At 63.4% G+C, this 112,518-nt stretch carries 109 protein-coding genes and 1 tRNA gene (2 of these 110 only partly in view); 57 read left to right on the top strand and 53 right to left on the bottom strand.

The window, feature by feature from the left end; all coding sequences use genetic code 11:
- Nucleotides 1-764, top strand: partial view of a phosphatase PAP2 family protein gene (locus CXQ81_RS03680; protein WP_101336511.1) — the 3' portion only. Its footprint begins 37 nt before the window's first position; 764 of the gene's 801 nt are visible here — the last part of the coding sequence; its start codon lies off the left edge, out of view; it ends in the stop codon at nt 762-764.
- Nucleotides 765-903: 139 nt separating this feature from the next.
- Here the strand turns inward: CXQ81_RS03680 and CXQ81_RS03675 are convergent, their stop codons facing one another.
- Nucleotides 904-1,302, bottom strand: a complete 399-nt coding sequence (locus tag CXQ81_RS03675; protein ID WP_009041701.1) for an RNA-binding S4 domain-containing protein — start codon at nt 1,300-1,302, stop codon at nt 904-906.
- Nucleotides 1,303-1,521: 219 nt separating this feature from the next.
- Here CXQ81_RS03675 and CXQ81_RS03670 point away from each other — a divergent pair, with 219 nt between their 5' ends.
- Both CXQ81_RS03670 and rimK read left to right on the top strand, forming a co-directional pair.
- Nucleotides 1,522-2,004, top strand: coding sequence for an ATP-dependent zinc protease (locus tag CXQ81_RS03670; protein ID WP_007931742.1), 483 nt, complete (start codon nt 1,522-1,524; stop codon nt 2,002-2,004).
- Nucleotides 2,001-2,906, top strand: coding sequence for a 30S ribosomal protein S6--L-glutamate ligase (gene rimK, locus CXQ81_RS03665; protein ID WP_007931744.1), 906 nt, complete (start codon nt 2,001-2,003; stop codon nt 2,904-2,906). The genes CXQ81_RS03670 and rimK overlap by 4 nt, the downstream gene beginning before the upstream one ends.
- Nucleotides 2,907-2,998: 92 nt before the next feature.
- Here the strand turns inward: rimK and CXQ81_RS03660 are convergent, their stop codons facing one another.
- A complete protein-coding gene (locus CXQ81_RS03660) occupies nt 2,999-4,312 on the bottom strand; it encodes an ATP-binding protein (protein ID WP_101336510.1) in 1,314 nt (437 codons plus the stop codon).
- 107 nt (nt 4,313-4,419) lie between these two features.
- Nucleotides 4,420-5,160 (bottom strand): two-component system response regulator OmpR, encoded by a 741-nt coding sequence (gene ompR, locus CXQ81_RS03655; RefSeq protein WP_007925257.1) that lies wholly within the window; start codon nt 5,158-5,160, stop codon nt 4,420-4,422.
- Between the two features lie 360 nt (nt 5,161-5,520).
- Here ompR and CXQ81_RS03650 point away from each other — a divergent pair, with 360 nt between their 5' ends.
- From CXQ81_RS03650 to CXQ81_RS03610, 9 genes are all read left to right on the top strand, one after another.
- The gene (locus tag CXQ81_RS03650; protein WP_101336509.1) at nt 5,521-7,845 is read left to right on the top strand and encodes a Tex family protein; all 2,325 of its coding nucleotides are present in this window, start codon (nt 5,521-5,523) and stop codon (nt 7,843-7,845) included.
- Nucleotides 7,845-8,228, top strand: a complete 384-nt coding sequence (locus CXQ81_RS03645) for a PaaI family thioesterase (RefSeq protein WP_101336508.1) — start codon at nt 7,845-7,847, stop codon at nt 8,226-8,228. Before CXQ81_RS03650 ends, CXQ81_RS03645 begins: the two co-directional genes overlap by 1 nt.
- A 215-nt stretch (nt 8,229-8,443) precedes the next feature.
- The gene (gene gshA, locus CXQ81_RS03640) at nt 8,444-10,027 is read left to right on the top strand and encodes a glutamate--cysteine ligase (protein WP_101336507.1); all 1,584 of its coding nucleotides are present in this window, start codon (nt 8,444-8,446) and stop codon (nt 10,025-10,027) included.
- A 199-nt stretch (nt 10,028-10,226) separates the two neighbouring features.
- On the top strand, nt 10,227-11,204 hold the full coding sequence (gene tauA / locus CXQ81_RS03635; RefSeq protein WP_007925265.1) for a taurine ABC transporter substrate-binding protein: 978 nt from the start codon (nt 10,227-10,229) through the stop codon (nt 11,202-11,204).
- Nucleotides 11,205-11,299: 95 nt separating this feature from the next.
- Nucleotides 11,300-12,094, top strand: coding sequence for a taurine ABC transporter ATP-binding subunit (gene tauB, locus CXQ81_RS03630; protein ID WP_101336506.1), 795 nt, complete (start codon nt 11,300-11,302; stop codon nt 12,092-12,094).
- The gene (tauC, locus tag CXQ81_RS03625) at nt 12,091-12,930 is read left to right on the top strand and encodes a taurine ABC transporter permease TauC (RefSeq protein ID WP_101336505.1); all 840 of its coding nucleotides are present in this window, start codon (nt 12,091-12,093) and stop codon (nt 12,928-12,930) included. Before tauB ends, tauC begins: the two co-directional genes overlap by 4 nt.
- An 84-nt stretch (nt 12,931-13,014) precedes the next feature.
- Nucleotides 13,015-13,854 carry a taurine dioxygenase gene (gene tauD, locus CXQ81_RS03620; RefSeq protein WP_101336504.1) on the top strand — a complete coding sequence of 280 codons (840 nt, stop codon included), beginning with the start codon at nt 13,015-13,017 and terminating at the stop codon, nt 13,852-13,854.
- Nucleotides 13,855-13,989: 135 nt separating this feature from the next.
- Nucleotides 13,990-14,235 (top strand): hypothetical protein, encoded by a 246-nt coding sequence (locus CXQ81_RS03615; RefSeq protein WP_062823999.1) that lies wholly within the window; start codon nt 13,990-13,992, stop codon nt 14,233-14,235.
- The gene (locus tag CXQ81_RS03610) at nt 14,232-14,660 is read left to right on the top strand and encodes a type II toxin-antitoxin system VapC family toxin (protein WP_062824000.1); all 429 of its coding nucleotides are present in this window, start codon (nt 14,232-14,234) and stop codon (nt 14,658-14,660) included. Before CXQ81_RS03615 ends, CXQ81_RS03610 begins: the two co-directional genes overlap by 4 nt.
- 125 nt (nt 14,661-14,785) lie before the next feature.
- On the opposite strand, the gene mgrA is transcribed toward CXQ81_RS03610, so the two are convergent.
- The 4 genes from mgrA to CXQ81_RS03590 form a co-directional block, all read right to left on the bottom strand.
- Nucleotides 14,786-15,823: an L-glyceraldehyde 3-phosphate reductase gene (gene mgrA, locus CXQ81_RS03605; protein WP_101336503.1), complete on the bottom strand. Its 1,038-nt coding sequence runs from the start codon at nt 15,821-15,823 to the stop codon at nt 14,786-14,788.
- 583 nt (nt 15,824-16,406) lie between these two features.
- Complete coding sequence (locus tag CXQ81_RS03600; RefSeq protein ID WP_009041686.1) at nt 16,407-16,808, bottom strand: type II toxin-antitoxin system HicB family antitoxin; 402 nt, start codon at nt 16,806-16,808, stop codon at nt 16,407-16,409.
- 29 nt (nt 16,809-16,837) lie between these two features.
- Entirely contained in the window at nt 16,838-17,020 is a 183-nt protein-coding gene (locus tag CXQ81_RS03595; protein ID WP_007925285.1) for a type II toxin-antitoxin system HicA family toxin, read from the bottom strand.
- A 118-nt stretch (nt 17,021-17,138) separates the two neighbouring features.
- Nucleotides 17,139-18,029, bottom strand: a complete 891-nt coding sequence (locus CXQ81_RS03590) for a LysR family transcriptional regulator (RefSeq protein ID WP_101336502.1) — start codon at nt 18,027-18,029, stop codon at nt 17,139-17,141.
- Nucleotides 18,030-18,167: 138 nt separating this feature from the next.
- Here CXQ81_RS03590 and CXQ81_RS03585 point away from each other — a divergent pair, with 138 nt between their 5' ends.
- The 4 genes from CXQ81_RS03585 (at nt 18,168) to CXQ81_RS03570 (ending at nt 20,874) form a co-directional block, all read left to right on the top strand.
- Nucleotides 18,168-18,908, top strand: a complete 741-nt coding sequence (locus CXQ81_RS03585) for an SDR family oxidoreductase (RefSeq protein ID WP_101336501.1) — start codon at nt 18,168-18,170, stop codon at nt 18,906-18,908.
- Nucleotides 18,909-18,941: 33 nt separating this feature from the next.
- A complete protein-coding gene (locus tag CXQ81_RS03580) occupies nt 18,942-19,451 on the top strand; it encodes a DUF1097 domain-containing protein (protein WP_101336500.1) in 510 nt (169 codons plus the stop codon).
- A 29-nt stretch (nt 19,452-19,480) separates the two neighbouring features.
- On the top strand, nt 19,481-20,377 hold the full coding sequence (locus CXQ81_RS03575) for an SDR family oxidoreductase (protein ID WP_101336499.1): 897 nt from the start codon (nt 19,481-19,483) through the stop codon (nt 20,375-20,377).
- Nucleotides 20,378-20,616: 239 nt separating this feature from the next.
- Nucleotides 20,617-20,874 carry a hypothetical protein gene (locus CXQ81_RS03570; RefSeq protein ID WP_053259255.1) on the top strand — a complete coding sequence of 86 codons (258 nt, stop codon included), beginning with the start codon at nt 20,617-20,619 and terminating at the stop codon, nt 20,872-20,874.
- 117 nt (nt 20,875-20,991) lie between these two features.
- On the opposite strand, the gene betT is transcribed toward CXQ81_RS03570, so the two are convergent.
- Nucleotides 20,992-22,956, bottom strand: coding sequence for a choline transporter BetT (betT, locus tag CXQ81_RS03565; protein ID WP_172963077.1), 1,965 nt, complete (start codon nt 22,954-22,956; stop codon nt 20,992-20,994).
- Between the two features lie 395 nt (nt 22,957-23,351).
- Complete coding sequence (gene epsC / locus CXQ81_RS03560; protein ID WP_053259253.1) at nt 23,352-24,278, bottom strand: serine O-acetyltransferase EpsC; 927 nt, start codon at nt 24,276-24,278, stop codon at nt 23,352-23,354.
- 191 nt (nt 24,279-24,469) lie between these two features.
- Here epsC and CXQ81_RS03555 point away from each other — a divergent pair, with 191 nt between their 5' ends.
- The 11 genes from CXQ81_RS03555 (at nt 24,470) to CXQ81_RS03505 (ending at nt 36,085) form a co-directional block, all read left to right on the top strand.
- Entirely contained in the window at nt 24,470-25,465 is a 996-nt protein-coding gene (locus CXQ81_RS03555; protein ID WP_101336498.1) for a D-cysteine desulfhydrase, read from the top strand.
- A 366-nt stretch (nt 25,466-25,831) separates the two neighbouring features.
- On the top strand, nt 25,832-26,629 hold the full coding sequence (gene tcyJ / locus CXQ81_RS03550; protein WP_007925306.1) for a cystine ABC transporter substrate-binding protein: 798 nt from the start codon (nt 25,832-25,834) through the stop codon (nt 26,627-26,629).
- Between the two features lie 50 nt (nt 26,630-26,679).
- Nucleotides 26,680-27,345 carry a cystine ABC transporter permease gene (gene tcyL, locus CXQ81_RS03545; protein WP_037005081.1) on the top strand — a complete coding sequence of 222 codons (666 nt, stop codon included), beginning with the start codon at nt 26,680-26,682 and terminating at the stop codon, nt 27,343-27,345.
- A 4-nt stretch (nt 27,346-27,349) separates the two neighbouring features.
- Nucleotides 27,350-28,111, top strand: a complete 762-nt coding sequence (gene tcyN / locus CXQ81_RS03540; RefSeq protein WP_007925310.1) for an L-cystine ABC transporter ATP-binding protein TcyN — start codon at nt 27,350-27,352, stop codon at nt 28,109-28,111.
- Nucleotides 28,112-28,692: 581 nt separating this feature from the next.
- Nucleotides 28,693-29,934, top strand: coding sequence for an SfnB family sulfur acquisition oxidoreductase (locus CXQ81_RS03535; RefSeq protein ID WP_101336497.1), 1,242 nt, complete (start codon nt 28,693-28,695; stop codon nt 29,932-29,934).
- 24 nt (nt 29,935-29,958) lie between these two features.
- Nucleotides 29,959-31,164 (top strand): SfnB family sulfur acquisition oxidoreductase, encoded by a 1,206-nt coding sequence (locus tag CXQ81_RS03530; RefSeq protein ID WP_101336496.1) that lies wholly within the window; start codon nt 29,959-29,961, stop codon nt 31,162-31,164.
- A complete protein-coding gene (locus CXQ81_RS03525; protein WP_101336495.1) occupies nt 31,164-32,531 on the top strand; it encodes an LLM class flavin-dependent oxidoreductase in 1,368 nt (455 codons plus the stop codon). The genes CXQ81_RS03530 and CXQ81_RS03525 overlap by 1 nt, the downstream gene beginning before the upstream one ends.
- A 145-nt stretch (nt 32,532-32,676) precedes the next feature.
- Complete coding sequence (locus CXQ81_RS03520; protein ID WP_101336494.1) at nt 32,677-33,486, top strand: MetQ/NlpA family ABC transporter substrate-binding protein; 810 nt, start codon at nt 32,677-32,679, stop codon at nt 33,484-33,486.
- A gap of 1 nt (nt 33,487) precedes the next feature.
- Entirely contained in the window at nt 33,488-34,636 is a 1,149-nt protein-coding gene (locus tag CXQ81_RS03515; RefSeq protein ID WP_101336493.1) for a methionine ABC transporter ATP-binding protein, read from the top strand.
- Entirely contained in the window at nt 34,626-35,270 is a 645-nt protein-coding gene (locus CXQ81_RS03510) for a methionine ABC transporter permease (protein ID WP_007925318.1), read from the top strand. The genes CXQ81_RS03515 and CXQ81_RS03510 overlap by 11 nt, the downstream gene beginning before the upstream one ends.
- Before the next feature lie 188 nt (nt 35,271-35,458).
- On the top strand, nt 35,459-36,085 hold the full coding sequence (locus tag CXQ81_RS03505) for a bifunctional 2-polyprenyl-6-hydroxyphenol methylase/3-demethylubiquinol 3-O-methyltransferase UbiG (protein WP_101336492.1): 627 nt from the start codon (nt 35,459-35,461) through the stop codon (nt 36,083-36,085).
- A 103-nt stretch (nt 36,086-36,188) separates the two neighbouring features.
- On the opposite strand, the gene CXQ81_RS03500 is transcribed toward CXQ81_RS03505, so the two are convergent.
- Genes CXQ81_RS03500 through CXQ81_RS03490 form a run of 3 tightly spaced genes read right to left on the bottom strand, consistent with a single transcriptional unit; the run spans nt 36,189 to nt 41,412 of the window.
- Nucleotides 36,189-39,254 (bottom strand): efflux RND transporter permease subunit, encoded by a 3,066-nt coding sequence (locus tag CXQ81_RS03500; protein WP_101336491.1) that lies wholly within the window; start codon nt 39,252-39,254, stop codon nt 36,189-36,191.
- A complete protein-coding gene (locus CXQ81_RS03495) occupies nt 39,251-40,321 on the bottom strand; it encodes an efflux RND transporter periplasmic adaptor subunit (protein WP_101336490.1) in 1,071 nt (356 codons plus the stop codon). Before CXQ81_RS03495 ends, CXQ81_RS03500 begins: the two co-directional genes overlap by 4 nt.
- Entirely contained in the window at nt 40,318-41,412 is a 1,095-nt protein-coding gene (locus tag CXQ81_RS03490; RefSeq protein WP_101336489.1) for an efflux RND transporter periplasmic adaptor subunit, read from the bottom strand. The genes CXQ81_RS03495 and CXQ81_RS03490 overlap by 4 nt, the downstream gene beginning before the upstream one ends.
- Nucleotides 41,413-41,649: 237 nt before the next feature.
- Here CXQ81_RS03490 and CXQ81_RS03485 point away from each other — a divergent pair, with 237 nt between their 5' ends.
- Nucleotides 41,650-42,819, top strand: coding sequence for an AAA family ATPase (locus CXQ81_RS03485; protein WP_101336488.1), 1,170 nt, complete (start codon nt 41,650-41,652; stop codon nt 42,817-42,819).
- Between the two features lie 223 nt (nt 42,820-43,042).
- Here CXQ81_RS03485 and CXQ81_RS03480 read toward each other — a convergent pair whose 3' ends face one another.
- The 11 genes from CXQ81_RS03480 to CXQ81_RS03430 form a co-directional block, all read right to left on the bottom strand.
- Nucleotides 43,043-43,924, bottom strand: a complete 882-nt coding sequence (locus CXQ81_RS03480; RefSeq protein ID WP_101336487.1) for a transporter substrate-binding domain-containing protein — start codon at nt 43,922-43,924, stop codon at nt 43,043-43,045.
- Nucleotides 43,921-44,703 carry an amino acid ABC transporter ATP-binding protein gene (locus tag CXQ81_RS03475; RefSeq protein WP_009041663.1) on the bottom strand — a complete coding sequence of 261 codons (783 nt, stop codon included), beginning with the start codon at nt 44,701-44,703 and terminating at the stop codon, nt 43,921-43,923. The genes CXQ81_RS03480 and CXQ81_RS03475 overlap by 4 nt, the downstream gene beginning before the upstream one ends.
- Nucleotides 44,700-45,359 carry an amino acid ABC transporter permease gene (locus CXQ81_RS03470; protein WP_085533338.1) on the bottom strand — a complete coding sequence of 220 codons (660 nt, stop codon included), beginning with the start codon at nt 45,357-45,359 and terminating at the stop codon, nt 44,700-44,702. The genes CXQ81_RS03475 and CXQ81_RS03470 overlap by 4 nt, the downstream gene beginning before the upstream one ends.
- The gene (locus CXQ81_RS03465) at nt 45,340-46,005 is read right to left on the bottom strand and encodes an amino acid ABC transporter permease (RefSeq protein WP_101336486.1); all 666 of its coding nucleotides are present in this window, start codon (nt 46,003-46,005) and stop codon (nt 45,340-45,342) included. Before CXQ81_RS03465 ends, CXQ81_RS03470 begins: the two co-directional genes overlap by 20 nt.
- A gap of 558 nt (nt 46,006-46,563) precedes the next feature.
- On the bottom strand, nt 46,564-47,346 hold the full coding sequence (locus tag CXQ81_RS03460; protein ID WP_101336485.1) for a MetQ/NlpA family ABC transporter substrate-binding protein: 783 nt from the start codon (nt 47,344-47,346) through the stop codon (nt 46,564-46,566).
- A gap of 363 nt (nt 47,347-47,709) precedes the next feature.
- Nucleotides 47,710-48,642 carry a sigma 54-interacting transcriptional regulator gene (locus CXQ81_RS03455; protein ID WP_101336484.1) on the bottom strand — a complete coding sequence of 311 codons (933 nt, stop codon included), beginning with the start codon at nt 48,640-48,642 and terminating at the stop codon, nt 47,710-47,712.
- Nucleotides 48,643-48,698: 56 nt separating this feature from the next.
- A complete protein-coding gene (locus CXQ81_RS03450; protein ID WP_101336483.1) occupies nt 48,699-49,280 on the bottom strand; it encodes an alpha/beta hydrolase in 582 nt (193 codons plus the stop codon).
- Between the two features lie 337 nt (nt 49,281-49,617).
- Nucleotides 49,618-50,019: a biopolymer transporter ExbD gene (locus CXQ81_RS03445; protein ID WP_007923324.1), complete on the bottom strand. Its 402-nt coding sequence runs from the start codon at nt 50,017-50,019 to the stop codon at nt 49,618-49,620.
- A gap of 1 nt (nt 50,020) precedes the next feature.
- Nucleotides 50,021-50,746 carry a MotA/TolQ/ExbB proton channel family protein gene (locus CXQ81_RS03440; protein ID WP_037034110.1) on the bottom strand — a complete coding sequence of 242 codons (726 nt, stop codon included), beginning with the start codon at nt 50,744-50,746 and terminating at the stop codon, nt 50,021-50,023.
- An 80-nt stretch (nt 50,747-50,826) separates the two neighbouring features.
- Complete coding sequence (locus tag CXQ81_RS03435) at nt 50,827-51,642, bottom strand: energy transducer TonB (protein ID WP_101336482.1); 816 nt, start codon at nt 51,640-51,642, stop codon at nt 50,827-50,829.
- 375 nt (nt 51,643-52,017) lie between these two features.
- Entirely contained in the window at nt 52,018-52,875 is an 858-nt protein-coding gene (locus CXQ81_RS03430; protein WP_101339374.1) for a LysR family transcriptional regulator, read from the bottom strand.
- 109 nt (nt 52,876-52,984) lie between these two features.
- Here CXQ81_RS03430 and CXQ81_RS03425 point away from each other — a divergent pair, with 109 nt between their 5' ends.
- The 15 genes from CXQ81_RS03425 (at nt 52,985) to CXQ81_RS03360 (ending at nt 68,632) form a co-directional block, all read left to right on the top strand.
- Nucleotides 52,985-53,644, top strand: coding sequence for an ankyrin repeat domain-containing protein (locus CXQ81_RS03425; RefSeq protein ID WP_101336481.1), 660 nt, complete (start codon nt 52,985-52,987; stop codon nt 53,642-53,644).
- Nucleotides 53,645-53,665: 21 nt separating this feature from the next.
- A complete protein-coding gene (locus CXQ81_RS03420; protein ID WP_101336480.1) occupies nt 53,666-54,127 on the top strand; it encodes a nucleoside deaminase in 462 nt (153 codons plus the stop codon).
- Nucleotides 54,114-55,328: a CynX/NimT family MFS transporter gene (locus CXQ81_RS03415; RefSeq protein ID WP_101336479.1), complete on the top strand. Its 1,215-nt coding sequence runs from the start codon at nt 54,114-54,116 to the stop codon at nt 55,326-55,328. The genes CXQ81_RS03420 and CXQ81_RS03415 overlap by 14 nt, the downstream gene beginning before the upstream one ends.
- Nucleotides 55,329-55,643: 315 nt before the next feature.
- Entirely contained in the window at nt 55,644-56,162 is a 519-nt protein-coding gene (locus tag CXQ81_RS03410; protein ID WP_009041653.1) for an Hcp family type VI secretion system effector, read from the top strand.
- 134 nt (nt 56,163-56,296) lie between these two features.
- On the top strand, nt 56,297-58,339 hold the full coding sequence (tssI, locus tag CXQ81_RS03405; RefSeq protein ID WP_101336478.1) for a type VI secretion system tip protein TssI/VgrG: 2,043 nt from the start codon (nt 56,297-56,299) through the stop codon (nt 58,337-58,339).
- A complete protein-coding gene (locus CXQ81_RS03400) occupies nt 58,329-59,066 on the top strand; it encodes a DUF4123 domain-containing protein (RefSeq protein WP_101336477.1) in 738 nt (245 codons plus the stop codon). Before tssI ends, CXQ81_RS03400 begins: the two co-directional genes overlap by 11 nt.
- Nucleotides 59,066-63,730 (top strand): RHS repeat-associated core domain-containing protein, encoded by a 4,665-nt coding sequence (locus CXQ81_RS03395; RefSeq protein WP_101336476.1) that lies wholly within the window; start codon nt 59,066-59,068, stop codon nt 63,728-63,730. The genes CXQ81_RS03400 and CXQ81_RS03395 overlap by 1 nt, the downstream gene beginning before the upstream one ends.
- Nucleotides 63,730-64,026, top strand: coding sequence for a hypothetical protein (locus CXQ81_RS03390; protein ID WP_101336475.1), 297 nt, complete (start codon nt 63,730-63,732; stop codon nt 64,024-64,026). Before CXQ81_RS03395 ends, CXQ81_RS03390 begins: the two co-directional genes overlap by 1 nt.
- A gap of 356 nt (nt 64,027-64,382) precedes the next feature.
- Nucleotides 64,383-64,658: a hypothetical protein gene (locus CXQ81_RS03385; RefSeq protein WP_101336474.1), complete on the top strand. Its 276-nt coding sequence runs from the start codon at nt 64,383-64,385 to the stop codon at nt 64,656-64,658.
- An 82-nt stretch (nt 64,659-64,740) separates the two neighbouring features.
- Nucleotides 64,741-65,136, top strand: a complete 396-nt coding sequence (locus tag CXQ81_RS03380) for a hypothetical protein (RefSeq protein ID WP_101336473.1) — start codon at nt 64,741-64,743, stop codon at nt 65,134-65,136.
- Nucleotide 65,137: 1 nt separating this feature from the next.
- Nucleotides 65,138-65,767: a hypothetical protein gene (locus CXQ81_RS03375; protein ID WP_101336472.1), complete on the top strand. Its 630-nt coding sequence runs from the start codon at nt 65,138-65,140 to the stop codon at nt 65,765-65,767.
- Nucleotides 65,768-66,189: 422 nt separating this feature from the next.
- The gene (locus CXQ81_RS30985; protein ID WP_157832230.1) at nt 66,190-66,540 is read left to right on the top strand and encodes a hypothetical protein; all 351 of its coding nucleotides are present in this window, start codon (nt 66,190-66,192) and stop codon (nt 66,538-66,540) included.
- 169 nt (nt 66,541-66,709) lie between these two features.
- A complete protein-coding gene (locus CXQ81_RS03370) occupies nt 66,710-67,300 on the top strand; it encodes a hypothetical protein (protein ID WP_101336471.1) in 591 nt (196 codons plus the stop codon).
- Between the two features lie 28 nt (nt 67,301-67,328).
- A complete protein-coding gene (locus CXQ81_RS03365; RefSeq protein WP_101336470.1) occupies nt 67,329-67,691 on the top strand; it encodes a hypothetical protein in 363 nt (120 codons plus the stop codon).
- Nucleotides 67,692-67,960: 269 nt separating this feature from the next.
- Complete coding sequence (locus CXQ81_RS03360; RefSeq protein WP_101336469.1) at nt 67,961-68,632, top strand: hypothetical protein; 672 nt, start codon at nt 67,961-67,963, stop codon at nt 68,630-68,632.
- A gap of 87 nt (nt 68,633-68,719) precedes the next feature.
- Here CXQ81_RS03360 and CXQ81_RS03355 read toward each other — a convergent pair whose 3' ends face one another.
- Entirely contained in the window at nt 68,720-70,054 is a 1,335-nt protein-coding gene (locus CXQ81_RS03355; RefSeq protein ID WP_101336468.1) for an aryl-sulfate sulfotransferase, read from the bottom strand.
- A 64-nt stretch (nt 70,055-70,118) separates the two neighbouring features.
- Nucleotides 70,119-72,488 (bottom strand): TonB-dependent receptor, encoded by a 2,370-nt coding sequence (locus CXQ81_RS03350; protein WP_101336467.1) that lies wholly within the window; start codon nt 72,486-72,488, stop codon nt 70,119-70,121.
- Between the two features lie 154 nt (nt 72,489-72,642).
- On the opposite strand from CXQ81_RS03350, the gene CXQ81_RS03345 reads away from it, so the two are divergent.
- Nucleotides 72,643-73,587: a LysR family transcriptional regulator gene (locus CXQ81_RS03345; protein ID WP_101336466.1), complete on the top strand. Its 945-nt coding sequence runs from the start codon at nt 72,643-72,645 to the stop codon at nt 73,585-73,587.
- Nucleotides 73,588-73,809: 222 nt separating this feature from the next.
- The gene (locus CXQ81_RS03340; protein WP_101336465.1) at nt 73,810-75,426 is read left to right on the top strand and encodes an alkaline phosphatase family protein; all 1,617 of its coding nucleotides are present in this window, start codon (nt 73,810-73,812) and stop codon (nt 75,424-75,426) included.
- A gap of 274 nt (nt 75,427-75,700) precedes the next feature.
- Here the strand turns inward: CXQ81_RS03340 and CXQ81_RS03335 are convergent, their stop codons facing one another.
- A complete protein-coding gene (locus CXQ81_RS03335) occupies nt 75,701-76,606 on the bottom strand; it encodes a TauD/TfdA family dioxygenase (protein ID WP_007932926.1) in 906 nt (301 codons plus the stop codon).
- 183 nt (nt 76,607-76,789) lie between these two features.
- Between CXQ81_RS03335 and CXQ81_RS03330 the strand changes: the two genes are divergently transcribed.
- Entirely contained in the window at nt 76,790-77,710 is a 921-nt protein-coding gene (locus tag CXQ81_RS03330; RefSeq protein WP_101336464.1) for a LysR family transcriptional regulator, read from the top strand.
- A gap of 215 nt (nt 77,711-77,925) precedes the next feature.
- On the opposite strand, the gene CXQ81_RS03325 is transcribed toward CXQ81_RS03330, so the two are convergent.
- A complete protein-coding gene (locus CXQ81_RS03325; protein ID WP_101336463.1) occupies nt 77,926-78,948 on the bottom strand; it encodes an ABC transporter substrate-binding protein in 1,023 nt (340 codons plus the stop codon).
- Between the two features lie 389 nt (nt 78,949-79,337).
- On the opposite strand from CXQ81_RS03325, the gene CXQ81_RS03320 reads away from it, so the two are divergent.
- The 3 genes from CXQ81_RS03320 to CXQ81_RS03310 are packed head-to-tail and all read left to right on the top strand — an operon-like array spanning nt 79,338 to nt 83,382.
- Complete coding sequence (locus CXQ81_RS03320; RefSeq protein ID WP_101336462.1) at nt 79,338-80,933, top strand: ABC transporter permease; 1,596 nt, start codon at nt 79,338-79,340, stop codon at nt 80,931-80,933.
- Nucleotides 80,930-81,757, top strand: coding sequence for an ABC transporter ATP-binding protein (locus CXQ81_RS03315; RefSeq protein WP_101336461.1), 828 nt, complete (start codon nt 80,930-80,932; stop codon nt 81,755-81,757). Before CXQ81_RS03320 ends, CXQ81_RS03315 begins: the two co-directional genes overlap by 4 nt.
- Before the next feature lie 14 nt (nt 81,758-81,771).
- On the top strand, nt 81,772-83,382 hold the full coding sequence (locus CXQ81_RS03310; protein ID WP_101336460.1) for an arylsulfatase: 1,611 nt from the start codon (nt 81,772-81,774) through the stop codon (nt 83,380-83,382).
- A 242-nt stretch (nt 83,383-83,624) separates the two neighbouring features.
- Here the strand turns inward: CXQ81_RS03310 and CXQ81_RS03305 are convergent, their stop codons facing one another.
- Entirely contained in the window at nt 83,625-84,698 is a 1,074-nt protein-coding gene (locus tag CXQ81_RS03305) for a fatty acid desaturase (RefSeq protein ID WP_101336459.1), read from the bottom strand.
- A gap of 100 nt (nt 84,699-84,798) precedes the next feature.
- On the opposite strand from CXQ81_RS03305, the gene CXQ81_RS03300 reads away from it, so the two are divergent.
- The gene (locus CXQ81_RS03300; RefSeq protein WP_101336458.1) at nt 84,799-85,803 is read left to right on the top strand and encodes an AraC family transcriptional regulator; all 1,005 of its coding nucleotides are present in this window, start codon (nt 84,799-84,801) and stop codon (nt 85,801-85,803) included.
- A 146-nt stretch (nt 85,804-85,949) separates the two neighbouring features.
- Here the strand turns inward: CXQ81_RS03300 and CXQ81_RS03295 are convergent, their stop codons facing one another.
- Complete coding sequence (locus CXQ81_RS03295; protein ID WP_101336457.1) at nt 85,950-86,636, bottom strand: Crp/Fnr family transcriptional regulator; 687 nt, start codon at nt 86,634-86,636, stop codon at nt 85,950-85,952.
- Nucleotides 86,637-86,738: 102 nt separating this feature from the next.
- Here CXQ81_RS03295 and CXQ81_RS03290 point away from each other — a divergent pair, with 102 nt between their 5' ends.
- Nucleotides 86,739-87,263 (top strand): DUF962 domain-containing protein, encoded by a 525-nt coding sequence (locus CXQ81_RS03290; RefSeq protein ID WP_101336456.1) that lies wholly within the window; start codon nt 86,739-86,741, stop codon nt 87,261-87,263.
- 72 nt (nt 87,264-87,335) lie between these two features.
- On the opposite strand, the gene CXQ81_RS03285 is transcribed toward CXQ81_RS03290, so the two are convergent.
- From CXQ81_RS03285 to dibA, 6 genes are all read right to left on the bottom strand, one after another.
- Nucleotides 87,336-88,325, bottom strand: a complete 990-nt coding sequence (locus CXQ81_RS03285; RefSeq protein WP_007921524.1) for a sulfate/molybdate ABC transporter ATP-binding protein — start codon at nt 88,323-88,325, stop codon at nt 87,336-87,338.
- Between the two features lie 3 nt (nt 88,326-88,328).
- On the bottom strand, nt 88,329-89,201 hold the full coding sequence (gene cysW / locus CXQ81_RS03280) for a sulfate ABC transporter permease subunit CysW (protein WP_007921522.1): 873 nt from the start codon (nt 89,199-89,201) through the stop codon (nt 88,329-88,331).
- Between the two features lie 13 nt (nt 89,202-89,214).
- A complete protein-coding gene (cysT, locus tag CXQ81_RS03275) occupies nt 89,215-90,033 on the bottom strand; it encodes a sulfate ABC transporter permease subunit CysT (RefSeq protein WP_007921521.1) in 819 nt (272 codons plus the stop codon).
- Between the two features lie 106 nt (nt 90,034-90,139).
- Entirely contained in the window at nt 90,140-91,150 is a 1,011-nt protein-coding gene (locus CXQ81_RS03270) for a sulfate ABC transporter substrate-binding protein (RefSeq protein ID WP_007921518.1), read from the bottom strand.
- A gap of 155 nt (nt 91,151-91,305) precedes the next feature.
- Nucleotides 91,306-91,488 (bottom strand): sulfur starvation response protein OscA, encoded by a 183-nt coding sequence (gene oscA, locus CXQ81_RS03265; RefSeq protein ID WP_007921516.1) that lies wholly within the window; start codon nt 91,486-91,488, stop codon nt 91,306-91,308.
- 299 nt (nt 91,489-91,787) lie between these two features.
- Nucleotides 91,788-93,707: a phosphodiesterase DibA gene (gene dibA, locus CXQ81_RS03260; RefSeq protein WP_101336455.1), complete on the bottom strand. Its 1,920-nt coding sequence runs from the start codon at nt 93,705-93,707 to the stop codon at nt 91,788-91,790.
- 145 nt (nt 93,708-93,852) lie between these two features.
- On the opposite strand from dibA, the gene desA reads away from it, so the two are divergent.
- Nucleotides 93,853-95,037: a delta-9 fatty acid desaturase DesA gene (desA, locus tag CXQ81_RS03255; protein WP_007921512.1), complete on the top strand. Its 1,185-nt coding sequence runs from the start codon at nt 93,853-93,855 to the stop codon at nt 95,035-95,037.
- Nucleotides 95,038-95,285: 248 nt separating this feature from the next.
- Complete coding sequence (locus CXQ81_RS03250; RefSeq protein WP_007921510.1) at nt 95,286-96,278, top strand: sensor domain-containing diguanylate cyclase; 993 nt, start codon at nt 95,286-95,288, stop codon at nt 96,276-96,278.
- Between the two features lie 182 nt (nt 96,279-96,460).
- On the opposite strand, the gene CXQ81_RS03245 is transcribed toward CXQ81_RS03250, so the two are convergent.
- From CXQ81_RS03245 to CXQ81_RS03200, 10 genes are all read right to left on the bottom strand, one after another.
- Entirely contained in the window at nt 96,461-97,690 is a 1,230-nt protein-coding gene (locus tag CXQ81_RS03245; RefSeq protein ID WP_101336454.1) for an HDOD domain-containing protein, read from the bottom strand.
- A 139-nt stretch (nt 97,691-97,829) separates the two neighbouring features.
- Nucleotides 97,830-99,107: a 4-aminobutyrate--2-oxoglutarate transaminase gene (gene gabT / locus CXQ81_RS03240; RefSeq protein ID WP_007930337.1), complete on the bottom strand. Its 1,278-nt coding sequence runs from the start codon at nt 99,105-99,107 to the stop codon at nt 97,830-97,832.
- A gap of 187 nt (nt 99,108-99,294) precedes the next feature.
- Nucleotides 99,295-100,737, bottom strand: a complete 1,443-nt coding sequence (gene gabD, locus CXQ81_RS03235) for an NADP-dependent succinate-semialdehyde dehydrogenase (protein WP_009046383.1) — start codon at nt 100,735-100,737, stop codon at nt 99,295-99,297.
- 365 nt (nt 100,738-101,102) lie between these two features.
- Nucleotides 101,103-101,414, bottom strand: coding sequence for a RebB family R body protein (locus CXQ81_RS03230; protein ID WP_025808521.1), 312 nt, complete (start codon nt 101,412-101,414; stop codon nt 101,103-101,105).
- Nucleotides 101,415-101,465: 51 nt separating this feature from the next.
- Nucleotides 101,466-101,780 (bottom strand): RebB family R body protein, encoded by a 315-nt coding sequence (locus CXQ81_RS03225; protein WP_009041621.1) that lies wholly within the window; start codon nt 101,778-101,780, stop codon nt 101,466-101,468.
- Nucleotides 101,781-101,865: 85 nt separating this feature from the next.
- Complete coding sequence (locus CXQ81_RS03220; RefSeq protein WP_101339373.1) at nt 101,866-102,330, bottom strand: hypothetical protein; 465 nt, start codon at nt 102,328-102,330, stop codon at nt 101,866-101,868.
- A 92-nt stretch (nt 102,331-102,422) separates the two neighbouring features.
- A complete protein-coding gene (locus CXQ81_RS03215) occupies nt 102,423-103,130 on the bottom strand; it encodes a hypothetical protein (protein WP_101336453.1) in 708 nt (235 codons plus the stop codon).
- Between the two features lie 18 nt (nt 103,131-103,148).
- Nucleotides 103,149-103,376, bottom strand: a complete 228-nt coding sequence (locus tag CXQ81_RS03210) for a RebB family R body protein (protein WP_007930328.1) — start codon at nt 103,374-103,376, stop codon at nt 103,149-103,151.
- A 119-nt stretch (nt 103,377-103,495) separates the two neighbouring features.
- The gene (locus tag CXQ81_RS03205) at nt 103,496-104,026 is read right to left on the bottom strand and encodes an RNA polymerase sigma factor (protein WP_172963020.1); all 531 of its coding nucleotides are present in this window, start codon (nt 104,024-104,026) and stop codon (nt 103,496-103,498) included.
- An 89-nt stretch (nt 104,027-104,115) separates the two neighbouring features.
- On the bottom strand, nt 104,116-104,808 hold the full coding sequence (locus CXQ81_RS03200) for a Crp/Fnr family transcriptional regulator (RefSeq protein ID WP_158245994.1): 693 nt from the start codon (nt 104,806-104,808) through the stop codon (nt 104,116-104,118).
- A gap of 254 nt (nt 104,809-105,062) precedes the next feature.
- Between CXQ81_RS03200 and CXQ81_RS03195 the strand changes: the two genes are divergently transcribed.
- From CXQ81_RS03195 to CXQ81_RS03180, 4 genes are all read left to right on the top strand, one after another.
- Nucleotides 105,063-105,139: transfer RNA gene (locus CXQ81_RS03195), tRNA-Arg, on the top strand.
- Nucleotides 105,140-105,258: 119 nt separating this feature from the next.
- On the top strand, nt 105,259-106,122 hold the full coding sequence (locus tag CXQ81_RS03190; protein ID WP_101336452.1) for a hypothetical protein: 864 nt from the start codon (nt 105,259-105,261) through the stop codon (nt 106,120-106,122).
- Nucleotides 106,106-106,570 carry a hypothetical protein gene (locus CXQ81_RS03185; RefSeq protein WP_101336451.1) on the top strand — a complete coding sequence of 155 codons (465 nt, stop codon included), beginning with the start codon at nt 106,106-106,108 and terminating at the stop codon, nt 106,568-106,570. Before CXQ81_RS03190 ends, CXQ81_RS03185 begins: the two co-directional genes overlap by 17 nt.
- Before the next feature lie 235 nt (nt 106,571-106,805).
- The gene (locus CXQ81_RS03180; protein ID WP_101336450.1) at nt 106,806-107,357 is read left to right on the top strand and encodes a hypothetical protein; all 552 of its coding nucleotides are present in this window, start codon (nt 106,806-106,808) and stop codon (nt 107,355-107,357) included.
- 12 nt (nt 107,358-107,369) lie between these two features.
- Here CXQ81_RS03180 and CXQ81_RS03175 read toward each other — a convergent pair whose 3' ends face one another.
- The 8 genes from CXQ81_RS03175 to pgaC all read right to left on the bottom strand — a co-directional run.
- On the bottom strand, nt 107,370-107,561 hold the full coding sequence (locus tag CXQ81_RS03175) for a hypothetical protein (protein ID WP_007930316.1): 192 nt from the start codon (nt 107,559-107,561) through the stop codon (nt 107,370-107,372).
- A gap of 82 nt (nt 107,562-107,643) precedes the next feature.
- Entirely contained in the window at nt 107,644-108,393 is a 750-nt protein-coding gene (locus CXQ81_RS03170) for a hypothetical protein (RefSeq protein WP_101336449.1), read from the bottom strand.
- A complete protein-coding gene (locus CXQ81_RS03165; protein ID WP_009041613.1) occupies nt 108,390-108,971 on the bottom strand; it encodes an RNA polymerase sigma factor in 582 nt (193 codons plus the stop codon). Before CXQ81_RS03165 ends, CXQ81_RS03170 begins: the two co-directional genes overlap by 4 nt.
- Before the next feature lie 37 nt (nt 108,972-109,008).
- Entirely contained in the window at nt 109,009-110,760 is a 1,752-nt protein-coding gene (locus tag CXQ81_RS03160; RefSeq protein ID WP_101336448.1) for a VWA domain-containing protein, read from the bottom strand.
- Between the two features lie 89 nt (nt 110,761-110,849).
- Nucleotides 110,850-111,410: a YbhB/YbcL family Raf kinase inhibitor-like protein gene (locus CXQ81_RS03155; protein ID WP_101336447.1), complete on the bottom strand. Its 561-nt coding sequence runs from the start codon at nt 111,408-111,410 to the stop codon at nt 110,850-110,852.
- Nucleotides 111,411-111,452: 42 nt separating this feature from the next.
- Nucleotides 111,453-111,626, bottom strand: coding sequence for a hypothetical protein (locus tag CXQ81_RS30980; protein ID WP_157832229.1), 174 nt, complete (start codon nt 111,624-111,626; stop codon nt 111,453-111,455).
- A 52-nt stretch (nt 111,627-111,678) separates the two neighbouring features.
- Entirely contained in the window at nt 111,679-112,143 is a 465-nt protein-coding gene (pgaD, locus tag CXQ81_RS03150; RefSeq protein ID WP_101336446.1) for a poly-beta-1,6-N-acetyl-D-glucosamine biosynthesis protein PgaD, read from the bottom strand.
- Nucleotides 112,143-112,518 carry the final stretch of a poly-beta-1,6-N-acetyl-D-glucosamine synthase gene (gene pgaC / locus CXQ81_RS03145; protein ID WP_101336445.1) on the bottom strand. Its footprint extends 974 nt past the window's final position, so the window shows 376 of its 1,350 coding nt (coding positions 975-1,350); the start codon falls outside the window, past its right edge — the gene reads right to left on this strand; it ends in the stop codon at nt 112,143-112,145. Before pgaC ends, pgaD begins: the two co-directional genes overlap by 1 nt.

Raw genomic sequence — 112,518 nt, 5'->3', positions numbered from 1 at the left:
TCGGCAAGCTGGTGTTGTGCAATTTGCTCCCTCTGGCACTGCTGGGTTTCTGGTTATGGCCAAGCGGGCACATGCTTTGTGTGATGTTCGACGAATGGCTGTTCCGCCTGCTGAATGCTCCCCTTGCGAGCAACTCCACCTGGCTGCATATCTGGGCCGTGGCCAGCCTGCGGCCTTTCGACGCGATAGTCGGGCTGATCCTGCTGACCCTTTTGATCCGCGGTGACTGGGTGTTCAAGGCCGTGGACATACGCCGGGCCTTTTTCGGCTTCCTGTCGATCCTGGTCTTGATGCTGATTATCCGCTTGTGGTTCTCCAGGCTCGCCGACGCCATGGACTGGCAGCACGACAGCCCGTCGATGATGCTCCAGGATGCCGTGCACATGAGCGACTATTTCCCGCACTGGGAAAAAACCTGGGAGCTCAAGGACCGTTCCAGCCAGAGCTTCCCCGGTGACCACGCCTCGGTGCTGCTGATCTGGGCGCTGTTCATGAGTGTGTTCAGCCGCGGCGTCGGCCAATTCCTGGTGATCTGGGGCCTGACCCTGCTGTTCATGATGCCGCGCCTGGTGGCCGGCGCGCACTGGGGCCAGGACGACTATATCGGTGGCGTGCTGCTGGCGGTCTGGGCACTCGGCTGGGGCTACTACACCCCGTACGCGGCCAAGGCCTCGGACTTCCTGCTGCGGGCGACCAACCCGCTGTTCAACCTGCTGGGCAAGCTACCGCTGCTGTCGCGCCTGAGCGTGGTGCGGGCGGCCTGACTCTTCGGATTTGCTGCTTGTCGCGGCTTTGCCGCGGATCGCGAGCAAGCTCGCTCCTACAGGGGGTTGAGCGGTGCGCCGGCTGTGTAGGAGCCAGCTTGCTGGCGATTGAACCCGCAGGGTTCAGAAGGCCAAGGGTCTATTCGCTGCTGCGGAATTTGAACAGGTCACGCCGCTGTTTCTTGGTCGGCTTGCCATCGGTGCTCACACCCAGGGCGCCGGCCTTGCGCAGGGCCGCGGCGTTTTCCCGCTTGGCGATGCTGGCTGCGGTTTCCGTATAGAGAGCCTGCGCCTCCGGCGCCCCACGGCGCACGATCGACAGGGCCTGGACCACCACGGTGCGCTCGTCGAAGCCGGTGCGTATCTCATACTCGTCGCCGATCCTCGGCTCCTTGCCCGGTTTGCAGCGCTCGCCACGGTGGTGCACCTTGCCGCTTTCGATGGCGGCCTTGGCCAGCGCACGGGTCTTGTAGAAGCGCGCCGCCCACAGCCATTTGTCCAGACGGACCTTGTCGTCGTCTTCGGCTTTTTGTGCCATGGCATGTCCTCATTCTGAAATATTTTCGAACTGTACTACCGTTTCTCTCGTGCCATGAATTGCGATGGCTCGGTTTAGAATGCGAGGCTCTGCAGCAGCCCGTCCGGGCGCTGTGGATCCGGGCCTAGATATCTGTCGCCTTTTACCCATTATTCTGCGTGAATACCGCGAATTCGGCCGCTTGACGGTACGAGCGGGTTCCTCAGCGGTTGAGCACATTTGAAGACATTTGACCATTTGACCGTCGTGGGTCTGCGCGAGTGGGTGGCGCTTCCGGATTTGGGAGTCGCCGGCCTGCGCGCCAAGATCGATACCGGCGCCAGCACCTCCAGCCTGCATGCCACCGAGATCGAGCCGTTCGAGCGCGACGGTGAGCAGTGGGTGCGCTTCAACGCGCACCTGGGCAGCGTGGTGCAGTTGCGTCACCGGCGTTGCGAAGCACCGCTGGTGGCGATGAAAACCATCAAGAGCTCCAACGGCCAGGCACAGGTGCGCTACGTGATCAGCACCACCCTGGCGCTCGGCGATCGGGTCTGGCGGGTGGAGTTCACCCTCGCCTGCCGCAAGGCCATGCGCTATCGCCTGTTGCTCGGTTCCAAAGCCCTGATCGATGGCCAGTTGGTGGTCAATCCAGGGATCAAATACGTTCAAGACAAACCGGTGTTCCCGGTGTCCACTACCTCTGCCACAGGTGTTGCATGAAGATCGCTGTGCTGTCGCGTAACCCGCGTCTGTATTCCACTCGTCGCCTGGTCGAAGCCGGCACCGAGCGTGGCCATGAAATGGTGGTGGTCGACACCCTGCGCGCCTATATGAACATTGCCAGTCACAAACCGCAGATCCACTACCGCGGCAAGCCGCTGGAAGGTTTCGATGCGGTGATTCCACGGATCGGCGCCTCGGTGACCTTCTACGGCTGCGCGGTGCTGCGCCAGTTTGAAATGATGGGTGTGTTCCCGCTCAACGAGTCGGTGGCCATCGCCCGCTCGCGGGACAAGCTACGCTCGTTGCAACTGCTGTCCCGGCGCGGTATCGGCCTGCCGGTGACCGGCTTCGCCCACTCGCCGGACGACATTCCCGACCTGATCGAGATGGTCAACGGCGCCCCCCTGGTGATCAAGGTGCTGGAAGGCACCCAGGGCATAGGCGTGGTGCTGTGCGAAACCGCCACGGCGGCCGAGTCGGTGATCGAAGCCTTCATGGGCCTGAAGCAGAACATCATGGTCCAGGAGTACATCAAGGAAGCCGGCGGCGCCGACATCCGCTGCTTCGTGGTCGGCGACAAGGTGATTGCGGCGATGAAGCGCCAGGCCAAGCCCGGCGAGTTCCGCTCCAACCTGCACCGTGGCGGCAGCGCCAGCCTGATCAAGATCACCCCGGAAGAACGCATGACCGCCCTGCGCGCGGCCAAGGTCATGGGCCTGAGCGTGGCGGGCGTGGATATCCTGCGCTCGAACCACGGGCCACTGGTGATGGAGGTGAATTCCTCGCCAGGCCTGGAAGGCATCGAGACCACCACGGGCAAGAACGTGGCGGGGATCATCATCGAGCACATCGAGAAAAACGGTGGCCCGAACATGACCCGGACCAAGGGCAAGGGTTAAGGGCAGCGGCAAGCTTTTAGCTGCAAGCTGCAAGCTGCAAGAGAAAAGCGACTCCTCACTTGCCGCTTGTAGCTTGTAGCTTGCCGCTGCCTTCAAACCGCATCCCTGGGCAGCAACAACCCCAACGGCAAGCGCACTCGCGCTTCCAGGCCGCCATCGGCGCGGTTGCGCAATTCGACATTGCCCCCGTGCATCGAGGCGATCCGCTTGACGATGGCCAGGCCCAGGCCGGTGCCCTTGCCACCCCGGGCACGGTCGCCTCGGGTGAAGGGGTTGAAGATCGCCTCCAGCTCCGACGGGTCGATGCCCGCGCCACGGTCCATCACACTCAGCACTACATAAGGCGCGCTGGTGTCGCCCGACACATAGGCCGCCACTTCGACTTCGGTACCAGCGTGGTTCAACGCGTTGCCGATCAGGTTGTTCAACAGGCGCTTCATCGACACCCGACGCAGCGGGAACGGCGGGATCGGCTCCAGGCGCAAACGCACCTTTTCATCGTTCTGGTTGTAGGGCGCCGCCACTTCGCGCACCAGATCGCTGAGATCGACCTCCTCCACCGATTCGTCGCGGCCGTCGCGGATAAAGGCCAGGAACTGGTCGAGAATCGCGTCCATGTCTTCGATGTCGCGGACCATGTCGTCGGTCAGGTCGTTGTGGCTGCCCATCAACTCCAGCGACAGGCGCAGGCGGGTCAGCGGCGTGCGCAGGTCGTGGGACACCCCCGCCAGCATCAGCTCGCGTTCGCGCCCGGCCTGTTCCACGTCCTCGGCCATCTGATTGAAGGCGCGGTACACCTCGGTCATCTCGCTCGGCGTATCGCTGATCGGCAGGCGCACGCTGCGCCCCTGCCCCAGTTGCCGGGCGGCATAGACCAGGCGCTTGAGCGGCTGGTTGAGCTGGCTGACGAAGATCCACGCCGACGCCGTGGACAACAGGCCGATCGCCAGGAACCAGCCGAGCACGCTCCAGATCTTCTGCCCCCGCAGCGGGTGCGGATACAGCGGCACTTTCAGCCAGCCGTCGCCCAGGCTCGGCGCGCGCACCCAGAGCGCAGGCGGCGCATGCATGCGCAGGCGCACTTCAGTGTCGGCGCCCAGTTCGGCCTGCATCTGCCGCTGATAGATCTCGCTGTAGGGCCAATGCTGCTCGCCCGCCGGCACACCGCTGCCGATCACCTTGATCAGCCCGGCGGCCTCGGCGATCTGGTCGCGGTTGGATTCGTCGGCGGCCCAGTAGGCGCGCAGGGTCAGGGCCACGCCGTGGCTGTACTGGCGGTCCACCAGCACGTCCTCGTTCATCAGCAGATAAACCAGGGTCAGCGCCTTGGAGAACAGCACCACGATCAGCACCAGCCAGAGGGTGCGGGAGAAGAAGCTTTGCGGGAACCACAGCGGGGTTTTCATAAACAGCCATTACACGCTTTGCAGGAGCGAGCCGCGCTCGCAGAGTTGCGGAATGTGAGCGCCCGGGTCGTGTGCCGGCCCGGGCGCTCGCTCCTACAAATCATCGGTCACTTGGTGGTGGTGCCATCCGGCACGAACACATAACCCACGCCCCAGACCGTCTGGATATAACGCGGCTTGGACGGATCGGGTTCGATCATCCGGCGCAGGCGGGAGATCTGCACGTCGATGGAGCGCTCCAGGGCATCCCATTCGCGGCCACGGGCCAGGTTCATCAGTTTGTCGCGGGTCAGCGGCTGGCGAGCGTTCATCACCAGGGCCTTGAGCACCGCGAACTCACCGGTGGTGAGCATGTGCACTTCGGCGCCGCGCTTGAGTTCGCGGGTGGCCAGGGACAGCTCGTAGTCGCCGAAGGTGACGTTTTCGTCTTCGCTGCCCGGCGCGCCCGGCACCGGAGCCGACTGGCGACGCAGCACGGCCTTGACCCGCGCCATCAGCTCGTCGGGGTTGAACGGCTTGGCCAGGTAATCGTCGGCGCCCAGTTCCAGGCCCTTGATGCGGCTCAGCTCGTCGCCCTTGGCGGTGAGCATGATGATCGGGATCTGGTTGTTCGCACTGCGCAGGCGGCGGCATGCGGTCAGGCCGTCTTCGCCAGGCAGCATCAGGTCGAGGACGACCAGGTTGAAGACTTCGCGACCCAGCAGACGGTCCATCTGCTCGGTGTTGGGAACCGCGCGGGCACGGTAGCCCTTGCTGACGAAGAAGCGCTCCAGCAGGCTGCTCAGCCCGGGGTCATCGTCAACGATAAGAATTTTTTCGCCTTCGGCAGTTTGTGCAGTGCTGCTCATCAGATGCTCCTTTTATCTCGGTGCGCATTATGGCGTAGCTGCCGTTATACGCACCGTGTGCATTGTTAGCAGATTTTTCCTCTACCGCCAGAAAACCCGCCGTCGGCCGCCAGTGGGCCGATACCCCCGAAGACTGGAACGCTGGTTATAATGCGCCGCCTTTTGTGTCAGGCAACGTCTGATCGTTACCGCCCGTGGCCATTTTTTATTTTTCCCGGCCAGGCAGTAATTGTTCGATTTCACGGGTCAACAGGCAGCCTTTTGATCCAGGCAGCGGCGCACGCCAGGCCGCTCAACCAGACTCGCCAAGGCCAATTTTCCGTGCCGGCGAGCCTGCTTCACAATTTGTCAGGTGGTTTTATGGACAGCATCAACAGCCGCATTGCCGAGGAACTCGGCGTACGCCCACAACAGGTCGAAGCGGCCGTCGCTCTATTGGATGAAGGCTCCACCGTGCCCTTCATCGCCCGCTACCGTAAGGAAGTGACCGGCAGCCTCGATGACACCCAGTTGCGTCATCTGGAAGAGCGCCTGCGCTACCTGCGAGAACTCGACGAACGGCGCATCAGCATCCTCGCCAGCATCGAGGAGCAAGGCAAACTGACCCCGGAGCTGGCCCGCGACATCAAGCTCGCCGACACCAAGACCCGCCTCGAAGACCTCTACCTGCCGTACAAGCAGAAGCGCCGCACCAAGGGCCAGATCGCCCTGGAAGCCGGCCTCGGCGAACTGGCGGACGGCCTGTTCAACGACCCGAGCCTGACCCCGGAAAGCGAAGCCGCGCGCTTCGTCGACGCGGAAAAAGGCGTGGCCGATGTGAAGGCCGCCCTCGAAGGCGCCAAGTACATCCTCATGGAGCGCTTCGCCGAAGACGCCAGCCTGCTGGACAAGCTGCGCAACTACCTCAAGCAGGAAGCCACCCTCAGTGCCCGCGTGATCGCCGGCAAGGAAGAGGAAGGCGCCAAGTTCCGCGATTACTTCGAACACGACGAACCGCTCAAGAGCATGCCATCGCACCGCGCCCTGGCGATTTTCCGTGGCCGCAACGAAGGCATCCTCAGCTCCGCGCTGAAAGTCGGCGACGAACTGCCGGGCACCATGCACCCGTGCGAAGGCATGATCGGCCAGCAGGTCGGCATCCAGAACCAGAACCGCCCGGCCGACAAGTGGCTCGGCGAAGTGGTGCGCTGGACCTGGAAGGTCAAGCTCTACACCCACCTGGAAACCGACCTGCTGGGCGAGCTGCGCGATAGCGCGGAAACCGAGGCGATCAACGTCTTCGCCCACAACCTGCACGACCTGCTGCTGGCCGCTCCGGCCGGCCCGCGCGCGACCCTGGGCCTCGACCCGGGCCTGCGCACCGGCTGCAAGGTGGCGGTAGTGGATGCCACCGGCAAGCTGCTGGACCACGCCACCGTTTACCCGCACGTACCGCACAACAAGTGGGACCAGACCATCGCCGTGCTGGCCGCGCTGTGCGCCAAGCACTCGGTGGACCTGATCGCCATCGGCAACGGCACCGCCAGCCGGGAAACCGACAAGCTGGCCGCCGAGCTGATCAAGAAATACCCGGCCATGCGCATGACCAAGGTCATGGTCTCCGAGGCCGGCGCTTCGGTGTATTCGGCGTCGGAACTGGCCGCCAAGGAATTCCCCGACCTCGACGTGTCGATCCGTGGCGCGGTGTCCATCGCCCGCCGCCTGCAGGACCCGCTGGCCGAGCTGGTGAAGATCGATCCGAAATCCATCGGCGTCGGCCAGTACCAGCACGACGTGTCGCAGCTGAAGCTGGCCCGTGGCCTGGATGCGGTGGTCGAGGACTGCGTGAACGCCGTCGGCGTGGACGTCAACACCGCGTCCGTGGCCCTGCTGGCGCGGATCTCCGGCCTCAACACCACCCTGGCGCAGAACATCGTCAGCCACCGCGATGAAAACGGTGCGTTCAAGACCCGCGCCGCGCTGAAGAAGGTTGCCCGCCTTGGTGAAAAGACCTTCGAACAGGCCGCCGGCTTCCTCCGCGTGATGAACGGCGACAACCCGCTGGACGCGTCCGCGGTACACCCGGAAGCCTACCCGCTGGTGCAGCGCATCGCCGCCGAGACCGACCGCGACATCCGCTCGCTGATCGGCGACAGCGGTTTCCTCAAGCGCCTGGATCCGAAGAAGTTCACCGACGAGACCTTCGGCCTGCCGACCGTCACCGACATCCTCCAGGAACTGGACAAGCCGGGCCGCGACCCGCGTCCCGAGTTCAAGACCGCCGAGTTCCAGGAAGGCGTCGAAGACCTCAAGGACCTGCAACTGGGGATGATCCTCGAAGGCGTGGTGACCAACGTCACCAACTTCGGTGCCTTCGTCGACATCGGCGTGCACCAGGACGGCCTGGTGCACATCTCGGCGCTGTCGGAGAAGTTCATCAAGGACCCGCGTGAGGCGGTGAAGGCCGGCGACGTGGTCAAGGTCAAGGTCATGGAAGTCGACATCCCGCGCAAACGCGTCGGTCTGTCGATGCGCATGAGCGACACCCCGGGCGAGAAGATCGACGGCGCTCGTGGTTCGCGCCCAGGCTCGGCGCCACGCTCGTCGGGCAATAGCGCCCCGCGCAAGGAAACCGTGACCGCGGCCCCGACCAACAACGCCATGGCGTCGCTGTTCGCCAACGCCAAGCAGTTGAAGAAACGCTGATGGAGATCCCGGCCGGCTTGACCGAAAGCGCGTTCAGCCAACTGCTCGGCTGCCGTCTGCAGCGCCTGGAGGTCGGGGCAGCCGACGTCGCCCTGACACTGACGCCGCAGCTGCGCAATCGCGGCCAGAAGCTGCACGGCGGGGCGATCTTCAGCCTGGTCGACATCGCCATGGGGCTGGCCTGTTCCAGCTCCCACGGCTTCGACCAGCAGAGCGCGACCATCGAGTGCAAGATCAACTACATCCGCGCCGTCGCCGAGGGCGACGTGGTCTGCCACGCCCGGGTGCTCCACCCGGGCCGCCGCACCCTGGTGGTCGAGGCCGATGTGATGCAAGGCGACAAACTGGTCGCTAAAGCACAAGGCACGTTCGCTGTTCTATAGCCCCTCAACCTCGATTTGAGTTAATTTCGGCGCTGCACACACGGCGCCGGAGTTTTTTTGCGCGTGCAAGAGCCAGATCAAGGATGAAGCAATGGCGTTGCAAAGCGGGCCGGCAAGGCTCAACGACCAGGCGAAAACGCCAGTTTCAACTTCACCCTTGTAGACCGTCCTGCCCACCCCCATATTGGGGCGACTGACGCGTGAAGGAATCCAACTTGAGCGAACTTCTCAACCGCCGCCTGGCTCTGCTCGGCGAGCGCGCTAACCTCTCTCTGCTCGAGCAGTGCCTGCACGGTATCGAGCGCGAATGCCTGCGCGTGACCGGCGAAGCGCGCCTGGCACAGACCCCGCACCCGGAAGAACTGGGTTCCGCGCTGACCAACGAACAGATCACCACCGATTATTCCGAGTCGCTGCTGGAGTTCATCACTCCGGCCCTGGCCGATCCGGCTGACACCCTGGCCAGCCTCGACAAGATTCACCGTTTCGCCTACAGCAAGCTCGGCAACGAGTACCTGTGGAGTCCATCGATGCCGTGCCCGCTGCCGGCCGAGGAAGACATCCCGATCGCCTATTACGGCACCTCCAACATCGGTCAGCTCAAGTATGTGTACCGCAGGGGCCTGGCCCTGCGTTACGGCAAGACCATGCAGTGCATCGCCGGGATCCACTACAACTTCTCCCTGCCGGAGCAGCTCTGGCCGCTGCTCAAGCAGGCCGAAGGTTTCGTCGGCAGCGATCGCGACTATCAGTCGTCGGCGTACATCGCGCTGATCCGTAACTTCCGCCGCTACAGCTGGCTGCTGATGTACCTGTTCGGCGCCTCGCCGGCGCTGGACGCGGGCTTCTTGCGCGGGCGCTCGCACCAGCTGGAACAACTGGACGCCGAGACCCTGTACCTGCCGTATGCCACCAGCCTGCGCATGAGCGACCTGGGCTACCAGAGCAACGCCCAGGCCGGCCTGACCCCTTGCTACAACGACCTGAACAGCTACACCGACAGCCTGCGCAAGGCCGTCGCCACGCCGTACGCGCCTTATGTGGAGATCGGCACCCATCAGGACGGCGAGTGGGTCCAGCTCAACACCAACATCCTGCAGATCGAAAACGAGTACTACTCCAACATCCGCCCGAAACGCGTGACCTACACCGGCGAGCGGCCGATCCAGGCGTTGATGGCCCGCGGCATCCAGTACGTCGAAGTGCGCTGCCTGGACATCAACCCGTTCCTGCCGATGGGCATCGACGTGCAGGAAGCCCGCTTCCTCGACGCTTTCCTGCTGTATTGCGCGCTCAACGAGAGCCCGCTGCTGGAAAACAACGAGTGCGGCAACGCCACCTCGAACTTCCTCAAGGTGGTCAAGGAAGGTCGTCGTCCGGGCCTGCACCTGCTGCGCCAGGGACAACTGGTGGAGCTCAAGGAATGGGCCGGCGAGCTGCTGGAAAAGATCGCGCCGCTGGCCGCCCTGCTCGATCGCAGCCACGGCAGCGACGCCCACGGCAAGGCGCTGGACGCCCAGTTGGCCAAGGTCAAGGATTCATCCCTGACGCCTTCGGCCCAGGTCCTGGCCGCCATGCAGGAGCACAAGGAAAGCTTCAGCCAGTTCTCCCTGCGCCAGAGCCTGGCCCACGCCGAGTTCTTCCGCAGCGAGCCCCTGAGCAAGGAAGACCAGGCGCGTTTCGAAGAAGCCGCGCGCAGCTCCCTGCTGCAACAGGCCGAGCTGGAACGCAACGAGGTCGGTGATTTCGACGTGTTTGTCGGTTCGTACCAGGCGAGTATCCTGGCGATCAGTAACTGAGCTAAGCGCCTGCGGCGCTTTTCGCGGGCAAGCCTCGCTCCTACGGGAGCGAGCTTGCTTGACGCTCCCCTCCCCGAAAGTGCTCTCTTTAGAAGATTCCTCTTTTAAGCTAATTCTAAAAAGTTATTTATTTTTAGATTCTTAGATCATTTAGTCTCCTCCCACGTCCACACTTGGCCGCCTGTCGAGGAGCTTCATGATGAAAATGCACTTTCCCCTTCGCCTTCTGGCGGCCGTATCCCTGGCTACCGCGAGCTTGTTCGCCCAGGCAGCCGACGTCACCGTCGCCTACCAGACCACCGTCGATCCGGCGAAAGTCGCCCAGGCCGACGGCACCTACGAAAAGGCCACCCAGGCCAGGATCGACTGGCGCAAGTTCGACAACGGCGCCGACATCATCGCCGCCATCGCCTCGGGTGACGTGCAGATCGGCTACCTCGGCTCCAGCCCGCTGACCGCCGCGATCACCCGCAAGGTGCCGGTGGAAACCTTCCTCATCGCCACCCAGATCGGCGCCGCCGAGGCCCTGGTGGCCCGCGACGGATCCGGGATCAACACGCCCCAGGACCTGGTCGGCAAGAAAGTCGCCGTGCCCTTCGTTTCCACCGGTCACTACAGCCTGCTGGCCGCGCTCAAGCACTGGAAAATCGACCCGGCGAAAGTACAGATTCTCAACCTCGCGCCACCGGCGATCATCGCCGCCTGGAAGCGCGGCGACATCGACGCCACCTACGTCTGGGACCCGGCGCTGGGCGTGGCCAAGGAAAACGGCAAGGTGCTGATCACCTCCGGTGAACTGGCCCGGTTCGGCGCGCCGACCTTCGATGCCTGGATCGTGCGCAAGGACTTCGCCGAGAAGCACCCGCAAATCGTTACCGCCTTCGCCAAGGTGACCCTCGACGCCTACGCCGATTACCGCAAAGACCCAAAAGCCTGGCTGGCCGAGCAGAGCAACGTCGACAAGCTGGTGAAACTCTCCGGCGCCAAGGCCAGCGACATTCCGCTGCTGTTGCAGGGCAACGTCTACCCACTGGCGGCCGACCAGGTCATCAGCCTTGGCGCGCCGACCACCAAGGCCATCACCGACACCGCGGTGTTCCTCAAGGAACAGGGCAAGGTCGAGGCGGTTCTGCCGGACTACGCGCCATACGTCAGCGCCAAGTACATCACCCACTGAAGGTCAGCCGCAGAGGTCGCCGGGCCCAGGCCCGGCGCTTCTCGTACAGCGTCTCACCTCGACAAAGGCTGCATTTGAACAAGGAGCGCGCCGTCATGGCTTTGCTACAACTGGAGCGCATCAGCGCACAGTACCCCGGCGCCGCCGAACCGGTGCTGGCGGATATTTCCCTGACGCTCGGGCCCCAGCAGCTGCTGGTCGCCCTCGGCCCTTCCGGCAGTGGCAAGACTTCGCTGTTGAACCTGATCGCCGGTTTCGTCGAACCCAGCGCCGGGCGCATCACCCTGGACGGCGTGCCAGTCGCCGGTCCGAGCGCCGAACGCGGCGTGGTGTTCCAGGACGATGCCCTGCTGCCCTGGCAGGACGTGCTGGCCAATGTCGGCTTCGGCCTCGAACTGGCCGGCATTGCCCGCGACCCGCGCGAAGCCCGCGCCCGGGAAATGCTCGCGCTGGTGGACCTGGCCGGCTTCGACAAGCGACGCATCTGGCAGCTCTCCGGCGGACAACGCCAGCGTGTGGGCCTGGCCCGCGCCCTGGCCGCCGACCCACGAGTATTGCTGATGGACGAACCCTTCGGCGCCCTCGATGCCTTCACCCGCGAGCAGATGCAGGAGCTGTTGCTGCAGGTCTGGCAACGCACCGCCAAGCCGGTGTTCCTGATTACCCACGACATCGAGGAAGCGGTGTTCCTCGCCACCGACCTGATCCTGCTGGCCCCCAACCCGGGGCAAATCGTCGAGCGCTTGAGCCTGGACTTCGGCCGGCGTTACGCGGCCGGCGAATCGGCCCGGGCAATCAAGTCCGATCCACGCTTTATTGAAACCCGCGAACACGTGCTGGCCCGGGTGTTCTCCCAACGCAGTGCCGTCTTGCGGCAGGAGCGCGCATGAACAGCTACGACCTCCCGGCCACCACGACCAAAGCCGCTAACCCGCACACCGCGGTGCCCCTGCGCCGCAGCCTGAGCACTCGCTGGATCAGCGTGCTGACCCTGGTCGTGCTGCTCGCCCTATGGTGGGCGGTGACAGCCAGCGGCCTGATCGAACCGCTGTTCCTGCCGCCACCTTCCGCCGTGCTGCAAAAGGGCTGGCTGCTGGTGACCAGCGGCTATATGGATTCCACCCTGTGGCAGCACCTGGGCGCGAGCCTCGGACGCATCGGCCTGGCCCTGGGTTTTGCCGTGCTGACCGCGATCCCGGTGGGCATCGCCATCGGCCACAACCGTATCGCCCGTGGTGTGCTGGACCCGCTGATCGAGTTCTACCGGCCGATTCCACCCCTGGCCTACCTGCCGCTGATCGTCATCTGGTGCGGCATCGGCGAGCTGTCCAAGGTGCTGCTGATCTACCTGGCGATCTTCGCCCCGATCGCCATCGCCACCGCCACCGGCGTACGCACCGTGGACCCGACCCGGCTGCGTGCCGCACAGTCCCTGGGCGCGACCCGGGCCCAGCTGATTCGCCATGTGATCCTGCCCAGCGCCCTGCCGGACATCCTCACCGGCGTGCGCATCGGCCTCGGGGTGGGCTGGTCGACCCTGGTCGCCGCCGAACTGATCGCCGCCACCAGCGGCCTGGGGTTCATGGTGCAGTCCGCCGCGCAGTTCCTGGTCACCGATGTGGTGGTACTCGGGATCCTGGTCATCGCCCTGATCGCCTTCGCCATGGAAATGGGCCTGCGCGCCCTGCAGCGCAAGCTGGTGCCCTGGCATGGCCAGGCCCATTGAAACCCCGGTAACCCTGTAGCGGGCAAGACTTCTTACAGACAGAACTGACCACGCCGGCAAATCGGCGCTCCATTCGAGAACGACATGAGCCTGACCATCACCCCTTTAAGCTCCGCCCTGGGCGCCCAGATCAGCGGCGTCGATATCAGCCAACCGCTGGCCAGCGAACAGCGCGACATCATCGAGCAGGCGCTGCTCCAGCATCAGGTGCTGTTCTTCCGCGACCAGCCGATCGACCCGCAGCAACAGGCGTGCTTCGCGGCGAGCTTTGGCGACCTGCATATCCATCCGATCTACCCCAACGTGCCGGAACAGCCGCAAGTACTGATCCTCGACACCGCGCAAACCGACGTACGCGACAACGCCATCTGGCACACCGACGTGACCTTCCTGCCGACCCCGGCCCTGGGCGCGGTGCTCAGCGCCAAGCTGTTGCCGACATACGGCGGCGATACCCTGTGGGCCAGCGGCATCGCGGCCTATGAGGCGCTCTCGGAGCCAATGAAAAACCTGCTGCAAGGCCTGACCGCGACTCACGAGTTCATCAAGTCCTTCCCCCTGGAACGCTTCGGCAATACTCCGCAGGACCTGGCGCGCTGGGAAGAAGCCAAGCGGAAAAACCCGCCGCTGTCGCACCCGGTGATCCGCACCCATCCGGTCAGCGGGCGCAAGTCGCTGTTCGTCAACGAAGGCTTCACCACCAGGATCAACGAGCTGTCGGACAGCGAAAGCGAAGTCATCCTGAAACTGCTGTTCGCCCACGCCACCCGCCCGGAATTCACCATCCGCTGGCGCTGGCAGGCCAACGACGTGGCCTTCTGGGACAACCGCGTGACCCAGCACTACGCGGTCGACGACTACCGCCCGCAACGCCGCGTGATGCACCGCGCGACGATTCTCGGGGATGTGCCGTTTTTCCGATAACCGATACTCGCCAGCTTGCTTATGACGCAGGACTGGCGGGTGATTGCGGCGTCACCAAACGATAAGTGGTTGCCCACCCTCGATGACGCGCGGCTATGCTATCAATGATTGCATTGATTTCATTCGGAGGAACCCATGGCCAGCCTGACAATCCGAAACCTGGACGACCACATCAAAGAGCGCCTGCGCATCGAAGCCGCCCACAACGGCCACTCCATGGAAGAAGAAGCCCGCTTGATTTTGCGCCGCGCCCTGAACAGAACAACCGACAGCCAAGGCCTGGCCAGTCGTATCCGGGCACGCTTTGCCGAGGCCGGCGGAGTGAAGCTTGAGCTGCCCGAACGTACCGAGCCGGCACGCGTGGTGGATCTGGGCGAATGATCGTGCTCGACACTAATGTGCTGTCGGAACTGATGCGTCCCCAACCGGACGCATCGGTATTGCTGTGGATCGAAGCGCAACCTGTCGAAGACCTCTACATCAGCGCCATGACCATGGCCGAGATTCTTCACGGCATCGCGCGCCTGCCCCACGGCAAGCGCAAACAGATGCTCCATGCGTCGGCGCTGGCGATGTTCGAGGAAGACTTCATCGACCGCATCGTGCCCTTCGGGACCCAGGCGGCTCTTTACTACGCCCATCTGATTTCGCACCGGGAAAGCCTGGGGCGTCCGATCAGCCTGGTGGATGCGCAAATTGCGGCCATATGCCGCGTCCACGACGCGGCGATCGCCACCCGTAACGCCAAGGACTTCAGCGACACCGGGTTGATCGTTATCAACCCCTGGCTGCCACTCGAGGTGTGAACCCGGCTCTGTAGGAGCGCAGCTTGCTCGCGATAGCGGTATGCCTGACACAGCACACTGCCGCGATCGCCGGCAAGCCTGGCTCCTACAGAAGCCGCGGCAGCCTTGCAACATGACGGCAGGTTCTATTCCGCGGTTGAAGGCTTCTCCCACAGATTGATCCCGCCTTCACGGGCAAAACGATCGATCTCTGCCAGTTCTTCGGCGCTGAAGTTCAGGTTCTGCAATGCACCGACGTTCTCGACGATCTGCTCCGGCCGGCTGGCGCCGATCAGGGCCGAGGTCACCCGTGGGTCGCGCAGGGTCCAGGCCAGGGCCAGTTGCGCCAGGCTCTGGCCCCGACGCTGGGCGATTTCATTGAGGGCGCGCACATGGGCGAGGTTGGCCTCGGACAGGTGCGCGGCTTGCAACGAACCACCGCCCGGACGATTGACCCGCGCATCCTCGGGGATGCCATTGAGGTACTTGTCGGTCAGCAGGCCCTGGGCCAACGGTGTGAAGGCAATCACCCCGGCGCCGAGTTCTTCGGTGGTGTCCAACAGGTCCTTTTCCACCCAGCGGTTGAGCAGGTTATAGGCCGGCTGGTGGATCAGCAGCGGCACTTTCCATTCCTTGAGCAGGGCCGCGATCTCGCGGGTTTTCACCCCGGAATAGGACGAGATGCCGATGTACAGCGCCTTGCCCTGCTGCACCGCGGTGGCCAGGGCGCTGGCGGTTTCTTCCAGCGGGGTGTCCGGGTCGAAGCGGTGGGAATAGAAGATATCCACATAGTCGAGGCCCAGGCGCTGCAGGCTCTGGTCGAGGCTGGCCAGCACGTATTTGCGCGAGCCACCGCCCTGGCCATACGGACCGGGCCACATATCCCAACCGGCCTTGCTGGAGATGATCAGCTCGTCGCGATACCGCTTGAAGTCTTCACGCAACAAACGACCGAAATTGATCTCGGCGCTGCCATAGGGCGGGCCGTAGTTGTTGGCCAGGTCGAAGTGGTTGATGCCCAGGTCGAAGGCGGTGCGCAGCAACGAACGCTGGGTGTCGATCGGCGTGCTGTCGCCGAAGTTGTGCCACAGGCCTAGGGACAGCGCCGGCAGCACCAGGCCGCTGCGTCCGACGCGGCGGTAGGGGATGGAGTCGTAGCGGTTTTCGGCAGCAAGGTAAGTCATCGAATCCTCTCTTGGTCCTGAACGCCCAGGTTTAAGCGAATGCACATGGGTGTGGGGCAGCGCCCTTGCAACATATGAATCAGCCAAACGCCAGAAAGTTGCCCAGCATACGCCCAGGCGCGCTCGCGGCCACTGCAGGAGTGGTCAATGACAGAAACGATCTGACACCCGCTGGCGGAACGCTCGAACGTGGCATTGGCACCGCGCTATTGCCCAAATCGGATGTTCGAAAACAGGGAATAAATATTGCTGTCGAAATATTTAATTACGTACCACGTACCACAGTACGAAATCGTAGCTGGAGGGGAAGCTCAGCCGATGAAAACCCCGGCTAAGTGACGCCGTCGACCGGAAGCCGGATCAGCGGACAAAACCCAGGAAACACAGGGCCCTAGCGGTGCTGCACCGCCTGGAAAACCAGGAATGACGGCATCGAACAAGGCGCTGTACCCGTTGTTTATAGACGCTAAAACGCCACCCTGCCGGGCCGAAACAAAGGGTTCCAAAGCCTGAGTGGTAGAGGAAAATATCGAGGGACAGAGGCCAGGCATGCCCCCATGGGAACCATGGGGGCGGGCAATGCCTAGGCGGAGAGTTCGCGTAAAGCGGCAGCCGCGAGAAAGCCCGAACGCGAGCGGTAACGCTGGTCGCGCTTCACCGTCTGGTCGATGCGTTCCAGCAATTGCTCCGGCAGGGTGGCGTTGAAGCGCACCGCCTTGCCGAAGTAAGGCGTGATGTCGAACTCGATCATGCCCCACACGCCACCGGCGTAATCGGGGTTGTCGATATGCACGTCGACCTCATGCACCTGGGGCAGCGGTTCACCATCGGCGACCAAGCCTTCGTAATGCAGCGACAGGGCCTCTTTCACATTCTCGAAGGCTTCTGCCGCGGTATGGCCGGCGGAAAAACAGCCCGGCACATCGGGGACGATCACGCCATATCCGGAGTCGGCATCCTTGTGCAGCACGACCGGGAATTTCATCTCGTTGACCTCTTCGTTCAAGGCCGGCCTCATTTCAGGCCCGCCTGTTTCAAGATGCTGTGGATCGTGCCCTTGGGCAGATCCGCATCCGGGTGGGGAATAGTGACCCGCCCCGGCTTGTGCAGATGCTTGTATTGGTGATGACTGCCTTTGACCGCGATCAAATACCACCCGTCCTCCTCGATCATCCTGATCAGTTCCCGACTGCGCATTGCCGTGTCCTTTCGATACGTCCCGAAAAGCCACCGTACACAGTCAAAGGCGAACAATACACACTATACACATCCAGACAATCAATACAGAAAGCAGCGATGACCGGCGCTGCCCTGCTCAGACCGCCTTGGCGAAAACCTCCGCCAGCCAGTCGACGAACACCCGCACCCGTGGCGACATCTGACGGTTGTGCGGGTACAGCACGGAAACCGGCATGGGTGGTGGCGGCGTGTCGGTGAGGATTTCCTGCACCAGCCCCTGGGAAATCTGCTGTGCCATGCGGTAGCGCGGGCATTGGATGATGCCCAGCCCGGCCACGGCCGAAGCAGCATAGATTTCCGCGCCGAACACCGACAGCGCACCCTCGATGGCGACTTCCCGCAGCTCGCCATCGACCATGAATTCGAAGGGAAACAGCTTGGCGGTGGTGCGCGAGACATAGTTCACCGCCCGGTGCCGCGACAACTCGTCGAGGCTCTTCGGCTCGCCGTATTTGCGCAGGTACGCCGGGCTGGCGCAGGTGATCTGCTGCAGGCCGGCCACGCGCCGGCCGATCAGCGACGAATCGCCCAGGGTGCCGGCGCGCAACACGCAGTCCACCCCTTCGGCGATCAGGTCGACAAAACGATCGGCCTCGCTGATGGACAGCTCGATCTCCGGATAGCGCGCCATGAATTCGGGCAGGGCCGGAATCACGAAGTACTTGGCCAGGGTGCCATGCAGGTCGACCCGCAAACGCCCCTTCGGCGCCACCGTGCGAAACGCCAGTTCGGCCTCTTCCAGCTCCGCCAGCAGCTGTACGCAGCGCTGGTAATAGGCCTCGCCGTCGAGAGTCGGGCGCACGCGGCGGGTGCTGCGTTCCAGCAGGCGGGTACCGAGCCAGGCCTCGAACTGGTTGAGGGTATGGGTCAGGGTGGCGCGCGGCAGGTTCAGGTCCTCGGCGGCCAGGGTGAAGCTGCTGCGCTCGTAGATCCGCACGAACACCTTCATCGCTTTGACTTGATCCACGACGGGCTCCAGGGCTCATTGATTGTTGGCGATTATTGAACAGTCAAGCCAACTCTGGCGCATTTATCACCCTGGGTAAACATGTGAATCTGCTTCCACACCACAGCCAATCACTCGTTACCCAGAAGGAAATTCGCCATGACTACCCAGACTTCGAAAGTTGCCATCGTGACCGGCGCCTCCCGCGGCATCGGCGCGGTGATCGCCCGGCAACTGGCCAGCGAAGGCTTCGCCGTCGCCATCAACTACGCCAACAGCGCCAGCGAAGCCTCAGCCCTGGTGGTGGAGCTGCGCCAGGCCGGCCACCGGGCCATAGCGATCAAGGCCGACGTGGCCAACGCCGATGACGTGCGCCGCCTGTTCGACGAGACCGAAACCCAACTGGGCAAGGTCGACGTGTTGATCAACAACGCCGGCATCCTCAAGGTCCTGCCGCTGGCGCAACACACGGACGAACTGTTCGACCAGAACTTCAACATCCACGCTCGCGGCACCTTCAACACCCTGCGTGAAGCCGCGACTCGCCTGAACGCCGGCGGGCGCATCGTCAATTTCTCCAGCAGCACCGTCGGCATGAACCTGCCGGGTTACGCGGTGTACATCGCCAGCAAAGCGGCGGTGGAGTCCCTGACCCAGGTGTTCGCCAAGGAAATGCGCGGTCGCAATATCACCGTCAATGCAGTGGCACCTGGCCCGGTGGCCACCGACCTGTTCCTGCACGGCAAGAGCGAAGAGCAGATCCAGGGTTTCGCCAAGATGGCCCCGCTGGAGCGCCTGGCTCAACCCGAAGATATTTCCCGCGTCGTGTCCTTCCTGGTCAGCCCTGATTCGGCCTGGGTCAACGGGCAGGTCCTGCGCGCCAACGGCGGGCTCGTCTGAGCCACCTCACCCACAGTCGAAGGAGCCACGCTCATGAATCACTCCACCGCGACACCCGCCCGTGGCGGGCAGACGAAACCGATGTTCATCCTGTTCACCGCGGTGGCCGCCGCCACCGCCGCGCTGGCGGCGGGCTCCAGTCTGCTGCTGAGCCTGCCGGTCTGGGCCATGTTCGTTGGCTGGGTGGCGTTCTTCAGCCGCGGCCTGACCCTGCGCGACGGCCTGGTCAACCTGGGCTGCGTGCTGATGGGCCTCGCCGTCGGCATGGGCGCGGCGCTGAGCATTGGCGCACTGAGCCCAAGCCTCGGCCCCTGGGCCCTGCCGCTGGTGGTGTTCGTGGTGGCGATGCTCGTGGTGTCGCTGCGCAGCCTGCGGGTGATGAATAACATCGTCGCCTACTTCCTCGGCCTGATCGCCTGGTTCGCCGCGCACCTGGAACCCTCCCTGGAAAGCTTCGCCGAACTCGGCGGTGCTGGAACCCTGGGCACCTTCGCCGGCTGGCTGTCCCACGCCGTACAACAACGCCTGCCCCGGCGTGCCTGAAACCACCCTCACCTGAAGAGACCAATGCCATGCAATCCGTCATCCTGATTACCGGCGCCTCCAGTGGTTTTGGCGCCCTGACCGCCCGCGCCCTCGCCGACGTCGGCCACATTGTCTACGCCAGCATGCGTGAAACCCTGGGCCGCAATGCGCCTCAGGTGGCCGAGGTGCGGCGCTACGCCGACGAGCACCGGGTCGATTTGCGCAGCGTCGAACTGGACGTCGCCTCCAGCGCCTCGGTCGAGGCCGGTGTCGCCCGGATAGTCGCCGACTGCGGCCGGCTGGACGTGATCATCCACAACGCCGGGCACATGGCCTTCGGCCCCGCCGAAGCCTTCACCCCCGAACAGTTCGCCCAGCTCTACGACATCAACGTACTGAGCACCCAGCGGGTCAACCGCGCGGCCCTGCCGCAACTGCGCAAGCAGGGCCGGGGACTGGTGCTGTGGGTATCCTCCAGCAGCGCCCGCGGCGGCACCCCGCCCTACCTGGCGCCGTACTTCGCGGCCAAGGCGGCGATGGACTCCCTGGCGGTGTCCTATGCCGGGGAGCTGGCGCGCTGGGGCGTGGAGACCTCGATCATCGTGCCGGGCGCCTTCACCCAGGGCACCAACCACTTCGCGCACTCCGGCGCCCCGGCCGACCAGGCCCGCGCCGCCGAGTACAACCAGGGCCCCTATGCCGGCGTGCCGGAGCAGGCACTCAACGGCCTGGCCGCCCTGGAGCCGGCTGACGCCGATGTCACCGAGGTCGCGAAGGCCATCGTCGAGATCGTCGGCCTGCCCTTCGGCTCCCGGCCGTTGCGCCGGCATATCGACCCGTCCCAGGACGGTGCCGAGATCGTTAATGCCATGGCCGACCGGGTGCGCGCCGAGATGTTTCGCCGCATCGGCCTGGAAGACCTGCTCAAGCCCGCCGTTCGCTGAAACAACGGCACCGATGGCCCGGGCACTCCCCGGGCCATCGCTGCTTTCCACCGGCTTATTCGCGGAGACACTCATGCCCCCGACCACCGACTCGCCCGTTTCGTCCAACACCCTGCTGTTCCCGGCCTTCGCTTTTCGCGGAGCAGGACGCTACTCCCTGGACCACACTCTAGGTCGGGAGCCTTGAACCGCCATCGACCCTGGGCTCACCCCTGAATTCCGCCCGCGAGGACTTCATCATGCACACCGCGATCATCACTTGCTTCGGCCTGATTCTCCTGGCGCTGATGCTGTTTATCGGCGAAAAGCTCGGCCTCGGCCGCCAGACCCTGGCCTACAGTTTCGTCGTACTCTGGCTGGCGCTGACGGTGATCAACGGCGCGGTGGGGATGGTCCACGCCGGCCAGCCCCTGAGCACGGAGCTGGCGGTCGGCAGTGTGGTGTTCGGCGTGCCGGTGGCGGCGCTGGTGTTGTTCACGGTATTGGGCCGGGCCTGAGGCCCCTGACCGCGGGCAAGCCTCGCTCCTACAGAAGCACGAGGTCTTCTGTAGGAGCAGGGGGGACGCCCAGTCCTTGCCCGCGATGACGGTGGCACAAACGCCACCGCCCCGCGATCAACGCACCAGGTGCAGGAACTGCATATGGCGTTCGTACTGGTCGAGGATGTCGTTGATGATCTGCTCCTTGGTGTAGCCCATCAGGTCATAGTCCTGGCTACCCTCGGCCAGGTGCACCTCGGCCCGGTAGTAACGCCGGTTGCGCATCTCCTTGGGCCCCATGCCGCCACGGGCGAAGGACGGGGTGAAGTAGCCGCGCATCTGCACCTGGTAGACGAACGGATGCTGGTCGCCATGGCCGATTTCCAGGCTGACGTTGTCGTTGGCCGGGTCCGGTTGGGTGATCACGTTCAGGCCTTTCTCGACGAACACCGCGGTCACTTCTTCGATGGCCGGGCGCACCGTCTGATCGAGGAAGCGATACACCTCGTCGCGCGACGGGAAATGCACCGCCTGGCTCAGGCGCTGGCGCCAGCCGCCCTTGCCGCGCCGCGAGGACGACGACACCGGCGCCAGCGAATGCAGCTGGGCGATCTGCTTCTGCGACTCGAGGTAGAAGGCCTTGTGCAGCCCCCACATCATCAGCAGCAGGATCATCGAGAACGGCAGCGAGGTCAGCACCACCGCCGACTTCAGCGAGTCGATGCTGCCGGCGAACAGCAGCGCGCTGGTGACCAGTGCGGTCATCGCGCCCCAGAACACCCGCAGCCATTTCGGCCCGTCTTCATCGGCATTGCCGCCCTTGGCCGACAGGGTAGAGAGCACCACGGTGCCGGAGTCGGCCGAGGTGACGAAGAACACGAAGCTGATGAACACCGTCACGGCGATGACAGTCTTGCTCCAGGGGTAGGTTTCCAGCAGCAGGTAGAGGGTCATCGAAGGGTTCTCGATGGCCGACATGCCCAGCGCGCTCATGCCATGGTTGAGCACCTGGTCGATGGCGCTGTTACCGAAGATCGACATCCAGGCCAGGGTGAAGCCCAGGGGAATCAGCAACACGCCGAACACGAATTCACGGATGGTCCGGCCACGGGAAATCCGCGCGATGAACAGGCCCACGAACGGCGACCATGCGATCCACCAGGCCCAGTAGAAGACGGTCCAGCCGCCCAGCCAGTCGCTGGGCTCGTCATAGGCGTAGAGGTCGAAACTCTTGGTCGGCAAGGCGCCGAGGTAATCGCCGAGGTTCTGGATCAGGGTGTTGAGCAGGTGCTGGGTGGGGCCGGCGAACAACACGAACAGCAGCAGCGCACAGGCCAGCAGCATGTTGATGTCGGACATCACCCGCACGCCCTTGTCGACGCCGGACACCGCGACAATGATCGCCGCGCCCATCATCAGGGTGATCAGGCCCACCTGGACCCACTGGGTGTGGGCGATGCCGAACAGATAATCCAGGCCGGAGTTGAGGTGCAGCACGCCAAAGCCCATGTCGGCGCCGAGGCCGAACACCGTGGCGATGATGCCGAAGCCATCCACCGCGTAGCCGATGGGGCCGTTGATGCGCTTGCCGATCAGCGGGTACAGCGCCGAACGCAGGGCCAGCGGCAGGTTATGCCGGTAGGCGAAATACGCCAGGGCCATGCCGACGAAGGCGAACACGCCCCAGCCGTGCAGGCCCCAGTGCAGGAAGAGAATCTGCATGGCCTGGCGCGCCGCATCCGCGGTCCCGGCCTCGCCCTGGGGCGGTTGCAGCATGTGGGTCAGGGGTTCCGACACGCAGAAGAAGAACAGCGTGATGCTGATCCCGGCGGCGAACAGCATGCCGGCCCAGGACAGGTAACTGAATTCCGGTTCGTCGTGGTCGGCACCGAGCTTGATCTTGCCGTAGCCGGACAAGGCGGTGACCACCACGAAGATCAGGTACAGGGTCATGGCCAGCATGTAGTACCAGCCGACCGTATTGGCCGCCCAGTTTTGCGCGGCCAGCAGCCAGGCGCCGGCTTGTTCCGGCAGGGCAATGACCACCAGGCCGAAGGCCAGGATAAAGCTCGCGGCGAAGTAGAACACCGGCGGATTCATGCGGATCAGGCCGCTGGCGGGAATGGACGATGCACTCATCAAGCGTGCACCTCGAGGGGGTAAAACGCGGCTGAAAAGATCGGACTCAGCAAAGGTAAGCCTCCTGTTGTGAGCGGGCAGCGAGCTGCCGGTTTAACTTGAACAAGCGTTCAAGTTAAACACGGATAGGCGCGCAAGGACTAATCGCCGGGCTCGGCGGTCGCCTGATTTCGCAGGTTTTAAGAAAGGTCTGATGTGTGGCGGAGGGAATCGTTCAGCGTTAAATAAGCCGATTTCTGTAGCCGCTGCCGAAGGCTGCGCCAAGGCCCGCAGGGCCTGCAAAAGACCCAAGAGCGGCGCCCCTCTCGGGGCGATCGCAGCCCGCGGCAGCGGCTACATGATGCAAGCACCTCGGCTTATTTTTGCGACCCATCGTCATGCTGCAGGTTGGCCTGGGTCAGGTTGCACCCGGCCGGCACGCTGCGGGTCAGCCAGACATTGCCGCCGATGGTCGAGCCCTTGCCGATGGTGATGCGCCCGAGGATGGTCGCGCCGGCGTAGATCACCACGTCGTCCTCGACGATCGGGTGGCGCGGGTGGCCCTTCTGCAACTGGCCGTCCTCGTCCGCCGGGAAGCGCTTGGCACCCAGGGTCACGGCCTGGTAGATGCGCACACGCTCGCCGATGATCGCGGTCTCGCCGATCACCACACCGGTGCCGTGGTCGATGAAGAAACTGCGGCCGATCTGCGCCCCCGGGTGAATGTCGATTCCGGTGGCCGAGTGGGCGATTTCCGCGCTGATCCGCGCCAGCAGCGGCAGGCCGGCGCGGTACAGATGGTGGGCCAGGCGATGGTGGATCACCGCCAGGATGCCCGGGTAGCACAGCAGCACTTCATCGACGCTGCGCGCCGCCGGGTCGCCATGGTAGGCGGCCAGCACATCGGTATCGAGCAACACTCGCAGCCCCGGCAGGGCCAGGGCGAAATCCTGGATGATGCGGATGGCCCTGGCGTTGACGTCTTCGTCCGCCTCGCCGCTCTGGCGCGCGGCATAACGCAGCTCCAGGCGAGCCTGGGCGAGCAGCGCATTGAGGGCCGCGTCCAGGGTGTGGCCGACGTAGAAGTCCTCGCTTTCTTCGCGCAGGTCCACCGGGCCCAGGCGCATCGGGAACAAGGCCCCACACAGCGCCTCGAGAATCTCGGCCATGGCCGCGCGCGACGGCAGTTCCCGACCACCCTGCTCACCACTGACCCGCCCGTTGCGGGTACGCCACTGGTCGCGGGCATCACGCAGTTGACCGACTATGGTCTGCAATTGCCAATGGCTGGAACGCTCGCTCACGATAAGACTCCTCACTCAGGCGGCCGGACGGTCTGGCCGCGTAAACGACGTCACTTTACGGTATGCGTCCCAGGCCAAATTAAGAACTAATTGTGCTGGCCTAAGTACCTTTTGGCATAAGCGATTGACGGTTGCCCCGGTAAATATCGCTGCCTATAGTCCCTGACACCTCTGACAACCTGTGCGGCCTCATGATCAAACGACAGCTCGACCGTTTTAACCGTCTCGACCTGCTGGGCGGCGCCACCGCCCTGGAAAAACTCGAACGCCTGTCCACCTGGCTGGGCCGCGATGTCTACGTCAAGCGCGACGACACCACGCCGCTGGCCATGGGCGGCAACAAGCTGCGCAAACTCGAATACCTGGCCGCCGATGCGCTGGCCCAGGGCGCGGACACCCTGATCACCGCGGGCGCCATCCAGTCCAACCACGTACGCCAGACCGCGGCCCTGGCCGCCAGGCTCGGCCTGGGTTGCGTCGCCTTGCTGGAAAACCCCATCGGCACCGATGACAGCAATTACCTGGGCAACGGCAACCGCCTGCTGCTCGACCTGTTCGACGCCAAGGTCGAGCTGGTGGAGAACCTGGACAACGCCGACGAGCAGTTGCAGGCCCTGGCCGAGCGCCTGCGCAGCAGCGGCAAGCAGCCGTACCTGGTGCCGATTGGCGGCTCCAATGCCCTCGGCGCGCTGGGTTACGTGCGCGCCGGCCTGGAGCTGGCGGAGCAGATCAACAACAGCGGGCTCGACTTCGCCGCCGTGGTGCTGGCCTCGGGCAGCGCCGGCACCCACAGCGGCCTGGCCCTGGCCTTGAGCGAAGTGTTGCCGCAGTTGCCGGTGATCGGCGTCACCGTGTCGCGCACCGACGAAGCGCAACGGCCGAAGGTCCAGGGCCTGGCCGAGCGCACCGCCGAATTGCTCGGGGTGACGTTGCCGGAGAGCTTCAAGGTGGAGTTGTGGGACGAATATTTCGCCCCGCGTTATGGCGAACCGAATGCCGGCACCCTGGCCGCGGTGAAACTGCTGGCAAGCCAGGAAGGCCTGCTGCTGGACCCGGTCTACACCGGCAAGGCCATGGCCGGCCTGCTCGACGGCATCGGCCGCCAGCGCTTCGACGACGGCCCGATCATCTTCCTGCATACCGGCGGCGCGCCGGCGCTGTTCGCTTATGCCGGTTCGTTTGCCTGAATACTGACCTGTAGCCGCTGCCGCAGGCTGCGATCGGCGGCGCAGCCGTCGTAAAACCTGCGCATGCGGCGCATCAGAAAAGACGCGTTCGCCGGATTTGCGCCTGCTACGTCGGAATGCCGCCCAAAACGATCGCAGCCTGCGGCAGCGGCTACAGAGGGTTGAGAACGTATATTTAAAAAAAGCATAACAATGTGAATTTATATTATTTTTACATCTATAAGCAGCCACTTATAGTCGCGCCGCAGGCGAATTTGCCGCGAGACGCATACGCTGCATTTAGTGCAGGATAAGGCGCTCGTTCCCGCTCACCGATTGACCTGCATCTCCCAACCGCATCTGCATAAGAAAACACAGGGGCTTGTCATGATTTTTTCCGCACTACGTCGAAATATCCTCATTGGCTCGCTGGGTCTGGCCCTCGGTGCCGGGTTGCTGGGGCAAGCGGTTGCCGGTGAGCAACTGCAGAAGATCAAGGACGCCGGCACCATCAACGTCGGCCTGGAAGGTACTTATCCACCGTTCAGCTACGTCGACGAAAGCGGCAAGCTGGCCGGCTTCGAAGTCGAGTTCTCCGAAGCCCTGGCGCAGAAGCTGGGCGTGAAGGTCAAACTGCAGCCGACCAAGTGGGACGGCATCCTCGCCGCCCTGGAGTCCAAGCGCCTGGACGCGGTGATCAACCAGGTGACCATCTCCGATGAGCGCAAGAAAAAATACGACTTCTCCACCCCCTACACCGTTTCCGGCATCCAGGCCCTGACCCAGAAGAAGAACGAAGGCAAGTTCAAGACCGCCGCCGATCTGGCCGGGCACAAGGTCGGTGTCGGCCTGGGCACCAACTACGAACAATGGCTCAAGGACAACGTGCCGCAAGCCATCATCAAGACCTACGACGACGATCCGACCAAGTACCAGGACCTGCGCGTAGGCCGTATCGACGCGATCCTGGTGGACCGCCTGGCCGCCTTCGAGCTGATCAAGAAAACCAACGACACCCTGGCCGTTTCCGGCGAGCCCTTCTCCCGCCAGGAAGCCGGCGTGGCCCTGCGCAAAGGCGAACCCGAACTGCTGGCCGCGGTGAACAAGGCGATCGAGGAACTGCGCGCCGACGGCACGCTGAAAAAGCTCTCGGAAAAATACTTCAACGCTGACGTCACTCAATAATGGAAGCAGGTTTTCAGTTCGAACTGTCTTTCCCGCAGTTGAGCCAGCAAATCGCCGAAACCACGCAGCTGTTGCTGAACTCCGCGCCCTTCCTGCTCAAGGGCGCGTATTTCACGGTCATCCTCAGCCTCGGCGGCATGTTCTTCGGATTGGCGCTGGGGTTCGCCCTGGCGCTGATGCGCCTGTCGCGCTTCAAGCTGCTGAGCTGGATCGCCCGCGTCTATGTGTCGTTCTTTCGCGGCACGCCGTTGCTGGTGCAACTGTTCGTGATCTATTACGGCCTGCCGCAGCTGGGTATCGAGCTTGACCCATTGCCGGCGGCGCTGATCGGTTTCTCGTTGAACATGGCGGCCTACGCCTGCGAGATCCTGCGCGCGGCCATCGGCTCCATCGAGCGCGGGCAGTGGGAAGCGGCGGCCAGCATTGGCATGACCCGGGCCCAGACCCTGCGCCGGGCGATCCTGCCGCAAGCCATGCGCACGGCCCTGCCGCCCCTGGGCAACAGCTTTATCTCGCTGGTCAAGGACACGGCCCTGGCCGCCACCATCCAGGTCCCAGAACTGTTCCGCCAGGCACAGCTGATCACCGCCCGGACCTTCGAAGTCTTCACCATGTATCTTGCCGCCGCACTGATCTACTGGGTTCTGGCCAGCGTGCTGGCGCACCTGCAGAACCGACTGGAAGAGCGGGTCAATCGGCACGACCAGGAGTCCTGAACCCATGATTGTGGTTGAAAAACTGACGAAGCAGTTCAAGGGTCAGACCGTCCTCAATGGCATCGACCTGACGGTGGCGGAAGGCGAGGTGGTCGCCATCATCGGCCCCAGCGGCTCGGGCAAGACCACCTTTTTGCGCTGCCTGAATTTCCTCGAAGAACCTACCAGCGGCCGGATCAAGGTCGGCAACATCGAGATCGATGGCAGCCGCCCGCTGACCCAGCAGCAGGGCCTGGTGCGGCAACTGCGCCAGCAGGTGGGTTTCGTGTTCCAGAACTTCAACCTGTTCCCCCATCGCACCGCGTTGGAAAACGTCATCGAAGGCCCGCTGGTGGTGAAGAAGACGCCCCGCGAGCAGGCACTGGCCCTGGGCCGCGGACTATTGGCCAAGGTCGGCCTGGCGGGCAAGGAAGACGCCTATCCGCGGCGCCTCTCCGGCGGCCAGCAACAGCGCGTGGCGATTGCCCGGGCGCTGGCGATGGAGCCGGAGGTGATCCTGTTCGACGAACCGACCTCGGCCCTCGACCCGGAGCTGGTGGGCGAAGTGCTGGCGACCATCCGCGGCCTGGCCGAAGAAAAGCGCACCATGGTCATCGTCACCCACGAAATGGGCTTCGCCCGCGACGTGGCCAACCGGGTGATCTTCTTCGACAAGGGGGTGATCGTCGAACAGGGCGAAGCCAAGGCGCTGTTCGCCAACCCCAGGGAAGAACGCACCCGGCAATTCCTCAGCAAGTTCCTCACCTCGGGCCATCCCCAGGCCTGACCTGTACCCTCGCTGCCGAGCCCAGGATGGGCTGTGCAGCGAACGCAAACCCGCCGTCACATTCCGCCAGACACATCGCATACGCCGGTTTACGACGGCTGCGCCGCCGAGCGCAGGCTACGCCAGCGGCTACAGAAACCGCGTTCCCCTGTAACCACGTCCCCCTGTAACCGCTGCCGAGCAACGCGAGGCTGCGATCGGTCTGGGCGGCATTCCGACACAGCGGCCGCCAGGCCCGCCACTGCATTGCGCCCGGAAAACCGTATGCCCCGGTTTTACGACGGCTACGTCGCCGCGCGTAGGCTGCGCCAGCGGCTACAGGCCTCAGATCTATCTCCCATTACCCTTCGCCTTTTCCTACCTGCCGTATACGTAAACCCCTTCTATACATATTCCTAAAAGTTAGTTTATTTAATTTTTATACGCGCATAGGGTATATGCACCGGACCACCGGACATTCTTGAACCCGATTTCGCCGCCACGGCGCGGCACTTCCAAAGATGTGAGGTAGGTATGGTCCGGAACACAATCACCCCAGTGCAGATCGCCAGGGCATTGCGTGCAGCCAAGGAGTGGCACTGATGTCCAATCTGGCCGATGCAAATGTCCAGAGCGATCTGGATGTCGCCCCCCTGTTGTTGCCCGCACGGGTTCTGCTGAACGACGCAGAAGCCCTTCAAGCCGCCCATGAACTGGCCACCGTCGCCCGCCAGCAGGCGGCCCGGCGCGACCAGCAGCGCAAGCTGCCGTGGGCACAAATCGAACATTTCACCCGCAGTGGCCTGGGCAGTATTGCCATCCCCCGTGAATACGGCGGCCCGCAGGTTTCCTTCGTCACCCTGGCCGAAGTCTTCGCGATCATTTCCGCGGCCGACCCGGCCCTGGGACAGATCCCGCAGAACCAGTTCGGCATTCTCAACCTGATCCTCGGTAGCGCCACCGAACGGCAGAAAAAGCAGCTGTTCCAGAGCGTGCTGGAAGGCTGGCGCATCGGAAACGCCGGCCCGGAACGCGGGACCAAAAACACCCTGGAACTCAAGGCACGGATCAGCGCCGACGGCGACGGTTATCTGCTCAATGGCCAGAAGTTCTATTCCACCGGCGCCCTGTTCGCCCACTGGGTGGCGGTCAAGGCGTTGAACGACGACGGCAGGCAGGTCCTGGCCTTCGTCCGGCGCGGCACGCCAGGGCTGCGCATCGTCGACGACTGGTCGGGCTTCGGCCAGCGCACCACCGCCAGCGGCACCATTTTGCTCAACAACGTGCGGGTCGATGCCGACCTGGTGGTGGACAACTGGCGCATCAACGAGTCGCCGAATATCCAGGGCGCGGTCTCGCAGCTGATCCAGGCGGCCATCGACGCCGGCATCGCCCGCGCCGCCATCGACGACGCCATCAGCTTCGTGCGTGAACGCTCGCGGCCGTGGGTCGACGCCAACGTCGAACGGGCCAGCGACGACCTCTATGTGATCGCCGACATCGGCAAGCTGAAAATCGAACTGCACGCCGCCGAGGCCCTGCTGCGCAAGGCCGGCCAGGTGCTGGACCAGGTCAATGCCGCGCCGATCAGCGCCGAATCCGCCGCCCGCGCCTCGATCGCCGTGGCCGAAGCCAAGGTGCTGACCACCGAGATCTCCCTGCTGGCCAGCGAGAAACTCTTCGAGCTGGCCGGCAGCCGCGCCACCCTCGCCGAGTTCAACCTCGACCGGCACTGGCGCAACGCCCGGGTCCACACCCTGCACGATCCGGTGCGCTGGAAATACCACGCCGTCGGCGCCTATCACCTGAACGGCACCCTGCCGGCTCGCCATTCCTGGATTTAAGCGACCAGATCTCTGGAGAAGTACATGACTCTTTCTCAACACGTCGCGGTCATAACCAGCGATGAGCAAGCCCTGATCGTCGCCAGCGACCTGGCCGAGGATTTCAAGCGCGACAGCGCCCTGCGCGACCGCGAACGCCGCCTGCCCCACCCCGAACTCGAAGCCTTTTCCCGCTCCGGCCTGTGGGGCATCAGCGTGCCCAGGGAATACGGCGGCGCCGGTGTGTCCAACGTCACCCTGGCCAAGGTCATCGCCCTGATCGCCCAGGCCGACGGCTCCCTGGGGCAGATCCCGCAGAACCATTTCTACGCCCTCGAAGTGCTGCGGGTGAACGGCAGCGAGGCGCAGAAAAAACGCCTGTACGCCGAGGTCCTGGCCGGCCAGCGCTTCGGCAATGCCCTGGCCGAACTGGGCACCAAGACCGCCCATGACCGCACCACTCGCCTGACCCGGGATGTGCAGGACGGACGCGACGGCTATCGCATCAACGGTCGCAAGTTCTATTCCACCGGCGCCCTCTACGCCCAGCGCATCCCCACGTCGGTGGTGGACGAAAACGGCGTGCAGCAACTGGCCTTTGTCCCCGCGGGCAGCCAGGGCCTGAACGTGATCGACGACTGGAGCGGCTTCGGCCAGCGCACCACCGGCAGCGGCTCGGTGGTATTCGAGGACGTGTTCGTCGCCGCCGAGGACGTGATTCCCTTTCAGAGCGCCTTCGAGCGCCCGACCACCGTCGGCCCGCTGGCGCAGATTCTCCACGCCGCCATCGACACCGGTATCGCCCGCGCCGCCTATGAGGACGCCCTGCATTTCGTGCGCACCAAGACCCGGCCGTGGATCGATTCCGGCAACGACAAGGCCAGCGAAGACCCGCTGACCCTCAAGAGCTTCGGCCACCTGAGCGTTCGCCTGCACGCCACCGAGGCGTTGCTGGAGCGCTCCGGGGAGTTCCTCGACGCGGCCCAGGCCGAGCCCGACGCCGAGACGGTGGCCGCCGCTTCCATCGCGGTCGCCGAGGCTCGCGCCATCAGCACCGAAATCTCCCTGGCCGCCGGCAGCACCCTGTTCGAGCTGGCCGGCAGCCAGGCGACCCTGGCCGAACACGGCCTGGACCGTCACTGGCGCAACGCCCGGGTGCACACCCTGCACGACCCCGTGCGCTGGAAGTACCACGCGGTGGGCAACTACTACCTCAACCAGACGAACCCGCCACTGCGGGGGACGATCTGATGAGCGCTCTGGAGAAAGGCAAAAAAAAGATCCTGCTCAATGCCTTCAACATGAACTGCATCGGGCACATCAACCACGGCCTGTGGACCCATCCACGGGACACCTCGACCCAGTACAAGACTATCGAGTACTGGACCGAGCTGGCGCAGCTGCTGGAGCGCGGACTGTTCGACGGGCTGTTCATCGCCGACATCGTCGGGGTCTACGACGTCTACCAGAACTCGGTGGACGTGACGCTCAAGGAGTCGATCCAGCTGCCGGTCAACGATCCACTGCTGCTGGTTTCGGCCATGGCCGCGGTGACCCGCAACCTCGGCTTCGGCCTCACCGCCAACCTCACCTACGAGCCGCCGTACCTGTTCGCCCGGCGCATGTCGACGCTGGACCACCTGAGCCGCGGCCGGGTCGGCTGGAACATCGTCACCGGCTACCTCGACAGCGCCGCCAAGGCCATGGGCCTGAGCGAACAGGCCGAGCACGACCGGCGCTACGACCAGGCCGATGAATACCTGGAAGTGCTCTACAAGCTCTGGGAAGGCAGCTGGGAAAACGACGCGGTGATCAACGACCGCGAACAACGGATCTACGCCCGGCCGGAGAAGGTGCACAAGGTCGAGCACAAGGGCGAGTTCTATCAGGTCGAGGGCTATCACCTGTGCGAACCCTCGCCGCAGCGCACGCCGGTGCTGTTCCAGGCCGGCAGTTCCGATCGCGGCCTGCTGTTCGCCGGGCGCCACGCCGAATGCGTGTTCATCAGCGGGCAGAACAAGCCCTCGACCAGGGCCCAGGTGGACAAGGTCCGTGCCAGCGCCGTGGCGGCCGGGCGCAATCCCGAGGACATCAAGGTGTTCATGGGGCTCAACGTGATAGTCGCCGAGACCGAGGAACTGGCCTGGAAGAAGCACGCCGAGTACCGCAGCCATGCCAGCGCCGAGGCCGGGGTGGCGCATTTCTCGGCGTCCACCGCCATCGATTTTTCCCAGTACGAGATCGACGAACCGATCCAGTACGTGAAGAGCAACGCCATCCAGTCGGCCACCAAGAACCTGCAGAACAACGACTGGACCCGGCGCAAGCTGCTCGACCAGCACGCCCTGGGCGGGCGCTACATCACCGTGGTCGGTTCGCCGCAGCAGGTGGCCGACGACCTCGAATCCTGGATCGCCGAGACTGGCCTGGACGGCTTCAACCTGACCCGCATCGTCACCCCGGAAAGTTATGCCGACTTCATCGACCTGGTGATCCCCGAGCTGCAACGCCGCGGCTCGTACAAGACCGCCTACGACAACGGCACCCTGCGCGAAAAGCTGTTTCGGCAGGACGCGCAATTACCGGAGCAACACAGCGGATCCACCTATCGCCACTAACCCTGTAGCCGCTGCCGCAGGCTGCGATAAGGCCCGAAGGGCCTTCCAACGATCTCAAGAGCACGTCCTCTTCGAGGCCGATCGCAGCCTTCGGCAGCGGCTACAGGTCACCTGAACATCCCATGCACTGACTGGAAACCTGACCATGACAACCAAGCTCTTAAGCCACCCAGTCAAAGCACTGGCCCTCGCCCTCGGACTGTTCGCCAGCGCGGTATTCGCCGCCGACGCGCCGCTGAAAGTCGGCACCACCGCCGCCTTCGCCATCCCCCTGGAAGCCGCCGTCGAAGAGGCCGGCAAACAGGGCCTGAAAGTCGAGCTGGTGGAGTTCAGCGACTGGATCGCGCCGAACGTCAGCCTGGCCGCCGGCGATATCGACGTGAACTACTTCCAGCACATCCCGTTCCTGGAAAACGCCAAGGCCGCCGCCGGCTTCGACCTGGTGCCGTTCGCCCCGGGGATCATCAACAACGTCGGCCTGTACTCGAAGCGATACAAAAGCTTCGACGAACTGCCCGAAGGCGCCACCGTGGCCATCGCCAACGACCCGATCAACAGCGGCCGCGGCTTGCAGCTGCTGGCCAAGGCCGGCCTGATCAGCCTCAAGCCGGGGGTCGGCTACAAGGCCACCGAGGACGACATAGTCGCCAACCCAAAGAAACTGAAGATCCTCCAGGTCGAGGCCGTGCAACTGGTACGCGCCTATGACGACGCCGACCTGGTGCAGGGCTACCCGGCCTATATCCGCCTGGCCAAGACCTTCGATGCCGGTTCGGCGCTGCTGTTCGACGGCCTCGACCACAAGGAATACGTGATCCAGTTCGTGATCCAGCCCAAGAGCAAGACCGACCCGCGGCTGATCAAGTTCGTCGATATCTACCAGCATTCGCCGGCTGTGCGCGCCGCCCTGGACAAAGCCCACGGCAAGCTCTACCAAGCCGGCTGGGAAGGTTGAGATGAGCGTCGCCTACCTTGCGCACAAGTCGCCGAACCAGCCGCCCGAACAGCGGCAAGACGCGCAGCAGACCGAGCTGCATCCAGAACTGAACCAGGCCCACGTGCGCTTCATCGGCCTGACCAAGACCTACCAGGGCCAGCAAGGCCCGGTGCAGGCCCTGCACGGGATCGACCTGGCGATCCAGCGCGGCGAGGTGTTCGGCATCATCGGCCGCAGCGGCGCCGGCAAGTCGTCGCTGATCCGTACCATCAACCGCCTGGAACAGCCTTCGGGCGGCCGGGTGCTGATCGATCAGGTGGACATCGGCGACTTCGACGAAGACCGCCTGGTGGAGCTGCGCCGGCGCATCGGCATGATCTTCCAGCACTTCAACCTGATGTCGGCCAAGACCGTGTGGCAGAACGTCGAGCTGCCACTGAAGGTGGCCGGCGTGCCCAAGGAACAGCGCGAGCGCAAGGTCCGCGAACTGCTGGAGCTGGTGGGCCTGAAGGACAAGCACAAGGCCTACCCGGCGCAGCTCTCGGGCGGGCAGAAACAGCGGGTGGGCATCGCCCGGGCGCTGGTCCACGACCCGGCGATCCTGCTGTGCGACGAGGCCACCTCGGCGCTGGACCCGGAGACCACCCAGTCGATCCTCGGCCTGCTCAAACAGATCAACCAGCGCCTGGGCCTGACCATCGTCCTGATCACCCACGAGATGGCGGTGATCCGCGATATCTGCGACCGCGTGGTGGTGCTGGAGCATGGGCATATCGTCGAGCAGGGGCCGGTCTGGGAAGTGTTCGGCAACCCGCAGCACGAGGTCAGCAAGACCCTGCTGGCGCCCTTGCAGCACGGCTTGCCGGAAGAGCTGCAAAACCGCCTGCAAAGCCAGCCGAAGTCTTCGGACGCGGCGGTGGTATTGCGCGTGCAGTTCACCGGCAGGAGCAGCGACGAGCCGGACCTGGCCGCGCTGTTCAGCACCCTGGGCGGGCGCGTGCGGCTGCTGCACGGCGGCGTGGAACGGATCCAGGGGCATGCCCTGGGGCAATTGCTGCTGGCGGTCAGCGGCTCGTCCCTGGGCGCCGAGGAGCAACGTTTGCGCGCGCAGCACTTTTTGCACAAGCAATGGACACAACAGGTAGAGGTGCTGGGTTATGTGGTTTGATCGCTTGCTCCAGGGCGTTATCGATACCTTCCTGATGGTCGGCGTGTCGTCGCTGATCGCGCTGCTGGCGGGCATTCCGCTGGCGGTGATCCTGGTCACCAGCGGCAAGGGCGGGATCTATGAAGCGCCCAGGCTGAACAGCGTGCTGGGGGCCTTCGTCAACCTGTTCCGCTCGATCCCGTTCCTGATCCTGATGGTGGCGCTGATCCCCTTCACCCGGCTGATCGTCGGCACTACCTACGGCGTCTGGGCCGCCGTGGTGCCACTGACCATCGCCGCCACGCCGTTCTTCGCGCGGATCGCCGAGGTCAGCCTGCGCGAGGTCGACCACGGCCTGATCGAAGCCGCCCAGGCCATGGGCTGCCGGCGCTGGCACATTGTCTGGCATGTGCTGTTGCCGGAGGCGCTGCCGGGCATCGTCGGCGGCTTCACCATCACCCTGGTGACCATGATCAACTCCTCGGCCATGGCCGGGGCCATCGGCGCCGGTGGCCTGGGGGACATCGCCTATCGCTACGGTTACCAGCGTTTCGACAGCCAGATCATGCTCACGGTGATTGTGCTGCTGGTGATCCTCGTCGCAGCGATCCAGCTCGGCGGCGACCGCCTGGCGCGGGTGCTCAACAAACGTTGAGAAACACCACCTTGCTGCGCGGCCCTGTAGCCGCTGCCGAAGGCTGCGATAAGGCCCGAAGGGCCTTCGGCGCTCTCAAGAGCTCGGCCGCTTCGCAGCCGATCGCAGCCTTCGGCAGCGGCTACAGAGGGCCGAGGGGACGGGCATGGGGTATATTCGGCACATCACTCCAGCCAACGCAGCCCGCCATGAAACTCGCTCCCGACGACCTCGACCAGATCACCTCCACCACCCTGGGTCACTACAACCAGGTGGCCGAAGATTTCCGCGAAGGCACCCGCGACCACGATGTCAGCCAGAACATCGACGCGCTGCTTCGACATATCCAGGGCACAGCGCCCTTCACCCTGCTGGACTTCGGCTGCGGCCCCGGGCGCGACCTGCAGACCTTTACCCGCCTGGGTCATATCGCGGTCGGCCTCGATGGCTCCGAACGCTTTGCCCAGATGGCCCGGGACGACAGCGGCTGCGAGGTCTGGCAGCAGGATTTCCTCAAGCTCGACCTGCCCGTCGAGCGCTTCGACGGCATCTTCGCCAACGCCGTGCTGTTTCATATCCCCTCGCAGGAGTTGCCGCGGGTGCTGCGCCAACTGCATGCCACGCTGAAACCCGGCGGCGTGCTGTTCAGCTCCAACCCGCGCGGCGACAACCGCGAAGGCTGGAACGGCGCACGTTATGGCGCCTACCACGACCTGGCGGCCTGGCAGCAATTGCTCACCGCGGCGGGGTTTGTCGAGCTGGAGCATTACTACCGACCCGCCGGCCTGCCGCGGGAGCAGCAGCCGTGGCTGGCGAGTGTGTGGCGCAAGGTTTGAGCGGTTTGCCAGATAGGCCGTAGCGCCTGGTTCGCGGGCAAGCCTCGCTCCTACGTAGGAGCGAGGCTTGCCCGCGATGGCGTCCTCTCGAACGAGCACAATCTCAAGCCGTGGTTTTCTTCGGCTCCTGGATCTTGTACCAGGCCACATACAGCGCCGGCAGGAACAGCAGCGTCAGCAGGGTGGCGACGATGATGCCGCCGATCATGGCGTAGGCCATCGGCCCCCAGAACACTTCCCGGGCGATGGGGATCATGCCCAGGCTGGCCGCCGCGGCGGTCAGCAGGATCGGCCGGCGCCGGTGCTCGGTGGCTTGCACCACCGCGTCCCAGGATGAATGACCGGCGCGCTCGAATTCGTCGATCTGGGTCACCAGGATCACCGAGTTGCGGATGATGATGCCGATCAGCGCGAGAATCCCGAGGATCGCTACAAAGCCCATGGGCGTGCCCGACGGCACCAGCGCCAGGACCACGCCGATCAGCCCCAGGGGCGCAACGCTGGCCACCAGGAACAGCTTCTGCACGCTGTGCAGCTGGATCATCAGGAAGGTCGCCATGAGGAACAGCATCAACGGCACCACCTTGGCGATCGGCCCCTGGGCCTTGCCGCTCTCCTCCACCGTGCCGCCGGTGGCCACCGAATACCCCACCGGCAGGCCGGCGGCGAACGTGTCGATGTCGGGCTTGAGCAACCTGACCAGGTCGGTCGGCTGGATCTCATCACGCACCGAGGCCTTGATGGTGATGGTCGGCTTGCGGTCACGGCGCCAGACCAGCGGCTGCTCCAGTTCGTAACGCACGGTGGCGAAGGCCAGCAGCGGAATCGAGGTGCCGTTGGGGTTGACGATCTGCAGGTTCTGCAGGGTTTCCGGGGAACCGCGCTCGCTGTCGTCGGCCCGGCCGACCACGTTGATCAGGTAGATGTCGTCATGCACCTGGGTCACGGTGGAGCCACTGACGATGCTGTTCATCAACTGCGCCACGTCCTCCGAAGACAGCCCCAACTGGCGGGCCTTGTCCTGGGCGATGTCGATGCGCAGCACTTTGCCCGGCTCGTTCCAGTCGTAGATGATCTCGCCGATGTGCGCGTTCTTGTCCAGTTCGGTGGCCAGCTCGATGGCGTGCTTGCGCACCTGGTCGATGTCCTTGCCGCTGACCCGGTACTGGATCGGCCGCCCCACCGGCGGGCCCATTTCCAGGGCCTGGACGTAGCTGCCGATGCCGACGAAGTCGTCGCGCAGGCGTTTTTTCAGGCGTTCGGTCAGCGCCGTGCGCGACTCCAGGCCCTTGCTGACGATCACCAGCTGCGCGTAGTAGGGGTTCTGCAGTTGCTGGTCCAGCGGCAGGTAGAAACGGATCGCGCCTTCGCCGATGTAAGTGCTCCAGCGCACGATGTCCGGATCGTCCTTGAGGGTCGCCTCCAGGCGATCCACCGCCATGCGGGTCTCGGCGATCGAGGCGTTCTGCGGCAGGTTGAGGTCGACGAGAATCTCCGGCCGGTCCGAGGACGGGAAGAACTGGTTCTGCACGAAGCGCATGCCGACCACCGACAGCACGAACGCCAGGACGGTAATACCGATGGCCCACCAGCGGTTGCGCATGGCCCACAGCAGGCCGCCGTTGAAGGCGCGGCCGATGCGGCCCGGCTCCTCGGAGTGGGGCTTCACATGGGTGCTGAGGATATGCACGCCGATCACCGGGGCGAACAGCACGGCGACTATCCACGACACCAGCATGGCCACGGCGATCACCGCGAACAGGGTGAAGGTGTACTCGCCGGCGGAACTGGCGTTGAGGCCGATGGGCACGAAGCCGGCGACCGTCACCAGGGTCCCGGTGAGCATCGGGAAGGCCGTGGAGGTGTAGGCGAAGGTCGCCGCCTGCTCCTTGCTCTCGCCCATCTCCAGGCGCGTGACCATCATCTCCACGGTGATCATCGCGTCGTCCACCAGAAGGCCCAGGGCGATGATCAGCGCACCGAGGGAAATCCGCTGCATGGTGATGCCGCTGTATTCCATGAAGACGAAGACCATCGCCAGCACCAGCGGAATCGAGCATGCCACCACCAGCCCGGCGCGCACGCCCAGGCTGACGAAACTCACCACCAGCACGATCACCACCGCCTCGAACAGCGCGCTGGTAAAGCCGCCGACGGCTTTTTCCACCACCTCGGCCTGGTCCGACACCGTGTGCACGCCCACGCCCACCGGCAGCTCGGCGGTGAGCTGGTCCATCTTGAGGTGCAGGGCCTTGCCGAAGTCCTGGATGTTGCCGCCCTTCTTCATGGCGATCGCCAGGCCGATGGCCGGCTGGCCGTTGAAGCGGAACTGCGGCGTCGAAGGGTCGACGTAGCCGCGGCTGATCTCGGCGATATCCGCCAGGCGATAGAAGCGCTCGTTGAGCCGCAGGTTGACCGTGGCCAGGTCTTTCTCGGAAGCGAACTGCCCCGAGGTGCGCACGGAAATCCGCTCCGGCCCGGCCTCGATCACCCCGGCCGGGGTCACCGCGTTCTGCGACTGCAGGCTTTGCAGAACCTGGCGCTGGTCGATGCCCAGCGCCGCCAGCTTGCGTGTGGAGAAGTTCAGGTAGATGACTTCGTCCTGCTCGCCGACCATCTCCACCTTGCCCAGGTTCGGCACCTCGCGGATCTCGGCGCGCACCTGCTCCACGTAGTCGCGCAACTGACGCATGCTCAGGCCGTCGGCGGTAAAGGCGTAGACCGAGCCGAACACATCACCGAATTCGTCGTTGAACCCCGGCCCTTGCAGACCCTGGGGGAAGTCGCCGCGAATGTCGTTGATCTTCTTGCGCACCTGGTACCAGATCTCGGGGATGTCCTTGGCGCTGGTGGTGTCACGCAGGTTGACGAACACCGTCGATTCGCCGGGGCGGGTGTAGCTTTTCACGTAGTCGAGGGAGTCCAGCTCTTCGAGCTTTTTCTCGATGCGGTCGGTGACCTGCTTGAGGGTTTCCTCCTGGGTCGCGCCCGGCCAGCGGGTCTGGATGACCATGGTCTTGATGGTGAAGGACGGGTCTTCCTCGCGCCCCAGGTTCATGTAGGAGAACACGCCCATCAGCAGGGCGACGAACATCAGGTACCAGATGAACGACTGATGCTTGATGGCCCACTCGGATAAATTGAAGCTCCCTTTCGTGGCCGGCGTCATCGTGGGCTGTCCTCGTCGATTTTGACTTTCTGCCCCGGTTTGAGGCTGTTCACACCGGCGCTCACCACCCGCTCGCCGATTTTGATCCCGCTGCCGATCAATGCCGAATCATGGTCCCGGCTGAGCACCGTGACCTCCCGCGGCGCCACGGTCTGCGCCTGCGGGTCGACGATCCAGACCCGGGTCTGGCCGTCCACTTCCTGCAGGGCCGACAGCGGCACCTCGGTGCGCGGGACGATGGCGGAGCTGAGGGTCACGCTGATGGCCGTGCCGAGGCGGAACGCTTCGGGGGTTTCGGTCAGGGTCAGGCGCGAGCGCCGGGTACGGGTGGCGCTCTGCGCCTGGGGTTCGATTTCACGCACGATGGCGCTGGTGTTGATGCTCGGGTCCAGCTGCAAGGCGACCTTGAACACCACGTCGGCCGGCAACTGATCCACCAGCGTCGCCGGCAGGTCGATCACCGCTTCCTTGATGTCCGGGCGGGCCAGGGTCACCACCTGCTGGCCGGCGCTGACCACCTGGCCGGCCTCGGCATTCCAGGCGGTGACCACGCCGCCATGATCGGTGCGCAGCTCGCTGTAGGCGAGTTGGTCGCGGGCCTGGCTGACCGCGGCCCTGGCCTGGTCCAGGGAGGCGCGAGTGGTCTTCAGGTCGGTCTGGGCGATATCCAGCTGCGCCTGGGCGCCGACGCCACGGTCGAACAATTGCTGCTGGCGCCGGGCGTTGGCCTGGGCATTGATCCATTGCGCCTCGATCCGGGCCAGGTCGCCCTGGGCGGAACGCAACTGGTTCTGCTGGTCGGTGGGGTCGAGGGTGGCGAGCAAGGCGCCCTTGCCCACCTCGGCGCCGACGTCGACATTGCGATTGGCGATACGCCCCGGCACCCGGAAACCGAGGTTGGTTTCATAGCGGGCCTGGATGCTCCCGGCGAACCGCCCGAGGCTTTCCTCGGACTCGGCGCGCACCTCGAACGACAGCACCGGGCGCACCGGCTCGGGCGCCGGTTCTTCCTTGGAGCAGGCGCCCAGCGTCAGGCCGGCGCACAACAGCAGGGACAGGCGCTTCATGGCTGGGCTCCTTGGGTGCCGGTCTCGGCAACGATCTCGACGAGCATCCCCGGGTGCAACAACTGGCCACCGGCGATCACCACTTTTTCGCCGCCCTTGAGGCCGTCGCTGATGATCACCTTGCCGGTCTGGTAACGCCCCACCGTGACGGTGTGCAGGGTAGCCTTGCCGTCCTCGCCCACCAGCCATACGGCCGGCTCGTTGAGGTTCTTGGTCAGCGCCGCCCAGGGCAGCTCGACACTGGCCTGGCCGGCCGCATGGGCGCTGGCGCTGACCACCGAGCCCAGGTCCATGCCCGCCGGCAGGCCGTCGAGGGCCACCTTGACCTGCACCGTGCCGCTCTGCGCCGACACCACCGGGGTGACTTCACGCACCTTGCCGGTGGTCTTGATGTTCGGGTTGTCCAGCAGGCTGACGGTGATCGCGCCTTGCTTCGGCGGGGCCACCAGCAGCGATTCGTAGACGTTGAACACGGCGTCGCGCTCGCCGTCGCGGGCCAGGCTGTAGATCGGCACCGTGGCCTGCACCACCTGGCCGACTTCGGCCTGGCGCGCGGTGATCACCCCCGGCGCGTCGGCGATCAGCGCGGTGTAGCTCAGTTGCTCGCGGGCGTTGGCCAACTGCGCCTGGGCCGCGCTCAGGGCGCTCTGGCTGCTGTGCAGCGCCGCCTGGGCGGCATCGTATTCGCTCTGGCTGGTATAGCCCTTGGGCAGGAGTTTCTGCTGGCGGACGAAGGCCGCGCTGGTCTGCTTGACCCGTGCCTGTTCGGCGAACACCGAGGCGGCGGCGGAATCGACATTGGTCTGCAGGTCTTTCGGGTCGAGCCGGGCCAGGACCTGTCTGGCCGTGACCCGGTCGCCGACGTCGACCAGGCGCTGGATGATCTTGCCGCCGACGCGGAACGACAACTCGGTCTGCACCCGCGCCTGCACATCGCCGGTCAGGGTCACCTGCGCGGCGAAATCGCGGGTCTGCACTGGCTGCACGCGCACCCGCGGCCGCTCCTTTTCGCTCGGTTTTTCCGCGCCACAACCGCTCAGTAGAGCAGCCAGCATCAAACCCACTATCCACTTCGATTCGAGACCAGCCATGCAGGCTCCTTGGCGCGACGCCATCGTACAGGTGACGATACGACTGTGAGCTTAGAACAGGGTTCCACTGCTGCACGCAAGGGGATCACAAACCCTGTAGCCGCTGCCGCAGGCTGCGATCGAGCGCAACGCGGGCGCTGCTTTGGCAAACGCAGGAAGTCCTGGGGAGCTGTCGCGGCGGCTACACAATCGGCACCAATCAGGCACACTGCGCCTCCATGCACAAGGAGCCCCGGCATGCTCAAGACCCTGGCAGTGGCCAATTACCGCTCGATCAACAAACTGGTGATTCCGCTGCAGCGGCTGAACCTGATCACCGGCCCCAACGGCAGCGGCAAGTCCAACCTGTACAAGGCCCTGCGCCTGCTGGCGGAAACCGCCCAGGGCGGGGTGGTCAACGCGCTGGCCCACGAAGGCGGCCTGGACTCGACGTTCTGGGCCGGGCCGGAGCAGATCAGCCGACGCATGCGCAATGGCGAGGTGCCCATCGAGTCCAGCGTGCGTCAGACCAGCAAGCGCCTGCGCCTGGGTTTTTCCGGCGAGGACTTCAGCTATGCCATCGCCCTGGGCCTGCCCATGCCACTGCCCGAACACGTGTCCTACTTCTCCCTGGACCCGGAAATCAAACGCGAATGCATCTGGGCCGGGCCGCTGTATCGCCCGGCCAGCCTGCTGGTCAACCGGGCCGGGCCGATGATCCGCACCCGCGAGGGTCGCGACTGGGACGTGCTGGCCCAGCACACGCCGACCTTCGACAGCCTGTTCGACCAGGTGGGCAACCTGCGCTCTTCACCGGAAGTGTTGTTGCTGCGCGAGAACATTCGCGGCTGGCGCTTCTACGATCACTTTCGCAGCGACGCCGAGGCGCCGGCGCGGCAACCGCAACTGGGCACCCGCACCCCGGTGCTGCATCACGATGGCCGCGACCTGGCGGCGGCCCTGCAAACCATCCGTGAGATCGGTGACCCCGAGGCCCTGCAAAGGGCGGTCAGCGACGCCTTCCCCGGTGCCCGCCTGAACATCGCCCCGCTGCAGGGCGGGCGCTTCGCCATCGAGTTCCATCAGGACGGTCTGCTGCGGCCGCTGTCGGCGGCGGAGCTGTCGGACGGCACCCTGCGCTACCTGCTGCTGGTCGCCGCCCTGCTGACGCCGCGGCCACCGACGCTGATGGTGCTCAACGAACCGGAAACCAGCCTGCACCCGGACCTGCTGCCGGCCTTGGCGCGCCTGATCATTCGCGCCTCGCAGCAGTGCCAGGTGTGGGTGGTGTCCCATGCCAGCCGGTTGATCGCGGCGTTGCAGCAACACCCGGAGTGCAACTGCATCGTGCTGGAGAAAAATTTCGGCCAGACCGAAATCGTCGGCCAGGGGATGCTCGATGAACCGGCGTGGTATTGGCCGGATTGAGCGGCCTCAAAAATATCGCGGGCAAGAACCAGACGTCCCCCCCTGCTCCTACGGGGTGCAATGCTTGCCGGTATGGTCGCATGCAATCCCTGTAGCCACTGCCGCAGGCTTCGATCGACCCGGGCCGCGTTCGGAGAACGGTCGCAGCGGCTTCAAGGTCGCCGAGGTCCTTCGGACCTATCGCAGCCTGCGGCAGCGGCTACAGGGGCTCAGGCACAGACTGTCACCCCTGCCACTTGCCGCCTTCGACAATCACGCTTTCAGGCTTGGTGTCGTCGCTCAGTTCCTTGCGCACGTACTGGTCGTAGAGCTTGAGCAGGTACTTGTCCTCGCCCAGCTTGGCCAGCTCGGCGTTGACCCAGTCACGCAGTTCGATATTGCCCTTCTTCACCGCCGGCGCGATTGGCGCCTGCTCCCCCAGGGTCTGCGGCAGTACGCGGTAACCCGGGTTCTGCTTGGACCAGCTGAACAGGATCAGGTTGTCCTGGGCATAGGCATCGCCGCGGCCGTTGGCCAGGGCTTGCAGGGACTCGGAGTTCTTCTCGAACTTCAGCAGTTTCCAGTCCGGGTGGTTCTTGGTCAGCCAGATATCGGCAGTGGTGCCGGTGGTGACGATAGTGGTGCGGCTCGCCAGGTCATCCAGGCTCTTCACTTCGCTGCCATCCGGCACCAGGGCCTGTACCGCGACCTTGAGGTTGGGGTTGGTGAACTCCACCGCTTCCTTGCGCTCCGGGGTGACGGTCATGTTGGCCAGGATCAGGTCGACCTTGTCGCTCTGCAGGAACGGAATACGGCTGGCCGGCTCCACCGCGACGAACTCCACCTTGTTCTCGTCGCCCAGCAGGTCCTTGGCGAATTGCCGCCCGATATCGGTATCGAAGCCCACGTAGCGGCCGGTCTCGTCGACGAAACCGAACGGCGGCTTGTCGGTGAATACGCCGACGATCAGCTTGTCGCGGGCCTTGATCTTGTCCAGGTAGCCGGCCGCCGGGGCAGCGCTGGCGCTGGCCGCAGGCTTGGGCGGCTCGGCGGATTTATCGCAGCCGGCTAGCAGGGCGAGGCCGAACAGCGGGAGTAGCAGTAGCGAAGACTTGGCAGTTTTCATAAGAGCTCCAGTTCCTTTGCAGGGATCTTTTTTGGCAGTGTTTCAACGAAGGAGAATTTCTCCAGGAACTGCTGCGCTCGTGCGCTCCGCGGGTTCGTAAAGAAGATCTCGGGAGGGTGCTGTTCGAGGATGCGCCCGGCATCCATGAACACGATGCGGTCGGCCACCGCGCGGGCGAAGGCCATTTCGTGGGTGACGATCAACAGGGTCATGCCGTCCCGGGCCAGGCCCTGGATCACTTGCAGCACCTCCTTGACCATCTCCGGGTCCAGCGCCGCGGTGACCTCGTCGAACAGCATCACCTGCGGGTTCATGCACAGCGAACGGACGATGGCGATGCGTTGCTGCTGGCCGCCGGAGAGCTGGCGCGGGAAGGCATCGCGCTTGTCCGAAAGGCCCACCCGTTCCAGCAGCGCCTCGGCCTGGGCGCGGGCTTCGCGGCGGTCGCGTTTCTGCACCTTGAGCGGGCCGAGCAGGATGTTGTCGAGCACGCTCATGTGCGGGAACAGGTGGTAACTCTGGAACACCATGCCGATGTCCTGGCGCACCTGGCGCCAGTCGGTGGCCGGGTCCAGCAGCTCTTGGCCGGCGAATCTCAGGTGGCCGCCGTGGGCTTTTTCCAGGCCGTTGAGGCAGCGCAGCAAGGTGGACTTGCCGCAGCCGCTGGGGCCGAGAATCACCACCACTTCGCCCTGGGCGACCTTGAGGTCGATGTCCTTGAGCACCTGCTGCTCGCCGAAAAACTTGTTGAAACCCTGGAACTCGATCAGTGCGCTCATGCTTGCGTCCAGCGCCGCTCCAGCACGCGCGAGGCGGCCGACAGCGGGTAGCAGATAAAGAAGAAAAACAGGAACAGGGCGCCGTAGATCAGCACCGACTCGTAGGTGCGCTCGATGATCTGCTGGCCGACCTTGATCACGTCCACCACGCCGATCAGCACCGCCAGCGAGCTGGTCTTGATGATCCGCGTGTAGACGTTGATGGTCGGCGGCGTCATGCGTTTCAGCGCCTGGGGCAGCAGCACGTAGCCGTACAGCTGCGGGTCGGACAGGCCGATCGACAGCCCCGCCTCGCGCTGGCCGCGGGGCAGCGAATGCAGGGCGCCGCGCACCACCTCGCCGACTTCGCTGGCGCCCCACAGCGACAGTACCAGCACCGCGCAGGTGAAGCTGGGGATGCTGATGCCGAAGAAGATCGGGAATCCGAAGAACAGCAGGTACAGCCAGACCAGCACCGGGATCGCCCGGAACAGCTCCAGGTAGATGCGCAACACGGCGTTCAGCCATTTGCGGTCGAGGGTCCGCAGCACGCCATAGAGCACACCGCCGACGGTGCTGAAGGCGATGCTCAGCAGGGAGATCGATAACGTCTGCGCGGCGCCCTTGCCCAGTTGCGGCAAGGACACCCAGAGCAGTTCAAGACCCGAACTGGCCATGCTGCAACCTCCTTTCCAGACGGCTGAGCAACAGCGACAGCGGCAAGAACAGCAGCACGCAGATCAGCGTGAGCACGGCGAGCATTTCGTAGGTCTTGTAGTAGAGGGCGATGTAGCTCTTGGTGGTGTAGAGAATCTCCGGCACCGCCACCGCCGAGACCACGGTGGTTTCCTTGAGCAGGAAAATGAAATTGGCGAACAGCGACGGCAGGCTGAGGATCCCGGCCTGCGGCAGGATCACGTAGCGCAGCAGTTGCCAGCGCGACAGGCCGATGGAGCGGCCCGACTCCAGCTGGGCCGTCGGCACCGCTTCGACGCCGGCGCGCAGCACCTCGGTGAGGTAGGCGCCGCCGAGAAAGGTCATGGTGATGATCGCCGCGGCGAACCCGGAAATCTTCAGCCCCAATGCCGGCAGGGCGAAGTAGACGAAGAACAGCTGGATCAGCAGCGGGGTGTTGCGCGCCAGCTCCACGTACAACCCGATCAGGCGCTGCAGGTAGGGGGGGCGGAACACCAGGATGGTGGCGTTGATCAGGGCCACCAGAAGGGAGGTGGCGATGGCGATCAGGCCGACCTGCAAGGTCACGCCCACGGCCTTGAGGAAGGCCGGCAGCGTACTGAGGATAAAAGCGTAGTCGAGGGTCATGGCAATCCTGGACGCCGCTGGGGTACAGCGGCGGTGGTGCAGTCCATTGGGTGGTGGGTAACCACCCGGCAGGCATCGACTTTAAAGCTATAAAAACAATAATTTAAATACCGTTAAAGCATATTGATATCACTCAAAAAACTAACCTGCGGGGTTTGCCATGCGCGCCTGAGCCGGCTACTTTTCTGACGCCGTAAGGGATCTTTCCGATTCCAAGGAACGGACAAGCGGCCCCCGACTTCAACGGGCCAGACACGTACATGGACGATAAGAACAATGACCGACCTCAATACCCCGCAACCTCTCGATCCGCAGGACATCGTCAAATGGCTGAAGGCGCTGTGCCGGGCCATGAAGCCTTCCTGAGCAAAATCCCTTCATCGTTGATTGCCCGTAGTTGCGTCCTTGCCGATACACCGCGGCGCCTGGATCGCGAGCACGCTTGGCTCCTACAGAAGCAAGGTGAAGCCGTTCTTGCGGGCAATAAAAAACGCCGACGCTGTAGAAGCCATCGGCGTTTAAACCTTGAAGGGGTTTGTACGACTTAAGCGTAGCCCATCAGAAGGCAGGCAATACCGCGCCGCTGTATTTCTTCGCGATGAATTCTTTCACTTGCGGGCTGGTCAGGGCCTTGGCCAGTTTCTGGATGGCGGCGCTGTCCTTGTTGTCCGGGCGGGCCACCAGGAAGTTCACGTAAGGCGAATCGGCCCCCTCGATCACCAGCGCATCCTTGGCCGGGTTCAGGCCGGCTTCCAGGGCGTAGTTGGTGTTGATCATGTCCAGGTCGACCTGGTCCAGCACGCGCGGCAGCAGGGCCGACTCCAGTTCCTTGAACTTGAAGTTGTGCGGGTTCTTGGCGATGTCTTTCGGGGTCGCCAGGGCGTTTTTCGGGTCCTTGAGTTCGATCAGGCCGGCCTTCTGCAGCAGGATCAGGGCCCGGCCGCTGTTGCTGCCTTCGTTCGGAATAGCGATGGTCGCGCCGTTTTTCAGCTCGGCCAGGGTTTTGACTTTCTTCGAGTAGCCGCCGAACGGTTCGACGTGCACGCCAACCACGGTCACCAGGTTAGTGCCCTTGCCTTCGTTGAAGCTCTTCAGGTACGGCAGGGTCTGGAAGTAGTTGGCGTCCAGACGCTTCTGATCGACCTGCACGTTCGGCTGCACGTAGTCGGTGAAGACTTTGATTTCCAGGTCCACGCCTTCCTTGGCCAGGGTTGGCTTGATCAGTTCGAGGATCTCGGCGTGCGGCACAGGGGTGGCCGCCACTACCAGCTTCTCGCCAGCCTGGGCCAGACCGGCAGTCAGGGCAGCCGCCAGTGCGGTGAACAACAGAACCTTTTTCATGCAGTGTCCTTATGAGTCGTCAGTGACGACGGCTTTTGTAATGAAGGTGCCAGCGAAGTGCTATCTCTGGCGTGGAGCGGACAATACCGGGATTTTTTATTCCTTAACAATATCTTTTATTCACGTTGATATTCCATTTTGTTCATACACAATCGGACCGCTCTAGCCCGCATCTGAGGCGCTGTGCATGCCCCTGTAGCCGCTGCCGCAGGCTGCGATCGAGCGCGCAGCGCTCGTCAGGTTTTCAGGCTGCCTTCAAAGGGATTGCGCAGTCGTATGGGCGGCCGCTGCGCGGCCGATCGCAGCCTGCGGCAGCAGCTACAGAAAGCAGCCCGCTGCACGAATCAGGAATGGGAGAGGACTTCAGATCACCCCGTGTTGCTTGAGCAGATGCTTCAGCGCCTGCAACTCGGCGGCGGAACCGTCGGCGATCAGGCCCTTCAACTGTTGATCCACCAGCTCCAGCCGCGACAGCTGCGACGGCAGGTTCAGGTGCTCCGGCAGGATCTCCTCGCCACTGCTGACCAGCAGGGCAAAGTGAATGACGTTCTCCAGCTCGCGGGTGTTGCCCGGCCAGCTGTGCTGCTCCAGCACCTGCTGGGCGGATTCGCTGATCAGCGGCACCGGCAGGTCGAGGCGCTGGCTGTAGATGCCGAGGAAGTATTCGGCCAACGACAGGATGTCGCCGACCCGCTCGCGCAGCGCCGGCAGTTCCAGATGGCCCTCGCCGAGGTAGTGATACAGCCGCTCATGGAACTTGCCCGCCGCCACCGCCTGGGCCAGGTCGATGCTGGTGGCCGCCACCAGGCGCACGTCCACCGGGCTCGGCTGATGGGCGCCGACCCGGGTCACCTCATGGTTTTCCAGGGCCGACAACAGCTTGATCTGGATCGGCAACGGCAAGTCGCCGATCTCGTCCAGGTACAGGGTGCCGCCGTTGGCCGAGCCGAACCAGCCGGCGCGGCTGCTGGCCGAGCCGCTGAAGGTGCCGGCGGCGTAGCCGAACAGTTCGGCGTCGGCGTAGGTAGGGCTGATGGCTCCGCAGTTGACCGACACGAACAGGCCGCTGCGGTCGCTGGCGCGGTGGATGTGCCGGGCCAGCAGCTCCTTGCCACTGCCGGTTTCACCGCGGATCAACACCGAGATCGCCCGCGGCGCCAGCTGTTCCAGCTCCTGGCGCAACTGCCGCGAACGGGGATCGACGAACACCAGCGCCTTGGCGCGGATGCTCAGCGGGCTTTTTTCAGCATCGGGAAAGGTCAGCAGCGGCTGGCCGAAAGACTCATGCAGACTCATGGCAGACTCCCGCCCAAATCCGCTGGCAGGCGGGGGCGTTTAACAAAAAGAAAAAATCAGGCGCGGCGCAGGGAATGCTGTTCCATGCGGTTTTGCAGGCGATAGAGATACGCGAAACCCTGCTCCCAGCGCTGGTGCCCGGACTTGACGTTGATATGCCCGGCACCGGACAGGATCCCCGCCTCGGCGCCCCAGTGGCGGGCCAGCTCCAGGGCACGCGGCGCACTGATGGCGCTGTCGTTGTCGGAGCTGACTATCTGGCTCGGGAACGGCAACAGGTCGCTGGGGATCGGCGCGAAATTGCGCAGCGCCGGCGCGCAGGCCGGACGCTCGACATCCGCCGGCGCCACCAGCAACGCACCACGCACCTGGCGCAAGGCACTGGCCGGCGCATGGGCGGCCCAGTGTGCGACGGTGATGCAGCCCAGGCTGTGGGCGATCAGGATCACCGGGGTGCTGTCGGCGGCAATCGCCTCAGCCAGCGCCGCGACCCAGTCTTCGCGCCGGGGCGTCAGCCAGTCGGCCTGCTCCACCCGCGCACTGTTCGGCAGGCTGTTCTGCCAGTGGCTTTGCCAATGATCTTCTGGCGATCCTTGCCAGCCCGGCACAATCAGGTAGCGAATTGATTCGTTGCGCATGGGGAGCTCTCCTGCGTGTCTGTTCCCGATCGAGTATAGGGACGAGAGTTATATTCGTTAAGGAATAAGAAGCTATTTATTAAGATCCATAAAGAATATAAAATGTCACCTGTACCGATCCTGTACGAACGCTGGCGTTCAGGCCGGCAAACCGCAGTGTCTGCATCGCGAGCAAGCTCGCTCCTACAGGTTTGTGGCGCCCGCCGGCTTTTGTAGGAGCGAGCTTGCTCGCGATGGCGTCCGTCCAGGCCGGCGCCCTGGGCCAAATCGCAGGCAAAAAAAAAGGCCGCACCCTGCCAAGGAGACGGCCTGAAAAGTCGTGGCTTACAACACTGGGTCAGCGGGCGGTGATCACCGAAAGCTTGGTGATACCGGCACGCTCGATGGAGGCCATGGCACGGGCCACTTCGCCGTAGTTGACGCCGTCGTCCGCCTGCAACTGCACGCGAACTTCCGGGTCCTTGGCCTTGGCCGCCTGAAGATTGGTTTCCAAAAGGTCCGGCTGGATCTCGTCCTTGTTGATAAAAAGTTTGCCGGTGCCGTCGATGCTCACCACCAGCGGGTCCTTCTGCTCCACCGGGGCCACCGCCTCGGTCTTGGGCAGGTTGATCGGAATCGCGTTGGTCAACAGTGGCGCGGTGACGATGAACACCACCAGCAGTACCAGCATCACGTCCACCAGCGGCGTGACGTTGATCTCGCTCAGTACCTCATCGCTGTCCTGGGTCGAGAAGGCCATGTCAGGACGCCTCCTTCACTTTCTGCGCGCTGCCCTGGGCCGCGGCCTTGTGCGCGGTCGGGTGGATCAGCACGCGGAACGAACTCTTCTGCGCCAGGCTGTAGAAGTCATGGGCGAAGTCATCGAGGTCGGCGGCGGTCAACTTCAAGCGCCGCAGGAAGTAGTTGTAAACCAGCACCGCCGGCACCGCGACGGCGATCCCCACGCCGGTGGCGACCAGCGCCGCGCCGATCGGCCCGGCCACGGTTTCCAGGCTCGCCGAGCCCGCCGCGCTGATGCCTTTCAGGGCTTCCATGATCCCCCACACGGTGCCGAACAGACCGATGAAGGGCGAAGTGCTGCCGATACTGGCGACCACCGCCAGGCCGGTTTCCAGGGAACGCCGCTCACGGACGATCTGCTGGCGCAGGGCGCGCTCCAGGCGGTCCTGATGATTGATGGCCTGGCTCAGGTCCGCCGCGTGCGCTGTGTCGCCGACCTGGATCGCCGCGTAGCCGGCCTGGGCCACACGAGCGGCGGCGCCGGGCTGGGTTTCGCTGAGCTCGGCCGCCGAGTCGAGGCTGGAGGCGGCCCAGAACTGTTTGTGAAACTTGCGATCCTGGGCCTTGAGGCGGGCGAACTGCGCGCCCTTGAGCAGGGCCAGGCCCCAAGTGGCCACGGAAAAGACCACCAGCAGCCAGATCACCGCGCTTTCGATGGATTCGAGTGGAGATGCCAATAACGTCATGTTCTTTTCCCTCTGTATAACCTTGTAGGAGCGAGCTTGCTCGCGATAGCGACCGACCAGGCACAGCACCTGGCGCAGGCTCAATGAATCTTGAAATCGATGGGTACGCTGACCCAGCCGTCCTGGGCGACATCACCCTGCTTGGCCGGCACGAAGCTCCAGCGTTTGACGGCCGATAACGCCGCGTCGTCGAGCTGCTGGCGACCGCTGCTTTTCTGAATCTGGATCTCGCCGGGCTTGCCGCTGGCCAGTACATGCACCCGCAACAGCACCGTGCCTTCCCAACCGCGACGCTGGGCCAGCGACGGATATTCCGGCGCCGGGTTCTTCAAGTACGCGGCATTCGCCGAAGCCGGGGTCACGGGCGCCGGGGCCGGTGGCGCGGGCGGAGCCGGCGCGGCGACAGGCGCGGCCGGTTGTGGCGGCGCGGGCTGTTGCTGGACCGGTTTCGGCGCGGGCTTGGGCTCAGGCTTGGCCACCGGTTTTGGTTTAGGTTTGGGGACCGGTTTGGGCGGTGGCGGCTTGACCGCCAGTTCGTCTTCCACTGGCGGTGGCGGCTCCACCACCGGTTGTACCGGCTGCGGTGGCGGCGGTTCGACCACCGGCGGCGCGGGCCGGGAAAACTCGATGGTCATCGGCGGAATTTCCGGCGGCACGATCGGCAATACCGGCGTCGGCTGCTGGTTGATCCAGTAGATCACCGCACCGTGCAACAGCAGGGCGATCACCCCGAGCGCAATCGCCTCGCGCCGCCGCAGCCCGGCCTTGGGAGCCTTCTGCAAACGCAATTGGCCCAACGGCAAACGATGCGGCCGGCCGAGATCGACCAGATCGCCGCTCGGTGCCTGACGCCACAGCACCTCATGTGCACTGGCGGCGGTCTGGACATTGCCCATTGATTAACTCCCTACAGTCTTTTGCGAATAACCCGACCCGCACCTGCGAACTCCCCCGGAGCAGCGTCGAGGGCTGAATGATTGGCGCCAGACACTTATCTCCGAAAGTAATCTTTGAAGTTATGGATAGATCAAAAACGCATATTCAAACCCGTCATCTCGCGCCAGGCCGCGCGGATCAAGGGCCGCAGGGAAGGAATCAAAAAGCCATGCTTTACAAGCATTGAAAATATTCGCCAAAGGCATCGCATCGCCGCGGCAAAACCGCAGCGAAGCGACAGCCGTGGCGAAATAAAAGAGACCGACCGAACGTCGATCAAAGGAATCAGGGCGCACCCGATAAAGCGGATCTCAAGCGCCCCTGAACAGGGAAGTTCAGACGCTCAGTACCTGGCTCTCGCACAGCGCCAGCAGCTGGCTTTCCAGGGCCTTGCCGGCCCGGCTCAAGCCGCTGCTGCCGTATAACGCCAGGCGCACGCCCTGGATGTCCGGCAAGCCGCTGGCGGCATCGAGCACGCGGTGCCCGGCGCTCACCACTCGCACCGGCAGCAGGCTGATGCCCAGGCCTGCCGCCACCGCCGAGCAGACGCTGGCCAGGCTGGCGCTGGAGTAACCGATGCGCCAGCGCCAGCCGCCAACCTCGAGGTGGTGCAACATTTCATGGCGATACAGACCGCCCACCGGGAACGCCACCAACGGCAACGGATCGCGGCCAAAGGCCGGGGTGGCGTGGCTGTCGACCCAGCACAGGGGTTCCGGCCACGACGCCAGGCAGTCGTCGCTGGCGCCCATCTGCTTGACCAGCAAGAGGTCGAATTCGCCGCGTCGATAGAGCCGGGTCAATTCCGGGCCCAGCCCGCTGGTGACTTCCAGGCGCACGCCGGGATGGTCCTGGCCGAAGCGCGACAACAACGGCATCAGCCGCTCGGCGGCGAAGTCTTCCGGCACCCCGAGGCGCAACACGCCCTCGCTCTGTTGATGCAGCAAGACATCGCTGGCTTCTTCGTTGAGGGCCAGGATCCGTCGCGCGTAGCCCAGCAGACGCTCGCCCTCGGCGGTGGCCACCACCCGGCGCTGGTCGCGGTCGAGCAACTGGCAGTCCAGGCTCTCCTCCAGCCGCCGCACCTGCTGGCTGACGGTGGACTGGGTCAGGTGCAGGCGCTCGGCGGCGCGGGTGAAGTTGGCGCAGTCGACGACGGCGACAAAACTGCGCAGCAGCACAGGATCGAACATGGCGACACCATTCTGAATGCCACTGATTGGCATGGTTATATTTAATTTCAGAATACATCAGGGCCTGAGCATACTCGGCGCTCATTTACCGCACAGGGAGCCTGATGCCATGCGTTACCTGTCTTGCAAACACGCGGTCCTGGCGATCTGTCTGTTCGTGGTGGGGGTGGTGATGGCAAAGGATAACGAGCTGCTCGAAGCGGTCCGCGACGGGCAGTTGCCCAAGGTCCAGGCGCTGCTTCGCCAAGGCGTGGACGTCAACGTGCGCGGCCTGGACGGCAGCAGCCCGCTGCTGCTGGCCACCGCCGCCAACCAGGTCGAGATCGCCCGGGCGCTGATCGAGGCCGGCGCCGACGTCAACCAGAAGAACCTGATCCACGACAGCCCTTACCTGCTGGCCGGCGCCAGCGGACGCAATGCGATCCTGCAGCTGACCCTGGCCCACGGCGCCGACCTGAAAAGCACTAACCGCTACGGCGGCACCGCGCTGATCCCGGCTTGCGAGCGTGGGCATGTCGACACCGTGCGCCTGCTGATCGAGGCCGGTGTCGACCTCGATCATGTCAATCGCCTGGGCTGGACCTGCCTGATGGAAGCCATAGTGCTGGCCGACGGCGGCCCGGCGCACCAGCAGATAGTCGCCCAGTTGATCGCCGCCGGCGCCAACCTGAACCTGCCGGACAACGATGGCCTGAGCCCCCTGCAACAGGCGGAAAAACGCGGCCAGAGCGCCATCGCCAAACTGCTGCGGGACGCTGGCGCGTCCTGATGTGTGCCTTAAGGAGCCCCCATGAAAGACGATCAGGAGTACCTGCAACGCGCCGTCGAACTGGCCCGGCAAAACGTCGCAGCCGGCGGCCGGCCGTTCGGCGCGGTGCTGGTGCGCGACGGCCAGGTGCTGGCCGAGACGGTCAACCAGATCCACCTGACCCAGGACCCCACCGCCCACGCCGAGCTGTTGGCCATCCGGGTTGCCAGCCAGCGGCTCGGGCCGCGCCTGGACGGCTGCGTGATCTATGCCAGCGGCCAGCCCTGCCCCATGTGTTTGAGCGCCATGTACCTGTGCGGTGTGGCGCGCGCGGTATTCGCCGCGGACAACGCCAGCGCCGCACCCTTCGGCCTGTCCACGGCGACGGTCTACGAACAACTGGCCCAGCCCCTGGCGGCCCAGCGCTTGCCGGTGCAGCACGTGCCGCAGGCGGCGATGCACGAGATCTACCGCGACTGGCAGGCCCGCCATGCCGCTCGCTGAGTCGCGTCTGCGCCGCCTCGGCGGCTGGGCCCTGCTGATCGTCCTGGGGCTCAACCTGCGGCCGATCATCAGCTCCATCAGCCCGCTGCTGATGGAGATTCGTGGCGCCACCGGCATGAGCTTCCAGAGCAGCGCCTGGCTCACCAGCCTGCCGGTGGTCTGCATGGGCCTGGTGGCCTTGCTCGGGGTGCGCCTGGAAGCCCGCCTGGGAGAACGGCGCGGCGTCGCCCTCGGTCTGTTGATGATCCTCTGCGCCTGCCTGGCGCGGTTGCTCTGCGACCAGGCCGGCGCCCTGCTCGCTACGGCCCTGCTCGGCGGTGCCGGCGTGGCCTTGATCCAGGCACTGGTGCCAGCGCTGATCAAGCGCCAGTTCCAGCAACGGGTGGCTTTGGCCATGGGCATTTATTCGGCTTCGTTGATGGGCGGTGGCGGCCTCGCGGCGCTGCTCAGCCCGCAGGTCGCCACACATTTCACCCATTGGCAGGCCGGGCTCGGCGTGTGGCTGTTGCCGGCGCTGGCGGCGCTGCTGCTGTGGTGGCTGCTGCCTTTCGCCGGGCCGGGGCAGCGCCTCGACGCCCCCGCCATCAGCCTATGGCGCAACCGTCGGGCCTGGTTGCTGGCGCTGTACTTCGGCCTGGTCAATTGCGGCTACATGAGCATGGTCGCCTGGCTGCCGGCCTATTACCTGCAATTGGGCTGGAGCGCGACCCAGAGCGGTTCGCTGCTGGCGTTCATGACCCTCTTCCAGGTCACCGCCGCACTGTTGATGCCCGCCCTGGCGCAGCGCCAGAACGACCGGCGGCCATTGCTCGCCATCAGCCTGAGCGCCCAGGCCCTGGGCTTCAGCGGCCTGGTGTTGTGGCCGCTGCAGGCCCCGCAGCTGTGGGTGGCGCTGATCGGCTTCGGCCTCGGCGCCTGTTTCGCCCTGAGCTTGATCCTCACCCTCGACCACCGTCGCGATCCCCGGGAAGCCGGACAGCTGGCGGCCTTCGTGCAAGGGGTGGGGTTCCTGATCAATGCCGTGTCGCCGTGGATGACCGGCTGGCTGCGGCAGCTCACCGGCAGCTTCATCAGCGCCTGGTGGGTACTGGTCCTGAGCGTGCTGGCCATGCTGGTGCTGACCCGGGTATTCAGCCCCTCCAGCTACCGGGAGCCACAGATGGCGACCACGGCAGCGCAGCCGGCATCTGCGACGCCTTAAAGATCAAGGCCCATGGCCACTATGCGCAACTTCTTGCGCACCCCTCTGTGGATAACTTTGTGAATAGTTATCCAAGGGCTCGATAAACCGGGACCTGCAGCCAAGTGCGCAACTTCTTGCACAGCACTGCGCAAGAAGTTGCGCACTTTCAAGCGCTTTCGAGCTGGAAATACCGTCAACGATGCCAGAAAACGCCGGAAGCCCTTGTTCCATAAGGCGCTTTCAACTCCTGGCATGCTCCTTGATATCAACTTGGCACCCAACCGGGCGATCCGTCCCACCGGGCACCTTTATTTTTTAGCAAGGAGAGCATCCATGGCTACACCAGCGTATATGTCCATCACCGGCACCAAACAAGGCCTGATCACCGCCGGTGCCTTCACCGCTGACTCCGTTGGCAACACCTATCAGGAAGGCCACGAAGACCAGGTCATGGTTCAGGGCTTCCAGCACGAAGTGATCATCCCGCGTGACCCGCAGTCCGGCCAGCCAACCGGCCAGCGCGTGCACAAACCCGTAGTCATCACCAAGGTTTTCGACAAGGCTTCGCCACTGCTGCTGGCTGCCCTGACCTCCGGTGAGCGTCTGACCAAGATCGAAATCCAGTGGTACCGCACCTCCGCTGCCGGCACCCAGGAGCACTACTACACCACCACCCTGGAAGACGCGATCATCGTCGACATCAAAGACTACATGCACAACTGCCAGGACCCGGCGAACTCGCACTTCACCCACCTGGAAGACGTGCACTTCACCTACCGCAAAATCACCTGGACCCACGAAGTCTCCGGTACTTCCGGTTCCGACGACTGGCGTTCCCCGGTCGCGGGCTAAGTCCGGCCGACCGTTACACCAACATCGGCCAGCTCTGCTGGTCGATGTTGTTTACGCCATAAGGGATTTCTTGCGTTCGTCGGCGCCCGGCCCCGGGGTCGACCCACGCGGCAGTACTGCACGAGGAACAAGGGATGTTCGCGCCGGCCAATCAGACCCACTTCAGCCTGACCGTCGAAGGTCTGGAGAACGACCTCCAGGTATTGTCCTTCACCGGACGGGAAGCCATCAGCCAGCCCTTCTCCTTCGAGGTCGAGCTGGTCAGCGCCCAGGCCGCCCTGGACCTGGAAAGCCTGCTGCACAAACCGGCCTTCCTGCAGTTGGCGCAGAACGGCACCGGCATCCACGGGCAGATCTACCGCGTCGCCCAGGGCGATTCCGGCAAGCGCCTGACCCGCTACTCGGTGACCATCCGCCCGCACCTGGCCTACCTCGCGCACCGCATCAACCAACGCATCTTCCAGAACCTCACGGTGCCGAAAATCATCGGCCAGGTCCTCGAAGAGCACGGCATCCAAAGCAACGCCTACCAGTTCCAGCTGGGTTCGATCTATCCCGAGCGCAACTACTGCGTGCAGTACGACGAATCGGACCTGCATTTCATCCAGCGCCTGTGCGAGGAAGAAGGTATCCACTACCACTTCCAGCACAGCGCTGACAGCCACAAGATCGTCTTCGGCGATGACCAGACGGTGTTCCCGAAACTGGCGCCAGTGGCCTACCAGCAAGACTCCGGCATGGTCGCCAACGACCCGGTGATCAAGCGTTTCGACCTGCGCCTGGAAGCCCGCACCAGCCGCACCACGCGCCGCGACTACGACTTCGAGAAACCGCGCCTGACCCTGGAGAGCGACGCCAAGAGCGAGCTCAAGCCGGACCTCGAGGATTACGACTACCCCGGGCGCTTCGTCGATCGCGAACGCGGCAAGCACCTGGCCAAGCGTGCCCTGGAACGCCACCGCAGCGACTACCGCCTGGCCGAGGGCAAGAGCGATCAGCCGCTGCTGGTCAGCGGCCACTTCCTGGCCCTGAGCGAACACCCGAAAGCGCAATGGAACGACCTCTGGCTGCTCACCGAGATCGTCCACGAAGGCAAGCAGCCGCAGGTCCTGGAAGAGTCGGTGACCAGCGACACCACGGCGCTGAAGGACGACTTCCACCAGGGTTACCGCAACCGCTTCCAGGCCACGCCCTGGGACGTGCCCAACCGGCCGCCGCTGCTGCACCCCAAGCCGCGCATCCTCGGCAGCCAGAGCGCGGTGGTCACCGGGCCCAAGGGCGAAGAGATCCACTGCGACCAATACGGCCGGGTCAAGGTGCAGTTCCACTGGGACCGCGAAGGCCAGTCGGACGACAAGACCAGCTGCTGGCTGCGCGTGTCCTCGGCCTGGGCCGGCGCCCAGTACGGCGGCATCGCCATCCCGCGGATCGGCATGGAAGTGCTGGTGACCTTCCTCGAGGGCGACCCCGACCAGCCGCTGATCAGCGGCTGCCTGTACCACAAGGAAAACGTCGTCCCCTACGAGTTGCCGGCGAACAAGACCCGCAGCACCTTCAAGACCCTCAGCTCCCCGGGTGGCGGCGGCTACAACGAGCTGCGCATCGAGGACAAGAAGGGCCAGGAACAGATCTTCCTCCATGCCCAGCGCGACTGGGACGAAAACGTCGAGCACGACCAGAAGATCCGCGTCGGCAACGAACGCCACGACACGGTCGAGGCCAACAGCTACAGCGAATTCAAGGCTGAGGAACACCACACCGTGCACGCCGACCGCAAGGTCGAAGCCCGCGCCAGCGACCACCTCACCGTCGGCGTGAACCAGCACATCAAGATCGGCACCGGGCAGTTCATCGAAGCCGGCCAGGAGATCCACCTCAATGCCGGGGTGAAGGTCGTCATGGAAGCCGGCAGCGAGCTGACCCTCAAGGGCGGCGGCAGCTTTATCAAGCTCGACGCCGGCGGCGTGACCATCAGCGGCCCGCAGGTCAAGGTCAACTCCGGCGGCGGCCCGGGCAGCGGCTCCGGCGCCGCGCCACTGATGCCCGGCGTGCTGAAGCAAGCCGACGCCGACAAGGCCGGCGCCCTGCTGACCCCGGCGCAAATCAACACCCTCAAACGCAACGCGCCTTTCTGCGAAGAGTGCGAAAAGTGCAAGGACGGTGCCTGTGCCATCTGATCGCCTGACACCCCAGGCCTGGCTCGCCCGCCAGCCCCTGCAAACCGACGAGCGCCTGTACCTGGTGATCAGCAACGCCAGCGACGCCAACCCGCTCAAGGACTTCTACCAGACCCAGGGCGCCAGCGGCCTGACCGCCCTCTGGAGCGGCACGCCCTACGCCGACTGGCAGCCGGTGATGCCCTACCTCGCCGAACTCAAACCGACCTCCCCCTTCCTTGACTGGATCGCCGAAACCGACGCCGACGACTGGGGCTGGCTCGCCGTCTCCAACTGCGAACCAGCGGTGGTATTCGAACACCTGCGCAGCCTGACCCAGGTGAAGATGCCGGGCGGTGCCGAGGTGTTTTTTAGGTTTTGGGATGGGCGGCATATTTATCCGATTTTGGAAGGGTTGGGCGAAGACGCTGGTGAAGTGCTGCCGGTCTTCAACCGATACTGGATCAACGGCCAAACCCTGGAAACCGGCATACGCCCGGTGCCGAAGGTCAAAGAGTGGCCGTGGTGGGAAGTACCGCAGCCCCTGCTCGATCAACTGGTCAAGAAAGACCCGACCACCCTGATCGACAACCTGATGCAATGGCTGAGCGAGGAACGCCCAGACCTGTACGACGCTTTCCCGGAGGCTGTGCTGCGCCACAAGGTCGCGCATTTCATTCGTCAGCCAGACACCCCGAAAGCCCTTAATGAAGCACTGCTTAACCACCTGACTCTGGAGCAAGGATGATGGGTCGCGTTGCCGATATCGAAAAACAACTGAACTCGTTCAAGAGCAGTCTGACGCTGTACCGCGAGCAGATCGGACAGTGGTACCTGGCCCCCCTCGATGCGGCTAGCAGAGCGACTGATAAGCCCTCCTTGCTGGGCATGGAGCGGATTATCAAGGCGGGTAATTCCAGCAAAGCGGTCAGCATGGACGACGATGACTTCTCATTCGTCGCCCGTTGCCCGGCGGGTGGCCCGCTGCTGATCGAGAGCAAATTCGAGTCGGTGTATGACATTCCCATCGGCGGTATCAAGGTCGACATCATTGCTGTCGAGGACGGTACCAAATCCACGATAACCCTGAATGAACAAGGTAAAGGCAGCTTTCAGGGAAAAGAAGGCAAGCTCTATAAAATCCATGTGCATGACCAGGTAACCAAAGATCAAATCGATGCCCTGTTCAAGTCCTACGACGGCCTGAGCGCTGACCTTGAAGGTTTCCTGCGCAAGGAATGGGCAGGCTTCAAACCCCAATGGTCCAATCAGAGCGCATCGGCCCAGGCCATGGCGATTGGTAGCGGCATTCTGGAAGGCGGCTGGGAAGCTATCAAAGGCGTCTGGGACGGCATCACCAAAGCGCTGGATATCCTGCAGAACCCCAAGAAGTTTGCAGAGGACCTGGGAGCCGGCGCCGAAGAACTGATCAAGCTGGCCAAGGAAGCGCCGGACGTCATGAAAAAGGCCATGTTGCTCGCCAGCGACGAGGCCGCCCTTTTTCTGATGGTGCGTTGCGCCTCCATCTGGGTAGCGGGATTGCCCCCCACCCAGGCCGCGGGCCAAGCAGCAAAAATGACCTCGGCGGCTGTTGTCGGGATCCTGATCGATATCGTCATCGCGATCGTATTGACTGTGGCTGCCGAGGGCGCAGGGCTGTTTTATCTTGCCGCGCGCCTGGCCAAATACGGCCAGATCATCGTCAAGGCGGTCACCGGTTTCGTGAAGGCCGTGTTCAACATCATCAAGAGCTTCATGGGTTATGTGGGCAAGTACGTCGCCGTAGCCGCTCGCGGCGTGGCCTCGCGGGTGGAAAAAGGCGTGGCGCAGCTGCGTTTTGATGGCAAGAAGAACAGCACGGTAGGAAGCAGCGGGCATCATGACGACGCGGCCCATCAGTCTAGGAACCACGACGGTAAGAGCGCCGACAGTGCAGGTGGAACCTGCACCAATGGCTGCCCCGTCTCGATGGTGACCGGCGAAGAACTGTTGACCCTGACCGATGGCCAACTCGATGGCCTGCTGCCCTTTGAATGGACCCGTCTCTATCGCACCAGCGCAGTGGAAGTCGACAGCCGCCTGGGTTATGGCTGGAGCCACTCGCTGTCCCATCGTTTGCAACTGGACGATGACGAGGTGCTGTGGACCGACAGTGAAAACCGTCAGACCCGCTTCCCGATGCCGACCGAGCAACGTCCGGCCATTACCAACAGCCTGGCCAAGGCCGCCATCTATCTGGGCGATGCGCCGGGTGAGCTGATCTTGACCCAGGCCGGTCAACAGACGCGTTTTTTCCACTTCCGCGGCGGCCGCCTGACCACCATCAGCGATGCCTACGACAACCAGTTACATATCAGCTACGACCTGGTCGAGCGCGTCCAGCGCATCGACAACGGCGCCGGGCGCTCCTTATTCCTGCGCTATGAAGACAGCCTTATCGTCGCCGTGGACTATCAGCAACGCCGCGCCGAATACGACGAGCGCGGTGAGCGTCAAGAGCCGTGGGTCACCGTACAGACCCTGGTGACCTATCAGTACAACCAGCGGGGCCAACTCACCAGCGCCATCAATGCCGCGGGCGAAAGCGAACGCTATCGCTACAACGAACAGCACGTGATCCTGGAGCGCCAACTGGCCGGTGGCGCTAGCTTTTTCTGGGAGTGGGAGAACACGGGTAAATCGTCTCGCTGTATCCATCACTGGGCGAATCTCTCGCAGATGGATGCGCGTTATGTGTGGGACGACAAAGGCACCGTTACCGTCATCAACGCCGACGGTAGCGAGCAAATATACGTGCACGACGAGAATGCACGCCTGGTCAGCCAGACCGACCCGGATGGCGCCGAAACACAAAAAGCCTACGACGAAAAAGGCCGCCTGATCGCAGAGAAAGACCCGCTCGGCGCAGTCACCGAATATCGCTACAACGAAGCCGGATCGCTGACCGCGGTTATTCCGCCAGAAGACGAGCCTACGTCCTACGAATATTTCCGCGGTTTTGTCAGCGATGTTCACCGGGGCAAAGCCAGCTGGAGATACCAGCGCAACCGTCAGGGCGACATCACCTGCCAGACCGATCCCGACGGCAACGAAACCCACTACCGCTACGACCGCCAGGGCCGCCTGCTGGAAATCACCCATCCCGACGGCAGCCGCCATCAACTGGGCTGGAACGGCCTCGGCCAATTGCTGGAAGAACGCCTGCCCGACGGCGGCCAGCACAAGTACCGCTACGACGCCCTGGGCCGGCAAATCACCCGCCAGGACGAAAGCGGCGCCATCACCCAGTACCAATGGGACGCCGCCAACCGCCTGGTGCAGATCACCCTGCCCGGCGGCGCGACCCGCGCCTTCAGCTACAACGCCTACGGCAAAGTCACCGCCGAGCGCGACGAGCTGGGCCGCGTCACCCGCTACGAATACGCCGACAACCTGCACTTGGTCAGCCGCCGCATCAATCCGGACGGCAGCCAGCTGCGCTATCGCTACGACAACGCACGCCTGCTGCTCACCGATATCGAGAACGAGCGCGGCGAGCAGTACCACCTGGATTACTACCCCAACGGCCTGATCCAGCAGGAAACCGGCTTCGACGGGCGCAGCACCGCCTATGCCTACGACCTCAACGGCAACCTGCTGAAGAAAACCGAACTCGGCGACGACGGCAGCGAGCTGGTCACCGAGTACCAGCGCGACGCAGCGGGTCGACTACTGGTGAAAACCCTGGCCGACGGCGAAGAAATCCACTACAGCTACGACGCCCTCGGGCGCCTGGTGAATGTCGACGACGGCCACTGGCCGCTGGCCTACGAATACGATCTGCAAGACCGCCTGATCACCGAACACCAAGGCTGGGGCACCCTGCGCTACGAGTACGACAAACTCGGCCAACTCAGCCATTGCCGCCTGCCCGATGGCAGCAAGCTCGACTACCGCCATGCACCGGGCGGGCAACTGAGCAGCATCGACCTCAACGGCTCGCGCCTGACCAGCCACCAGTTCAACGCCGGCCGCGAACAGCAACGCCAACAGGGCCTGCTGCTCAGCCAGTACCAGTACGACGAACAAGGCCGCCTGCAGGCCCACAGCGTCAGCCAGCAACGACAGGGCCAGCACCAAAACCTATACCGCCGTGCCTATGCCTACGACGCCAACGGCAACCTTGCCGGCATCGACGACAGCCGCAAGGGCAACCTGCGTTATCACTACGACCCACTGGATCGGCTGATCAATGTGCGTGGTGCAACACCGGAGAGCTTTGCCCACGACCCAGCGGGCAATCTGTTGGGCCAGGGCGACCAACCCGCCGCCAACCTGGCCAACGTCAAAGGCAACCGCCTGCTGATGCAAGGCGACCGCCACTACGACTACGACGCCTTCGGCAACCTCAGCCGCGAACGCCGCGGCGCCGGCCAGAAGCTGGTCACCGAATACCAGTACGACTGCCAGCACCGGCTGATCGGCGTCAGCCTGCCGGGTGGCAGCACCGCCACTTACAAGTACGATGCCTTCGGCCGCCGTATCGCCAAGACCGTCGACGGCCGCACCACCGAGTTCCTGTGGCAAGGCGAACGGCTGATCGCCGAAAGCGGTGAAAACCGCTATCGCAGCTACATCTACGAACCCGGCACCTTCCGCCCCTTGGCCATGCTCGATGGCGAAGGCCCGGCCCAGGCCACACCGTTCTACTACCAGCTCGACCACCTCGGCACGCCGCAGGAATTGACCGCCTACAGCGGCGAAATCATGTGGTCGGCGAAGTACCGGGCGTATGGCAATCTGGCTGCGCTGGACGTTTCCGAAATCGACAACCCGCTGCGCTTCCAGGGGCAGTACTTCGATACGGAAACCGGGCTGCACTACAACCGCCATCGCTACTACAATCCGAGCTCTGGACGGTTCTTGACCCCGGACCCGATCAAGCTGGCGGGGGGGCTGAACAACTACCAGTACGTGCCTAACCCTACGGGGTGGGTGGACCCGTTGGGGTTGAATAGGAAATGTCCGGAAAAAGAATCAAACCCCTCAAGTGACGTTGAAGCGCCAACAGATAAAGCAAAAGTTAACCAAGGCGAACCAAGCGCCCCTGCTCCCGTAACACACACCGAGAAAAAAGTCCGGGTCCGACATTACACCAACAGAAAAGGCTCAACAGGCATCGAAAATGATGGTGTGATTCAGGCTCAAGACAATAATAGAGTTTATGTCGAAGCTGCCAACAAGAAGCCACTAAGTCAACTCGAGGCTGAAGAAAAATATCAAATTGGAAGGGGGCGCGGCAGAGATTACATTGAAACAGACGTACCTGAATCTCAACTGGAACTGGTCAAAAACCCTAGATACGGCACTATGGAGTTGACAATCAAGGGAAATCTAAAACTCGACAACCCAAAATTTACGCGGAGAAGATAATGCTAGAGAACAACAAGAAAATTGTACTATCAGGAGAAGCTGTACTTGAGGCGCTAGCTGAGATTGAATTCATTCTGATATCGTTGCATAAGATGGGCAGCTATTATAGTGACAAAAAAACTGAAGAGTACCAACGCGCTACCACCGAGTTTATCGACAATGAAAAAGTAACTCAAAAACTTGCAAAAGTTAGAAGAATACTTAGCGAGAACTTCGATACCTCCTTAGGTGAAGACGACATGGACGACATAGAGCGGTACATGGAGAACATCGAATTTTGGAAACCTCAAAACTAAAAATTCAAGTTCTTACGCCTTTCATATTGTATTCCGAGAGGTCTTAATTTTCCAAAATGGAATTTTCCTACAAGATTAATCGATTTTTGCCATCTTATATGAACCCAATCCAATAGATAGGATCTTCAAGTCGCTGCAAGATCAGCGACAAGGGTGTGGAAGCCCTTTGAGATCCAAGTAAAAGAACCTCCATTGAGCATGCTTTTTACATACTGTTAAATTATGGCGGTTGTACGCGGGGCACTTTCGAGTGCGCCGGGTTCCTGGATCCTCGGTCTTCCACACCCGCGTACGACTGCCACCCTCATGTGGAAGTGATGCAGGCAGTTTCTGAAGCTGACCCAGGAAGATCATCTATGTCTCGCTACATGCCCATCACAGGAATCGATAACAACTTTCCTTCGCTGCTGATCGACACGCAAGCCCCTATCGATGTGCTGCATGACACCGCCGCATACCGCATCCGATGTGTCACTCAACTACTTGAAACAATTTCTCTAACCGAAAACTTCAACAGTGACCCACTACTGCTACAAGATTTGTCGCGAGTGATCGTCATCCCACTCCGAGATGGCTGCGACCTAATGGATGTTATCGGTCGTAAGTTGCGGGATCAGGTTCTAAGCGCTTAAACCCGTTCTTTAAAAAATCAGCAATGACCTGTCAGCGCAGCGTGACGACCTGCGCTGATATTTTCTTATCCGGATTACTAAAATGAACAAAAAAACTGACCTCAATATATTTCGCAGCTTGCTTTTTATTTTCGACATAGATAATCCTGACAATGACTCCAAAATCAGACAAGACATAATAGCTTCAAAAAACATAAATGACATCCGAGAACTTTCAGAGCTTTTCGACACAATACTAAAACCAGAGTTTCTTGCATACACTCCAGAAGCACGCGAGCGCTGCATAAAAACATTGAAATATTTTTTAAACACTGATGAAAACTTCGACTTCCTATTTGATAAAATAACCACCCACTTTAATGATGACATCGAAGACCAACGGCACTTTATGCGAACACTTCATCATTGCTTAAACCGCTATAACACAAAAGTTCAACACCGCGCTCAAAACACACACTCTCTTAAGAAAGCAAATTAAAATGAAAATCGCACTTGATATAGAGGAAGCATTTGGCGCTATAGACTACGATAACGCTGGAGGACTTATAAGCTATATGGATATAGCGTTAACTGAAAAATTCTACGAGACGCCAAGAATAAAAATAATAAACTTCATCCTCAACACAATTGACGAGCCAATAATAGAGCAATTAACAAATCAAGCTTCTTCAGTAATCCCTGAAAGAATTATAAGTGACGGCTTCATCCTGGTGAAAAGCGCGCTTATTGAATTTGAAGAGCTAGACAGACTGGAATCGGAGTTCTCAATACAAACCGGAGACGGCAAGCATACAACGCAAAGTAGTTGGGGAAGAAAACTCCAAAACAATGACAAAATATATGATCTAGGCGGAAGGCTTTTATTCAACCCAAACATCAGCATAAAACTATGCCTCATAACCTCTAAGAAGATAAAATTAACGTACTCTACCAACGACACAATACTTATTGACTCCTACACAGACCTTACCCACGAAATAGAAAAAGCCAATCAAGAAATGAAAAATAAAACTTCATCAACACCTGCAACGCTTTTTGACATAGAGGTGATAAAAAACCATACTAAATCCGATTCAGACAAAGGTTACAACATTTATTTCGAATCATAACCCATAAAAACAATTCTTCTTGTACTTGCCATTATTTAAAAGCCAAAATTAAAGTTAAGATAACCAATGCATCACGATCGAACTCCGAGCACAGGAACTGACGGTCGACAGTAGCGAGATCATGTGGTCAGCCAAAGTATCGGGCTTACAACATTCTGGAAGCTCTGGATGTCGAGGAAATCGACAAGCCGCCGCGATTCCAGGGTCAGTACGTCGATAGTGAAACCAGGCTGCATTACAACCGGCAGCACTATTACAATCCAAGTTTTTGACGAGTTTGGTTCCAGGCTCGATCACGTTGGCGGGGGATTGAAAAACTACCAGTACATGCCAAACCCTATGGGATGGATCCACTAGAAGGAAATTGAAAAGTTGCAAGCGAACGCCGACTCTCAAATTTTTCATTAACCCAGGAAGGTAGCATGAGTACCGAAACCTATAGAAAGTTCGCAAATATCAGTTTAACCCCTATCGGTTCATTGGAAAATACGGCCACTGTTCTCGGAGATATTCTTGGTATTACCTTCAAGAAAGATAATGAAGGCACATATGACGAATACCCTGCCTTTCTGGCAAGCACACCAACCCTGAAATATGCACTTCTAGGGGTTCCACACCCCGAAGATGATTTGCGCGAAGAACCATCTAACGAGTTCAATTTGCTAGTTAGCTCTATAGACGATGACTCAGATCTTCCAGAAATTGACATATCAGAGGAATTAATCAGTCAGCTGATAAAAAGTAGCGTCGTACAATGCTGGAGACTTAATTAAATCCCCCCGAAGTTGAGCCTCGACCATCAAAAGGCGCTCCCCCTCAAAAAACCAGTAAAAGCCTACTCTTCAGGAAAATCAATTTAAATCCATGTACATAAATAAAACCCCAAAAACCGAGTCCGCTTCATACATTGGAGGGAAACCAGTCATCCCCCAAGGAATGAGCATGCCCAAAAGCCCAAACGGCAGTTTGATGAGCTTTTACTTCACGCTGCAATTTCCAGAGGCTCACTCACTACATGGCCACACGCTAAGTATTTTTGCCGCGACTGACGATTTCAACGAAGACTATACGATTCCTGAAATGCTCAAAGTCCCGCTATTGGGGGCAACCATTCCAGATAACTTTTTAAGCGATTACCAAAAATACTTTGCGGCCTTTCTTTTCAAGAATGAAGAAAAAACCTATGCAAGTGACTACCCGATACGGATCGCAATGACTCCCTTAGCATTTAGCCACAGTAAAGGCAACGATGTATTCGGTTGGGCTGGCGATAAGCCCAAGTGGCTCATGGGTGATGAGACGCCGGCCCAGTACAAGGGAGCAGCCTTGGACTTTTTATTGCAAGTACATGGAGAGCAGTCATTTCCGATTGTTGATAGCGCCCCTTCACAACAGGAAATGGATATTTTTGGCAAAAGCAAGCCTAGAACAAAAAGAAACTACACTTTATTTAACCAGAACGAAATATACTTCTTTGGAAGTAGAACATCAGACGTTGATGACCGCGTCTACATAGTCACGCAATGCGACTGACATAAAGCTCAGCCAGTAGTACAAACAAATGAATACACTGACGCTCAGACAAGAAAGCATCATCCACAACTGCCTACTCGACCTCAAAGACTCTTCTTCCCTGATCATCCAAAGTTTTCTACCTGTAGCGCTAGACAAGCTCGCAACTTCGGAGGGTTTTGGCATTGACATGTCGGGAATTTATCTCAGTACTGATGAGGACTTTGAAAACATCCCCGAATACCTGAAAGAAGGAATAGCATTCGAGTTCATGGGCGAGCACGTAGTGCTTTCATTTTCTGACGGAGCCTCCGTCATCAGCAACTGGTGCGACAATAACGCCATATCAGATCGTGAAAGCATTTTGCTAAAATGCAAAATATTGAAAGCAAAATTCTCAACGGAAGATTAGTCAGTAACAAACATCAAGCTCGCATCGATAATCGCGATGCGATCAGGCAAAAGCTGGTCGCAGAGACTGACAGGAACACTACCGTAGCTGCCTCTGCAAACGGCTCATGCTTCGCCCGTAGACCATGCTCGACGGGAGTCCCGCTCACAAGCCAAGCCGTCCTTCAATACGCCCCCTGTCGGGCCTACTGCTCCACCTACCCCATTTGTTTATTCCCCCGCTCATCCGTCTAATCCCTATCCCATCCACCGCAACACAACGAAGCCCTCATGACTCGATACATGCTTTACCCGCTATTCCTGTTTTCCCTTCTGCTCACCGGCTGCGCCACCAAGTTCGACGTCGCGCTCAATGGCACGCCGGATCCGGACTATCAATTTGATCGGCAAGCGCTGGTGCTGGTGACGGCCACGACGGGGAATGACGAGAATTCGCTGAATGCCCGTTATTACCTGCTCGATATGGTCAATGCGTTGAAGGACCAGGGGTTCCGCGAGGTGTTTACCGAGGCGTCGCTGCCCAAGAAGCATGCGCCGATCAAGATGACGGTCAGCCTTGATATCCATAGCAAGCAAGTCACTTACCGCTACACCGCCACCGACTACGGCCGGGTGCAGAACAGCACTTCCACGGTGTGCAAGGATGGCAAGAAAAAGAAGGAAAAGCTGGTCTGCACCAGCACGCCCAATACGTCTTATGGTCCGGTAGGCACCTCGGAACGCACCGGCTACACCACCCTGTCGACCTTTACCGCGACGGCCCGGGACGAAACCACTCGGCGTGCGGTGTATCTGCTGCGGGTGTCCTCTTATAACGAGGATTGCCAGAACGGCAAGGTCGAGGCCTTCCTGGTGGAACAAGGCCTGCAGAACCTGGATTTCCGCGACCGCGTACAGCGCAATTACACGGTCACCATGCCTGAAAATTACAGCTGCAAATAAGCCTGTAGAGACCTCGCGATGCGCCGTCTGAACCGGCGCTATCGCGAGCAAGCCTTTACAGGTAACCCAGAGCACGCAGCAGCCGGATCAACGGCTGGCATTAGTCGGTTGCAAAGCCGCCGTCGGCGCAATCACCGCTGCTTCCGAACGTGGCGTGCCTTGTGGCACCCAGTCATAGCTCACCGGCAACGCGCGGTACACCCAGTTGCTGATGGCGTCGCTGCCCGGGGCCTTGCCGAGGAACGGGCTGACGTATTCCCAGACGTTTTCGCCGCTTGCCGTGACCTGGAAGAAGCGGCCGTTCATGCCTTCATCGATCAGGGTATTGCCGTTGGGCAGGCGTCGGGCGCTGCTGATGAACGAGCTGTAGAAGGCCCAGCCCGGCTGCCTGGAACTGGCGGCGCTGTACTGCCAGACGATCTGTTGGGTCACGGGGTCGATCTCCAGCACCCGCGAGCCGGAAATCAGCCCCAATGGCACCGAGGGGTAGCCGGCCGTGCCCTGGTTGTCGAACACCAGCAAGTTGCCCGCGCCCGGCAGGCCGGCGGGGATGATGTGGGCGTCGTGCTGGCCGACGAACTGGTCCACCGGGCGCGGCAAGGTCGCCGGCGCTCGCCGGTTGAGGGTCGGCAGGTTGGGGCCGAGGCGCCAGACCACCTTGCCGCTCTGCTTGTCGATGATGGCGATGAAGTTGGCGTTGCGGGAGTCGAACAGCAGGTTGTCCGGGGCGAAGCGTTTGTCGCCGGCGTCGAACCACTTGTTCGGGCCGACCACGCTGAGGTTGTTGATGTGCAGGTAGTCCGGGTCCTTGGTGGCCCGCACCAGCTTCAACTGCTCCGGGGTGAAGCCGAATTCCTTGAGGTGTTCGGAGGCCAGCCACTGCCATTTCACCTCGCCCTGGGGGCTGACTTCGTAGATCACGTCATCGATGACTTGCGGCACCTTGAAGCCCGCCACCGCATGTACCTTGTTGGCCAGCACCAGGGTGTTGCCATTGCTCAGGCGGCGCTGGTCATGATGCTGCTGGGCCGCGCCGCCAGGCGCCTGGTCGCCCCATTGCCAGACCACCTTGCCGTCCCAGTCCAGCTCGCCGATGCTCTGGTTGCCCAGGCCATTGCCGGCCGAGCCGAGTTTGCCGGGGTCCTTTTCGCTCAGTTGCAACAGCACCCGGCCACGCGCGCCGCCCACCAGCTGCGGGTCGATGATCGCCGAAGGAAAGCCGGCCTGGGGCCAGTTTTTCACCTCGTTGCCATTCATGTCGATCAGGTGGGTTTTCTTGTCCGCGCCACTGAAGATCACGTACTGATTGAAGGCCTTGGCCGGGTCGTAACGGGTCACGCCGGTGGGGTAGACGCTGGGGGCGGCGAAGGCCCCGGCACTGAATGACAGCAGCAGGGGCAACACGGGCTTGAGGTTCAACATGGTGGAACTCCTGTTCAGGTCGAACCGCGCCGCGGAACCCGGCGCGGGTTGCAAATGAGGGTGTTCAGAAGTCGTAGCGGCCGGTCACGCCAAGGGTCCGCGGCGTGCCGAGCAAACCTTCGTAGCCGCCATTCCCCCCCGACCACAGCGTGGTGTAGTAGGTCTTGTCGAAGGCGTTTTTCAGCCACAGCGACACGTCCCACTGCCCTTGCTCATAGTTGCCACGCAGGCCGGTGGAGAGGTTGACCACCGCGTAGCTGGGGATCTGGCCGTAGTCGGAATCCTCGACGGTGCCGACGGCCTTGGAGCGGAAGGCGTAGCTGCCGGTGACGTAGGGTTCGAGGCCGTTGTCCAGGTTCCATTTGTACTCGCCGTTGGCGTTGCCGATCCATTTCGAGGCGCCGACCACCTGGTGGCCGCTGAGGTCGCAGGAGGCCGGGGCGCCCGGGCGCAGGCTGACTTCAGGCGGGCATGGCGCATCCTTGTAGGACAGGTAGCGCACGTCGTTGTAGGAGCCGTTGAGGTTGAGGGTCAGGCCACGGATGGGGATCAGCGTGCTTTCGACTTCCACGCCTCGTGAGCGCACCGATCCGGCGTTGGTCAGGTACTGCACGCGGTTGTTGGCGTCGTAGGCATTGGTCTGGTAGCCGTTGACCTGGGTCCAGAACAGGTTGGCGTTGAGTTGCAGGCGCTTGTCCCACAGGGTGCTCTTGAAACCCAGTTCGGCGTTGTTGGCGCGCTCGGTGCCGATCAGCAGCGAGTCGGCGCCAGCAGTGGGCGCCGAGCCGACCGCGAGGTTGACCCCGCCGGACTTCTCGCCGTGGGACAGGGTGGCGTAGCCCAGCAGGTCGTCGGTGAAGCGGTAGCTGAGGTTGAGCAGGCCCGAGGGGCTGGTGCTGTACTGGTTGAGGTCGCCGGAGTCGTAGGCCCCGGCCCGTCCGCGCCGCGCGGTGGCCGCGGCACCGGTCACCGCGGCGCCCCCCACTGGCGCGTTGCGAGTCACCCAGGCGCTTTTCTCTTCATAGGTGCCACGCAGGCCGGCGGTGAAATCCAGGCGCTCGGTGAGGTGCCAGGTGCCCTGGGCGAACAGCGCGAAGCTGTCGGTGCGGATATGCCCGTTGCCGATGCTGGTGACGTTGTTCAGGGCGCCGTTGGGCGTGCCGTTCCAGATGTCCGCCTTGGGGCCGTAATAGGCGAAGGACTTGTTGTCCAGGTCGGAGCCGAAGTAGTAGGCGCCGAGCACGTAGTCGAAGAAGCCGCCGGTGGGCGAGGCCAGGCGGAACTCCTGGGACCACTGTTTATCCTCCACCGAGACCCCGGCGTTATAGCTGGCCGGCACGTTGAGCCCGTCGTCGTTGCGCGGGGTGAAGTCCCACCAGCGGTAAGCGCTGACCGACGTCAGGGTGAAGTCGCTGGGCAGGGTCCAGTTGGCCTCCAGGGAGGTGCCGCCCTGGAACACCGTGACGTGCTGATCGTTGTCCAGGTTGACCTTGCGGTGCGTGCCGTCGACCAGGGTGGCGCCGGCCGCAGTGGCCCGCGACTGGTACTGGTTGACGCCATTGATGGTCGGCCCGGTGCTGTACAGCACCCGGGTGCCGGCACTGGAGTCCTCTTCGTTGTAATCGCCGATCCAGCGCAGGTTGAAGTTCTCGTTGGGCTTGAACAGCAGTTGGCCACGGAAGCCCTGGCGCGAGCCGCCGTTGAGGTCATGGCCATCGTGTTCGTTCTTGATATCGCCGTCGCTGCGGGTGCGATAGGCCGAGAAACGCCCGGCCAGCTCGTCGGTCAACGGCCCGGAAATAGTGCCCTTGGTCTGGAAGTAGCCGTCCTCGCCCACCGAGGTCTCGATGCTGCGTTCGGGGGTGAAGCTCGGCGCGCGGGTGCTGATGTTGATCACCCCGGCGGTGGTGTTCTTGCCGAACAGCGTGCCCTGGGGACCGCGCAGCACTTCCAACTGCTCGATGTCCATCAGGTCGAACACCGCCATGCCCGGCCGCCCCAGGTAGACGTTGTCGATGTACAGCCCGACGCTGCCTTCCAGGCCGTCGCTGGCCGGGTTGTTGCCCAGGCCGCGGATCGACACGCTGGACTGGCGCGCGTGCATGTAGGCGACGTTGACGCTCGGCACCAACTGCTGCAGATCCTGGATGCGATAGACCCGCTGGCTCTCCAGGGCCTGGCCACCGATCACGCTCATCGGCGTCGGCACGTCCTGGGCGCTCTCCTCGCGGCGCCGCGCGGTCACGGTCACGGTTTCCAACTGGCCGCTGGCGGCGGGCCGGGCGGCATCGGCCTTGGCCGGGGCTTCGGCGGGCGTTTCGGCTTGCGCGGCATAGCCGTGGGACCAGCCGGCGCTACCGGCCAGCAGCAGGGCCAGCGGCAAGCGCTTGAGCCGTCGGGGCGAAGTGGGGGAGACAAGGTTCAACGGGCTCATGGGCGGCTCCTGGGCAAAAAACAGACTGATCCGTATATTCTTTTAGGTTATTTATTTATGTTTTTAATAAGATTTACGGAATAAGAGATTGCCTTTATAAAGAGTCGACCTAATGCATAGCCAATGCATTTCCCCGATATTTTCAATGTGAAAAATGCATATCGATCTGCGCCAGCTCCGTCACTTCATCGCCCTCGCCGAACAGCGCAGCTTTGTCGCGGCCGCCTTGGCGGTGAACCTGTCGCAATCGGCCTTCAGCCGCAGCATCCAGGCCCTGGAGCACAGCGTCGGCTGTCAGCTGGTGGATCGCGGGCGCAAGGACCTGGCACCGACCAAACAGGGGCTGGTGCTGCTCGAACATGCACGGCGGCTGGTCAGCGGCGCGCAGCAACTGGCCAACGAGATCAGCCAGTTCAACGGCCTGGAGGCCGGCGAACTGCGCTTCGGTTGCGGGCCGGCGCCAGCGGCAGGCTTGATCCCCCGGGCCATCGGCAGCTTTATCGGGCGCTACCCCAAGGCCCGGGTGCAGTTCCAGGTGGATGACTGGCAAACCCTGAGCAAACGCCTGCTCAGCGAAGAGTTCGAATTTTTCGTCGCCGACACCCGGCAGTTCGAAGCCAACCCGGATTACCTGACCCAGCGCCTGCGCCCGCGCAAATGGCATTTCTGCTGCCGCGCCGGGCACCCGCTGGCCGAGCAGGAAAGCGTCACCGCCGTCGAGCTGATGAGTTACCCGCTGGCCGCGACCATCCGCCCGCCGAACCTGCGCAAGGTGGTGGTCGATCTCAGCGGCCGGCCGGATTTCGTCCCGAATGTGGAATGCGAGAACAGCTACAGCCTGCTCGGCGTGGTGATGCGCTCGGATGCGATCGGTATCATCGGCGCCTACAGCGATGCGCTGCACAATGCCCGGGGCGAGCTGGTGTGCCTGAAGGTCGAAGGCCTGGCCGACGACCTGGAGGAGCTGTACACCCGCTACGGCATCGTCAGCCGCGCCGGCTATCGGCTGTCGCCGCTGGCCGAGGCGATGATCGAGGAGATCAAGCGCACCGACGCGCTGGATGAGGATCTGTGTTCGCTGGAGAATTTCGCGGTCTGAAACACCGCACCTGTAGCCGCTGCCGCAGGCTGCGATCGCCCCGAAGGGGCGCGGCGATTTCAATATCGCTGAAGGCCTGCGGCCTTATCGCAGCCTTCGGCAGCGGCTACAGGGGTCGCCTTCGCCCATGCATATCACGCATGAAAAGCATGCGCCAAATGCGCTTGTCGGAACGCCCCGCGACAGCGAAAACCCTCACCTGTCTTTCGATCGGTGAACGCCATGTCCAACCCCGTCCAACCCGTGCGCAACGTGCTGTACATCATGTGCGACCAGCTGCGTCGCGATTACCTGTCGTGCTACGGCCATCCCCATCTGCACACGCCGAACATCGACCGCCTGGCCGCCGCCGGCGTGCGCTTCAGCCGCGCCTACACCCAGGGCACCATCTGCGGGCCGTCGCGGATGTCGGCCTACACCGGGCGTTATGTCAGCAGCCACCAGGTGGCGTGGAACGCCGTGCCGCTGCCCCTGGAAGAGCTGACCATCGGCGACTACCTGAGCCCCCACGGCATCCGCACCGCGCTGGTGGGCAAGACCCACGCCACGCCCAATCTCGATGCCTTGCAGCGCCTGGCGATCGACCCCGAAAGCCAGCAGGCCGAGGCCCTCAACGAGGTCGGTTTCGAACCCTATCTGCGCCACGACGGGATCTTCCCCGACAGCCCACTGTTCGACGACAAACGCGAGTCGGCGCCCTACACCCATTACTTGCGCGAACAGGGCTACCAGGGGCGCAACCCCTGGCACGACTGGGCCAACGCCGCCGCAGGTGAACAGGGTGAAATCCTCAGCGGCTGGAAAATGCGCAACGCCCACCTGCCGGCCCGCATCCCCGAGCAGCATTCGGAGACCGTCTACACCACCGACCGCGCCCTCGACTTCATCCAAGAGCAGGGCGAGCAGCCCTGGTGCCTGCACCTGTCCTATATCAAGCCGCACTGGCCCTATATCGCGCCGGCGCCCTACCACGCGCTGTACACGGCCGAGCAGGTGATCGCCCCGGTGCGCGCCGCCGCCGACGAGGCCAGCGACCACCCGGTGTATGCCGCCTTTCGCCAGCATCAGGAGAGCCAGAACTTCTCCCGCGACAAAGTGCGCCTGAACGTGGTGCCGACTTACATGGGCCTGATCAAGCAGGTGGACGATCAGCTCGGCCGCCTGTTCGATTTCCTGCAAAGCAGCGGGCGCTGGGACGACACCCTGATCGTGTTCACCAGCGACCACGGCGACTTTCTCGGCGATCACTGGCTGGGGGAAAAGGAGTTTTTACTGGAGCCGGCCGTGGGCGTGCCACTGATCGTGCGCGACCCACGGGCCGCGGCGGATATCAGCCGCGGCACGCTGGACGAGCGCCTGGTGGAAACCATCGATGCCCTGCCGACCTTTCTCGACGCCCTGGGGCTGCCCGGCGCCGAACACCGGCTGGAAGGCCGCTCGCTGATCCCGCTGTTGCACGGCACGGCGGGCGACTGGCGCCGCTATGCCATCAGCGAATACGACTACGCGTTCCAGGCCCCGGCCCGCGAACGCCTGGCCCAGCCCATCGACCGCTGCCGCATGACCATGGTGCGCAGCGAGCGCTGGAAATACCTGGCCTACGACGGCTTCCGCCCGCAGCTGTTCGACCTCTACAACGACCCCCAGGAACTGCGCGACCTCGGCGCCGACCCGGCCTATGCGGCGGTGCGCGAGGAGCACCTGGGGTATCTGTTCGACTGGCTGCGCGGGCTGAAGCGGCGGACCACCATCAGCCACGAAGAGATCGACCTGCGCGGGCAACGCTTTCGCTATGGCGAGCCGGAGGCAGAAAAGGTGGTGCAGATCGGGGTGTGGTGAGGGCGCCGCTGCGCGGCTGATCGCGAGCAAGCTCGCTCCTACAGGGGCACGGCATTGCGCCTTTCTGTAGGAGCGAGCTTGCTCGCGAAAAGTGAGGCGGCGGCTTCGCGGGCTCGATTGCCGGCGAAAAATTTCAAACCCACCGCGCACTCCTGTAGCCGCTGCCGCAGGCTGCGATAAGGCCGAAGGCCTTTGGCGATCTTGAAACCGCCGCGCCCCTTCGGGTCGATCGCAGCCTGCGGCAGCGGCTACAGAGAGCCTTGGGACGCCTCTGTCACAGCCCCTTGATGGTCTGGCTACGTTGCCCATGCACACCCACCGGCACGTCGCCCTTGAGGGTCACGCGGCGGACCACGCGGTCCTGGGTGCCGTAGTCGTCGACCGCGTAATGCTGGGTCGAACGGTTGTCCCAGATCGCCACGTCACCGGCGGTCCAGCGCCAGCGCACGGTGTTTTCCAGACGCGTGACATGGCTTTGCAACAGGTTGAACAGGTGCGCCGAATCGGCCTGGGTGTAGCCCTTGATGCGTTTGACGAAATGCCCGAGCACCAGGCTCTTCTCGCCGCTCACCGGGTGCACGCGCACCAGCGGGTGCTCGGTCTCATAGACGGTGGAGGTGAACACCTTGCGATAGCGCTCCAGCTTCTCCGCCGACACGTCGGGCTTGGCCCCGGCGTAGTCGTATTCGTTGCTGTGCACCGCCCAGAGCTTGTCCGCCAGCTCGCGCAGCTCCGCCGGCAGTTCGTTGTAGGCCGCGGCGGTGTTGGCCCAGACCGTGTCGCCACCGGAGGCCGGCGCCACCACCGAACGCAGGATCGAGGCCTTCGGGTAGGCATCGACGAAGGTCACGTCGGTGTGCCAGGAATTGGCGCGCTGGCCCTCGGCGCCGTCCAGTTCGAGCAGGTAACGGGTGCCGTCGCGCACCGGTACGGTGGGGTGCGCCACCGGCTCGCCGAGCAGGTGGGAGAAGGCTTCCTGGCTCTGGTCGTCGAGGTGAGCCTGGCCACGGAAGAAGATCACCTTGTAGTCCACCAGCGCCTGCTGGATGGCTTCGACCGTGGCGGCGTCCAGCTCGCCGGAGAGTTGCACGCCACGGATCTCGGCGCCGATACGGCCGGCCACCGGGTGGATCTCAAGCGCATGAACAGCGGGTTTAACGGCTAGTGCGGCATTGCTCATCGGGTAGACCCTCGTCTGACTGCTTACGGTTGAGCGGCAGCGAAACAACGCTCTATCTATATTCACTTTAGATCTAATAGATATTCACATGCTTCGTTGACGGAATAAGAGCTTGCATTTAAAACCTCATTCCTCACTCGTCGCAAATGCCTTCGGGCTATTTTTCGGATGCCGGGAAAGCATATGGATCTTCGCCAATTGCGTTACTTCATCGCCCTCAACGAACACCGCAGTTTTGTCCGCGCGGCGGACGCCATGGGCATCACCCAGCCGGCCTTCAGCCGCAGCATCCAGGGCCTGGAGCAGGAGTTCGGCTGCGTGCTGGTGGACCGTGGCAACAAGGATTTGCGTCCCACCCCGGAAGGCCAGGTGGTGTTGCAGCACGCCCTGAGCCTGGTGCAGGGCGCAGCCTTGCTGAGCAGCGAAGTGACGCAGATGACCAAGCTCGACGCCGGCGAGCTGCGCTTCGGTTGCGGCCCGGCGCCGGCGGTGAAACTGGTGCCCGACGCGGTGGCGCAATTCACCGGCATCCACCCCAAGGTGCGTATCTGCCTGGAGGTGGATAACTGGGAAAAACTCAGCCGCAGCCTGAGCCGCGAAGAGATCGAATTCTTTATCGCCGACATCCGCCATTTCGAAGCCGACCCGAACTTCCAGACCCAGCCCCTGACGCCCAAGCGCGGGGTGTTTTTCTGCCGCCCGGGGCACCCGCTGCTGGCCAAGGAAAGCCTGTCGACCAACGACATGTTCGACTACCCGCTGGCCAGCACGCTGATCCCGCCGGGGATCCGCAAGCTGCTGGCCAACCTCAGCGGGCGCATCGATTTTTCCCCGACCATCCAGACCGAGCATTTCCCGGCGCTGGTGAAGATCGTGCGCCAGTCCAATGCGATTGGCGTGGGCACCGAAGAAGCCTTCGTCGAGGACATCGAACAGGGTTCCCTGGCGCTGCTGCACTGGCGCAACCTGCCGCAGAACATCGAGAGCATGAACGCCCGCTGCGGCATCGTCAGCCGCACGGGATTTCGCCTGTCGCCGGCGGCCCGCAAGATGATCGAAGTGCTGGTGGCGGTGGATCGGCAGCAGGTCAGCATGGCGTCCTAGGACGCCATCGCGGGCAAGCTCGCGCCTGCAGAAGACGCAATCTGTAGCCGCTGCCGAGCCCGCGAGGCTGCGATCGACGACGCAGTCGTCGCAACAAGGCCCACCCGGTTCGTCCAGGCAGACCGCGTTGTCGGGTTTTGCGGCCCCTGCGGGACCGATCGCAGCCTCGCAGGCTCGGCAGCGGCTACGGGACGTAAGCGGATTGCCAGGTGGCCTTACAGACCGGCGGCCGCCAACTGCGGCGCCACCCATTCGCTGACCTTGAACGGCTTGCGGATCAACCGCTGCTGCGCAGCCAGGTCCACCGCGTCCTGCAGTTTGCCGAGGAACACCGGGTCCAGGGTCGAGGGGAAGATTTCGCTGAAGCGCTGATCCTTGAGGTCCTGCTGCAGCACCGCCGGCGGGTAGCTGGCCAGCCCCGACACCAGCTCGATATAGGCGTCCTTGTTGCTGTCCTGGGTCAGCCACTGCACCGCCTGCTGTTGGGCCTTGAGCAGCTTCTCCACCACCTCGGGATGGGCATCGACGAAGGTGCCGCTGCCCACCAGCACCGCCTGCACGCTACCCGCGCCGCCCAGGTCCTTGGTGTTCAGCGGCACCTCGGCCAGGCCCTTGGCCTGCAAGGCGTTCAAGTTGGAACCGCCCCAGGTAGCATCGATCTGCTTCGCCGCCAGCGCCGCGACCGCCGCGTTGAAATCCAGGTTGATGATCTTCAGGTCCTTCTCGCTCAGACCCTGGCTGGCCAGCGCGGCATCCAGCGACAACTGCGTGGCCGTGCCGCGGAACACCGCGACCCGCTTGCCCTTGAGGTCCTGCAAGGTCTTGATCCCCGAGCCCGGCACCACTCCCAGGTACTGCTTGACCCCACGGGCAGTGGCGCTCAGCAGGCGGGTGTCCAGGCCGTTGGACTTGCCGATGATTGCCGCCAGGTCCCCCAGGTAGGCCAGGTCCACCTGACCGTTGGCGAAGGCCTCGTTGATCACCGGGCCGGCGCCCTTGAAGTAGTTCCACTGGATGCTGATGCCCTGGTCGGCGAAGGCCTTTTCGAAGATCTGCTGCTGGCGCAGCACGTCCGTCACCCCGCCGCCGCTGTGCTGGGTGCCGGCGCTGAGGTCCGGCACGGCGATGCGGATCTGCTTGAGCTCATCCGCCTGGGCCAGCAGCGGCAGGTACCCCAGGAACCCCGCCAGGGCCGGCGCGGCGAACAGACTGAGGACGCGTTTGAAGGGAAGGTTCATAAGGTGTGGCTCCTGGCTGCGACGGGCATTGAGGAGCAGAAGGTAGGCTCAAGGCGATCAAAGCTTTAAATACTATAAATTCACATTTTAATAACCTGTTCGAATAAACCAGCCAGGACGCGGCTCTGCGCGGCGTATGCATGGTCAGCATCGAAAATATTCTCCAAATGCATTGGATGCGGCGTGCCTGGAGGCCTTAAATGGCCTCTCTTATCTCCCAATAGCATCGATATAACTTTTTATATAACCAAAATCCACTCCGTAGGAGCGAGGCTTGCCCGCGATTCGCGTTGTATCTGACCCACCGCCATCGCGGGCAAGCCTCGCTCCTACAGAAGAAAGAAGCAGAAGAAAAAAGATGCCGCACAACCCGACAACGGAGGTCATCCATGGCCCGTGTTTCCCTTCTCAGCTTGCCGTTGGCCGCGCCCGCCGATAAGCCGCTGTCCTGGCCGCGCATCCACCGGCGGCTGTTGCCCTGGCTGCTGCCCCTGGGCCTGTTCGCCCTGTGGTGGCTGGCCAGCCGCAATGCCTGGATGAGCGAGCAGATCCTGCCGGCACCGGCATTGGTCTGGAGCAGCGCGCTCGAGCTGGCCGGCGGCGAGCTGTGGAGCCATCTGGCGATCAGCCTGCAACGGTTGGCCTGGGGCCTGCTGGCGGGCATCGGCGCCGGCGCCGTGCTGGGCGCGGCGCTGGGTTCCAGCCGGCGCCTGGAACGCCTGGTGTTCCCCACCTTCGCCGCCCTGTCCCAGGTTCCGACCCTGGCCTGGATTCCGCTGTTCATGGTGTTTTTCGGCATCGGCGAACTGCTCAAGCTGGTGGTGCTGGTCAAGGCCATCGTGGTGCCGGTGACCCTGCATACCCTGGTCGGCGTGCGCGACGCCCAGCCCAGATTGCGCGAAGCCGCCGCCGTGCTGCGCCTGCCGCCGCACCTGCTGATCCGCCGGCTGGTACTGCCCGCCGCCCTGCCCGCCTTCATGGCCGGCGTGCGCCTGGCCCTGGCCGCCGGCTGGACCTCGCTGCTGGCGGTGGAGCTGCTGGCCTCCAGCGAAGGCATCGGCTACCTGATGGTCTGGGCGCGCCAGCTGTTCATGCTGGATATCGTCTTCGTCTGCATCGTGGTGATCGGGGTGATGGGCGTGGCCATGGACCGCGGCATCGGCCTGCTGGACAAGGCCCTGGTGCACTGGCCGCACCCGGCCATCGCGCAGATCCGCCGCGGCCCGCGCTACCAGGGCTGGCAACGCCTGCAGCCGTGGCTGCTACCGCTGTTCCTGCTGGCGCTGTGGCAAGTGGCGAACCAGCTGGAATGGGTCGACGCCAATATCCTGGTGAGCCCGCTGACGGTGCTGCAAACCACCTGGAACGGCCTGCTCGACGGCAGCCTGTCGGGCGGCCTGGGCCTGAGCCTGCGGCGCACCCTCGGCGGCCTGTTGCTGGGCGGCGGCCTGGGGTTTGCCCTGGGCCTGCTGCTGGGCCTGTCGCCTCTGAGCGAACGTCTTCTGGGGCCGACCCTGGCGGCGCTGCGGCAGATCGCCATTTTCGCCTGGGTGCCGCTGCTCACCGCCTGGTTCGGCCTCGGGGAGCTGGCGAAATGGGTATTTGTCGCGCTGGCCGCGTTCTTCCCGCTGTTTATCGCCACCCAGCGCAGCGTCGCCAACCTGTCGCCGCAACTGACCGAGGCGGCGCAAGTGCTGCGCCTGAACCTCTGGCAACGCCTGCGCCGCCTGGTGCTGCCGGGCGCCGCGCCGGGGATCTTCGCCGGCCTGCGCCTGAGCCTGATCTACGCCTGGCTGGGGACCATCGGCGCGGAATATTTCATGCCGTCCAACGGCGGCATCGGCAGCCAGATGATCGGCGCCCAGCAGCTGCTGCGCATGGACCTGATCATGGCCGGCATGCTCCTGGTGGGGCTCGCCGGCGCCCTGCTCAACCTTATTGGCCAACAGCTCGAAACCCGCGCCACACGCTGGAGACACGCATGAACGCACTCGTACCTTCCCCCATCGTCAGCTTCAGCCATGTGGGCAAGACCTTCGAGGTCGCCGGCGGCGAGCTGGAGGCGATCCGCGAATTCAACCTGGAGATTGCCGAGGGCGAATTCGTCGCCATCGTCGGCGCAAGCGGCTGCGGCAAATCCACCCTGCTGCGCCTGCTGATCGGCCTGGATACGCAGTTTCGCGGCGAGATCCGCGTCGACGGCAAGGCCGTCAGCGGCATCGGCGGCGAACGCGGCATCGTGTTCCAGGAACATCGCCTGTTCCCCTGGCTGACGGTCGCGGAAAACATCGGCCTGGGCCTGGTCAACGAAGCCCTGAGCGCCGCCGAACGGCAAACCCGCATCGCCGATTTCATCGAACTGGTGGGCCTCACCGATTTCACCCGCGCCTACCCGCACCAGCTGTCCGGCGGCATGGCGCAACGAGTAGCCATCGCCCGCGGCCTGGTAGCCAGCCCGCGCATCCTGCTGCTGGACGAACCCTTCGGCGCCCTCGACGCGCTGACCCGCCAGCAGATGCAGGACGAGCTGCTGGCGATCCGCGAGCGGGCCAGGATCACCACGGTGCTGGTCACCCATGACGTCGAGGAAGCAATCTTCCTCGCCGACCGCGTGGTGGTGATGGAACCACGCCCGGGCCGGATCAAGCGGGTGGTGGACATCGCCCTGCCTCATCCGCGCCAGCGCAGCAGTTTCGACTTCCACCAGCTGCGCGAAGAACTGCTCCACGAACTGACCCGTGACTATCACTACCAGGTGCCTTTGCCCGCCCAGATCCGTGACCTGCCACTGGCCTTTATTGCTTGCTGACAAGGAGTGAACAGATGCCGCAACGTCCCAACTTTTTGGTGATCCTGGCCGACGACCTGGGCTTTTCCGATCTCGGTGCCTTCGGCGGCGAAATCGCCACGCCGAACCTCGATGCCCTGGCCGAAGGCGGCCTGCGCCTGACCGACTTCCACACCGCGCCGACCTGCTCGCCGACCCGCTCCATGCTGCTCACCGGCACCGACCACCATATCGCCGGCATCGGCACCATGGCCGAGGCCCTGACCCCGGAACTGATCGGCAAGCCGGGCTACGAGGGCCACCTCAACGACCGCGTGGTGGCCCTGCCCGAGCTGCTGCGCGACGCCGGCTACCAGACCCTGATGAGCGGCAAATGGCACCTGGGCCTGACCGCCGAACTGGCGCCCCATGCCCGGGGTTTCGAGCGTTCGTTCTCGCTGCTGCCCGGCGCCGCCAACCACTACGGTTTCGAGCCGACCTACGACGAACACACCCCAGGGCTGCTCAAATCCACCCCGGCGCTGTACATCGAGGACGACCGCTTCATCGAGCAATTGCCCAAGGATTTCTATTCCTCCGACGCCTTCGGCGACAAGCTGCTGCAGTACCTCAAGGAGCGCGACCAGACCCGGCCGTTCTTCGCCTACCTGCCGTTTTCCGCGCCGCACTGGCCGTTGCAGGCGCCCGAGGAGGTGGTCGCCAAGTACCGTGGCCGCTATGACGCCGGCCCCGAAGTGCTGCGCCTGGAGCGCCTGGAAAAGCTCAAGCAACTGGGGCTGATCGAGGCCGATGTGGAGCCGCACCCGCTGCTGGGCCTGAGCGCCGAATGGGCGGCCTTGAGCGAGCAGCAGCGGCAGGTTTCCGCGCGGGCCATGGAGGTCTACGCGGCGATGGTCGAGCGCATGGACTGGAACATCGGCCGGGTGGTGGACTACCTGCGCCAGCAGGGCCAGCTGGACAACACCTTTATCCTGTTCATGTCCGACAACGGTGCCGAAGGCGCGCTGCTGGAAGCCTTCCCCAAGTTCGGCCCGCAGCTGTTGACCTACCTCAACCGGCACTACGACAACAGCCTGGACAACATCGGCCGCGCCAACTCCTACGTCTGGTACGGCCCGGCCTGGGCCCAGGTCGCCACCGCGCCGTCACGCCTGTTCAAGGCCTTCACCACCGAAGGCGGGATCCGCGTGCCGGCGCTGGTGCATTACCCGCAGTTGGCGCTCAAGGGGCGGATCAGCCATGGCTTCGGCACGGTGATGGACATCACCCCGACCATTCTCGACCTGGCCGGCGTGCGTCATCCCGGCAAGCGCTGGCGCGGCAAGGAGGTGGCGCCATTGCGCGGCAAGTCGTGGCTGGGTTTCCTGTCCGGCGAGACCGCGCAGGTGCATGACGAACACACGGTCACCGGCTGGGAACTGTTCGGCCGCCGGGCGATTCGCCAGGGCCAGTGGAAAGCGGTGTACATCCCCGGCCCGGTGGGCCCGGCGACCTGGCAGCTGTACGACCTGAGCCAGGACCCGGGGGAGATCCACGACCTGGCCCAAAGCGAGCCGGGCAAGCTCGACGCGCTGATCGGCCACTGGCAGCAGTACGTGGACGAAACCGGAGTGATCCTCAGCGCCTCGCCGTTCCAGCCGGATTGACCCCGTAGCCGCTGCCGCAGGCTGCGATGGTCCGGGCCACGCTGGTCGCAGGACCTCCTAGAGCCTTGAGATCGCCACGGCCGTTCCGGCCGATCGCAGCCTGCGGCAGCGGCTACAGGTGGGGGAAAACGCCGAAGGTTGCGCGTCTGCGGAATCGCCATCGCGAGCAAGCTCGCTCCTACAGGTTATCCATGTACTTGTAGGAGCGAGCTTGCTCGCGATTGGCCCTCAAACGCGATACATCACGCCCCGACACCCCGCACCGCCTGCGCCGCCACCTGTTCCTTGCGGATAAAGCGGTTGGCCCGGCCGAAGGTGCCGAAATCGTTGAAGCGCACGCCCATCTCGGCCATCACCTTGTGCGCCACCGGCGCGGTCAGCTGGCGGATGTAGAAGGGTTCCTTGACCACGAAATGATGGATGCCGTGGGTGCTGCCGAAGTTGCAGCAGAACGCCTGCAACGGCCACAGCCACCAGGGGTTGAGCACCTGGGTCTGCTGGATCACGTTGCCCGCTTCGATGTCGCCGTAGTAGTGCATGTTCGAGCTGACAAAATGCAGGCAGAAGGTGCGCAGCACGTTGGGGCCGACGATCACCACCACGGCGATATCGAGCACCTGCATCACCGCCAGGGTGCTGGCCGACCAGTCGATGGGCGAACCCAGCAGCGCGGCGACGCCATTGGCGGCGTGGAAGCCGAGGAACACATACCAAGCCCCCCAGTGCAACAGCGCCAGCGGCGCGTACACCTTCAGGGTGCGCTTGAGGATGCTGCGCTTGTGCGCCCAGGTCCTGGCGCGCAGGGTGCGGATCAATGACGACATGACATTGTCGCCAACCATCAGCAGGCGGGCGATGCCCCAGGGCTCGCCGTTGGTGATGGCGCGCTCCTCCATATCGGCCTCGGTGCCGGACACCTTGTGGTGATTGAGGTGCAGATGGCGGCGGATCCACGGGTTGATGGTGCTCGGCCGCGCCAGCCAGACCAGCGCCAGCATCAGGTTGTGGGGGACGCGCTGCTTGCGGAAATACATGCTGTGGATCAGGTCGTGCTCCAGCTCGTGGGTCAAGGAGGCGAAAAACGCGTTGAGCAGCAGGCAGGCCCACCAGGCCATGTACCCGCCGATATAGAGCGCCGCCGTGCCGATCATCCCGGCCAGGGCCAAGGCCAGGATGCCTGCGCCCAGCGCGTCCTGATGCTTGAGCAGCGGGTAGCGCTCGCGCAACTCGACACCCCTGGCCAGCACCACCTCGCGAATACGCGCCGATCGTTGCTGTGCATTCAGCCGGTCGGGACTTGCAGAAGTACCGTACATGCTTCCATCCTCTGGTTATTGATGTTCGCATCCTGCCCTGCGCCCACGCGCCGGGCGCTAGCCGCGGACGCCAACCTGTTGACCGGACGCGCCAACCGCCATGACCGAACCCACTTCCCTCGCCAGCTGGACCCGCGCCCTGCGCAAGCAGCTCGATGCCCTGGGCCTCGACAGCACCGCCTTGTGCCACCAGGCCGGCCTCGACCCACAACTGATGGACGATCCCAACGCGCGTTACCCGCTGTCGGCCACCACCCGCCTGTGGCAGCTGGCGGTGCAGGCCAGCGGCGACCCGGCCATAGGTTTGCGGGTCTCGCGCTTCGTCAGCCCGACCACCTTCCATGCCCTGGGTTATGCGCTGGTGGCCAGCGGCAGCCTGCGGGAAGTGTTCGAGCGCATCGTGCGTTATCACCAAGTGGTCAGCGACGCCCTGGAGCTGGAGCTGACCCGCACCGAGGACCGCTATCGCTTTCGCCTGAAGGTCCCCGAGGGCAATCCGGAGCCGGCGGTCGAGGCCATCGATGCCTTTGTCGCGATCTACGTCCGCACCTGCCGCAACCGCCTGGGCCGCGACTACGCGCCGCTGGCGGTGTACCTGCGGCGCTCCGAGCCGGCGGACCCCAGGCAATGGCACACGGTGTTTCGCGCCCCGGTGTTTTTCGGCGCCGACGAGGATCGCCTGGAGTTCGGCCTGCACGATTTCGACAGCCACCTGGACGACGCCAACCCGGAACTGGCCGAACACAACGAGGCGGTGCTCAAGCGCACCCTGATGCAACTGCAACCCTTGACCTGGGAGCGCAAGGTGCGCGGGGTGATCGAGGCCCAGCTGCCGGAGGGCGAACCTTCGGCGGAACGGGTGGCCCAGGCCCTGCACCTGAGCCTGCGCAGCCTGCAACGCCACCTGGCGGACGAGGGTTGTCGCTTCGACACCCTGCTCAACGAATGCCGGGAGAACCTCGCCCTGCTGCACCTGCGCGACCCGCAGTGCTCCCTGAGCGAGATCAGCTACCTGCTGGGGTTCGCCGACGCCAGCAGCTTCAGCCGCGCGTTCAAACGCTGGACCGGGATGACCCCGGGGCAGTTTCGCGATGGGTTGCGTTAGCCGTGGATTGGCGGTGTCGGTACGGGCCTCATCGCGGGCAAGCCTCGCTCCTACAGATCGGCGTCGTTCGTAAATGGCACGAATGACACAACCCTGTAGGAGCGAGCGGGCGGCGATCCGACTTGCCCGCGATAGCGATCTAAGGGTCAAACTCCGGCCAATACCCGCAACCGCGCTTCGTCGAGGATCTCGATCTCGCCGTAACCCAGCTTGAGAATGCCTTGCCCCTGCAAGTCCTTGAGGATCTGGTTGGTGGTCTGGCGCGACAGCGACAGCAGCAGCGCCAGTTGCTCCTGGGGCAGGTGCAGGACCCGCCGCGTGGTGTCGGTTTCGCCGTAGCCGCGGGCGATCATCAACAGGCGGTTGGCCACCCGCGCCGGGGCCGGCATCAGGCTCAGCTGTTCGAGGTTGATAAAGGTCAGGCGCAGCTTGTGGCTCATCAGCAGCGCCAGCTGCCGCCAGTATTGCGGGTGTTCGTCCAGCAGTTCGAGCAGCGCCGCCTGGGGCACATTGAGCAGGCTGCACGGGCCCACGGCATAGGCGTCATGGGTGCGCGGCTGGCCGTCGAACAGGCTGATCTCGCCGAACCAGTGCGGCGCCTCCACCAGGCTCAGCAGCGCCTCCTTGCCCTCCTCGCTGACCGCGCCGATGCGCACCGTGCCTTCCAGTACCGCGTACAGGCCGCAGGGCGGATCGCCGCGCTGGAACAGCCGTTGGCCCGGCGCCAGCGAGCGCAAACGGGCATTGACCAACAAACTATTCTGTAATTGAGCGGGCAAGCGGCTGAACCACTGGCCGCTCATCAGGCGCTCGCGCCAGACCTGCATCTTCATCGATAGTTTTATCCACGGGGGCAGCGAGCCGATTGTCGCCTAGCCGACAGAACCGGCGACCGGCGCAGGGCATGATTCGATCACCCTACAGGAGGAACAACAATGAAAAGCCTCGTCGACCATCTCAGTCAATACGCCGCCTACCACCGTGATCCGCGCAACATCGCCAGCCACTTTATCGGCATTCCGCTGATTGTGCTGGCCGTCGCCGTACTGCTGTCGCGCCCCGCCTGGCCGGTCGCCGGGCTGTGGCTGTCGCCGGCGCTGCTGCTGGCGCTGGCGTCCTGCGCGTTCTACCTGCGCCTGGAACTGCGCCTGGGCCTGCTGATGACGCTGTTGATGGGGCTGTCGGTGTGGGCCGGCCATGGGCTGGCGCAGCAAAGCACCCTGGTCTGGCTGGCCAGCGGGGTGGGCATGTTCGTGATCGGCTGGGTGATCCAGTTCGTCGGCCATTACTACGAAGGACGCAAGCCGGCCTTTGTCGATGACGTCTCGGGGCTGATCGTCGGGCCGTTGTTCGTGGTGGCGGAGCTGGCGTTTCTGCTGGGGCTGCGCCAGGCGCTCAAGCATGAAATCGAGGCGCGGGCGGGAGGGGTGCGGGTCAATCCGAAGCGCGCGGCGGTGTAGATCGCAATCGCGGGCAAGCCTCGCTCCTGTTTCTTCTGTAGGAGCGAGGCTTGCCCGCGATGCCTTTGCCTTTTAGATATTGGCGACCTTCTGCCAGACCTTGGGCTTGAAGAACAGCGTCTCGCCCTTGGCCAGCCCGACCAGGCTGTCATGGTCCTTCACCACTTCGGCCTCGATCAGTTCGCTCTGCCCTTCGACCTTCAAGGTCACCCGGGTGGTGGCGCCCAGCGGACGGATATCGCGCACTTCGGCGGCGTGGTGATCGGCCAGTTCGGAGCGTGACAGCGACACTTCGTGCGGGCGGAACAGCACATGGTGGTCCTCGCCCAAGTGCAGGCGGTTGGAGTCGCCGAGGAAGTGGTAGACGAAGTCACTGGCCGGGTTCTCGTACACCTCGCCCGGCGAGCCGATCTGCTCGATCACGCCCTTGTTCATCACCACGATACGGTCCGCCACTTCCATGGCTTCTTCCTGGTCGTGGGTGACGAATACCGAGGTCAGGTTGATGTCTTCGTGCAGCCGCGCCAGCCAGCGCCGCAGCTCCTTGCGCACCTTGGCATCCAGGGCGCCGAAGGGTTCGTCCAGCAGCAGCACTTTCGGCTCCACCGCCAGGGCGCGGGCCAGGGCGATCCGCTGGCGCTGGCCACCGGACAGCTGCTCCGGGTAGCGGTCGGCGAGCCAGTCCAGCTGCACCATGTTCAACAGCTCATGGACCTTCTCGGCGATCTTGCTTTCGCTCGGGCGCTGGTTCTTCGGCTTCATGCGCAGGCCGAAGGCGACGTTGTCGAACACGCTCATATGGCGGAACAGCGCGTAGTGCTGGAACACGAAACCGACGTTGCGATCGCGCACGTCGTGGCCGGAGACGTCCTCGCCGTGAAACACGATGCTGCCGGCGTCCGGGGTTTCCAGGCCGGCGATGATCCGCAGCAGGGTGGTCTTGCCGCAGCCGGACGGGCCCAGCAGCGCCACCAGCTCGCCGCTCTGGATGTCCAGGTTGATGCTGTTCAGGGCCTTGAAGGCGTTGAAGTTCTTGCTGACGTTACGGACTTCGATCGACATGATTCATTCCTCCGCGGCGCTGGCGCGCAGGCGGTTGATACGGTTTTCGCTCCACTGCTTGAGCAGCAGGATGAAGAGCGCCAGGATCAGCAACAGGCTCGCGACGGCGAACGCGGCGACGTGGTTGTATTCGTTGTAGAGGATCTCGACGTGCAGCGGCAGGGTGTTGGTCACCCCGCGAATGTGCCCGGAAACCACCGACACCGCGCCGAATTCACCCATGGCCCGCGCGGTGCAGAGCACCACGCCGTAGATCAGGCCCCACTTGATGTTCGGCACGGTCACATGCCAGAACATCTGCCAGCCGTTGGCCCCCAGCAGCCGCGCGGCTTCCTCTTCCTGGGTGCCCTGTTCCTGCATCAGCGGGATCAGCTCACGGGCGACGAAGGGCACGGTGACGAAGATGGTCGCCAGGACGATGCCCGGCAGGGCGAACACGATCTGGATATCGTGATCCTGCAGCCACGGCCCGAACAGGCCCTGGGCGCCGAACATCAGCACATAGACCAGGCCGGCGATCACCGGCGAGACCGAGAACGGCAAATCGATCAGGGTCACCAGGATGCTCTTGCCGCGGAAGGTGTATTTGCTCACGCACCAGGCGGCGCTGACGCCGAACACCAGGTTCAGCGGCACCGAGATCAGCACGGCGATCACCGTCAGCTTCAGGGCCGACAGCGCGTCCGGCTCGAAGATCGCGGCGAAGAACGCGCCGAGGCCGAGCTTGAGCCCCTGGGACACCACGATAAACAGCGGCAGCAGCAGGAACAGGGCGAAGATCAGCCAGCCAAGGCCGATCAGGATGCGCCGCGAGGTGGCGCTGCCACGACGGTCGGCGTTGGCCGAAGAGGCTGCGGAAATGGACGATTGGGACATGGTTCGCGCCTCCTTAAGGTCGTTCGATGCGCCGCTGCAGCAGGTTGATCAGCAGCAACAGGACAAAGGAAACCACCAGCATCAACACGCCGATGGAGGTCGCGCCGGTGTAATCGTACTGGTCGAGCTTGACCATGATCAGCAGCGGCAGGATTTCTGTTTTCATCGGCATGTTGCCGGCGATGAAGATCACCGAACCGTACTCGCCGACACCCCGGGCAAAGGCCAGGGCGAAGCCAGTCAGCCAGGCCGGCAGCAGCGCCGGTACCAGGATGTGGCGGAACACCTGCCAGGGCTTGGCGCCGAGGCAGGCGGCGGCTTCTTCGACCTCACGGGGAATGTCGGCCAGCACCGGCTGTACGGTGCGCACCACGAACGGCAGGGTGACGAAGGTCAGCGCCAGGGTGATGCCCAGGGGGGTATAGGCAATCTTGAAACCCAGGTCGGTGGCAAACTGGCCGACCAGGCCGGTCGGCGCGTACAGCGCGGTCAGCGCGATACCGGCCACCGCGGTGGGCAAGGCGAACGGCAGGTCGATCATCGCATCGATGATCTTGCGTCCGGGAAAGCTGTAGCGCACCAACACCCAGGCCAGCAGCGTGCCGATCACGCCATTGATGATCGCCGCGTACAGCGCCGTGCCGAAGCTCAGCTTGAGCGCGGCGAGCACCCGCGGCGCCGAGACGATGGCCCAGAACTGATCCCAGGTGAGTTGGGCGGCATGCACGAACATCGCCGCCAGGGGTATGAGCACAATCAGGCTGAGGTACACCAAGGTGTAGCCCAGCGTCAGCCCGAAGCCGGGTATGACGGGGGAGATACGACGCGACATAAAAGTCCTTGGTTGACACGCAAAGCCCGGAAACGAATCCGGGCCTATTGCTCTGGCGGTTCGGCGAGCCCTGGATGTCTTGCCGCCCGGGGCTCGCCACTGAAGATTACTGCGCCTGGTAGATCTGGTCGAACACCCCGCCATCGTTGAAGAATTTCGGTTGGGCAGTTTTCCAGCCGCCGAAGTCCTTGTCGATGGTCACCAGGTCCAGTTTGGGGAACTGCTGGGCGTATTTGGCCGCCACATCCTTGTCCCGCGGACGATAGAAGTTCTTCGCCGCGATTTCCTGGCCAGCCGGGCTGTACAGGTGCTTGAGGTAGGCCTCGGCGATCTCGGTGTTGCCCTTTTTCTCGGCGTTCTTGTCCACCACCGCCACGGGCGGCTCGGCGAGGATCGACAGCGAAGGCACCACGATGTCGAACTTGTCGGCGCCGCCGTCTTCCTTCAATGCCAGGAAGGCTTCGTTTTCCCAGGCCAGCAACACGTCGCCCTGACCGTTGTTGACGAAGGTGATGGTCGAGCCGCGGGCGCCGGTATCCAGCACCGGTACGTGCTTGAACAGCTCCTTCACGTATTCCTGGGCACGGGCTTCGCTGCCACCGGCTTTCAGGCCATAGGCCCAGGCGGCGAGGAAGTTCCAGCGGGCGCCGCCGGAGGTTTTCGGGTTCGGCGTGATCACCGACACGTCTTTCTTGATCAGGTCGCCCCAGTCCTTGATGCCCTTGGGGTTGCCCTTGCGCACCAGGAACACGATGGTCGAGGTGTAGGGCGTGCTCGCATCCGGCAGGCGTGTTTGCCAGTCGGCCGGCAGGGTCTTGCCGAGCTTGGCGATTTCATCGATGTCGCCGGCCAGGGCCAGGGTCACCACGTCGGCGCGCAGGCCGTCGATCACCGCGCGGCCCTGCTTGCCCGAGCCACCGTGGGATTGCTGGATCTTGACGTTGTCGCCCGGGTGTTCCTTTTTCCAGAAGCTTGTGAATTCGCTGTTGTAGTCCTGGTACAGCTCGCGGGTCGGGTCGTACGACACGTTGAGCAACTCGTAATCCTTGGCAACGGCGGAACCGGCAAAAACGGCGCTGGCGAGGGCGGCCAGGGCATAACGGCGAATCGACGACATGATGGAGCTCCCGAAATTTTTTAATGTGCTGGCATTTTTCTTATGGCGAATCAGGCCCGCATTCGTGGGCGAACGCTGGGGTTCAGGCTGGGGGTCATGGATGACGCCCTCCGGTTGTCCAGTCGGGCCTCTCGTGGCGAGAGGTGGTGCGGCGTTCAGCTTGGTTTGTTGCCAGGGTGTTGCAGGCGGAATTTTTCCTTGCGTTCGATCTGCACGACCTGGGCGTTGTGCACGGTGATTTCCACCGCGCCGAAACGCAGGTCGCGCAATGCGCTTTGAATCTCGCGCAAGATGGTTTGTTCGTCCTGGCCGTCAACGCTACGAAGAGATGCGCTCATGGTGTTGCTCCTGAATGAGATGTGCCTGGCAGTGGCGGCACTGCTTGCGGCGTGAGGGCAATAGTAGATAGGCGCAGATATTCTTAAAAATACTATTTAAGAATGTTTATATAACCAGAAGAAATTATTTGAATTGACGCGGGGTTGCGTCTCTTCGGGCGGCAGAAAACCCTGTAGCCGCTGCCGCAGGCTGCGACAGGACCGCAGGTCCTCCTGCGTCCTTGCGAGCGCCACGGCCGTTCCGGCCGATCGCAGCCTGCGGCAGCGGCTACAGGGTGGAATCTATGCAAGCCTGGCAATCAGTGGATCTGCGGCGCCCGGTTCCATTGCAGTTGCGCCGCCGGCACCGGGCGGCCGAACCAGTAGCCCTGGCCCAGGTCGCAGCCCTGGTCGAGGAGGAAGCGCGCCTGTTCCACCTGTTCGATGCCTTCGGCGTGCACCTGCATGCCCATGCTCTGGGCCAGGGCGATGATCACCCGGGAGATCGCCGCGTCGTCTTCGTCCCCCGGCAGGCCGGCGACAAAACCCTGGTCGATCTTCAGCTTCTGCACCGGCAGGCGCTTGAGCCGCAGCAGCGAGGAATAACCGGTGCCGAAGTCGTCGATGGCCAGGCGCAGCCCCAGTTCGCGCAGGCGATGCATCTGCTCCAGGGCGACTTCCGGGTCTTCCATCACCGCGCTTTCGGTGACTTCCAGCTCCAGGTAGGCCGGGTCCAGGCCGGTGTCGTGCAGCACCTGGGCCACCTGCTGGTACAGCTCGCGGCGGGCGAACAGGCGGCTGGAGACATTCACCGCGACGAACGACAACGCCATGCCCTCCGCCTGCCATTGGCACATCTGCCGGCAGGCCTGCTGCATGACCCAGGCATCGATCTCGGCGATCAGCCCGGCGCGCTCGGCAATCGGAATGAACTCCCCAGGCGGCACCAGGCCACGCTGCGGATGCTCCCAGCGCACCAGCGCCTCGACCCCGACCAGGCGGCTGCTGGCGAGGTCGTGCACCGGCTGGTAGAACACCCGCAGCTCCTGCTGCTCCAGGGCGCGGCGCAATTCGAAGGCAATTTCCACCCGTTGCTGGGCGTGGGCCGTCAGTTCCTCGGTGTACAGCGCGTAACTGTCGCGCCCGGCGCTCTTGGCCTTGAACAGCGCCGTGTCGGCATTGCGCAACAGTTGCTCGGCGCTCAGGGCATCGCTGGGAAACAGGCTGATGCCGATGCTGGCATTGATGAACAGCTGGTTCTCGTCCATCAGGAAAGGTTGCTTCACCCCGTCGATGATGCGCTGCGCCAGCACCGCGGCCTGCCCCGGCTGCGCGCAGCTCTCGACCAGCACCGCGAACTCGTCGCCGCCCAGCCGCGCCAGGGTGATGCCCGGGCCGAACATGCCTTGCAGGCGCTGGGCCACGGCCTTGAGCAGGCGGTCGCCGACAGTGTGTCCGAGGCTGTCGTTGATCATCTTGAAGTGATCCAGGTCGACCATCAGCAGCGCACAGCCGCGCTTGTGGATCTGCGCCGACGCCAGGGCCTGCTCGGCGCGGTCGGTGAACAGCAGGCGATTGGGCAGGTCGGTCAGCGGATCGTGGTGCGCCAGGTGGGCCAGTTCGTGCTCGGAATCCTTGATCGCGCTGATGTCGGAAAACACCGCGACATAGTGGCTGAGCTGGCCGTCGTCATCGCGGATGGCGCGGATGGTCTGCCACTGCGGGTAGATCTCGCCGCATTTGCGTCGGTTCCAGATCTCGCCGCTCCACTCGCCCGTGGCGTTCAGCGAATCGAACATGGCCTGGTAGAAATCCGCCGTGTGGTGCCCGGACTTGAACAGGCTCGGCTGGCGGCCCAGCACCTCGTCGCGCTGATAGCCGGTGATCTCGATGAACGCGCGGTTCACGTGGACGATCTGGCCCCGGCGGTCGCTGACCAGCACCCCTTCGCGGGTGCAATCGAACACGGCGGCCGCCTGGCGCAGACGCTCGCGGTCCTCGCGCTGGTGATGCCGCCAGGAGTCGGCACCCAGCAAACGCAGCAGACGGCCCCGCGCGATGAAGATCAGGACCGCGCTGACCAGGGCCCAGAGATACCCGTTGATCAGTTGCCAGCGCGCCAGATCGTTCGACTCATCGAAGAAACTGCTCAATAAATGACCACTGAGCTGCAACCACACCACAGACAACAAGAGATAGAGCAAGGCTGCGCGCAAAGCGTCGCGGGAAGAAACCGACATAAGGTCGTCAATGTCCTTACGGAAAGCTTGGGATTATAGAGGAAGAAACATCTCGCCACTCTTATCTGAAAGGGCGACTGGTTTTCTCTGTGGGCTCGGTGATAATGCGACTGCTGTTTTTTCTTTATCGAGGGCCCTACAGCCTATGTGGTACGAAGGTTTTCTTGGCTTGTCGGCCTGGCAACTGGTGGCAGTCACCCTGTTAATGACTCACGTGACCATCGTTGGCGTCACGGTTTACCTGCATCGCTATTCAGCCCACCGCTCCCTGGAGCTCAATGCCGGCCTGAAACATTTCTTCCGCTTCTGGCTGTGGCTGACCACGGCGCAGAACACCCGCGAGTGGACCGCCATCCACCGCAAGCACCACGCCAAATGCGAAACCGAGGATGACCCCCACAGCCCGGTGATCAAGGGCCTGTCCACGGTGCTGCGCAAAGGCGCCGAGCTGTACCGCGAAGAGGCGAAAAACCCGGAAACCCTGCGCATCTACGGCAAGAACTGCCCGGACGACTGGATCGAACGCAACCTCTACTCGCGCTACAAGCTGGGCGGCGTGGCGCTGATGGCGGTGATCGACCTGCTGCTGTTCGGCACCATCGGCATCACCATCTGGGCGATCCAGATGATGTGGATCCCGGTCTGGGCCGCCGGGGTGATCAACGGTCTGGGCCATGCGGTCGGCTATCGCAACTTCGAATGCCGCGACGCGGCCACCAACCTGGTGCCCTGGGGCATCCTGGTCGGCGGCGAAGAGCTGCACAACAACCATCACACCTACCCCAACTCGGCCAAGCTGTCGGTGAAGAAGTGGGAGTTCGACCTGGGCTGGGCCTGGATCAAGGTGTTCAGCTTCCTGCGCCTGGCCAAGGTGCAGCGGGTCGCGCCGATCGCCCACCGGGTCGAAGGCAAGGGCCACCTGGACATGGACACGGCGATGGCGATCCTCAACAACCGTTTCCAGATCATGGCCCAGTACCGCAAGCTGGTGATCGCGCCGCTGGTCAAGCAGGAGCTGGACAAGGTCGATCACTCGGTGCGCCACCAGTTCCATCGCGCCAAGCGCCTGCTGTCGCGGGAGACCAGCCTGCTGGAAGAGCGCCACCATGCGCGTATCCAGAACATGCTGGAGCACAGCCAGGCCCTGAAAGTGATCTACGAAAAGCGCCTGGCGCTGCAGCAGATCTGGGCCAAGACCAGCTCCAACGGCCACGACATGCTGGCGGCGATCAAGGACTGGGTCCACGAAGCCGAGGCCAGCGGGATCCAATCGCTGCGCGACTTCGCCAGCCAGTTGAAAACCTACTCGCTGCGTCCCGCCAGCCTCTGACGCTGGCCCGTTCACCTGCCATGGCAAGCCCGGCTGCCGTGGCGGGTGGGCTTCGCTGCCCTCCCCGCCCCATGAGTTCCAGCCCGTCATCCGTGCCACCGTGACCGCCCAGCGGCTGTCGGCTCCCAGACCGCGGCAAACGGGAACTTCGCCGCCAATCCCCTATCTCAAGCAACACTTCGCCATCCAGGCGGGCTTTCCGTGGCCGCTTCGTTTCCCGAGCGGCGAGCGCTTTGAGATCGGTGCCGATGGCCAACAAGAACCCACAACTCCCATCCGCTTTTCCCCAGTGGCCCGAGGCCGCGCAAACCCTGATGGCGCTGATGCATGCCCAGGGCGAGGTCGCCCGGCTGACAGAACGCGAACAGCTGTTCAGCTCGTTGCTGGTCAGCGTCAATGCCGTGCTCTGGGCCTTCGACTGGGAAGCCCGCCAGGTGCTGTATGTCAGCCCGGCGTATGAACGTATTTTCGGCCGCTCCGCCGGCCTGCTGCTGGCCGACGCCAACGAATGGCGCGACAGCGTCTACCCCGACGACCTCGAATACGCCGAGCGGACCCTGGCCCAGGTGCTGGAGAAAGGCGCGGTGGAAGACCGCGAATACCGCATCATCGATGCCCAGGGCCAGGTCCGCTGGCTCAGCGACAAATGCTTCATCAATCGCAATGCCGCCCCCGGGGACCGGGTGATCATCGTCGGCCTGGCCGAGGACATCACCGAGAAAAAGCACCTGGAAACCGAGCTGCAACGCCTGGCCACCACCGACGTGCTGACCCAGAGCAGCAACCGCCGGCACTTCTTCGAATGCGCCAACCGCGAATTCGAGCAGGCGCGCCAGCAAGGCACGCCGCTGGCCTTCCTGTTGCTGGATATCGATGACTTCAAGGTGGTCAACGACACCTACGGCCACCCCGAGGGCGATAACGTCCTGCAACGCATCGCCGAGACCGGCCGCGCGACCCTGCGCCGTGGCGATCTGTTCGGGCGTATCGGTGGCGAGGAGTTCGCCGCCCTATTCCCCGGTTGCGCCCCGGACATGGCGCGCCAGGTTGCCGAACGCCTGCAGCGGGAAATCCAGCGCCTGACCTTCAGCCATGGCGAGGAGCAGTTCAGCATCACCGTCAGCCAGGGCCTGACCAGCCTCACCGCCGACGACGAAAAACTCGACAGCCTCTTCGCCCGCGCCGACGCGGCGATGTACGAAGCCAAGCGCCAGGGCAAGAACCGGATCGTTTCGGGGTAGGTCGCAACTGCAACCCACCGTAGCCGCTGCCGAGCCCGCGAGGCTGCGATCGGCTGCGCAGCAGTCGTAACACCCGGCAACTTGATCTTCCTGGCGAACCGCGTGCCCAGGTTTGGCGAGGACTTTGTCCTCGAACGCAGCCTCGCGGGGCTCGGCAGCGGCTACAGGATTGCGCGGCGTCCTCACGCTTCTCGCGTATCGGTTTTACGCAGGCGAACCAGCTCCGGCAGGCCGATCTTGAGCAGGCGCGCGGTCTTGCTGTCGGCCAGCTCTTCGAGGCCCTCGGAGGGCCGCAGGCGGGCGAGCTGGGCAGAGAGGTTCATCACCAGAGCCTCGCGGGAATAAACCCCGCCACCGAGCTGGTAGGCCGAAGCAATCAGCTCGCGCAGCTCCAGCGGCAGGCGCCAGCGGGTGCGCAAGGCCGAACCATAGGCCGCGCCGAACTGTGCCAGGGCATCGCCGATCTCTTCCATGTCGTCCAGCGCGCCACCGGCTTGCTTCCACTCTTGCAGGCAGCGCAGCAGCGCCAGGTCCCCCAGGCGATGCAGCATGCCGGCGCAATAGCAGCGCTCCTGGTCCAGGTCCAGCAAGCGGGCCAGGGTCCGGCCGTATTCCGCGGTGTGCAGCGACAGTTCCCAGTAACGCTCGGCGTAATCGCCCAGGGCCGGGTCGCTCAGGCGCGCGCTACGCTTGAGCGCCAGGCCGAGAATCAGGTTCATGCTCTGCCCGGTACCCAGCCGGTGGAGGGCCTGGGCCAGGGTCTGCACCGCGCTGCCATGGTGCTGGGCGGCGCTGTTGGCCGCGGCAATCAGCACCGCGTTGATCTGCGGGTCGGTACGCACCTCTTCTTCCAGCAGCTTGAGGTCGAGACCGTCGGGGTTGAGGCTGCGCTTCACCGCCAGTTGCACATCGGCGAGCAACGGCGCGCCGTCGGCCAGCTCGCGGCGGCGCTCGAGAAAGGTCCACAGGGTCATGCCCGGCGCCAGGGTCGGCACCTCGCACGACACTTCCTGGCCGGGGTCCAGCAGCAGGTCCTGCAGGCGCTGGGTCAGGCCTTCCATGTTCAGCGGCTTGGTCAGGTAGGCCGTCGGCGCCAGCGGCAAGGCTTCGCGCACGCTGGCGCTGTCGTTGCGGGTGCTCATGAGGATAAAAGGCAGCACCGGGTTGCGCTTGCGCTGGCGCACGCTGCGCAGCAGGCCCAGGCCGTCGACGCCGGGCAACTCCCAGTCGGCGATCACCAGGTCATAGGGGTTTTCGGCCAGCAGTTGCAGGGCTTCCTGACCGTCGGCGCACACGTCCAGCCGCGCGTCGCAACGTACATTCAACAACACCTGCTTGAGCAAATCGCGCGACCAAGGGTCCGCCTCGGCAATCAACACTCGCGGTACAGCGGGTAAATCCACAGCAGTCATGCAGCACGCTCCCTGGGCAATCCTTTGCACCTTAGTCAATGCCGAGGCTTCCATACAGCGCAAATGCACTGCGCAGCCTCTATCGGCACAAAAAAACCCGCCGAGGCGGGTCTTTTTGTCAATCAGGTCACAGGCGGGATCAGAGTTCGGAGAAGCACTCTTCGATGATCGCCAGGCCCTTGTCCAGCTGCTCGTCCGGCGAGGTCAGCGGAACCAGCACGCGCAGGACGTTACCGTAGGTGCCGCAGGACAGCAGGATCAGGCCCTTGTCGCGCGCCTTGGCAACAACCTGTGCCACGGCGGCCGCGTTCGGCTTGTGGCTGTCGCCGTTCTCGAACAGCTCGACCGCGATCATCGCGCCCAGGGCACGCACGTCGCCGATCACCGGGTACTTGGCCTGGATGGCCTTGAGGCCGGTCACCAGACGCTCGCCGACCGCCTTGCAACGGTCCAGCAGGTGCTCTTCCTCGAACACTTCCATCACGGCCAGGGCCGCGGCGCAGGCGATCGGGCTACCGGCGTAGGTGCCGCCCAGGCCGCCTGGCGCGATGGCGTCCATGTATTCGGCCTTGCCGCAGACACCGGCCAGCGGGAAGCCGCCAGCGATGGACTTGGCGAAGGTGGTCAGGTCGGCGGCAACGCCCATCTGCTCCATGGCGAAGAAGGTGCCGGTACGGCCAGCGCCGGTCTGCACTTCGTCGGCGATCAGCAGGATGCCGTGCTGGTCGCACAGGGCGCGCAGACGCTTCATGAACTCTTTAGGCGCGACGTAGAAACCGCCTTCACCCTGCACCGGCTCGATGATGATCGCGGCGATGTCACGTGGCTCGGCATCGTTCTTGAAGATGCGCTCGATGCTGGCGATCGAATCGTCGATGCTCACACCGTGCAGCTCGTTCGGGTACAGCGCGCGGAAGATGCCGCCTGGCATCAGGCCCATGCCGGCCGAGTAAGGCACGACCTTGCCGGTCAGGCCCAGGGTCATCATGGTGCGACCGTGGTAGGCGCCGGTGAAGGCGATCACGCCGGCGCGGCCAGTGGCGGCACGGGCGATCTTCACCGAGTTTTCCACGGCTTCGGAACCGGTGGTCACCAGCAGGGTTTTCTTGGCGAAATCGCCCGGCACCTTGGCGTTCACTTTTTCACACAGTTCCACGTAAGGCTCGTAGGCCAGGACCTGGAAGCAGGTGTGGGTCAGCTTGTTCAGCTGCTCGGTCACCGCGGCGACGATTTTCGGGTGCAGGTGGCCGGTGTTGAGTACGGCGATACCGCCGGCGAAGTCGATGAACTCGCGACCTTCAACGTCGGTTACCGTGGCGTTCTTCGCGGAGTCGGCGAAGATCGGGTGAATCTGGCCAACACCGCGCGGTACGGCGGCTTCACGGCGTTTCATCAGGGATGCGTTGGTCTTGCTCATAGTGTCCTCATTCGCCGCTCATCGGTCGGCGTGGTTCAAGGATGACGTGGCGGGAAGGCAACCGCGGCAGCATGCGATGATCGACTGCCCCGGCTATCCCGGCCACTAACTGAAAGATCGTTTACAGCACGCCAGGGGACAGCGCTCTCGTGCCCCTGGCGCTTAAAACCATGCCTTGGCGCGGGTATCAGATGCCCAGGCAGAGGTATTTGATTTCCAGGTAATCCTCGATACCGTACTTGGAACCTTCACGGCCCAGGCCCGAGGCCTTGATACCGCCGAACGGCGCGACTTCGTTGGAGATCAACCCGGTGTTGACGCCGACCATGCCGTATTCCAGGGCTTCGGCCACACGGAACACACGGCCCAGGTCGCGAGCGTAGAAGTACGAGGCCAGGCCGAACTCGGTGTCGTTGGACATCGCGATCACTTCGGCTTCGTCCTTGAAACGGAACAGTGGCGCCAGCGGACCGAAGGTTTCTTCCTTGGCCACGGCCGCGTCTTTCGACACGTTGACCAGGATGGTCGGCTCGAAGAAGTTGCCTTCCATCGGCTTGCCGCCGGCCAGCAGGGTCGCGCCTTTGCCCAGGGCGTCGGCGATGTGTTCCTGGACCTTGGCCACGGCTTTTTCGTCGATCAGCGGGCCGGTGGTGGTGCCTTCTTCCAGACCGTTGCCGATCTTCAGCTTGGCCACCGCGGCCTTGAGCTTCTCGGCGAAGGCGTCGTAGACCGAGTCCTGGATGTACAGGCGGTTGGCGCAGACGCAGGTCTGACCGTTGTTGCGGTACTTGGAGATGATCGCGCCTTCGACGGCCTTATCCAGGTCCGCGTCGTCGAACACGATGAACGGAGCGTTACCGCCCAGCTCCAGGGAAACCTTCTTGATGTCCTTGGCGCATTCGGCCATCAGCTGGCGACCGATTTCGGTCGAGCCGGTGAAGGACAGCTTGCGCACGATCGGGTTGCTGGTCAGCTCGCCGCCAATATCGCCGGCGCTGCCGGTGACTACGCTCAGCACGCCTTTCGGAATGCCCGCGCGGTGCGCCAGCTCGACCAGGGCCAGGGCCGAGAACGGCGTCTGCGACGCCGGCTTGATCACCATGGTGCAACCAGCGGCCAGGGCCGGGCCGGCTTTACGGGTGATCATCGCCGCCGGGAAGTTCCACGGGGTGATGGCCGCGGTCACGCCGATCGGCTGCTTGATCACGATCAGGCGCTTGTCCGGCTGGTGGCCGGGAATCACGTCGCCGTAGATGCGCTTGGCTTCCTCGGCGAACCATTCGATGAAGGAGGCGGCGTAGGCGATTTCGCCCTTGGCTTCGGCCAGTGGCTTGCCCTGCTCCAGGGTCATCAGGCGACCGAGGTCGTCCTGGTTTTCGATCAGCAGCTCATACCAGCGACGCAGCTTGGTCGCCCGCTCCTTGGCGGTCAGCGCGCGCCAGGCAGGCAGGGCCTTGTCGGCGGCTTCGATGGCACGACGGGTTTCGGCAGCGCCCATCTTCGGCACGGTGCCGAGGATTTCGCCCGTGGCCGGGTTGTTCACTTTGATGGTCTGGCCGTTATCCGCGTCGACCCAAGCCCCATCGATGAAGGCTTGCTGGCGGAACAACTGGGCGTCTTTAAGCTGCATGTCGGTTTCCTTAACAGCACCGCGCGGGGCGGAGCGAATTGTGATTGTTGAAAGGCGCCTTGACAGGCTGCCGTCAGGAAAAACTGTTACCGGGCTCAAGCACAGAAATAGCGCCTGTCAGAATAGACGAGCGGATCGGCTCTTTGACAAGAGCGTTTGAAATCTCAAACGAATCCTAGGGTCAACCAGGGGACAGGGCAATAGGCTGTTCGAAAAAAAGAACGAAAACGCCGCTTTGGCAGAATCTTTCGGATCAACGACACCGTCCCTGCGATTGGGAGCAGACGCGCCTACAGGGGGGTGGGCGTGCCAAACGCAAAAAACCCCGCAACCGGAAGGCTGCGGGGTTGTTCCAGGGCCAGGCCTTAGGTGAACGACTTGAGGATCGTCAGCAGGCTGGCGAGGTTGTCGCCGACACCGCCCTGGGCCATTTTTTCGGTGGCCGCCGCGCCTGCGGTGGTGTTGACGCTGTAGATCTGCATCACGCCCTGGTTGGTCGCCGCCTGGGCCAGGGTGTTTTGCTGTTGCTGGGCCGAGACCGAGTTCTGGAACAGGATCGCTACGGATTGCCCCAGGGACTGGTAGATGGTGCCCATCGACATGGCCGGCGCTTCGGCCACGACCTTGACGTTGGTCTGGGTCACGGCGTCGGTGATTTGCGGACTGACTGTACTCATAGGTGAAACTCCTTAATTAAGAAAGAACAACTTCCGTTAGCGCTCGCCCGATCAAGGGTTGAACGATTTGAGGACTGTCAGCAGGCTGGTCAGGTTGTCGGCCACGCCGCCCTGGGCGACTTTTTCGGTCGCCGCCGCGCCGGCGGTGGTATCGACGCTGTAGATCTGCATCACGCCCTGGTTGGTGGCGGCCTGGGCCAGGGTATTTTGCTGCTGCTGGGCGGAAACAGCGTTCTGGAACAGAATCGCCGTCGCCTGGCCCATGGACTGGTAGATGGTGCTCATCGCCATCGCTGGGGATTCGGCCACCACTTTGACGTTGGTCTGGGTGACCGCGTCGGTAATTTGCTCGTTGACTAATGGCATGGTTCAACTTCCTTTGTTTAGTACACGGCGGGTTCCGTGTTAACCAATGAACGTGGCAAAACACAGGCTGTGAACGAGCAAATGCTCAATGGTCCTCCGGCGCGTCGCCTGCCTGGTCGATACGGGAAAGCACCGCCTCGACCTGCTGCACCAGCCCCAGCATCCGCGCTTGCACGGCTTCCTCGACGGTCTGGCGGATCAGCTGGTTCTGCGCGCTGCTGAGCATCCGCACAGGCTCCTCCGGCGCATCGATAACCGTCGCCTGTCGCTTGGCCGCCAACCACTGGCGGATCACCGCCTCACGCTGCTGGGGACTGCCCAGCAGGCTGCTTTCGCTGACCCTGGCCTGCTCCATCAAGTCGCGGGTGCGCTGTCTCTCGTTCTCGATCAAATGCTGGGTCTGGTTGAGCACCCGCTCCATGACACCCGTGCGCGGCTCGCTGCGCATCCAGGCTTCGAGAATCTGCTTTTCGCCCGCGGACAGGCTCAGGTTGAGCGCATCGGCCAATTGATAAAGACTCGCTAGCGAGTCGGAATTTTCCTGGGGCATCTCGGCCTCCTCCTTGCTCATTAAAGAACGTGCTGCTGCCCGGTCCCGGAGGGCTCCGGGACCGGGTGCTCATGACGCCAGGACGGCGTGAATCAGGACGGCGGCGCGCCGCGATTGGCCAGGGTGTTGCTGTACTTGGCGATGCTCTCGTCGATCTTGTCGATGGCAATACCCGCCGCTGTCGCCTCCAGGGCGCCGGCGGCCGCGGCAACGGCGGCGGCCGCCCCCACCAGCAGATCGGTGGCCAGGGCGCCCAAGGCGTCCTCGGCGGCTTTTTCGGGATGGTTCTCGACGATGTTTTTCGTCATCTGCTCGAGCAATACCGCCTGGGCCGCCAGCGCCAGCTTGCTGACCCCGTCGAAATAGCCCGCCGCCGATTGCGCGACCAGGCCGGCGGCCTGGCTGATCATCATGTCCGGAGCAATGGCGATCTGCGCCGGGGCATAGCTGAAGGTCTGCGCGTTGGTGAACTGCACCGCCTCGACGATCTGGCTGTTCAGCGCATCGGTGCTGCCGGTCGGCGGCGCCGCGACCTGGACCATCATGTAGTCGTTCATGCGGTCCATCACCGTGCGCGGCGACTTGCTGGGAGCACTCGGTGGCGGGGAGTCGCCCGCTGGGGTGGGATCGGCAACCTGGGGCCCCGCAGCCGTAGGCTCGGCGGCTTCGGGATTGCTCGGCCTGGGATTGCGCGGCTCGGTATCGCTTGGCTTGGGATCGGCCGCCTCGGGGTCGGTCGCCGACGTGGCGTCAGTCTCCGGCTCGGCGGCGGCAGCAGGTTTTTTCTTGAACCAGAACATGAGGCATCTCCCCAGGCGTCAAGGCTTCTCGCCGATCTGCATGATCAGCGACACCGCCTTGGAGATCACCGCATTGGAGATCTGATTCAACGCCTGCTGGCTGTTGACCGCGTTCTGCAGGGACAGCCCCGCCGAATGACTGGCCACCTGGTACAGCGAGGCAATGGCCTGGGCCGGCGCCTCGGCCACCACCTTGACGTTGGTTTGCGTTACAGCGTCGGTAATCTGGCTGTTGACCTCTGGCATACATCTCTCCTTGATGGAAGGCGCCAGCGCAGGCGCGCTGACGGTGAACTCGTCGACGGTTTCAGGTGCTCATGACACAAGAACGCCCGGCATCCACGGCTGTGAACGCAAAGGCGCTGTCAACGCAGCGCCGCCCGCAGCAACTGCACGCGCTTGCGCACCAGGGGCTGGGCGATGCCCAGCTCGGCGGCGATCTGCGGGTACGGCAATTCCTCGACAAAACGCATTTCAAACAACCGCCGCTGGAGCAATGGCAGTTGTTCCACGCGATTGCCCAACTGCACCAGTCGTTCGAACCGCTCGGTGTACTCGAACACCGACAGGCAAGGCGCGGCGAGAAGGGCCTGGTGATCGTGCTCAAGGTCGATCGAATGATCGAACAGCTGCCCTTCACGCTTGCTGCGCCGCAGGCTGTCGAGAAACACATGGTCCAGCACCAGAAACAGAAAACCCTGCGGCTCTCGTATGCGTTCCGGGGAACGCCTGAAGAACAGCAGGGCTTTCACGGCCGTGTTGGACAGCCACTCCTGGGCCAGGGCCAGGTTGCCCCTGGCTCGCCGGTTGGCCCGGCGCATCAGCTCGGGGTACACCGCTCGCCAGCTTGCCTCGAACAACCGATCGACCGCCGCCACTTCACGAAAAGATCCCATCGCCAGCACTCCCTGTGCATTCCTTGATGAGCCGACAGTCTCTGATCGCACAGCAGGCGTTCGCTGTTACCTGGGGAACAGTTGGACAATTAATTCAGCGAGCAGGCCTTGCGCCGCAGATGCTCGACATCGTTGATCACCAGGCGGCCGCTCTGGCAGCTGATCACCCCCGAACGCCGCCACAGCTGCAACTGCACATTGAGCTTCGGCCGGCTGGTGTTGAGCATCGAGGCCAGGATGCCCTGGTTGCGCGGCACCGCCGCACAGGTCGCCGGGGCCAGCTCGAAGTCATCGATATTGGCCAGCAGGAACCGCGCCAGACGCGACTCCAGGCGATGCAGGCAAACCAGTTCGAGCAACTCCAGGATCTTCATCAGGCGGGTCATCAGCAGCATCAACACGCGCTGCCAGAACAGCGGCTCGTCGTACAGCGCCCGGAAATGCCGCCGCCCCAACAGCAGCACCCGGGTCGGGCCGCAGGCGAAGGCCGAGGTTTCCCGGGCGTGGCCCTCGATCAGCGCCGACTCGCCCACCACCTGGCCGACGCCGGCGCTGCCGACAATCTGCTCGCGCCCGTCCGGGCCATGAATCACCGAATACACCTGCCCTTCGGCGACCAGCGCGATGAAGTCCAGCGCCTCGCTCTTGAGGTAGAGCACCTCCCGGTCACTCAACGAGCGCTCCACGGCATGGGTGGCCACATAACGGATCAATGTGTCCGGCAGCCCCCTGAACAGGTCGGAGCGTGCCAGCAGAGTCTGACGCAACGAAAAATCGAGCATTACCGCGCCTTTTGAATGCATGCGTTCGCCTTGACTGGTAGGAAATCGCTGCGCGAGCACGCAGCGGTTAGAGCGCTTGAAGCCATAGAGCAAAGCAAACAAAGGGACGTCCGAGGGGAGGACTTGTGAATGGAGCGAGGGGGCTTGCGGGTATCGCGAAGGACAAGATAAACAACGAGGCGACGACCAATCATCACGCGAAAAAAAACCGCATGGACGCCCCAAGCCGACATGGGTATGATGTCGCCCGCACTGCACTCGTAGCTCAGCTGGATAGAGTACTGCCCTCCGAAGGCAGGGGTCGTGGGTTCGAATCCCGCCGAGTGCGCCAGCCAGAAACGCAAAAGCCCCAGGTCGCATGGCCTGGGGCTTTTTCGTTTCCAATCGTTGAGTCGATCGAAGAATCACCGAGGCGTGTGCCGCCCCACGCCTCGCGGACAGGAGGTCCCGATGCTGCGCCATCCTTTACTCGACCAGCCCTACCAGCCGGACCTGCGCGCCTGGATCGGCGGTTTCATCGGCTATGACATGCCCCCGGCCCTGGATGCCGAGCTGAGCCGCTACGACCCCAACGACCCTGATGATCGCGAACACCTGATCCGTCATTACTGCCTGGCGCGCTTCAACGCCCGGGAGAACTTCCGTCACCGGCAGCGGTTGGTGGAGGTCCTGCAAGCGGCGCTGGACGATCCGGATTTCGACTTCCAGGAAGTGTGGGAACCCATTGAAGACGATTACGAATACGATCAATGGCCCGCCGGCTGGCCGGCGCAGATCGACGACAGCCGGGACTTCTTCCAGCGCCTGCTCCTGGCGGCCCGGCAGCTGTGGCACGACGACCTGACCCGCGCCCGGTTGCCGTCCCTGGCCGAATGCCGGGCGATCCCGGAGCGAGATCGCGGTTCCCGCGACTGGCTGTTCAGCGTCGATAATCCCCAAGCCTGGAAAGCCGTATTCGACGTAGCGGCCACGCCCTACGACCTGCATACCCCGGGACCACAGTTCCAGGGCGAGCAACTGAGCCTGCAGTTGGCGGGCGCATTGCATCGCCAGTCCCTGCCGTCCACCTGGCCGGCCGGCCAGGCGCTGACCCACTGCCGCCTGGACCTGAAGATCCAGGGCATCAGCGAATTGCACGTCAGCGGCACGCGTTTCGACGGGCCTATGCGCACCCAGCTCACGCGCTTGCAGCCTGGTTATTACCTGCGCCTGGACATCGGCTTCGACTGCGTCATCGAATGCGTGGCGCAGTCCGTCGGCATCGCCAACGTCCAGGGCTCACGAGAGGAAGAGCAGCATGAGCAGCAACTTTGAACGGGCCCTGGCGCGCCAGGAAATACCGCAGTTCTTTCGCGGCCAGGGTGAGTACCTGACCCGGGACGGCGATTGGGACGAGCACCTGTTCTGCATCAACTGGCCGGGGATATTCGCCTACCTGCGCGATAACGCCGACGGCGAGCAGCAGTTTAGCGCCAGCTTCGAGCTGTATGTGTACAGCATCGAGGAAAGCTTCGAGGACTGCTTCGGCCTGCGGGAAAACCTGTTCGGCTATTACTCGACCCGGGCTCGCTGGGCGCCCGCCAGCACCGATCTGCTGGCGCAGCTGCCGGCCCCTTGCCGACGGCGGATAGTCCAGCGCCTGAGCTGGTATCGCTGGCAGCTGGAAAACCACGCCCGGCTGCTGCCGGAGCGGGCCCGGCGCATGGCCGAGGACGGTGCCGCCACCGAGTTCATCGACCTGCCCGCTTTCCCCTACGCCTGAACGCGCCTGCCACCGGCCGGTGGCAGGGCTACCGCCAGATATTCCACTGCCGCCCACCCAACCTGCGTTTTTTCTACCTTGAGCTCTCCCCCCACAATCAGCCCCGCCCCGAAAGCCCTTTAGGTGTCTCCAATCTTTTTTGCGATGATGCCTCCCCTGATGCCATTCACGCGCCCGGCCCACTGCCGAGCGCATACACAGCGTTTCTCGCCAGACTCATGGAAGACCCCAAACGATGAATATCCCGAACCTTTCCGGCAACACCGCGCCGTCGCACCAGGCACGTTACTACTACGGGCCCAACTACAAGAAAATGACCCTGGCGGGCCTGGTCTTCGGTGGGTTTTCGCTGTTCGCGGTGTTCGGCACACCCAGCGAGAACAACAGCGTGATCCGGCTGATAGAGGCCCTGGGGCTCAATGGTCATCTGGTCATGCAACTGCTCGGCGTCCTGGGCGTGGCCATGACCGTCGCCGCCGCGGGGGCGCTGATCTTCCTGCGCGGTGCCGGCAATCGTTATGTGGTGCTGACGGACAAGAAGCTGGTGGCCCCGGTCAGCAATTTCAGTTCGAAGATCCGCGAGATTCGCCTGATCAATATCTCGGACGTCGAACTGGTGGAAGTCTTCAACCAGCGCTTCATCCGCGTCCAGCACAGCGACGGCAAGATGGAACTGGTGGAGAACATGTTCAAGAACCAGGAGCTGTTCTACGACTGCTACAAGGCGATTGCCCTGGCCATCGAGGCCAAGGGCCAGAACGTGAAACGCGCGCCCGCCCGCAAGTAACCGCGCCGGGTTTCAATCTGGCGTCTGCCGCTGCGGCGCCGCTTCATCCTGATCCGCGGCAGGTTGGGCCTGTTGCGGGTCTTCATCTTCTTCACCGGCCTCGAGCAGAAAGTCCTTGCGACTCTCCTTGATGGCCTGGCGGATATCCGCGCCCTTGGTCGGGCAATTCAGCAGTGCAGCGATACGGTCGATGCGTGGCGCCATGGCCAGCCTCTCACTTTCAGGAAACTGGCTCGATAGTGCGCGTTTTCGTGGTGCCAGGCCATTACTTGCGCGCGTTTTGCCCTCAGGGTTGCTGCAAGGCCTCCAGGCGTTCGGCAATTTCCTCGTCGGGGAAGCGCTGCTTCAGGGCGATGATGTACTGGTCGGCGATCTTGTCCTGGCCGGTCTTGCGCAGCCGCAACACCTCGCGCAGGGCGTCGTCGAGGATCGACGCCGGCGCCTCGCGCTCGTCCTGCTCCTTGCCCTGCTCCTTACCCGGGAATGACGCCAGGTGCCCCAGAGACTCATAAGGCTTGGCGGTGAAGGCTTGCGTGTCATGGATCAGCGGCAGGCCCGCCCCGGGTGCCGCGGGAGCAGGTGCCGACAAGGCGCCAGCGGCCGCGTCCGGCGTCGCGGCCAGTTCGAAGCGGTTCGATTCCTCCATGGTTGATTCCGCACGGGCGGATTCCACAGGAGCAGCGCCAGCGGGCGCGGACTCGGCCTGGCGCCGTGCAAGCTGCGGGGCCGCGGCCTTTGCCACGGGTGCCGGCGCGGGAGCGAATGCCTGGCTCGGTGCCGGCTCTGGAGAGCGCTGCAACACGCCCAGTAGCAGGGTCACGCCGAACAGACCGGCGAACGCCACTTGCCAGCGCGGCTGGCGGCACAGATCGAACCAGCGTTGCCACAGGGAAGGCCGGGGCGCCGGGACTTCGCGGCGGGCCGTGGCCATGATCAGGGCGTCGAGGCTGGCCGGCGGCTCGCCATGGCTGTGCTGGCGAATGTGCTCGAGCATGCGCTCTTCTTCGGTAGGGGGAAGCTGTCGGGCGTCAGTCATGTCAGTACCTCCTCGGCCAGGAGCCGACGCAGTTTTTTCAGCGCATAACGGAAGCGGCTTTTCACCGTTTCCAGCGGCGTATCGGTAAGGCTGGCGATCTGCGGCAATTCCAGTTCGCCGTGGGCGCGCAGCAGGAACACCTCGCGCTGGTCGGCGGGCAGATCCTGCAAGGCGGCGTCGATGCGTTGCCGTTCACGGCTCAGGCTCAGGTGTTGTTCCGGACCGCTGGCGTCATCGGCCAAATCGTGCAGTTGCTCGTCGTAGCTGTCGTGCAGCGGGTTGCGCAGGCCGTGCTTGCGCCAGTGGTCGATCAAGCGGTTGCGGGCGATCTGGTACAGCCAGGTGCGAAAGCTGGCCCGGCCCTGTGGCGCACTGGTGGTGCGGATCAGGCTGAGCCAGGTGTCCTGATAGACCTCGTCGGCCAGCTCGGCCTTGTCGCACAGGCTCAGCAGGAACCGGTACAACCCCTGGCGATGCCGCTGGTAGAGCACTTCGAAGGCAGCGCTGTCGCCCGCGCGATAACGCGCCAGCAGCGTTTCGTCGCTGCTGGCGGGCTCTGGTCGATTCGCCGCAGGCATAGTCGTACTGAACTCCTTCTGGTGGCTCGTCATGACGTTACTCACGGCGGCTCAACGCCTCCCCGGAACGGCCCGGCTGATTCGCCGGAGCGGCAGTCTGCAGGCTCTGCGCCAGTTCCACCAGTTGCACGAACTCGCCGCGCAGGCCGAAACGGTCTTCGCCCTTGGCGCCGCGGGCCAGAGCAACGGTGTCCTTGAGGCCGAAGTCGCCAGTGTAACGAGCATCCTTGAGCTGCTGGGCGAACGCCGCCACGGCTGCGGCAAATCTTAGATCATCGCTGGCCTGGATGAGTTTGCCGTGCTGTTGCGACGCCAGGATCGGCCGCTCGATCAGCCGGCTGCTGCCGCCTTGCGGCGCCTGGTAGCGCACCCGCAGCATGGCCAGTTCGTCGCTCTTGATGCTCGATTGCGGCTGCGTGGGGGCTGGGCCGTAACGCAACGGCTCCAGCCAGCCCTGCTCGCCCTTGGGCACGATTTCATACAGCGCGGTGACCGTATGCCCAGCGCCGATCTCGCCGGCATCGACCTTGTCGTTGTTGAAGTCCTCGCGTTTCAGCGCGCGGTTCTCATAACCCAGCAGGCGGTATTCGCTGACCTGGGCCGGGTTGAATTCCACCTGCAGCTTCACGTCCTTGGCCACCACCGCCAGGGTCGAGCCGAGCTGGTCCACCAGGACCTTGCGCGCCTCGCGCAGGTTGTCGATGTAGGCATAGTTGCCATCGCCGGCGTCAGCCAGTTGCTCCATCAGGTGCTCGTTGTAGTTGTCCACGCCAAAGCCGAGGGTGGTCAGCGACACGCCGCTTTTACGCTGCTCGACGGCCATCAGCTTGAGGCGGTCGAAGTCGCTGATGCCGACGTTGAAGTCGCCATCGGTGGCCAGCAGGATGCGGTTGATGCCGTTCTTGATGAAGCCTTGCCGGGCCATCTGGTACGCCAACTGGATGCCCGACGCGCCGGCGGTGGAGCCGCCCGCCGTCAGTTGCTCGATGGCATTGCGGATCTTCGCCTTGTCGCGCCCGGAAGTGGGCTCCAGCACCACCCGCGATTCACCGGCATACACCACCAGCGACACCCGGTCCTGTTCGCGCAACTGGTCCACCAGCAGCTTGAGGGTGCTTTGCACCAGCGGCAGGCCCTCACGGCGATCCATGGAGCCGGACACGTCCACCAGGAACACCAGGTTGGCCGGCGCCAGTTCGGCGACGGTGCGATCCGAAGCCTTGATGCCGATGCGCAGCAGGCGGGTGTGGGGGTTCCAGGGCGACGGCGCGATCTCGGTGGTCACGCCAAACGGCGAGCCGTCGCCGGGCAGGGCATAATCGTAGGGGAAGTAATTGACCAGTTCTTCCAGGCGCACCGCGCCTTGCGGCGGCAGGCTGCCCTGGTTGAGCAGGCGCCGGACATTGGCGTAGGCACCGGTATCGACATCGACGCTGAAGGTCGAGACCGGAGCCTGCGCCACGCTGTGGATCGGGTTGTCCGGCAGGTTCTGGTACTGCTCCCGCGGCTCGGCGCGATAGCCGGCGGGCAGCGATTCGCGCGTCATCATCGAGGCTTGCATGGGGGCCGGGGCGAGCGCCTTGGCGTTGTTGTATCCGGCCAGGATCACATCGGCGCGCGGGGCCTCGCTCGGCGAGGGCACGGCGGCCTGCGGCTCTACCGCCTCCGGGGCGGGCAAGGCAGCGCCCCGGGTCTCAGGCGAGGACGGGCCGCAACCGGCCATGGCCAACAGCAACCCGGCGGCGCACCCCTGAACGGCGGGGCGAAGGAAATACGGAGGAAGGAACATGGGGGCTGACCTCGGGGAAATTGATCCATTCCCCCCTTCAGACGAAGCCCCTCGGCGATTCGGGTTAAGCCCCCGGAAAAAAATTCTGCTTAGCGCAGATAGCGCCGCACCACGCTGCTGTTGCGCAGCACGTGGCCGTTGATCTTTTCCAGCAACTGGGCGCGGGTCAGGCCGGCCGGCAAGGCATCGGGCGCCAGCTCCAGGGCGTAGATCTGGATGATGTAGTGGTGCGCGCTGTCGCCCATCGGCGGGCAAGGACCGACGTAGCCGGTGGTGCCTTTGCTGTTGGTGCCGCCCAGCCCTTCCAGGGTGCCCTTGGCCCCCGCGCCCGCGGCGATCTGCCGGGTCGTGGGCTTGATCCCGTAATGCACCCAGTGATCGATCCCCTGGCCTTTGGCGCCGTCCGGGTCGTGCATCACGATGGCGTAGCTGCGGGTGCCTTCCGGGCCGGCGGTCCAGGCCAGGGCCGGCGACAGGTTATGCCCGCCGCAGCCCTTGGCATCGCTGGCGCTGGCCGGGGTGAACAGGCGATTGTCCGAGACACCGGGCACGTTCAGGGTGAAACGCTCCTGGGCCTGGGCCGGCAACTGCAGGCACAGCAGGACGGCGCCGGCGGCCAGCCAGGTATTGAGAGAGGCAAAACGGGACATACGCGAGCACCTTCTGCGAATGGGTTCATCGGGGCCTGGAGACTATAGCTGCGCAGCGTTGCGCTTGAAGCTTGAAGCTTGAAGCTTGAAGCTTGAAGCTTGAAGCTTGAAGCTTGAAGCTTGAAGCTTGAAGGCTGATTGAGCTTGAGCCGCCGCCGCTTGTAAACGAAAAAACCCCGGTTTTTTTTCAGCTCCGGGGCTTTTTTCGACGAGCACCGGGATTTTTACCCGGCCGCCCTGACCCAGCCACCTTCAACCAGCAGCCGAATCAGCGCTCCACGGAATCCGCCAGCAACGGCGGATGCGGCTGGCGCTCGGGGCTCAGGCGCAAGAAACCGGTGGTGACGCCCTCCTCGTCGTTATGCACCGTCATGGTTCCGGGCTGGCGCATGCGCGCAAAATTGGCGGCGCTGAGCTTGAAGCTTTCGCTCAGGCGCTGGTCGTCCAGCGCCGGCGACGGCAGGCGGCGCCGGGCAAAACTTTTGCTCTTGCGCTGCTGATAACGCGCCCAGAGGATCAGCACGGCGGCGTTGAGCAGGGCCACCCATAGGTAGGTCTGCAAGGTGCCCAGCGCTTCCAGCACGCCGACCTCGATACGCGGGCCGTCGTGGGTGTCGATCAGCGGCCACAGGCCGCGTACCAGCAGGTACAGCAGGCCGATCCAGGCCAGCACGGTGAACGCCGCATCGACGATCACCAGCAATGGGCGTTGACGGGTTCTGATGATTTTCATCAGCGAGCCTCCTCTTCATCATCTATCGGCTTGATGCCACGGTCGGGGCTGACCCAGCGCGCACGCTTCTGGTGTTGGCTGAACAGCACCTTGGGGAAACTGACAAGCGTGGTGAACAGGCTGACGAGCCAGAACACCAGGGGGTACCAGACCACCCAGAACATGGTCTTGCCCAAACCCTTTTCATACCGGCGATCGATCAGGATGCTGACCGCGAACTGCAGCAGGCAGACCATCGCCAGCACCAGCCCGGTGAAGGCCGGCGGCATCAGGCGGTCGACGGCGATGGCCTCGGGCATGACGATGAAATGGCCGACGCCCCAGAAGATCACCGACAGCAGGAAGGTGAAGGCCCAGCCGGTGGACAGGCAGTAT

It is taken from the genome of Pseudomonas sp. 09C 129, assembly GCF_002843625.1.
Taxonomy (GTDB): Bacteria; Pseudomonadota; Gammaproteobacteria; order Pseudomonadales; family Pseudomonadaceae; genus Aquipseudomonas; species Aquipseudomonas chlororaphis.
This window is presented reverse-complemented; position numbering and strand designations above follow the sequence as displayed.

Bases quoted from the DNA above. Each gene is read 5' to 3' on its own strand.
- CXQ81_RS03675 (WP_009041701.1), bottom strand. From the start codon at position 1,302: ATGGCACAAAAAGCCGAAGACGACGACAAGGTCCGTCTGGACAAATGG.
- rimK (WP_007931744.1), top strand. From the start codon at position 2,001: ATGAAGATCGCTGTGCTGTCGCGTAACCCGCGTCTGTATTCCACTCGT.
- CXQ81_RS03660 (WP_101336510.1), bottom strand. From the start codon at position 4,312: ATGAAAACCCCGCTGTGGTTCCCGCAAAGCTTCTTCTCCCGCACCCTC.
- ompR (WP_007925257.1), bottom strand. From the start codon at position 5,160: ATGAGCAGCACTGCACAAACTGCCGAAGGCGAAAAAATTCTTATCGTT.
- CXQ81_RS03650 (WP_101336509.1), top strand. From the start codon at position 5,521: ATGGACAGCATCAACAGCCGCATTGCCGAGGAACTCGGCGTACGCCCA.
- CXQ81_RS03645 (WP_101336508.1), top strand. From the start codon at position 7,845: ATGGAGATCCCGGCCGGCTTGACCGAAAGCGCGTTCAGCCAACTGCTC.
- tauA (WP_007925265.1), top strand. From the start codon at position 10,227: ATGAAAATGCACTTTCCCCTTCGCCTTCTGGCGGCCGTATCCCTGGCT.
- tauB (WP_101336506.1), top strand. From the start codon at position 11,300: ATGGCTTTGCTACAACTGGAGCGCATCAGCGCACAGTACCCCGGCGCC.
- tauC (WP_101336505.1), top strand. From the start codon at position 12,091: ATGAACAGCTACGACCTCCCGGCCACCACGACCAAAGCCGCTAACCCG.
- tauD (WP_101336504.1), top strand. From the start codon at position 13,015: ATGAGCCTGACCATCACCCCTTTAAGCTCCGCCCTGGGCGCCCAGATC.
- CXQ81_RS03615 (WP_062823999.1), top strand. From the start codon at position 13,990: ATGGCCAGCCTGACAATCCGAAACCTGGACGACCACATCAAAGAGCGC.
- CXQ81_RS03610 (WP_062824000.1), top strand. From the start codon at position 14,232: ATGATCGTGCTCGACACTAATGTGCTGTCGGAACTGATGCGTCCCCAA.
- mgrA (WP_101336503.1), bottom strand. From the start codon at position 15,823: ATGACTTACCTTGCTGCCGAAAACCGCTACGACTCCATCCCCTACCGC.
- CXQ81_RS03600 (WP_009041686.1), bottom strand. From the start codon at position 16,808: ATGAAATTCCCGGTCGTGCTGCACAAGGATGCCGACTCCGGATATGGC.
- CXQ81_RS03595 (WP_007925285.1), bottom strand. From the start codon at position 17,020: ATGCGCAGTCGGGAACTGATCAGGATGATCGAGGAGGACGGGTGGTAT.
- CXQ81_RS03585 (WP_101336501.1), top strand. From the start codon at position 18,168: ATGACTACCCAGACTTCGAAAGTTGCCATCGTGACCGGCGCCTCCCGC.
- CXQ81_RS03580 (WP_101336500.1), top strand. From the start codon at position 18,942: ATGAATCACTCCACCGCGACACCCGCCCGTGGCGGGCAGACGAAACCG.
- CXQ81_RS03575 (WP_101336499.1), top strand. From the start codon at position 19,481: ATGCAATCCGTCATCCTGATTACCGGCGCCTCCAGTGGTTTTGGCGCC.
- CXQ81_RS03570 (WP_053259255.1), top strand. From the start codon at position 20,617: ATGCACACCGCGATCATCACTTGCTTCGGCCTGATTCTCCTGGCGCTG.
- betT (WP_172963077.1), bottom strand. From the start codon at position 22,956: ATGAATCCGCCGGTGTTCTACTTCGCCGCGAGCTTTATCCTGGCCTTC.
- CXQ81_RS03555 (WP_101336498.1), top strand. From the start codon at position 24,470: ATGATCAAACGACAGCTCGACCGTTTTAACCGTCTCGACCTGCTGGGC.
- tcyJ (WP_007925306.1), top strand. From the start codon at position 25,832: ATGATTTTTTCCGCACTACGTCGAAATATCCTCATTGGCTCGCTGGGT.
- tcyN (WP_007925310.1), top strand. From the start codon at position 27,350: ATGATTGTGGTTGAAAAACTGACGAAGCAGTTCAAGGGTCAGACCGTC.
- CXQ81_RS03535 (WP_101336497.1), top strand. From the start codon at position 28,693: ATGTCCAATCTGGCCGATGCAAATGTCCAGAGCGATCTGGATGTCGCC.
- CXQ81_RS03530 (WP_101336496.1), top strand. From the start codon at position 29,959: ATGACTCTTTCTCAACACGTCGCGGTCATAACCAGCGATGAGCAAGCC.
- CXQ81_RS03525 (WP_101336495.1), top strand. From the start codon at position 31,164: ATGAGCGCTCTGGAGAAAGGCAAAAAAAAGATCCTGCTCAATGCCTTC.
- CXQ81_RS03520 (WP_101336494.1), top strand. From the start codon at position 32,677: ATGACAACCAAGCTCTTAAGCCACCCAGTCAAAGCACTGGCCCTCGCC.
- CXQ81_RS03515 (WP_101336493.1), top strand. From the start codon at position 33,488: ATGAGCGTCGCCTACCTTGCGCACAAGTCGCCGAACCAGCCGCCCGAA.
- CXQ81_RS03510 (WP_007925318.1), top strand. From the start codon at position 34,626: ATGTGGTTTGATCGCTTGCTCCAGGGCGTTATCGATACCTTCCTGATG.
- CXQ81_RS03505 (WP_101336492.1), top strand. From the start codon at position 35,459: ATGAAACTCGCTCCCGACGACCTCGACCAGATCACCTCCACCACCCTG.
- CXQ81_RS03500 (WP_101336491.1), bottom strand. From the start codon at position 39,254: ATGACGCCGGCCACGAAAGGGAGCTTCAATTTATCCGAGTGGGCCATC.
- CXQ81_RS03495 (WP_101336490.1), bottom strand. From the start codon at position 40,321: ATGAAGCGCCTGTCCCTGCTGTTGTGCGCCGGCCTGACGCTGGGCGCC.
- CXQ81_RS03490 (WP_101336489.1), bottom strand. From the start codon at position 41,412: ATGGCTGGTCTCGAATCGAAGTGGATAGTGGGTTTGATGCTGGCTGCT.
- CXQ81_RS03485 (WP_101336488.1), top strand. From the start codon at position 41,650: ATGCTCAAGACCCTGGCAGTGGCCAATTACCGCTCGATCAACAAACTG.
- CXQ81_RS03480 (WP_101336487.1), bottom strand. From the start codon at position 43,924: ATGAAAACTGCCAAGTCTTCGCTACTGCTACTCCCGCTGTTCGGCCTC.
- CXQ81_RS03475 (WP_009041663.1), bottom strand. From the start codon at position 44,703: ATGAGCGCACTGATCGAGTTCCAGGGTTTCAACAAGTTTTTCGGCGAG.
- CXQ81_RS03470 (WP_085533338.1), bottom strand. From the start codon at position 45,359: ATGGCCAGTTCGGGTCTTGAACTGCTCTGGGTGTCCTTGCCGCAACTG.
- CXQ81_RS03465 (WP_101336486.1), bottom strand. From the start codon at position 46,005: ATGACCCTCGACTACGCTTTTATCCTCAGTACGCTGCCGGCCTTCCTC.
- CXQ81_RS03460 (WP_101336485.1), bottom strand. From the start codon at position 47,346: ATGAAAAAGGTTCTGTTGTTCACCGCACTGGCGGCTGCCCTGACTGCC.
- CXQ81_RS03455 (WP_101336484.1), bottom strand. From the start codon at position 48,642: ATGAGTCTGCATGAGTCTTTCGGCCAGCCGCTGCTGACCTTTCCCGAT.
- CXQ81_RS03450 (WP_101336483.1), bottom strand. From the start codon at position 49,280: ATGCGCAACGAATCAATTCGCTACCTGATTGTGCCGGGCTGGCAAGGA.
- CXQ81_RS03445 (WP_007923324.1), bottom strand. From the start codon at position 50,019: ATGGCCTTCTCGACCCAGGACAGCGATGAGGTACTGAGCGAGATCAAC.
- CXQ81_RS03440 (WP_037034110.1), bottom strand. From the start codon at position 50,746: ATGACGTTATTGGCATCTCCACTCGAATCCATCGAAAGCGCGGTGATC.
- CXQ81_RS03435 (WP_101336482.1), bottom strand. From the start codon at position 51,642: ATGGGCAATGTCCAGACCGCCGCCAGTGCACATGAGGTGCTGTGGCGT.
- CXQ81_RS03430 (WP_101339374.1), bottom strand. From the start codon at position 52,875: ATGTTCGATCCTGTGCTGCTGCGCAGTTTTGTCGCCGTCGTCGACTGC.
- CXQ81_RS03425 (WP_101336481.1), top strand. From the start codon at position 52,985: ATGCGTTACCTGTCTTGCAAACACGCGGTCCTGGCGATCTGTCTGTTC.
- CXQ81_RS03420 (WP_101336480.1), top strand. From the start codon at position 53,666: ATGAAAGACGATCAGGAGTACCTGCAACGCGCCGTCGAACTGGCCCGG.
- CXQ81_RS03415 (WP_101336479.1), top strand. From the start codon at position 54,114: ATGCCGCTCGCTGAGTCGCGTCTGCGCCGCCTCGGCGGCTGGGCCCTG.
- CXQ81_RS03410 (WP_009041653.1), top strand. From the start codon at position 55,644: ATGGCTACACCAGCGTATATGTCCATCACCGGCACCAAACAAGGCCTG.
- tssI (WP_101336478.1), top strand. From the start codon at position 56,297: ATGTTCGCGCCGGCCAATCAGACCCACTTCAGCCTGACCGTCGAAGGT.
- CXQ81_RS03395 (WP_101336476.1), top strand. From the start codon at position 59,066: ATGGGTCGCGTTGCCGATATCGAAAAACAACTGAACTCGTTCAAGAGC.
- CXQ81_RS03390 (WP_101336475.1), top strand. From the start codon at position 63,730: ATGCTAGAGAACAACAAGAAAATTGTACTATCAGGAGAAGCTGTACTT.
- CXQ81_RS03385 (WP_101336474.1), top strand. From the start codon at position 64,383: ATGTCTCGCTACATGCCCATCACAGGAATCGATAACAACTTTCCTTCG.
- CXQ81_RS03380 (WP_101336473.1), top strand. From the start codon at position 64,741: ATGAACAAAAAAACTGACCTCAATATATTTCGCAGCTTGCTTTTTATT.
- CXQ81_RS03375 (WP_101336472.1), top strand. From the start codon at position 65,138: ATGAAAATCGCACTTGATATAGAGGAAGCATTTGGCGCTATAGACTAC.
- CXQ81_RS30985 (WP_157832230.1), top strand. From the start codon at position 66,190: ATGAGTACCGAAACCTATAGAAAGTTCGCAAATATCAGTTTAACCCCT.
- CXQ81_RS03370 (WP_101336471.1), top strand. From the start codon at position 66,710: ATGCCCAAAAGCCCAAACGGCAGTTTGATGAGCTTTTACTTCACGCTG.
- CXQ81_RS03365 (WP_101336470.1), top strand. From the start codon at position 67,329: ATGAATACACTGACGCTCAGACAAGAAAGCATCATCCACAACTGCCTA.
- CXQ81_RS03360 (WP_101336469.1), top strand. From the start codon at position 67,961: ATGACTCGATACATGCTTTACCCGCTATTCCTGTTTTCCCTTCTGCTC.
- CXQ81_RS03355 (WP_101336468.1), bottom strand. From the start codon at position 70,054: ATGTTGAACCTCAAGCCCGTGTTGCCCCTGCTGCTGTCATTCAGTGCC.
- CXQ81_RS03350 (WP_101336467.1), bottom strand. From the start codon at position 72,488: ATGAGCCCGTTGAACCTTGTCTCCCCCACTTCGCCCCGACGGCTCAAG.
- CXQ81_RS03345 (WP_101336466.1), top strand. From the start codon at position 72,643: ATGCATATCGATCTGCGCCAGCTCCGTCACTTCATCGCCCTCGCCGAA.
- CXQ81_RS03340 (WP_101336465.1), top strand. From the start codon at position 73,810: ATGTCCAACCCCGTCCAACCCGTGCGCAACGTGCTGTACATCATGTGC.
- CXQ81_RS03335 (WP_007932926.1), bottom strand. From the start codon at position 76,606: ATGAGCAATGCCGCACTAGCCGTTAAACCCGCTGTTCATGCGCTTGAG.
- CXQ81_RS03330 (WP_101336464.1), top strand. From the start codon at position 76,790: ATGGATCTTCGCCAATTGCGTTACTTCATCGCCCTCAACGAACACCGC.
- CXQ81_RS03325 (WP_101336463.1), bottom strand. From the start codon at position 78,948: ATGAACCTTCCCTTCAAACGCGTCCTCAGTCTGTTCGCCGCGCCGGCC.
- CXQ81_RS03320 (WP_101336462.1), top strand. From the start codon at position 79,338: ATGGCCCGTGTTTCCCTTCTCAGCTTGCCGTTGGCCGCGCCCGCCGAT.
- CXQ81_RS03315 (WP_101336461.1), top strand. From the start codon at position 80,930: ATGAACGCACTCGTACCTTCCCCCATCGTCAGCTTCAGCCATGTGGGC.
- CXQ81_RS03310 (WP_101336460.1), top strand. From the start codon at position 81,772: ATGCCGCAACGTCCCAACTTTTTGGTGATCCTGGCCGACGACCTGGGC.
- CXQ81_RS03305 (WP_101336459.1), bottom strand. From the start codon at position 84,698: ATGTACGGTACTTCTGCAAGTCCCGACCGGCTGAATGCACAGCAACGA.
- CXQ81_RS03300 (WP_101336458.1), top strand. From the start codon at position 84,799: ATGACCGAACCCACTTCCCTCGCCAGCTGGACCCGCGCCCTGCGCAAG.
- CXQ81_RS03295 (WP_101336457.1), bottom strand. From the start codon at position 86,636: ATGAAGATGCAGGTCTGGCGCGAGCGCCTGATGAGCGGCCAGTGGTTC.
- CXQ81_RS03290 (WP_101336456.1), top strand. From the start codon at position 86,739: ATGAAAAGCCTCGTCGACCATCTCAGTCAATACGCCGCCTACCACCGT.
- CXQ81_RS03285 (WP_007921524.1), bottom strand. From the start codon at position 88,325: ATGTCGATCGAAGTCCGTAACGTCAGCAAGAACTTCAACGCCTTCAAG.
- cysW (WP_007921522.1), bottom strand. From the start codon at position 89,201: ATGTCCCAATCGTCCATTTCCGCAGCCTCTTCGGCCAACGCCGACCGT.
- cysT (WP_007921521.1), bottom strand. From the start codon at position 90,033: ATGTCGCGTCGTATCTCCCCCGTCATACCCGGCTTCGGGCTGACGCTG.
- CXQ81_RS03270 (WP_007921518.1), bottom strand. From the start codon at position 91,150: ATGTCGTCGATTCGCCGTTATGCCCTGGCCGCCCTCGCCAGCGCCGTT.
- oscA (WP_007921516.1), bottom strand. From the start codon at position 91,488: ATGAGCGCATCTCTTCGTAGCGTTGACGGCCAGGACGAACAAACCATC.
- dibA (WP_101336455.1), bottom strand. From the start codon at position 93,707: ATGTCGGTTTCTTCCCGCGACGCTTTGCGCGCAGCCTTGCTCTATCTC.
- desA (WP_007921512.1), top strand. From the start codon at position 93,853: ATGTGGTACGAAGGTTTTCTTGGCTTGTCGGCCTGGCAACTGGTGGCA.
- CXQ81_RS03250 (WP_007921510.1), top strand. From the start codon at position 95,286: ATGGCCAACAAGAACCCACAACTCCCATCCGCTTTTCCCCAGTGGCCC.
- CXQ81_RS03245 (WP_101336454.1), bottom strand. From the start codon at position 97,690: ATGACTGCTGTGGATTTACCCGCTGTACCGCGAGTGTTGATTGCCGAG.
- gabT (WP_007930337.1), bottom strand. From the start codon at position 99,107: ATGAGCAAGACCAACGCATCCCTGATGAAACGCCGTGAAGCCGCCGTA.
- gabD (WP_009046383.1), bottom strand. From the start codon at position 100,737: ATGCAGCTTAAAGACGCCCAGTTGTTCCGCCAGCAAGCCTTCATCGAT.
- CXQ81_RS03230 (WP_025808521.1), bottom strand. From the start codon at position 101,414: ATGAGTACAGTCAGTCCGCAAATCACCGACGCCGTGACCCAGACCAAC.
- CXQ81_RS03225 (WP_009041621.1), bottom strand. From the start codon at position 101,780: ATGCCATTAGTCAACGAGCAAATTACCGACGCGGTCACCCAGACCAAC.
- CXQ81_RS03220 (WP_101339373.1), bottom strand. From the start codon at position 102,330: ATGCCCCAGGAAAATTCCGACTCGCTAGCGAGTCTTTATCAATTGGCC.
- CXQ81_RS03215 (WP_101336453.1), bottom strand. From the start codon at position 103,130: ATGTTCTGGTTCAAGAAAAAACCTGCTGCCGCCGCCGAGCCGGAGACT.
- CXQ81_RS03210 (WP_007930328.1), bottom strand. From the start codon at position 103,376: ATGCCAGAGGTCAACAGCCAGATTACCGACGCTGTAACGCAAACCAAC.
- CXQ81_RS03205 (WP_172963020.1), bottom strand. From the start codon at position 104,026: ATGGGATCTTTTCGTGAAGTGGCGGCGGTCGATCGGTTGTTCGAGGCA.
- CXQ81_RS03200 (WP_158245994.1), bottom strand. From the start codon at position 104,808: ATGCTCGATTTTTCGTTGCGTCAGACTCTGCTGGCACGCTCCGACCTG.
- CXQ81_RS03190 (WP_101336452.1), top strand. From the start codon at position 105,259: ATGCTGCGCCATCCTTTACTCGACCAGCCCTACCAGCCGGACCTGCGC.
- CXQ81_RS03185 (WP_101336451.1), top strand. From the start codon at position 106,106: ATGAGCAGCAACTTTGAACGGGCCCTGGCGCGCCAGGAAATACCGCAG.
- CXQ81_RS03180 (WP_101336450.1), top strand. From the start codon at position 106,806: ATGAATATCCCGAACCTTTCCGGCAACACCGCGCCGTCGCACCAGGCA.
- CXQ81_RS03175 (WP_007930316.1), bottom strand. From the start codon at position 107,561: ATGGCGCCACGCATCGACCGTATCGCTGCACTGCTGAATTGCCCGACC.
- CXQ81_RS03170 (WP_101336449.1), bottom strand. From the start codon at position 108,393: ATGACTGACGCCCGACAGCTTCCCCCTACCGAAGAAGAGCGCATGCTC.
- CXQ81_RS03165 (WP_009041613.1), bottom strand. From the start codon at position 108,971: ATGCCTGCGGCGAATCGACCAGAGCCCGCCAGCAGCGACGAAACGCTG.
- CXQ81_RS03160 (WP_101336448.1), bottom strand. From the start codon at position 110,760: ATGTTCCTTCCTCCGTATTTCCTTCGCCCCGCCGTTCAGGGGTGCGCC.
- CXQ81_RS03155 (WP_101336447.1), bottom strand. From the start codon at position 111,410: ATGTCCCGTTTTGCCTCTCTCAATACCTGGCTGGCCGCCGGCGCCGTC.
- pgaD (WP_101336446.1), bottom strand. From the start codon at position 112,143: ATGAAAATCATCAGAACCCGTCAACGCCCATTGCTGGTGATCGTCGAT.